Source organism: Streptomyces sp. NPDC015220 (assembly GCF_043079345.1).
Taxonomy (GTDB): Bacteria; Actinomycetota; Actinomycetes; order Streptomycetales; family Streptomycetaceae; genus Streptomyces.
Map to the genome: position 1 here is coordinate 605,044 of NZ_JBIBUK010000001.1, position 93,185 is coordinate 698,228.

Sequence of the window (93,185 nt, forward strand, 5' to 3'; positions counted from 1 at the left end):
CCTGCACGCCGCACGACGCCGACCCGTTGGCCCAGCGGGCCACCATCGAGACGCTGGTCGGGCTCGGCGCCCGCCGGGTGGAACTGGTCGACACGCTCATCGCCGCCGCCGTGGGCTGCGGACTGCCCGTGGAGCGGGCCGAGGCGTCCATGATCATGGTGTGCGGGGCCGCCGCGACCCAGGTGGCGGTCCTCTCCCTGGGCTCCATCGTGACCGCCGAACGCGTTCCCGTGGGCGGCGAGGCCGTCGACCACGCGATCGTGCAGCACCTGCGCCACGCCCACGAGCTGATGCTGCCCAGCCAGTCCGTACGGCCGCTCCAGCTCGCCCTGCACGGCAACGGGCTCACCGCGCACGGGCCGGCGTCCACCGAGATCCACGGACGGGACGTGGCCACCGGTCTGGCCCGCTCGGTCCTGGTCGACACGGCCGCCGTACGGGACGCCATCCAGACGCCGCTGACCGCGGTGCTCGACGGGATCGGCAAGGTGCTGCGGGGGTGCCCGCCCGACCTGGTGGCCGACCTCACCGACCGCGGGATCACCATGGTCGGCGGTTCCGCCCTGCTCCCGGGCCTGGACCAGATGGTGCGCCAGGCGACCGGCATCCCGGTGCACATCGCCGAACGCCCCGACGTGTGCGCGGTCCAGGGGCTGGGCGAGATGCTGGAGGGCAGGATCGAGCCGCTGGTGCTGGACCCGCTGGGAGCATGAGACCGCGAGCGGCCCGTCACTTCGCGCCACCGCCCGACCCGTCCGTACCGGCGACCGTCCGAAGGGCGGCGCGGCCGCGTCGGTCAGCGGGCGAGCCAGGCGCGGACCGTGGTGCCGTGCTCGCCGGCGTGCAGGCGGACGAGGTCGGCGATCAGGTTCACCATCAGCAGGCCGCGGCCGCCGCGCTGGTCACGGGTGGCGGGACGGCGCCCGGCCAGCGGGTCGTCCATGCGCCCGCGGTCGCGCACCTCGCACAGCACGTGCCCGTTCTCCGCCCACACCCGCAGCTCGCCCGAACCGCCCCCGTGCACGACGCTGTTGGTGGTCAGCTCGGCCGTCACCAGGGCCAGGTCCTCCAGCCGCGCGCCGGCCAGGCCGAGCCGCGCGCCCTCGGCGACGGCCACGTGCCGGGCCCGGGAGAGGGTCGGCGCCGTGAAACCGAGGGACAGCGCCCCCGGCACCGTCGGCAGCGGCTCGTTGTAGCGGGCGTGGACGCGCTCGGGGGCGTAGGCGGCGCTGTCCCGCGCCGCCACGGCCCCGGCGGGGATGACGAGGGGGTGGGTGGCGCGGGCGTCCAGGAGGGTCCGCTCGTCCAGGCGGGCGGCGTCGTACGGGCACAGGATGCTCACCTCGCGGCCCCGGAAGGCCGCGTTGATCAGTGCCTCGTGCTGGACGCAGGCCGGGTACTCGGCCGGTGTGCGGCCGAACCAGACGGGCTCGCCGACGATCCGCACCCGGCGGCCGGCCTGCTGGGCGTCGGCGAAGGCGCGCAGTACGCCGGGGATGATCCGGCCCGGGTTGCGCCCGGCCTCCCGCATGTCCAGCAGCCGTACCGCGCCGGCGTCCGCGCCCAGTTCCGCCTCGATCAGCCGGAGGTTCTCGCCGGGGACGGCCACCGCGACCGGCTCGCCGGACTCCAGCCCGGCGCGCACGAAGGGCACGGTGCCCGCGAGGTAGTCGTCCTCGTCCCGGTAGAACAGGGCGGGATGGACGAAGGGTTCCGCGGCGGCGGTCATGACATCGTCACCTCGATCCCCGGCAGTTCCGGCCAGAACATCTCCAGCATCCGCAGCACCCCGGACGGCGGCCGGTGCAGCACGATACGGCGGCCCGGGCCGAGCCGTCGCGCGGCGTCCGCGAGCGCGCCGACCCCGGCGACGTCGACGAAGGTCACGGCTGACAGCTCCAGGCAGTACACGTCCTCACCCTCACGCACCGCCCGGTCCAGCACCCGCTCCCAGAGCGCGCGCGTGACCAGGCTCACCTCGCCCGCCGCCCGCAGCCCGGCCCGCCGGGGCAGTGGGCACACCCTCAGCTCGGGCGCGGCGCCGGACGGCACGCCTGCCCGCTCCGTCGCTGCCCCACCGTCCGGGACGTCCACACCGCCTCCCCGCTGCGCGCCGTCGGAAGAGAACAGTACGCCGCGCCGGGTCCGGCCGTCGGCGCACCGGGGGAAACCGCGGCCCTCGCCGGGCCCCGGCCCGCGCCCGCCGGCCGCGTCACCCCCCAGGTGTACCGCGCCGGGAAGCGGGCAGGCGCAGGCCAGCAGCGCCGGGATCCCGCGGACTTCGCACGGCCCGCGGACCGCGTCGGCCGCGATCCCGGTGGCGACGGGACACGCGACGTCGCCAGTGCTGTGACCGGGAAGGTCTGCCGGGAAGCCCGTCGCGTCCGGTGCGGTGCGTCGCGAGGCATCGCCCTCGTACCGGACGTACTCGGGTGATGCGACGACGCGGCGCGAGCCGGCGGACCCTTGCGGTCGCGGCACCGGGACGCGCGAGGACTGCCGGGGACGAACTAGGCGGGGACATGACCTCAGCGGCACCACCACCTCTCACACGACGGCTGACCACTCTTGTCGACGCCCTGACCATCGACGTGATCACGTACCGGGACGGCCGGGCCGTGCTGCGCCCGTGCGGCGAGCTGGTCCACGGCTGTGCGGACACCCTGGCGAAGGCGCTGGCCGAGCTGCCGCCGGGGACGGGCCGGATCGACGTGGACATGGCCCGGGTGACGTTCATGGACACCGCGGGGCTGGAACTGCTGGACCTGCTGGAGCGGCACGGGCGCGGACATCCGGTCCGGGTGACGGCCACCGGCTGGACGGGCCAGCCGCTGCGCGTCCTGGAACTGGCCGGACTGGACACCACGGACCCCCTGCACCCGGCGCCCGGCCCGGGCGCGCCGTCGCGGCCGGCGGCCCCCGCCTCCGCGGTGGCCGCGGAGCGGGCGGAGCGGCTCCTGCGGTTGCAGCAGGAGGTCGAGCAGCTGCGGCAGGCCATCGCCTCCCGCCCGGTGATCGACCAGGCGCGCGGCGTTCTGATGGCCGCCCACTGCTGTACGCAGCAGCAGGCCTGGGACATCCTGCGGGAGGCGTCCCAGCGGTCGAACACCAAGCTCCGGACGGTGGCCGCCGCGGTCACCGCGGGCGCGCTGCCGGACGGCCCCGCGCCGCCGGAGGAGATACGCGCGGCCCTGCGCGTGGCGGTGGCCCGCGCCTTCGGCGCCCGGCGGGAGGGGTGACGCCGCGCCCCGCGAGAGCCGGTGGGCGTCTCGTGGTGTTCCGTGGTTCGCGGGGTACCCGGTGGCCGAGTGAGCAGCCCTTCCCTGTCCGCAGGAGCAGCGCGATGAGAGAACACACCCCGTCCCAGGCCGAGGGCGAACGGGACGACAACGACACCCGGCGCGTCGCCGAGGCGCCCGACACCCCCTATCCGACACCTTCCCAGGCGGAGGGCGACCGGGACGACCTGCCCGAGACGTCCGACGCCGCCGACGACCGCCGGTCCTGATCCGTGACCGGCGCCGGGGCCGCTCGGGGGGGGCGGCGGGCGTCGCCGCCCCCCGAGCGACCCGGCCGGTGCCGGACGCCGTCCGAGGAAGGGGGGCCGGCCCCCGGCCGGTCGTATGTTCCGGTCGCTCCACGGTCAGTGCCGCACCCGGGTTCGGCGGTCGCGACACGATCAGCCGCGGCCACGCGGGCCGTCTGGGGCACGCCCGTGTCGCCGTCGCCAGGACGGTGTCCGGCGGGCAGGGGGTGACGGCGGGAGGGCGGGCGTCGGCCCGAAGGGGATGCGGGCCAGGGGACGGTCCGTATGGTCCGGACGGGGGATTGAGTCGCGCCGCACGGCCCAGCTCCCCGACGGGCCCTCGCGATCATGGAACCATGGACGCCAGGAGGCCGTCGGGGCCTGCCGCGCCCGTTCCGGCCGGCCCGGCTGGTCAGAACGTTTTTTCGAGCACGACATGCGGTGGGGCGGGTGGGACTCGAACCCACGGCCGACGGATTATGAGTCCGCTGCTCTAACCGGCTGAGCTACCGCCCCGTTCGGCGCGTCACGTACACGTGTGCGCGCCGTCTGCCGCAGCATAGCCGCTCATACGATCTCCTGCTTCGTCATGGTCGGCTTCCCGCGGCCCTTCACGACCTTGAGGACTCCGCCGCGGGCCGCGCGGTTCCCCGGGTCGTGAAACCGGACATGAAAAAGGACCCCGGAGGGTCCTCGTTCACCATGCTCCCCCGACTGGACTCGAACCAGTAACCTGCCGGTTAACAGCCGGCTGCTCTGCCAATTGAGCTACGGAGGACCGAGCTCCCCCGACTGGACTCGAACCAGTAACCTGCCGGTTAACAGCCGGCTGCTCTGCCAATTGAGCTACGGAGGAATGCCTCGTTGCATCGAACGTACCTGCCTGGGTATCCGCCAGGGGGCGTGCGCTCGCTGCGACACATACATTAGCGCAAGCAGGGGGGTGCTTTGCCAATCGGTTCCCCCCGGCCCCGATCTCGAAGCAAACGAAGGGTGACCACCATGCGGTACCGGCTCGTCTTCATCGCAGGGCTCGCCGTGGGTTACGTGCTGGGCACGAAGGCGGGACGTGAGCGTTACGAACAGCTCCGGAAGTCCGCGCGCCAGGTCGCGCAGAACCCCGCGGTGCGCAACACCGCCGAGACGGCGGCGCACCAGGGCCGCCAGTTCGCGGACAAGGCGTACCACGTGGTCAGCGACAAGGTCGGCGACCGCGTGCCCGAGGCCGTGGCCCAGCGGGTGCGCTCGCTGCGCGGCCACGGCAACGGCAGCGGTCCGGACGACTGGGGCACCAGCAACACGTGACCGCGCCCTGGTTACCGGCGTCCCCGTGGTGGTCCGTGGCCCGAGCAGGCCCGGCGGTACGGCAGAATTTTCACCATGGGGATAGTCGCCGGGTTGGACAGTTCACCTGATTTCACACGCATCGTGGTCTGCGACACGGACACGGGAGCCGTGCTCCGGCAGGGCTACGCACCGCATCCGGTGGAGAGTCCAGAGGGCGGCGGACGGCCGTCCGACGTGGATCCGCAGGCCTGGCTGCTCTCGCTCGGGGAGGCCGCGGGCGGCGGGCTCCTGGAGGGCGTGCAGGCCATCGGCGTGTCGGCCCAGCAGAACGCGCTGGTCCCGTTGGACGGCCAGGGCGCCACGGTGCGGCCCGCATTGGTGGGCGGCGACCGGCGGGCCCAGGTCGCCGCGGCCGACCTGATCGACGCCCTCGGCGGCCGGGAGGCGTGGGCGCAGGCGGTCGGCTGCGTGCCGCAGGCCGCGCAGCCGGTGACGAAGCTGCGCTGGCTCGCCAAGAACGAACCCGACGCGGCCCGGCACACGGCCGTGCTGATGCAGGCGCACGACTGGCTGGTGTGGCAGCTGCTCGGGCGGCCGGTCCGGCGGACCACCGACCGCGGCGGCGCCTCCGGCACCGGGTACTGGTCCGCCGCCACCGGCACCTACCGGCCCGACATAGTGGAGCTGGCGCTGGGCCACCAGGCGGTGCTGCCCGAGGTCATCGGGCCCGCCGAGGCGGCCGGGACGACCCCGGAGGGGCTGCTGATCTCGGCCGGCACCGGGGAGACCATGGCCGCCGCCTTCGGACTCGGGCTGGGTCTGGGCGACGTGGTGGTCTCGCTGGGCGCCTCCGGTTCGGTCATGGCCGTGCACCCCGAGGCGCTGGTCGACCGGACCGGCATGATCACCTCACTCGCCGACGCCACCGGCATGCACCTGCCGGTCGTCACCACGCTGAACGCCGTACGGGCCCTGCGCGGCACCGCGGAACTGCTCGGCCTGCCCGACCTGGAGAGCCTGTCCGAGCTGGCGATGAAGTCCACCCCGGGCGCGCACGGGCTCGTGCTGCTGCCCTATCTGGAGGGCGAGCGGACCCCCAGCCTGCCGCACACCGCCGGAACGCTGGCGGGCCTGCGGCGCGAGTCGATGAAACCGGAACACCTGGCGCGGGCCGCGTTCGAGGGCATGCTGTGCGGGCTCGCGGACGCGCTGGACGTGCTGCGCGGACGGGGCGTGGAGGTGCGGCGGGTCTTCCTGCTCGGTCCGGCCGCCGAACTGCCCGCCGTGCAGGCCGCGGCGCCCGCGCTGTTCGGCGCGCAGGTCGTGGTCCCGCAGCCCGCGGACTACGCCGCGATCGGCGCCGCCCGGCAGGCCGCGTGGGCGCTCGGCGTGTCGCAGGGCGGCCTGGACCCGCGCACTCCCCCGGCCTGGCAGGGCGCGGCCGCGCAGGTCCTGGAGCCCGGTGAGGAACTGGCGGTGGGCCAGGCGGTGCGTCAGCAGTACGTGGCGGTGCGCGAGCAGACCCATCCCGGGGCGTTCCACGCGTAGCGGGGATCCGGCGGCGGTCTTCGGCACTAGGTCCATCGGCTGACACCGTGTCGGCCGGTGGACTGTCATTCGCTTAATCAGTTGAGGTAACGCGGGTGGAGTGTCCGACGATAGGGGCCAGGGGACACCGACCGCCCCCCACCGCCGACTCCGAGAGACCAGCGTGCTCATACGACTTCTGCGGACCTATCTCAGGCCCTACAGGAAACCCATAATCCTCCTGGTGCTGCTGCAGCTGCTGCAGACCTGCGCCACCCTCTACCTGCCGACGCTGAACGCCCACATCATCGACAAGGGTGTGGTCAAGGGTGACACCGGTTACATCCTGACGGCCGGCGCCGTGATGATCGGCATCTCGCTGGCGCAGGTGGTGTGCAACATCGGCGCCGTCTACTACGGCGCCAAGACCGCCTCCTCGCTTGGCCGGGACGTCCGGGCCGCCGTCTTCGACCGCGTGCAGTCCTTCTCGGCGCGCGAGGTCGGCCACTTCGGCGCGCCCTCGCTCATCACGCGTACGACCAACGACGTCCAGCAGGTGCAGATGCTGGTCCTGATGACGTTCACGCTGATGGTGTCGGCGCCCATCATGTGCGTGGGCGGTGTGGTGCTGGCGCTCGGCCTGGACGTCCCGCTGTCCGGGGTGCTGGTCGCCGTCGTGCCGGTGCTCGCCGTCTGCGTGACGCTGATCGTGCGCCGGCTGCGCCCGCTGTTCCGGTCCATGCAGACGCGCCTGGACACCGTGAACCGGGTGCTGCGCGAGCAGATCAGCGGCAACCGGGTCATCCGCGCCTTCGTCCGCGACCAGTACGAGAACGACCGCTTCCGCAAGGCCAACGGCGACCTGACCGAGATGCAGCTCGCCACCGGCCGGCTGCTGGCGCTGATGTTCCCGATGGTGATGACGGTGGTGAACCTGTCGTCCATCGCGGTGGTGTGGTTCGGCGCCCACCGCATCGACAGCGGCGGCATGCAGATCGGCGACCTGACCGCCTTCCTGGCCTATCTGATGCAGATCGTGATGTCTGTGATGATGGCCACGTTCATGTTCATGATGGTGCCGCGCGCCGAGGTGTGCGCCGAGCGCATCCAGGACGTCATGGACACCGAGTCCAGTGTCGTGGCGCCGCTCGCGCCCGTGACCGAGCTGCGCGGTCACGGCCACCTGGAGCTCCGGCAGGCCGGGTTCCGCTACCCCGGGGCGGAGGAGCCGGTGCTCAAGGCCGTCGACCTGGTGGCCCGGCCCGGCGAGGTCACCGCCGTGATCGGCTCGACCGGCAGCGGCAAGTCCACTCTGCTGGGCCTGGTGCCGCGCCTGTTCGACGCGACCGAGGGGGAGATCCTCGTCAACGGGGTGGACGTGCGGACCGTGGACCAGCGGCTGCTGGCGAGGACGGTCGGCATGGTGCCGCAGAAGCCGTACCTGTTCGCCGGCACGGTCGCCACCAACCTGCGCTACGGCAACCCGGACGCCACCGACGAGGAGCTGTGGCACGCGCTGGAGGTGGCGCAGGCCAAGGACTTCGTCACCAAGCTGGAGGGCGGCCTCGACGCGCCGATCGCGCAGGGTGGCACCAATGTCTCCGGCGGTCAGCGCCAGCGGCTGGCCATCGCCCGCACCCTGGTGCAGCGCCCGGAGATCTACCTCTTCGACGACTCCTTCTCCGCGCTCGACTACGCCACCGACGCGGCCCTGCGCGCCGCGCTGACACGGGAGACCGCCGAGGCGACCGTCGTCATCGTCGCCCAGCGGGTGGCGACCATCCGCGACGCGGACCGGATCGTCGTCCTGGACGAGGGACGGGTCGTCGGCACCGGCCGCCACCACGAGCTGATGGCGGACAACGAGACCTACCGGGAGATCGTGCTCTCCCAGCTGACGGAAGCGGAGGCTGCCTGATGGCCGGGCCCATGGGGCGGATGATGGCCGGCGGCGGCCCCGACAGCCGCTCGATGGACTTCAAGAAGTCGGGCAAGCGGCTCATCGCCCAGTTCAGGCCCGAACGGGTCACGATCTACGCACTGGTGCTGTGCGTGCTCGTCAGCGTCACCCTCAGCGTGATCGGACCCAAGATCCTCGGCAAGGCCACCGACCTGGTGTTCGCCGGGATCATCGGCCGGCAGATGCCGGCCGGGGCCACCAAGGAGCAGGTCCTCCAGGGCATGCGGCAGCGCGGGCAGGGCTCGGTCGCCGACATGCTGAAGAGCACCGACTTCACCCCGGGCAAGGGCATCGACTTCGGCGCGGTCGGCGAGGTCCTGCTGTTCGCCCTGGGCACCTTCATGGTCGCCGGCCTGCTGATGGCGGTGGCGACGCGGCTGGTGAACCGGTCGGTGAACCGGACGATGTTCCGGATGCGCGAGGACGTGCAGACCAAGCTGTCCCGGCTGCCGCTGTCCTACTTCGACAAGCGCCAGCGCGGCGAGGTGCTCTCCCGCGCCACCAACGACATCGACAACATCGGGCAGACCCTCCAGCAGTCGATGGGCCAGCTCATCAACTCGGTGCTGACCATCATCGGCGTGCTGGTGATGATGTTCTACGTCTCCTGGATCCTGGCCCTGGTCGCGCTGGTGACCGTGCCGCTGTCGTTCACCGTCGCCACCCGGGTGGGCAAGCGGAGCCAGCCGCACTTCGTGCAGCAGTGGCGCTCCACCGGCGCGCTGAACGCGCACATCGAGGAGATGTACACCGGGCACACGCTGGTGAAGGTGTTCGGGCGGCAGGAGGAGTCGGCCGCACAGTTCGCCGAGCAGAACGAGGCGCTGTACCAGGCGGGGTTCAAGGCGCAGTTCAACAGCGGCGTCATGCAGCCGCTGATGATGTTCGTGTCGAACCTGAACTACGTGCTGGTGGCGGTCGTCGGCGGTCTGCGGGTCGCCTCCGGCTCGCTGTCCATCGGTGACGTGCAGGCCTTCATACAGTACTCACGGCAGTTCTCGATGCCGCTGACCCAGGTCGCCTCGATGGCGAACCTGGTGCAGTCGGGCGTCGCCTCGGCCGAGCGGGTCTTCGAACTCCTGGACGCCGAGGAGCAGGAGGCGGACCCGGTGCCGGGCGTCCGGCCGGAGGAGCTGCGCGGCCGGGTCGCGCTGGAGCAGGTGTCGTTCCGCTACGACCCGGAGAAGCCGCTCATCGAGGACCTGTCCCTCACGGTGGAGCCGGGCCACAAGGTCGCGATCGTCGGCCCGACCGGCGCGGGCAAGACCACGCTGGTCAACCTGCTGATGCGGTTCTACGACGTCACCGGCGGCCGGATCACCCTGGACGGGGTGGACATCGCGCGGATGTCTCGGGACGAGCTGCGCTCCGGCATCGGCATGGTGTTGCAGGACACCTGGCTGTTCGGCGGCACGATCGCGGAGAACATCGCCTACGGCTCCGGCCGCGACGTCTCCCGCGGCGAGATCGAGGAGGCGGCCCGGGCCGCGCACGCCGACCGGTTCGTCCGTACCCTGCCCGACGGCTACGACACCGTGATCGACGACGAGGGCTCCGGGGTCAGCGCCGGCGAGAAGCAGCTCATCACCATCGCGCGGGCGTTCCTGTCCGACCCGGTGATCCTCGTCCTGGACGAGGCCACCAGCTCGGTCGACACCCGTACCGAGGTGCTGATACAGAAGGCGATGGCCAAGCTCCAGCACGGCAGGACGTCGTTCGTCATCGCGCACCGGCTCTCCACCATCCGGGACGCGGACACGATCCTCGTCATGGAGAACGGCTCCATCGTCGAACAGGGCGCCCACACCGAGCTGCTGGCGGCCGACGGGGCTTACGCGCGCCTGTACAAGGCGCAGTTCGCGCAGGCGGTGGCGGAGGTCGACTGACCGCCGGGCCCGCCGCGGGGACCGCCTGCCCGGGCCGGTCCGGGGCGGCCCGGGGCGGGGCTGTCAGGGCCGGGCCCTCGGCGCGGCGCCGGGCGGCGCCGCGCCGCGCGGTCAGTCCAGGTAGCCCCGCAACTGGTCGGCGAAGGCGTGGTCGCGCAGCTTGTTGAGGGTCTTGGACTCGATCTGGCGGATCCGCTCGCGGGTGACGCCGAAGATGCGGCCGATCTCCTCCAGGGTGCGGGGGCGTCCGTCCATGAGCCCGTACCGCAGCTGCACGACCTTCCGCTCCCGCTCCCCCAGCGTCGACAGCACCGCCTCCAGGTGCTCGCGCAGCAGCAGGAAGGCCGCGGACTCCACGGGCGAGGCGGCGTCGCCGTCCTCGATGAGGTCGCCGAGGGCGACGTCGTCCTCCTCGCCCACCGGTGCGTGCAGGGAGACGGGCTCCTGGGCCAGCCGCAGCACCTCGCTGACCCGCTCGGAGGGCAGTTCCAGGTGCGCGGCGACCTCGCCGGGGGTGGGCTCGTAGCCGCGTTCCTGGAGCATCCGCCGCTGCACCCGCACCACCCGGTTGATGAGTTCCACCACGTGGACGGGGACCCGGATGGTGCGGGCCTGGTCGGCCAGCGCCCGGGACATGGCCTGGCGGATCCACCAGGTGGCGTAGGTGGAGAACTTGTAGCCGCGGGCGTAGTCGAACTTCTCCACGGCCCGGATCAGCCCCAGGTTCCCCTCCTGGACGAGGTCGAGCATGGTGAGTCCGCGGCCGACGTACCGCTTCGCCACGGACACCACGAGCCGCAGGTTGGCCTCGATCAGCCGGCGCTTGGCCACCCGGCCCATGACGACGAGCCGGTCCAGGTCGCCGGCGAGCCGGCTGTCGAGGTCGGGCGTGCTGCCGAGCTTCTCCTCGGCGAACAGTCCGGCCTCCACCCGCCGGGCGAGTTCGACCTCCTCGGCAGCGGTGAGCAGCGGGATCCGCCCGATCTCCCGCAGGTACTGCCGGAACAGGTCGGCGGACGGGCCGCCGGTCTCGGTGCGCGCGGGCGCGGCGGCCGGCCCGACGGGCTCGGCCGGCTCCAGTGCCATGGGGGTCCGTGGGGGGCGGAGCTCGTCGGAGTCCTCGGGGAAGGGGGGTTCCTCCGGCTCGTCGGGGGTCTCGGTCCCGGGGTGGCGCGCGGCCCGGTCCTGCGGGGGTACGGCAGCGACGACGCCGGGCTCCGCGTCCGCGGCCGGTCCGCCGTGACCGGGGCCGGTGGTGCTGTCGGTAGGGGTGAGGGTCCGGGTCTGCACGGGGGCGACCTCCAGGATGATCGCTGCTGAGCTGTGCGGCAGCGGTACTCGGGGGGCGGATCCGGCGGCCGCGCCGCTGTCCGTCCCGTACGCGATGAGCACAGCCGCGGGGGTGTGGGACCCATGGGTGAGGGACCGGCCGCGCTCCGGGGACTCAGGCACCGGACCCAGTGTGGGGTACGACACATCGCCGCCACGAGGGGCGTGCGGTGACTTTTTGCGTCCGGTCCGTGACGGCGCGGTTACCGGGGCCGTTCTGTCGCCGGACGGGGGGACGGGCGCACCGGTCCCCTCACAGGGCCGCCGCCCCCCGCTCCCGCAGGGCCTGGTCGTACTGCTGAAGTATCCACAACTCGTTCTGGGCGGCGGCGAGTTGGGCGGGATCGCCGCCGGTGCCGAGGCGGGCCACGGTGCTGTTGAGATCGCGGATGCGACGTTCGACGGCGCGGCGGCGGACGCGGACCAGCACCTCGCCCGCGTACATCTCGTCGACCACCCGGCGCATGATCGCCTCGACGGCCAGCTCGGTGACCATCGCGCGGACCGCGTCGTCGGGAGCGGCCTCGCGGACCCGGACCAGGTACTCCTGCGGGTCCGCGGTGCCGTACTCCGCGCCGCCCGCGTCCAGGACCGCCTGGCGCACGGCCGCGTAGGACGGGGCGGTGAACTCGTCCACGCCGTAGGCGTCGAAGGCCGGTGAGACCAGTTCCGGGCGCTGCAGGGCCAGCTTCAGCAGCTCGCGTTCGGTCGCGAAGACCGGGTTGCGCAGGTTGAGGGCCGGGCCCCGGGGGGCGGACGGGGCGGGAGCGGCGTACGGCTGCTGCGGTCCCCGCTGCTGCCGGTCCGGGGCGCCGCCCCGACCGCCGCGCTCGCGCGCCCAGCGGGCCAGTTGCGCCACCCGCTTGACCACGAACTGGGTGTCGAGGATGCCGAGCAGCCCGGCGAGCTGGACCGCGACCTCGTGCTGGGCGCCGCTGTTCTTGATGCGGGCGACGACCGGCGCCGCCTCGTCCAGCGCGGCGGCCCGGCCGGCCGGGGTGTCCAGGTCGTAGCGGGCGACGATCTGGCGGAGCGCGAACTCGAACAGCGGGGTGCGTGGCTGGACCAGGTCGGCGACCGCCTCGTCGCCCTTGGCCAGGCGCAGGTCACAGGGGTCCATGCCGTCCGGGGCGACGGCGATGTAGGTCTCGGCGGCGAACTTCTGGTCGTCCTCGAAGGCCCGCAGGGCAGCCTTCTGGCCGGCCGCGTCACCGTCGAAGGTGAAGATCACCCGGGCCGAGCCGTTGTCCATCAGCAGCCGGCGGAGGATCTTGATGTGGTCGCCGCCGAAGGCCGTGCCGCAGGTCGCGATGGCGGTCGTGACACCGGCGAGGTGGCAGGCCATGACGTCGGTGTAGCCCTCGACCACGACCGCCCGGGAGACCTTCGCGATCTCCTTCTTCGCCAGGTCGATGCCGTACAGGACCTGGGACTTGCGGTAGATCGGCGTCTCGGGGGTGTTCAGGTACTTCGGTCCGGTGTCCGCCTCGTGGAGCTTGCGGGCGCCGAAGCCGACCACCTCCCCGCCGATGTCGCGGATCGGCCACATCAGCCGCCCGCGGAAGCGGTCGATGGGGCCGCGGCGGCCCTCCTGGGCGAGCCCGGAGAGGACCAGCTCCTTGTCGGTGAAGCCCTTGCCGCGCAGGAAGCGGGTGAGGTGGTCCCAGCCCTGGGGGCTGTAGCCGACGCCGAAGTGGAGCGCGGCGCCCTGGTCGAAGCCGCGCTCGGCGAGGAAGACGCGGCCGGCCTCCGCCTCGGCGGAGGACGCGAGCTGCTCGGCGTACCACTCGGCGGCCAGCTTGTGCGCCTCCACCAGGCGGATGCGCTCGCCGCGCTGGTGGGCGGGGTTGTACCCGCCCTCCTCGTAGCGCAGGGTGATGCCGGCCTGGGCGGCCAGGCGCTCGACCGCCTCCGAGAAGGTGAGGTGGTCGATCTTCATCACGAACGTGATGGTGTCGCCGCCCTCCTGGCAGCCGAAGCAGTGGAAGAGTCCCTTGCTCGGGCTGACCTGGAAGGACGGCGACTTCTCGTCGTGGAACGGGCACAGCCCCTTGAGGTTGCCGCCGCCCGCGTTCCGCAGCTGGAGGTACTCGGACACCACGGCGTCGATCGGGACCGCGTCCCGTACCGCCTTCACGTCCTCGTCGTTGATCCGTCCTGCCACGAGTGAATTCTACGGGGACGGCCGGACACTCCCGAGCCGCCCGCCCCCGTCGGCGGGGGCCCGAGGGGGCCCGGGGGAGACACGGCCGGGGGCCGCCGTCCGGCTAGGAGGCCAGGGCGTCCAGCGGCACGTGCGGGTCCGCCAGCGCCTCCGTGTCCACCCGTGCCCTGGTCCGGATCAGGTGCTGGATCGGGTCCGTGACGTCCCACACGTTGACGTTCATCCCGGCCAGCACCCGGCCCTCCTTCACCCAGAACGCGATGAACTCGCGCTTGCCGGCGTCCCCGCGGATCACCACCTGGTCGTACGACCCAGGCGGCGCCCAGCCGCTGTACTCCATGCCCAGGTCGTACTGGTCGGAGAAGAAGTAGGGCACGCGGTCGTAGGCGACGTCGGCGCCGAGCATCGCGCGGGCCGCCGCCGGGCCGCCGTTGAGGGCGTTGGCCCAGTGCTCGACCCGCAGCCGGGTGTCGAACAGTCCGTGCGGGAAGGCGGCCACGTCGCCGACGGCGTAGATGTCGGGGTCGGAGGTGCGCAGCCGTTCGTCGACCGCGATGCCGCCGCCGTGCTCCCGGCCGGTCAGCTCCAGGCCCGCCGCCTCCGCGAGGGCGACGCGCGGCGCCGCGCCGATCGCGGCGAGCACGTCGTGGCAGGGGTGTTCCTCGCCGTCGTCGGTGCGGGCGGCCAGCACCACGCCGTCCTGGCCGACGATCTCGGTCAGCCGGGCGCCGAAGTGGAAGCGGACGCCGTGCTCGCGGTGCAGTTCGGCGAAGAGCTGGCCCAGCTCGGGGCCGAGCACGTGGTGCAGCGGGGTGGCGGACGGCTCGACGACGGTGACCTCAGCGCCGTACTCGCGGGCCGCCGCCGCGACCTCCAGCCCGATCCAGCCGGCGCCCGCGATCACCAGGTGGCCGTTGGCCCGCCCGAGGTGGGCCAGGACGCCCTTGAGCCGTTCGGCGTGCGCGAGGCGGCGCAGGTGGTGGACGCCCGCCAGGTCGGTGCCGGGGATGTCCAGGCGGCGCGGTTCGGCGCCGGTGGCGAGCAGCAGCTTGTCGTAGCGGACGTGGGTGCCGTCGTCGCCGTAGTGGACGGTCTTCGCCGCGCGGTCGATGGCGTCGACGGTCTGGCCGAGGTGCAGTTCGATGTCGTTGCTCGCGTACCACGCCGGTTCGTGCACGAAGACGGAGTCGCGTTCCTCCTTGCCCAGGAGGTAGCCCTTGGACAGCGGCGGCCGTTCGTAGGGGTGGTCCCGCTCGTCGCAGATGAGGATGACGCGGCCGCTGAAGCCCTCCGCGCGAAGCGTCTCGGCCGCTTTCGCGCCGGCCAGGCCTCCTCCGACGATGACGAATGTCTGATCCGCGTCGACCACTTGATGCCTCCTGCCGGGGTCTGGGGGTGTCCCCCAGAGAACACTGTGGGTGCCGCCACCTGCGAGCGTCCCGCACAGAGCGTGGTGCGGGAAGAGGGAGTGGCCCGATCAGGCCACGGAGGGTCACCTCGGGCCTCTCTGTCACGGTGACGGGAGTCACCTGGGTCCCACGGGTATCACGGGTGTCGGTAAACGCGCTGTCAAGCTCACATGTGCCCCGTGCGACGCGCGTGAAGCGAACGGGCGCTGGCGTCGGTGAGGGAGGCGATCTGGTCGACGATCACGCGCTTGCGGGCGCGGTCGTCCGCCGCCTGCTCGTACAGGGCGCGGAACTGCGGTTCCAGCCCCTCGGGCGCGCGTGCGGTGAGCGCCTCGGCCAGTTCGGCGACCACGATCCGCTGGTCGGCGCGGAGCCGCTCCTGCTCGGCGCGCTGCATGACGTACCGGTCGGCCACGGCCTTGAGGACGGCGCACTCCATTCGGGTGCTCGCGGGGACGACGAGCTCGGCGCCGTACCGGGTCAGGCGCCCGTCGCCGTACGTCTGCCTGGTCGCGCCCTCGGCGGCCAGGCAGAAGCGGCCGATGAGCTGGCTGGTGGCGTCCTTCAGCCGCGCCTGGGCGATGGCCGAGCCGTCGTAGCCGTGCGGCCACCACTCCTGTTCCAGGAGACGGTCCAGTGCCTCGGCCAGCTCCTCGGGGTCGGTGCCGGCCGGGACGTACCGCCCGGCGGCGACCGCGAACACCGCCTGCCGTTCGGAGGCGGAGCGCAGGCGGGCCGGGTCGATGTGGCCGGCGTGCAGGCCGTCCTCCAGGTCGTGCACCGAGTAGGCCACGTCGTCCGCCCAGTCCATGACCTGGGCCTCGAAGCACGTGCGCGTGCCCGGCGCGTCCTTGCGCAGCCAGTCGAAGACGGGCCGGTCGTCCTCGTAGACACCGAACTTGGGGGAGGCCGGGTCGGTGGGGTGGGCGCCGCGCGGCCAGGGGTACTTGGTGGCGGCGTCGAGGGCGGCGCGGGTGAGGTTGAGGCCCACGCTGACGAGGGTGCCGGGGTCGCCGGAGACGGGATCGGGCACGAACCGCTTGGGTTCTATGCGGGTGAGCAGGCGCAGCGACTGGGCGTTGCCCTCGAAGCCGCCGCAGTCCTCCGCGAACTCGTTCAGCGCCTGCTCGCCGTTGTGCCCGAAGGGCGGGTGGCCGAGGTCGTGGGAGAGGCAGGCCGCCTCCACCAGATCGGGGTCGCAGCCCAGCGCCGCGCCCAGCTCGCGGCCGACCTGGGCGCATTCGAGGGAGTGGGTGAGCCGGGTGCGCGGGCTGGCGTCCCAGGCCGGGCTTCGGGTGCCCGGCGTGACCACCTGGGTCTTGCCGGCCAGGCGTCGCAGCGCCGCCGAGTGCAGCACGCGCGCGCGGTCGCGCTGGAACGCCGTGCGTCCCGGCCGCTTGTCCGGCTCGGCGGCCCACCGCTCGACGGCCGACGTCTCGTAACCGGCGGCCGGCAGGTGGTTCTCGTACGGCCCGGCCGCCCCGGGGGCGATCCCTTCGATCCCTTCCATTCCTCGACAGTAAGGGCAGGTGCCGACATCGGGGCGCCGGCGTCCGTGTCCCGGCCCGCGCCGCGCCGTTCCTCCGCCGGCGGCTCCCCTCCGCCGCGTTGCCGCCGCCCGCGCCGGCCGTCCCCGGACGCCTGCCGCCCGGGGCCGGTTCACGCCGGTGCGAGGGCCCGTCGGCGGTGGGCGCGCGACGGGTGCGGCTGCCGGGTCGTGAGCGCCTGTTCGTAACGGTGCAGAACCAGCCGGGCCATCGCCGGGTGGTCGCCGAGCGGGGCGGCGGCGATGCCGGGGGCGGCCTCGGCGCACTGGGTGGCGAAGCGTCCGGGGGCGGTGAAGCAGGAGGCCACGGCGGTGCGGTGGCGACCGCGGGCGGCCAGGGCGCGCAGGGCGTCCGGGACGGTGGGCGCGGCGGCCGAGGCGTAGGCGGGGACGACGGGCACGCCGATGCGCTCGGCCAGCAGCCGGGCGGTGCGGCGGGTGTCGGCGGCGGAGTCGGGGTCGCGGGAGCCGGCGGCGGCGAGCACCACCGCGCTGGCGCGGCGCGTCGCCCGGTCCGCGGGCGTCCGCCAGCCCGCCTCGGCCAGCCGGGCGTACAGGGTCTCCACGAGCAGCGGGTGCGGGCCGAGCGGTGCGGCCACCCGCGTGCGGGCCGGCGCGGCCGCCGCCGCCCCGGGGATGTCGTGCTTGACGTGGTGTCCGGGGCTGAGCAGCAGCGGCACGAGCACGGCCTCGGCGTCCCCGAGCCGGGCCAGGGCGCCGGGGAGCAGCGGCTCGTTCAGTTCGATGTGCCCGAGGTGCACCGGCAGCCGGGGGCGCAGTTCGCGCACGCGCTCCATCAGGGCCTCGACGGCGATCCGCGCACGCGGGTCGCGGCTGCCGTGCGCCACGAGGACGAGGGCGGGCGGGTCGTGCGGGGTGCGCGGCGTCATGGAACGATCCTCGCCGCTCCGGGTTGCCCCGCCGTTGCGCGGCGGTGACGGGAGTTTTCCGGGGCTTCACGCGGCGGCGCGGGGCGGTGTGAGGCGGCCGTGCGGTTCGGCGCCGGGCGCGCGCCGACCGTGGGTGCGCGGGGTCGTGCGCGTGCGGGCCGTGCGCCGGCTGTCGCCGGGGCGGCGCGCACGGCGCGAACCGGTGCGCCCCGGGTGGCGTCCTTGCCGGTCGAGGCCCGTCCGGGCCGCTCGAGGAGGGAACCGACCCATGGACCGACCGACGCGCCGACCGACGCGCCGACCGACGCGGCTGCGACCGCGGCTGCCCCGTACCCGTGCCGGCCGGCGGCGGCTGGTCCAGGCCGTGATGGCGGTGTGCGTGCTGGCACTGGCCCCCGCGACCTGGGTGTACGGCGTCACCGGGGACCGCCTGCGCACCACGGCGGACGCGCCGCGCACCGAGGTCGCCGTCGTCTTCGGCGCGGGCCTGTGGGACGGCGAGCCGTCGCCGTACCTGGCGCACCGCCTGGACGCGGCGGCGAAGCTGTACCACGAGGGCCGGATCAAGGTTGTCCTGGTCACCGGCGACAACAGCCGTGCGGACTACGACGAGCCGGACGCCATGCGCGCGTACCTGACCGGGCACGGCGTGCCCGGCTCCCGGATCGTCACCGACTACGCCGGATTCGACACCTGGGACTCCTGCGTGCGGGCGAAGAGGATCTTCGGCGTGGACCGGGCGGTCCTGGTGAGCCAGGGCTTCCACATCCGGCGGGCGGTGGCCCTGTGCCAGGCGGCGGGCATCGACTCCTACGGGGTCGGCGTGGACGCCGTGCACGACGCCACCTGGTACTACGGCGGCGCCCGTGAGGTGTTCGCGGCCGGCAAGGCGGTGCTGGACGCGGTGTTCCGGCCCGATCCGAGGTTCCTCGGCCCGAAGGAGCCCGGGGTCGCCCGGGCGCTGGCCGACGCGCGGTGACCCGGCCCGCGCCGGAGCGCATCGCGGCGGGCGCGGGCGGGGCGTCCGGCGCGGGCCGTGCGGAACCCTCACCGGCCCGGCGCCCGGCCGACCGGTGGCGGCCGGAGCGGGCGGTGGCGGCCGGTGGCGGCCGACCGGGCGCCGGAGGCGCCGGGAACTACTACAGAAACGATTCTCTTCTCCGGCACATCGGCACGCGGGTGCTATGGACACGACATGTCATGGCCACTTAAATCTGGTCCACCGTCAGCGCCATCCCCACCGCGCCCGAGGGCGCCCGCGCTCAAGGAGACCGATGAGTCGGACACGGCACATCCGAGGCAACCGTCTCGCCACGGCCGGCCTGGCCGCCACCGCCGCCACCCTGCTGGCCACCGCACTCTCCCCCGTCGCGCACGCGGAGGGCAGACCCACCAGGGCCACCGCGGTCCAGCACGCCGCCTCGGCGCTCGTGGACCACGCCACGGCCCTGGGACTCACCTCCGCCGAGAACACCGCCGTCCGGGACGTGGTCATCGACCCCGACGGCACGCAGCACGTCCGTTACGACCGCACGTACCACGAACTTCCCGTGCTGGGCGGCGACTTCGTCGTCCACCTGGCCGCCGACGGCACCTACCGCGGCGCGAGCCGGGCCACGAAGGGCACGGTGTCGCTGCCGAGCACCACGCCGCGGCTGTCCGCCCCGAAGGCCGCCGACCTCGCGGTGAACGCGCTGCGCGCGGCGAACCCCGGCGCGCACCTGAGGCAGGCGAAGGCCAAGCCCGAACTGGTCGTCGACGCCCTGCACGGCGTACCGCGCCTGGCCTGGCGCACCAACGCGGCCGGCCTGGACTCACTGGGCAACCCGGTGGCCCGTACGGTGCTGACCGACGCGCGCACCGGTGCGCGGATCGACGCGTGGGACAGCATCGAGACGGCGACGGGCGACGGCGCGTCGCTGTACAGCGGCACGGTCGGACTGGAGACCACCCAGTCGGGATCGGCGTACCAGCTGAAGGACCCGACGCGCGGCAACACCTACACCGGCGACGCGGCGAACAAGACCGACCTGTGCATCCTCGGCATCTGCTTCAGCCGCGCCCCCGCGACCCTGTTCACCGACGCCGACAACCACTGGGGCACGGGGACGACGGCGGACCGCTCGACGGCGGCGGTGGACGCGCAGTACGGCACCGACGAGACCTGGGACTACTACAAGAACGTCCACGGCCGCAACGGCATAGCGGGCGACGGCAAGGGCTCGTACAACCGCGTCCACTACGGCAGCAACTACAACAACGCCTTCTGGGACGACAGTTGCTTCTGCATGACGTACGGCGACGGCGACGGCACGACGTTCGGCCCGCTGGTGGCGCTGGACGTGGCCGGCCACGAGATGACGCACGGCGTGACCTCGAAGTCGGCGGCCCTGACGTACTCGGGCGAGTCCGGCGGCCTGAACGAGGCCACCTCGGACATCCTGGGCACGATGGTGGAGTGGTACGCCGCCAACCCCGCCGACCCCGGTGACTACCTGATCGGCGAGAAGATCGTCCGCTCCGGCTTCGGCGGGACGGCCCTGCGGTACATGGACAAGCCCTCCAAGGACGGCAACTCGGCGGACTGCTGGAGCAGTTCGGTCGGCAACCTGGACGTCCACTACTCCTCGGGCGTCGCCAACCACTTCGCGTACCTGCTCGCCGAGGGCAGCGGCGCCAAGACCGTGGGCGGCGTCGCCTACAACTCCCCCACCTGCAACAACTCCACGGTGGCGGGCATCGGCCACGACAAGGTCGGCAAGATCTGGTACCGCGCCCTGACGGTCTACATGACGTCCTCGACGAACTACGCGGGCGCCCGGACGGCCACCCTCAACGCCGCCAAGGACCTCTACGGCTCCGGCAGCACGGAGTACAACGCGGTGGCGGCGGCCTGGAGCGCGGTCAACGTGAACTGAGCGCCGGGACCGCACGGGACGGCCCCCCGCGCCCACGCGGCCGGGGGCGGCCGTCCCTCACCCGAGGCGGTCGGCGGGGTTCCCCGGCGGACGCCGGGGGCCGCCGGGGCCGGCCGGCGCATTCCCGTCCCCCCGTGACGGGGATGCGCCGGACGGCCCCGAGTCGGTCACTCCTCCGGACGCCGGGGGGACTTACGGTGCCGCGGCGGACGGCGTCCGCCCGTGGAGGAGCGGCGTGCGGTGCGTGCTCCGGGGGCCGCCCGCCCGAGCAGCTCGGGGGTGCCGGCCGGAATCCCCGTACTGGACGGGGCCGGGCTTCCCGCCGGTGCGGCGAGCGGGTGTTCCCTGCCTCGAGATCCCGGGGAGGCGTGCCGGGCGCCGCGACGGGGCGGGCGCCGTCCGGTGCGGCACTAGCTCCGATAAGCCCGGCGCTCCTTGGCCTCTCGCAGCGCCTCCCCCCACCACACCAGCTGGTCCAGCATCGCCTTGGCCGCCGCGTCGGGCCCCGAGGCGTCCTTCAGGCGGCCCGTGTCGTCGAAGGAGGCGCCCGCGTTGTGGAAGGAGACCGTGTCGCGGACGGTGACGGCGTGGAGTTCGGCGAAGACCTGGCGCAGCTGCTCGACCGCGCGGAGACCGCCGGCCATGCCGCCGTAGGAGACGAGGGCGACGGGCTTGGCCTGCCACTCGGTGAAGTGCCAGTCGATGAGGTTCTTCAGACCGGCCGGGAAGGAGTGGTTGTACTCGGGGGTGAGGACGACGAACGCGTCCGCCGACGCCAGTTTCGGCGTGATCCCCGCGAGCGCCGCCGTCGCCTCCGGGCCGCGCTCCATGGAGGTCGGCAGAGCGGCCGTCTCCGCGACGTCCACGACCCGCGGGACGATGTCGGCGCGCTCGCGCAGACGGGCGAGGAGCCAGTCGGCGACCACGGGGCCGAAGCGGCCGTGCCGGTTGCTGCCGACGACGAGTGTGACCTTCAGGGGTTCGGTTGTGGTGTCCATGCGGCACAGCCTGATACCTCAAGCTCTGTTGAGGTCAAGCCCGTCCCGCGGCGCGCGTCCCGGGCCCTGCCCGGTTCCCGCCCGCGGCGCCCGGCCCGTCACCCCGCCTCCCGCCTCTTCTCCCCCGGCCCTCTCCTCCCCCGGCGCACGGCCGCCCCGGTCTGCCCGGCATCCCGGTCACCCGTTCATCCCCGCGCCCCGCGCCCTTCGGACACTTCCCGACGCACCGTCAGCCGGACCGCGCTGACCAGGCGAAACGCCTGCCACCGGCTGCGCGCCGGCAGGCGGGCCGGCACCCGTTCACCGCATTTCTGACACCCTCTCAGGAAGCGGGCGGACCCGGGTGCCACTTACCTCGGAAGGGCAGGGCGCGACAACGGCGGCACACCCGGGTGCCGCGGGCCGTGTCCCGACCGCTGAGCTCTAAGGAGCACCGATGCGACGTACCGCCCGCCCGACGGCCGGGGCCGTGACCGGGGCCGCGCTCGCCGTCGCCGCAGTGACCGGTCTCGCCGCCCCCGCGCACGGCGCGGGCACCGTCGCCGCCCCGGCGCGCCCTCCCGGTAAGGCCGCGGGCGGTCTGGAGGTGGTCCCGTACTCGGTGGAGCCGGGCGGGCAGGTCACCGTGAACACCACGTCGTGCGGCCGGAGCGCCGCCGCGGCGGGGGACGCGAGCGCCGTCGGCGCGGGACCCTTCACGCTGGCGCCCGGCGGACGCGCGGGCGACGCGACCGGCCGGTTCCGGGTCCCGGAGAGCGCGCAGCCGGGGACGTACGAGATCGTCGCGGCGTGCGCCGAGGGCGACCGCGAGGTCCGGGGCGACCTGGTGGTCACGCTGACCGCGCCGAAGGAGCCGGGGAAGGAACAGGTGCAGCCCCGGGGAAGCGTGCGGACGGGGGTCGGCGGAGCCCTGGGCCACGACCCCGTGCAGACCGCGGCCGGCGTGACGGCGCTCGCCGTCGCCGCCGCGGGCGGTACCTGGCTCCTGCACCGCCGGGCGAGAGGCGACGGGATCTGACGGACGCCCTCCGCCGTCCGTCCGCCGGTACCGCACGTCCCTCCCCTCCGGGCACGACGCCCCTCGCCGCCCGGAGGGGCACGGGGCACCGCAGTGCACGACCGGAAGAGGGATTCGCATGCGCAGGATCGGCAACACCGCCATAGTCTCCGTCACCGTGGTCGCCCTCTGCTCCGGCGCCTGGCTGCTGCACAGCGCCGGCACCAGCCACGCGCCGCCCCAGCCCGCCGCGGCCGAGGGCACCCCCGACCCCCGCGAGGAACAGCTCGGCGCCCCCGCGCTGCCGCCGTCCCCGCCCACCCGCATCCGCATCCCCTCGATCCGGGTGGACGCCCCCATGACGGGCCTCGGCCTGACCGCGTCCGGCAGCCTCGACGTCCCGCCCGCCGACGAGGACAACCTCGCCGGCTGGTACGAGGCCGGCACCGCGCCCGGCGAGCGGGGCACCGCGATCGTCGCCGGCCACGTCGACAACACCCGCGGCCCGGCCGTCTTCTACGACCTCGGCGCGCTGAAGAAGGGCAGTGTCATCGAGGTGGAGCGCCGCGACGGCGAGGTCGCGGTGTTCACCGTGGACGCGGTGGAGGTGTACGAGGCGAAGGACTTCCCCGACGAGAGGGTCTACGGCGCGGCGAAGCGCCCCGAGCTGCGGGTGATCACCTGTGGCGGCGGCTACTCGAAGGCGACCGGGTACCAGGGCAACGTCGTCGTCTTCGCCCACCTCACCGGCAGCCGCTGAGGCCGGCGCCGGCGGCCGTCCGAGGGGTTTGCCGGCGGTGCGGACCGGCACTGTCGTCCGCCTTGCTAATGGGAAGGCCCTGGCCGGACGACGACGCCGGACGCCGGAGGAGGCCGACGCCCACGCCACGGGTCGTGATCAGGGGCCTCGCCCTGTTCGGCGCGGTGGTGACCAGGACCAGGCAGGTGCTCCACCCCTCCCCCGGCCGGTGAGGCCCGGACGGACGCCGCTCGCGGCCGGGGGCCTTCGCGGTGGCCCTCCGCGACCCGGCCGGCCGACGGCGCGGCCGCCCGGCCGCCGGCCGTCGCCTTCCCGCCCGCCTCCGGCGCTCAGGCCACCCACTGCTGGTAGGCCAGGTTCGCCACCAGGGCGAACACCACGGTCAGCAGCACGACACGGACGAATCCGCTGCCCTTCTTCAGCGCGGTGCGCGCGCCCAGGGTGCCGCCCGCCAGGTTGAAGACGGCCAGGACCGCCGCGAGCTGCCACAGGACCGAGCCCTGCCAGGCGAAGGTGGCCAGGGCGCCCGCGTTGGTGCAGCAGTTGACGATCTTCGCGGTGGCGGAGGCGGTCACCAGGTCCAGGTGGAGTACGGCGGTCAGCGCCAGGACGAGGAAGGTGCCGGTGCCGGGACCGATGAACCCGTCGTAGAAACCGATGCCGAGACCCGCCAGACCGATCGCCGCAAGGACCCGGCGGCGGGAGGCCGGGCCGGGCGCCGGTGCGGTGCCGAACGCGGGCCGCAGGATCACGAAGGCCCCCACCGCGAGCAGCACAACCATGATCACGGGCTTGAGCACGTCGGTGCTCATCCCGGCCGCGAAGAAGGCCCCGGCGCACGACCCGGCGAGCGCGGCCAGGCCGATCCGGACGGCCGTGCGGACGTCCACCGGCGCCCGGCGGGCGTAGGTCACGGCCGCGCCGGTCGTGCCGACGATGGCGACCGCCTTGTTGGTGCCGAGCACGGAGGCGGCCGGGGTGCCGCCGGGCAGCCCGAGCAGCAGCACCGGCAGCAGCAGGAGCCCGCCCCCGCCGACCACGGCGTCGATCCAGCCGGCCGCGAGGGCGGCGAGGCACAGCAGGCAGACGACGGTCAGCGATATGTCGGGCATGATCGCGAGCCTAGGGAGGAGAAAGGTGTGCGGTCCACGGACCTGAGGGACTTCTGAGGTAGGCGCGCCGCCGGGCCCCCGGCGCCGGCCCGCCTCACCCGCGCCCCCGCCGCCGCGGACCCCTCACACCCGGGCCGGTGCGCCGCTGAGCGCAGCGTTCCCCACGGGAAACAGCGGGGATGCCGCCGGGTAACGTCCGCGCCGCACGCTCGTCGGCATGACCCCGAACGAGTGTGGCCCGGTGAACGGCGCCGGCCTCGCGGGCGCGACACCCGCCCGGCGGTTCGCCGGGCTCCGGCGCGCCCGCGCCGGCCGCCGGCGAGGAGGGGCACCGGCCGCAGGACCGGGCGCCGCTCGCCGAGGCGCCGGACGGACGGTGCCCGCCCGAGGCGACCGCAGGGCCCGCGCCCGCCCGGCCGGCCCGGGCCCGGGACACATGCGTCGACCGCGCCGCCCGCCCGGGCCCCGGTCGGCGGACCCGGCACCGCCGGCGCGCCCGCCCGCGCCCGGGAGGGACGCGACCGCTCCCGACGGACGGCGTCCCCGCTCCACCCGCCCACCGATGATGGAGGCTCCTGATGTCCACCACGGCTCTTCGTGACCGGCCCCGCCCCACGATCGTGCTCGTCGGCCACGGCATGGTCGGCCAGCGCTTCCTGGAGGCGCTCGCCGAGCACGGCCTGACCGCCACGCACCGCGTGGTCGTGCTGTGCGAGGAGCCGCGCCCCGCCTACGACCGCGTGCGGCTCACCTCGTACTTCTCGGGCCGGACGGCCGAGGAACTCTCCCTGACCGACATGGGGTTCATCGACGGTCACGGCATCGAGCTGCACGTCGGCGACCCGGCGGCAAGCGTCGACCGGGAGGCCCGTACGGTCACCGCGCGCTCCGGTCGCACCGTCGGCTACGACGTCCTGGTCCTCGCCACCGGCTCCGTCCCGTTCGTCCCGCCGGTCCCCGGCAGGGACGCCACGGGCTGTTTCGTCTACCGCACGATCGAGGACCTGCTCGCCATCGAGGAGTACGCCGGGACGCGGGCGACGACCGGCACGGTGGTCGGCGGCGGACTGCTGGGCCTGGAGGCGGCCGGCGCCCTCCACGGACTCGGACTGGCCACCCATGTCGTGGAGTTCGCGCCGCGCCTGATGCCGGTGCAGGTCGACGAGGGCGGTGGCGCGGCGCTGCTGCGCACCATCGAGGGGATAGGTCTGACCGTGCACACCGGCACGGGCACCCAGGAGATCGTCACCGGCCCGGACGGCGCGGTGACCGGCATGAAGCTGTCCGACGGTTCCGAACTCGCCACCGACATGGTGGTGTTCTCCGCCGGCGTCCGTCCCCGCGACCAGCTGGCCCGGGCCTCGGGTCTCGCGGTCGGCGAGCGCGGCGGCATCGTGGTGGACGCGCGCTGCCGTACGGTCACCGACCCGCGCGTCTTCGCGATCGGCGAGTGCGCGCAGGCGGTCGACGGCCGGGTGTACGGACTGGTCGCGCCCGGCTACGAGCAGGCGGAGACCGCGGCGGCCACCATCGCGGCGCGGGATGCGGAGTTCACCGGCGCGGACCTGTCCACCGAGCTGAAGCTCCTCGGCGTGGACGTGGCCTCCTTCGGCGACGCGCACGGCACCGCCGGGGACTGCCTGGACGTCGTCTACTCCGACTCCCGCGCGGGCCTGTACAAGAAACTGGTCATCGGCCGGGACGGCACGCTGCGGGGCGGCGTCCTGGTCGGCGACACGGAGGCGTACGGCACCCTGCGGGCGTTCACCGGTTCGGTGCCCCCGGTCCCCCCCGAGTCGCTGGTCGTGCCCGCGGGCGCCGGCGCCCCCGCGCGGCTCGGCCCCGCCGCCCTGCCGGACGACGCGGTGGTCTGCTCCTGCCACAACGTCACCAAGGGCACGATCCGCGGCGCGGTCACCGGGCACGGGTGCGCCACCGTGCCCGAGGTGATGAAGTGCACCCGGGCCGGCACCGGCTGCGGCAGCTGCTCCAAGGTGCTCACCCAGCTCGTGGACGCGGAGCTGGAGGCGAGCGGCGTCGAGGTCGACAGGGGACTGTGCCGCTGCTTCGCGCAGACCCGCGAGGAGCTGTACGAGATCGTCCTCGCCCTGCGCCTGACCTCCTACCAGGCCCTCCTCGACCGGCACGGCCGCGAGGGCGCCCGGGGCGGCGACGGCTGCGAGACGTGCAAACCGGCCGTCGCCTCGATCATCGCCTCGCTCGCCCCGGTGATCGGCGCCGACGGCCATGTGCTGGACGGCGAGCAGGCCGCGCTGCAGGACACCAACGACCACTTCCTGGCCAACCTGCAGAGGAACGGCTCGTACTCGGTCGTCCCCCGCGTGCCCGGCGGCGAGATCGCCCCCGAGAAGCTCATCGTGATCGGCGAGATCGCCCGGGACTTCGGCCTCTACACGAAGATCACCGGCGGCCAGCGGATCGACATGTTCGGCGCCCGGGTCGAGCAACTGCCGTCGATCTGGGCCCGGCTGGTGGACGCGGGCTTCGAGTCGGGGCACGCGTACGGCAAGTCGCTGCGCACGGTGAAGTCCTGTGTGGGGCAGACCTGGTGCCGCTACGGCGTGCAGGACTCCGTGCGGATGGCGATCGACCTGGAGCTGCGCTACCGGGGCCTGAGGTCGCCGCACAAGCTGAAGTCGGCGGTCTCCGGGTGCGCCCGCGAGTGCGCGGAGGCCCGGTCGAAGGACTTCGGCGTGATCGCCACCGCGAACGGCTGGAACCTGTACGTCGGCGGCAACGGCGGCGCCACCCCGCGCCACGCGGACCTGCTGGCCCAGGACCTGTCCGACGCCGAACTGACCCGGCTGATCGACCGGTTCCTGATGTTCTACATCCGGACCGCCGACCGTCTGGAGCGCACCAGCGTGTGGCTGGAGCGGATCCCCGGCGGCCTGGACCACGTGCGGGACGTGGTCGTCCACGACTCGCTCGGCATCTGCGACGAGCTGGAGAGCCTGATGGCGGCGCACGTCTCCCACTACCGCGACGAGTGGGCCGAGACCGTCGGCGACCCGGCGAAACTGGCCCGGTTCGTCTCCTTCGTCAACGCGCCCGGCACCCCGGACCCGGTCGTCGGCTTCGTCCCCGAGCGCGGCCAGATGAAGCCCGACCTGCCGTTGCTGTCCATCGGCATGCGCCCCTCGGACACCGAGGAACTGGAAGGAAGCACCCAGCGATGACCCTGGCACCCGAGACGACCGGCCTGAAGGTCCAGCTGCGCCTGGCGGGCGGCTGGTTCACCCTCTGCGACCTGACCGCGCTGCTGCCCGGGCGCGGGGTCGCGGCCCTGTTGCCGGACGGACGGCAGGCGGCCCTCTTCCGCGACCGGTCCGGCCGCCTGTACGCCATCGACAACCGGGACCCGTTCACCGGCGCGGCGGTGCTCTCCCGCGGCCTGACCGGCACCGAGGGCGACCGCCCGTTCGTCGCCTCCCCCCTGCTCAAGCAGCGCTTCGACCTGGAGTCGGGGCGGTGCCTGGAGGACGGGACGGTACGGGTGGCGGCGTACGAGGTCCGGGCCGTGTGACGGGGGGGCGCCGCGGTGCGCCGTGCCCCGGCACAGGGCGGGGGCGGCACCCCCGCACAGGGTGCCGCCCCTTCGGCGGACCGGAGTCCTCGTCGCAATCGGTAGTGAGGGTCGGGGACCACGACGAGGACTCCGGGGTCTTTCTCCGGTGCCTACCGGTGGTCGCTGCCCTCCGACCGGGAGGCCGCGCGGCCGGCCTCGAGGCGGGCGACCGGGATGCGGAACGGGGAGCAGGAGACGTAGTCCAGGCCGACCTCGTGGAAGAAGTGCACGGACTCCGGGTCGCCGCCGTGCTCGCCGCAGACGCCGAGCTTGAGGTCGGGGCGGGTGGCCCGGCCGGCCAGGGCGGCGGACTTCACCAGGGAGCCCACGCCGTCCTTGTCGATCGTCTCGAACGGGCTGACGCCGAAGATGCCCTTCTCCAGGTACGCCGTGAAGAAGCTGGCCTCCACGTCGTCGCGGCTGAAGCCCCACACCGTCTGGGTCAGGTCGTTGGTGCCGAAGGAGAAGAACTCGGCGGCCTCGGCGATCTGGCCGGCGGTGAGCGCGGCGCGCGGAAGCTCGATCATCGTGCCGATCGCCAGCTTCAGCCGCGTGCCGGTGGCGCCCTCGACCTCGGCGATGACCCGGTCGGCCTCCTCCCGCACGATCTCCAGCTCCTGGACGGTGCCGACCAGCGGGATCATGATCTCGGCGCGCGGGTCGCCCTTGGCGTTCCGGCGCTCGGCGGCGGCCTCGGCGATGGCCCGGACCTGCATGGTGAACAGACCGGGGATGACCAGGCCGAGGCGTACGCCGCGCAGGCCCAGCATCGGGTTCTGCTCGTGCAGCCGGTGCACGGCCTGGAGCAGCCGCAGCTCGTTCTCGTGCGGCTCCTGGCGGGACTCGGCGAGGGCCACGCGCACCGACAGCTCGGTGATGTCGGGCAGGAACTCGTGCAGCGGCGGGTCGAGGAGGCGGATGGTGACCGGCAGGCCGTCCATCGCCTCGAACAGCTCCACGAAGTCCTTCTTCTGGAGCGGGAGGAGCTGCTTGAGGGACTCCTCGCGCTCGGCCTCCGTGTCGGCGAGGATCAGACGCTCGACCAGTTCGCGGCGGTCGCCGAGGAACATGTGCTCGGTGCGGCACAGGCCGATGCCCTGGGCGCCGAAGCGGCGGGCGCGCAGCGCGTCCTCGGCGTTGTCGGCGTTGGCCCGCACCCGCAGCCGGCGCTTGCGGTCGGCGAAGGCCATGATCCGGTGCACCGCCTCGACCAGTTCGTCGGCGTCGTCGGCGCCGGCGTGCATCCGGCCCTCGAAGTACTCCACGACCGGGGACGGGACGACCGGGACCTCGCCGAGGTAGACCTTGCCGGTGGAGCCGTCGATGGAGATGACGTCGCCCTCCTCGACGACGTGTCCGCCGGGGACCGTCATACGGCGGCGCTTGGTGTCGACCTCCAGCTCCTCCGCGCCGCAGACACAGGTCTTGCCCATGCCGCGGGCGACGACGGCCGCGTGGGAGGTCTTGCCGCCGCGCGAGGTCAGGATGCCCTCGGCGGCGATCATGCCGTCCAGGTCGTCGGGGTTGGTCTCCCGGCGGACCAGGATGACCTTCTCGCCGGAGCGGGACCACTTCACGGCGGTGTACGAGTCGAAGACCGCCTTGCCGACCGCCGCGCCCGGCGAGGCCGCGATGCCCCGGCCGACCTGCTCGACCTTCGCGCCGTCGTCGAAGCGGGGGAACATCAGCTGCGCGAGCTGGGCGCCGGTGACCCGCTGGAGGGCCTCGGCCTCGTCGATCAGTCCCTGGTCGACGAGCTGGGTGGCGATACGGAAGGCGGCACCGGCGGTGCGCTTGCCCACCCGCGTCTGCAGCATCCACAGCTGCCCGCGCTCGATGGTGAACTCGATGTCGCAGAGGTCCTTGTAGTGGTTCTCCAGGGTCTCCATGATCCGCATGAGCTGGTCGTACGACGTCTTGTCGATCTGTTCCAGCTCCGCCAGCGCGACGGTGTTGCGGATGCCCGCGACGACGTCCTCGCCCTGCGCGTTCTGCAGGTAGTCGCCGTAGACGCCCTGGTGGCCGGAGGCGGGGTCGCGGGTGAAGGCGACGCCGGTGCCGGAGTCGGGGCCGAGGTTGCCGAAGACCATGGAGCAGACGTTGACGGCGGTGCCCAGGTCGTGCGGGATGCGCTCCTGACGGCGGTAGAGCTTGGCGCGCTCGCCGTTCCAGGAGTCGAAAACCGCCTTGATGGCGAGGTCCATCTGCTCGCGCGGGTCCTGCGGGAAGTCCCGGCCGGCCTCGGTCTTGACGATCTTCTTGAACTTGGCGACCAGCTTCTTCAGGTCAGCCGCGTCCAGCTCCGTGTCGACGGCGACCTTCTTGGTCTCCTTGGCCTTGTCGAGGGCGTCCTCGAAGAGCTCGCCGTCGACGCCGAGGACCGTCTTGCCGAACATCTGGATGAGCCGGCGGTAGGAGTCCCAGGCGAAGCGGTCGTCGCCGGCCTGCTTGGCCAGGCCCTGCACGGACTTGTCGGAGAGACCGATGTTCAGGACGGTGTCCATCATGCCGGGCATGGAGAACTTCGCCCCTGAGCGGACCGACACGAGGAGGGGGTCGTCGGCCTGGCCGAGCTTCTTGCCCATCTTGCGCTCGAGCGCGTCGAGGTGCGCACTCACCTCGTCACGCAGTGCCGTCGGCTCCTCGCCGCTGTCGAGGTAGACCTTGCAGGCCTCGGTGGTGATGGTGAAGCCCGGCGGGACGGGAAGGCCCAGGTTGGTCATCTCGGCGAGGTTGGCGCCCTTGCCACCGAGGAGGTCCTTGAGGTCCTTGTTGCCCTCGGTGAAGTCGTAAACGAACTTCACGCCCTCAACGCTGTTGCCGCGTTCGGCTACCTGGGGATCTTTGTTTTCCGACACGGGTCTCGACTCCTCGAGGACGCGGTGGCTGCCCTGACGGCGAGGAACATACCCAGATCAAAGGCCTGTGGGTACGTCCACTCGTGCGTCATGCGCCCGTAACCAGCGGTCCGCCAGCGGATCGAAAGTCAAGGCTTGGCAAGTCGTCAGGGCCCGATGTTTTCACTTCTTGAACGGAGCCGGCTCATCCGACCCCCTTTTCCGCTCATGTGAGCGAGCCTCAGCACGGGTGATTTCGATCGATGAACGATCAAGGGATGGCACTGAGTGCCATCCCTTGATGAGGTGCAACCGCGCAAGATCCGCTCATCTGAGCGCAGCCCCTATCAAGGGTGGCGAGAATCACGCTGCCACAGGGCCATGGATTTCACCATGCGGACGAGTTTTCGCTTCCGTGGCAGCGGATCGGACGGGCCGACCGGCGGCCCTGCGGACGGGGACCCGGCGGTGGAACCGGGCGGCATACGCGAATGACGGATCGGGGCCGGGCCGCGGGGGCGAAGGCCCAGGTCGGGAGCGCCGCTCTTGGCCCGGAACCGTCATTGCCCCCCCGCGACCGTCCCACCGCGACCGGCCGGGGGGTCGGGGCTCGGAAGGGCTGGCCGACGCCTTCGGCCGGCGCCGGGGGCGGGGCGGCGCGGGCCGCCCCCGGCGTCGAGACCCGCTCGGCCGCCGGCCCGCCGGCGCTCAGCCGCCGGAGGTGTCCAGCTCGGCGTCCTCGCCGACGCCCGCGCAGTCGTACGGGTCCTTCAGCCAGCCGTCCGGCAGCACCACCCGGTTGTTGCCGGAGGTGCGGCCGCGCGGTCCGTCGGCGCCGGCCGGCCAGGGCTGGTTGAGGTCCAGCTCGTCCAGGCCCGCGCGCAGCTCGGCCAGGGAGGAGGTGATCGCGAGCCGCTTGCGCATCTCGGAGCCGACCGCGAACCCCTTCAGGTACCAGGCGACGTGCTTGCGGAAGTCGATGACGCCCCGCGACTCGTCGCCGAGCCATTCGCCGAGCAGGGTGGCGTGGCGGACCATCACGTCGGCGACCTCGCGCAGGGTGGGCCGCACGAAGGCGTCCGTACGGCCCTCGAAGGCCGCCACCAGATCGGCGAAGAGCCATGGCCGGCCCAGGCAGCCGCGGCCGACGACCACGCCGTCGCAACCGGTCTCGCGCACCATCCGCAGCGCGTCCTCGGCCGACCAGATGTCGCCGTTGCCCAGCACCGGGATCTCCGGCACGTGCTCCTTCAGGCGGGCGATGGCCTCCCAGTCGGCGGTGCCGCCGTAGTGCTGGGCGGCTGTGCGGCCGTGCAGGGCGATGGAGGTCACGCCCTCCTCGACCGCGATCCGGCCGGCGTCGAGGTAGGTGATGTGGTCGTCGTCGATGCCCTTGCGCATCTTCATCGTGACCGGCAGGTCGCCCGCCCCGCTGACCGCCTCGCGCAGGATGGCGCGCAGCAGGTTGCGCTTGTAGGGCAGGGCCGAGCCGCCGCCCTTGCGGGTCACCTTCGGGACCGGGCAGCCGAAGTTCAGGTCGATGTGGTCGGCGAGGTCCTCCTCCGCGATCATGCGGACGGCCTTGCCCACCGTCGCCGGGTCGACGCCGTACAGCTGGATGGAGCGCGGCCGCTCACTCGCGTCGAACCTGATCAGCTGCATCGTCTTCTCGTTGCGCTCGACCAGGGCCCGGGTGGTGATCATCTCGCTGACGAACAGGCCCTTGCCGCCGCTGAACTCCCGGCACAGGGTGCGGAAGGGGGCGTTGGTGATACCGGCCATGGGAGCCAGCACCACCGGGGGCCGGACGGCGTGCGGACCGATCTGCAAGGGGGACTCGGGCGTGGGCATTCCCCCATTGTCGCGTATCGCTCCGGCCTCCGTGCCGCACGCCCGTACGGATCGTGTATCAGTCATTAGTTAACCGCACTATCGAACGCGTACCATGGCACACATGCCCGAGCTCAGCCACCGCCGACGGCTGCTGGTGCTCGCGATCTGCTGCATGAGCCTGCTGATCGTGAGCATCGACAACACCGTCCTGAACGTCGCCCTGCCCTCGATGCAGCGCGAGCTGCACGCGAGCACGTCCGGCCTGCAGTGGACCATCGACGCCTACACGCTGGTGCTCGCGGCGCTGCTGATGCTCGCCGGCTCCACGGCCGACCGGATCGGCCGCAAGCGGGTCTTCATGACCGGCCTGATCGTCTTCTGCGTCGGCTCGCTGCTGTGCTCGCTGGCGCCCAACCTCGAACTGCTGATCGTCTTCCGCATGGTGCAGGCGGTCGGCGGCTCGATGCTCAACCCGGTCGCGATGTCGATCATCACCAACACCTTCACCGACCCGCGCGAGCGCGCCCGCGCGATCGGCGTGTGGGGCGCGGTGGTCGGCATATCCATGGCCGCGGGACCGCTGGTCGGCGGCCTGCTGGTGGAGTCGGTCGGCTGGCGTTCCATCTTCTGGGTCAACCTGCCCGTCGGCCTGGCCGCGCTCCTGCTCACCCTGCGGTTCGTCCCCGAGTCCCGGGCGCCGAAGGCCCGCCGTCCCGACCCGGTGGGGCAGGTCCTGGTCATCGCCCTGTTCGGGGCGCTGACGTACGCGATCATCGAGGCCCCCGACGCCGGCGCCGCCACGGTCTGGCCGTTCGCCGTCGTCGCGCTGGCCGCCCTGCTCGGCCTGCTGTGGTACGAGCCGCGCCGCGCCGAACCCCTCATCGACCTGCGCTTCTTCCGGTCCGCTCCGTTCAGCGGGGCCACGGTGGTCGCGGTCAGCGCGTTCGCGGCGCTCGGCGGCTTCCTGTTCCTGTCCACGCTGTACCTGCAGAACGTGCGCGGTCTGGACGCCCTGCACGCGGGCCTGTGGATGCTGCCGATGGCGGCGCCCACGTTCCTGTGCGCGCCGCTGTCCGGGCGGCTGGTCGGCAGCCGCGGCCCCCGGCTGCCCCTGCTGGTCGCCGGGGTGGCCATGACGGTCAGCGCGGTGCTCTTCGCGGCCTTCGAGGCCGAGACCTCGAACCTGACGCTGGTCATCGGCTACGTCCTGTTCGGCATCGGCTTCGGTTTCGTCAACGCGCCCATCACCAACACGGCCGTGTCCGGGATGCCGCGCGCCCAGGCGGGGGTCGCCGCGGCCGTGGCCTCCACCAGCCGGCAGCTCGGGCAGACCCTCGGCGTCGCCGTCGTGGGCGCGCTGCTGGCCTCCGGCGCCGGCTCGTCCTCCTACCGGGACTCGTTCGTCTCCGCCGCCCGGCCGGGCTGGTGGGTCCTGGTGGCGTGCGGCGTGCTGGTCCTGGTGCTGGGCGCGGTCACCTCCGGCCGGTGGGCCAGGGGGACGGCGGAGCGCACCGCCGAGCGGCTCCAGGAGCACGAGGTGCGCCAGGCGGCGGCCGTCGGCGCCTGAACCGCGCGGCGGACCCTAGGCCCGCCGCTCCAGGGCGATCGCGTGCAGCTTCTCCAGCCGTGCGCGCGACTCGTCGTCCGCCGGCACGTACGTCACCATGCGCGGACCCACATCCGGGGTCAGCCACAGATCGGTGTGGTCGACGGTCACGCTGCCGACGAGGGAGTTGCGGAACTCCTTGCGCTTGCTCGCCGGGGCGACCACCTCGTGCCGGTCCCACACCTCGCGGAAGTCCGGCGACTGGTCGCGCAGCCGCTTCAGCAGCGTCTTCCAGGCGGGCTCGGCGAGGTGGCCGGCCATCGCGGCGCGGAAGCGGGCGGCCATGTGCCGCAGGGCGTCGTCCAGGTGCACGATCGAGGAACGCCACTCCTGGTGGGTGTACGACAGGACCATGCAGTTGCGGTCCTCGGGCGGTACCGCGTCCAGGTCGCACAGAAGCAGGCCGTAGGTGCGGTTGTGGGCGAGGATGTCGTACCGGCTGTTCTGCAGGCAGGCCGGGAACGGCTCGAGCTGCTCCAGGACCGCGCGCAGCGCGGGGGTGACCGACGGGCAGACCGTGGACGGCGCCGGGTCCGTCGCGCCCGCCAGCTGGAAGAGGTGGGCGCGCTCGCCGGGGTCGAGCAGCAGGGTGCGGGCGAGGGCGTCCAGGACCTGTACGGAGACCTGGATGTCGCGGGCCTGTTCGAGCCAGGTGTACCAGGTGACGCCGACCGCGGAGAGGTGGGCCACCTCCTCGCGGCGCAGCCCGGGCGTGCGCCGCCTGGGACCGCGGGGCAGGCCGACCCGCTCGGGGGTGATGTGCTCGCGGCGGTGGCGGAGGAAGGCGGCCAGTTCGTGCCGCCGGATCGCCGAGGCCGTGGCCTGTCCGCCCCGTTCACCCGGGGCGTCGGCCGCTCCCGCCGGGGCCGGGCGCACCGCGGCCGGCCCTGCCGGTGCCTTCTGGGCCATGATGGTCATGCCTCCATCCTGCCGCCGCGCGGACCCTGTTGCCAGGTACTTCCGCTACCAGGATAAGGACACTCTGGTACCCGTCTCACAACGGGCGCAGGCTCGTGGCCGTGACCACTCCCACCATCTCCTCACGCGTCGTCCGGCCCGTCGCGGCGCCATCCGCGCTGGGCGGGCCCGGACTCTTCACGGTGCTGCTCGGCGCGGCACTGCCGCTCATCGACTTCTTCATCGTCAACGTCGCCCTGCCGGCGATCGGCCAGGACCTGCACGCGGGCGAGGCCGTGCTCGAACTCGTGGTGGCCGGGTACGGAGTGGCGTACGCCGTGCTGCTCGTGCTCGGCGGCCGGCTCGGCGACCTGTTCGGCCGGCGCCGGCTCTTCCTCGGCGGCATGGCGGCCTTCGGCCTGACCTCGCTGGCCTGCGGGCTCGCCCCCGGCGCCTGGACGCTGGTCGCGGCCCGGGCGGCGCAGGGCGCGTCGGCCGCCGCGATGCTGCCGCAGGTGCTCGCGACCATCCAGGCCACCACCTCCGGTCCCCGCCGGGCCCGGGCGATGAGCCTGTACGGCGCGACGGCGGGCCTTTCCATGGTGGCCGGGCAGATCCTCGGCGGCGTCCTGGTCGCCGCGGACGTCTGGGGCACCGGCTGGCGCGCGGTGTTCCTGGTGAACGTGCCCGTCGTGGTGGCCGGCCTGGTGCTGGCGCTGCGCGCCGTCCCGGAGACCCGCTCGCAGCACCCGGAGCCGGTGGACGGCCCCGGCACGGTCCTGCTGGCGCTGTCCCTGCTGGCGCTGCTCGCGCCGCTCACCGAGGGCCGCGCGGCGGGCTGGCCGCTGTGGACGTGGCTGTCACTGGCCGCGTTCCCGCTGGTGGCGGCCGCGTTCTACGCGGTGGAGCGGAGGGCGGACCGGCAGGGGCGTACGCCCCTGGTGCCGCCGAGCCTGTTCCGCCTGGTGTCCCTGCGCCGCGGCCTGACGCTGATCGTGCCCTTCTCCATCGGCTTCAGCGGCTTCATGTTCGTCGTCGCGGTGGCGTTGCAGCAGGGCGCGGGCCTCGGCCCGGTCCCGGCGGGGCTGGCGCTGGCCCCGATGGCGGTCGCCTTCTTCCTCGTCTCGCTGGCCGGGCCCCGGCTGGTCGCCCGGTACGGCACCCGCGTGGTGACGGCGGGCGCGGTCGTGCAACTGGTGGGCGTGGGACTGATGGCGCTGACCGTCCAGCGGTCCTGGCCCCAGCTGGGCTTCGTGGAACTGCTCCCCGGAGCGGCCGTGGCCGGTGCGGGGCAGGCGCTCCAGCTGCCCGTGATCTTCCGGATCGTCCTCTCCGAGGTGCCGGCCGCCCGGGCCGGAGTCGGCAGCGGGGTCATGGTCACCACCCAGCAGTCGGCGCTGGCGCTGGGCGTGGCCACCCTCGGCACGCTGTTCCTGTCGCTGGTGCCCGGCACGGGCATGCGGGACGCCCTGGTGATCACGCTCCTGGTCCAGCTCGCGGGCGTGGTCCTGACCGGGCTGCTCAGCCTCCGGCTGCCGCGCGCGATCGGCTGAGGGCCGGCGCCCGTGTGCGGACGGCCCGTTCCGGTGGGCGACCGCGTGGCCGCGGCCGGTCACCGCCCGTAGGTCACACTGTGTGACCAGTCGGACAAAGGTAAGAAACAAGTGAACGGGTCACCCCCGCCCGACCTGCGGTTTCTCATCAAACAAACCCCGCTCCGGGCCGAGTTCGATCTCCGTCGACATGCCGCGCCGGCGAACCCGGGCAAACCTGGAGTAGCGCGAACGGCCCCCCACCCGGGGGCCTTCGCTCCGCAGGGGGAAGTCCGTCGAACAACGGGAGACCACCATGCACGCCACTCTCCGCCGTCGCTGTATCCGCACTCTGGCCGCGGGCGCCCTGTCCGCCGCGCTGGTGTCGGTCGGATCGGCCGGAGCCTTCGCCGCCGACTCGGCGCCGATGCCGAAGCCGAGCCCCACGCACACCATGACCGCGATGGCCAAGTCCATCTCGATCAAGGCCAGCCACAGCCGGATCAGGGCCGGGCAGAGCGTGACGCTCACCGGGCGCACCGCCAACCTGGCGGCCGGCACCAAGCTCACCGTCCAGCGCCTGCACAACGGCAAGTGGACCACCCTGCGGGCGACCACCGTGGTCAAGAAGGGCGACACGTACACCGTGACCACGAAGCTCGCCGCCAAGGGCACGGAGCACCTGCGCGTGGTGTCCGGTCCGACGCGCTCCAAGACGATCACCGTCGACGTGATGTGACCGGGAGCGGCACGGTGCTAACGGGCTCGTAGTCCGCACAGCACCAGTTCGAGCACCGCCTCGAACTCCTCCTCGATCGCCGGCCGCTTCCACTCCCCCGCGTAAGCCGGGTCGTGGAAGCGGCCGGTGGCATGGAAAAGGGCACGCGCCGCGGAGTTCGGGTCGGCGGCCGTGAACACGCCGGCGGCGGCGCCCGCCGCGACGATCCCGGTCAGCTGGGCGGTCAGTTCGGCGACGTGCTCGTCGACCACCTCTCCGCTGTCGCCGACGAGGACGGAGTACGTGGCGAACAGCTCGGGGTCGCCGCCGGCCTTGCGGCGCTTGGCGTCGAACAGCGCCCTGAGCCACTCGCGCAGCCGCTCCTCCGGGTCCCGGTCGGCGGCGGCGATCCCGGCCAGGAGGCCGGAGGTCCGGTCCAGCCAGCGCTTGGTCACCGCCGCCCGCAGCGCGGCCTTGGTGCGGAAGTGCCGGTAGACGCTGCCGTGGCTGACGCCGAGGGCGCGGGCCACGTCCACCACGGTCGCCTTGGCCGGACCGTGGCGGCGCAGCACCTCCTCGGTCGCCTCCAGGATGCGTTCGGCGGTCAGGGACTCGGTGGCGGGTGACATGTCGTAGACCGTACCCGCGCCGGGATCAGTGTTCGCTGTCCAGGTGTGCCATCTGCGCCCTCGGGTAGCGCTCGCCGGCGGCCGCGTGGGCCGGGACGGCCTCCTCGATCGCCGCCAGGTCGGCCTCGTCCAGCGTCACGTCCAGGGCGCCCAGCGCCTCCGTGAGCCGTTCCCGGGTGCGCGCTCCGATCAGCGGCACGATGTCCTCGCCGCGCGAGAGCACCCAGGCGATGGCGGTCTGCGCGACCGTCACGCCCTTGCCATCGGCGACCTTCCGCAGCGCGTCGACGAGGTCGAGGTTGTGCTGGAGGTTGTCGCCCTGGAAGCGGGGCGAGTGCGCCCGGAAGTCGTCGGCGGCGAGCCGCCGGTCGCGGGTGAAGTGCCCGGAGATCAGGCCGCGCGAGAGAACCCCGTACGCCGTGATGCCGATGCCCAGCTCGCGGGTGGTGGGCAGGATGCGGTCCTCGATCCCGCGCGAGATGAGCGAGTACTCGATCTGCAGGTCCGCGATCGGCGCGGTGGCGGCGGCCCGGCGGATCGTGTCGGCGCCGACCTCGCTCAGGCCGATGTGGCGCACATGGCCCTTCTCGACCAGTTCGGCGATGGCGCCGACCGTCTCCTCGATCGGCACGTCGGGGTCGACGCGGGCGATCCGGTAGACGTCGATGTGGTCGACGCCCAGGCGCTGGAGCGAGTAGGCGGCGAAGTTGCGCACGGCGGCCGGCCGGCCGTCGAAGCCGCTCCAGTCACCGTCGGGGTCGCGCAGCGCGCCGAACTTCACGCTGACCAGGGCCTGCTCGCGGCGGGCGGCGGGGGCGGCGCGCAGTGCCTCGCCGATCAGCATCTCGTTGTGGCCCATGGCGTAGAAGTCGCCGGTGTCGAGCAGGGTCACGCCCGCCTCCAGGGCGGCGTGGATCGTGGCGACGGACTCGGACCGGTCCACGTCGTCGTACAGCGCGGACATGCCCATGCAGCCGAGGCCGAGGGCGGAGACCTGGGGGCCGGTGGCGCCGAGGTGTCGGATGTCCATGGGAGAGCTCCTTGGGGGTGTCTCGGGAGGACGTGCCCCCACTCTGGCATGACAGATGACAGATTTCAATAGCTGTCATCTGTCATGCCAGGGCGCCGGAGTTCGGCCGCATCTGGTCCAGACCTATTGACGAAAGGTCTGGACCAGAGGAATGTCATGGCTGCGACATCACTGCCCCGATCCCTCACCGCACCCCCACCGGGAGGCTCCGCATGATCCGCCGCAGACTCCGGCTGCTCGCCGCCGCCCTGGCGACCGCCTGTCTGGCCCCGCTCGCCCTCGCCCTCGCGCCCGCCGCCTCGGCCGCCGCCCCCGCCGCCGCGGGCGACACCTGCGCCGTGAAGTCCCGCCCCGCCGGGAAGGTGCTCCAGGGCTACTGGGAGAACTGGGACGGCTCCTCCAACGGCGTCCACCCGCCCTTCGGCTGGACCCCGATCACCGACTCCCGGATCGCCGCGCACGGCTACAACGTGATCAACGCGGCCTTCCCGGTCATCCTCTCCGACGGGACGGCCCTGTGGGAGGACGGCATGGACACCGGCGTCAAGGTGGCCACGCCCGCCGAGATGTGCGCGGCCAAGGCGTCCGGCCAGACCATCCTGCTCTCCATCGGCGGCGCGGCGGCGGGCATCGACCTGAACTCCTCGGCGGTGGCGGACCGGTTCGTCGCGACGATCGTGCCGATCCTGAAGAAGTACAACTTCGACGGCATCGACATCGACATCGAGACCGGCCTGACCGGCAGCGGGAACATCAACCAGCTCTCCACGTCCCAGGCCAACCTGATCCGCATCATCGACGGCGTCCTCGCCCAGATGCCGTCCGGCTTCGGCCTGACGATGGCCCCGGAGACCGCCTACGTCACCGGCGGCAGCATCGTCTACGGCTCGATCTGGGGCGCCTACCTGCCGATCATCAAGAAGTACGCCGACAACGGCCGGCTGTGGTGGCTGAACATGCAGTACTACAACGGCAGCATGTACGGCTGCTCCGGCGACTCGTACTCGGCCGGCACGGTGGCGGGCTTCAACGCCCAGACCGACTGCCTGAACAAGGGCCTGGTGATCCAGGGCACCACCGTCAAGGTCCCCTACGACAAGCAGGTCCCGGGCCTGCCCGCCCAGCCGGGCGCGGGCGGCGGGTACATGTCCCCCTCCCTGGTCTCCCAGGCCTGGAGCCACTACGGCGGGGGCCTGAAGGGCCTGATGACCTGGTCGGTCAACTGGGACGGCTCGAAGAACTGGACCTTCGGCGACAACGTGAAGGCGCTCCAGGGCCGTTGAGCCACGAAGAACGCCGTACGGCCGCCGAGTGACTCGGCGGCCGTACGGCGTCTCGGGACCGTTCGGTCAGCAGCCCAGCAGGCGTCCGGCCAGGTAGCCCTCGATCTGGTCCAGCGACACGCGCTCCTGCTTCATGGAGTCGCGCTCGCGGACGGTGACGGCGTTGTCCTCCAGGGTGTCGAAGTCGACCGTCACGCAGTACGGCGTGCCGATCTCGTCCTGGCGGCGGTAGCGACGGCCGATGGCGCCGGCGTCGTCGAAGTCGATGTTCCAGTTCTGCCGCAGCGCCTGGGCGAGACCCTTGGCCTTGGGCGACAGCTCCGGGTTGCGCGACAGGGGCAGCACCGCGACCTTCACCGGGGCCAGGCGGTGGTCCAGGCGCAGCACCGTGCGCTTCTCCATCTTGCCCTTGGCGTTGGGCGCCTCGTCCTCGACGTAGGCGTCGAGGAGGAAGGCGAGCATCGCCCGGCCGACACCGGCCGCGGGCTCGATGACGTACGGCGTCCAGCGCTCGCCGGCCTCCTGGTCGTAGTAGGAGAGGTCCTGGCCGGAGGCCTTGGCGTGGGCGCCGAGGTCGTAGTCGGTGCGGTTGGCGACACCCTCCAGCTCGCCCCACTCGCTGCCGCCGAAGCTGAAGCGGTACTCGATGTCGGCGGTGCGCTTGGAGTAGTGGGAGAGCTTCTCCTTGGGGTGCTCGTACCAGCGCATGTTCTCCTCACGGAGACCCAGGCCGGTGTACCAGTTCCAGCGCTGCTCCATCCAGTATTCCTGCCACTGCTCGTCCTCGCCCGGCTTGACGAAGAACTCCATCTCCATCTGCTCGAACTCGCGGGTGCGGAAGATGAAGTTGCCCGGCGTGATCTCGTTGCGGAACGACTTGCCCATCTGGGCGATGCCGAACGGCGGCTTACGGCGCGAGGTGGTCTGCACCTGGGCGAAGTTGGTGAAGATGCCCTGGGCGGTCTCGGGGCGCAGGTAGGCGACGGAGCCGGTGTCCTGGGTCGGGCCGAGGTGGGTGGAGAGCAGGCCCGAGAACTGCTTGGGCTCGGTGAACTGGCCCTTGTTGCCGCAGTTGGGGCAGTTGACGTCGGCGAGGCCGTTCTCCGGGGCGCGCCCCTTCTTCTCCTCGTACGCCTCCTCCAGGTGGTCCGCGCGGAACCGCTTGTGGCACGCGGTGCACTCGGTCAGCGGGTCCGTGAAGGTGGCGACGTGTCCGGAGGCGACCCAGACCTCGGGGGCCAGGATCACGGACGAGTCGATGCCGACCACGTCCTCGCGGGACGTCACCATGTAGCGCCACCACTGGCGCTTGAGGTTCTCCTTGAGCTCGACACCCAGGGGGCCGTAGTCCCAGGCGGCACGCTGGCCGCCGTAGATCTCACTGCAGGGGAATACGAAGCCACGGCGCTTGCTCAGGCTGACGATGGTGTCGATCTTGTCGGCGGCCACGGTGCTCTCTTCATTACGACGACGGGCGACGAAGCGAGACGCTTCAGAGCGAATGCTTCAGAGTACCGGCGGGGGTCGCCCCTCAATCAAATCGGTGCCGGTTGTCGGGGCTGCGAGGCCGCTTCGATGACCCTGCGCCAGGGCTTGTTGACAACGGTTTCCATTTTTGTTGAAAATGGATGTCATGAACGTACGACGACGCCTCATACCGGGGACCGCGGTCGCGGCGGCCACCGCTGTCGCCCTCGGCACCCTCTCCGCCTGTTCCTCCGCCGACGCCGCGGCCGGCAACACGGACAAGTACGACGTCGTCACGTCGTTCTATCCGATGACCTTCCTCGCCGAGCGGATCGGCGGCAGCCACGTCCACGTCACCACCCTCACCAGCCCCGGACAGGAACCGCACGACCTGGAGATCAGCGCCCAGCAGACCGTCGGGCTCCAGAAGTCCGACGCCGTCCTCTACCTCAAGGGCCTGCAGCCCGCCGTGGACAGCGCCGTGGCCCAGTCGGGCCCCCGCACCAGGATCGACGCCGCCGCCCTGACCACGCTGGAGGTGCACGGCAACGAGGTGGGCGGCCACGCGGCGGCCCACGACGGCCACCGGGGCGAGGAGTCCGGCGCCAAGGACCCGCACGTCTGGCTCGACCCGGTGCGCTACGCGCAGATCGCCGAGGGCGTCGGCAAGGCCTTCGAGAAGGGCGACCCCGAGCACGCGGCGGACTACCGCAGGAACACCGCCGCCCTGGTCGGGCAGCTCCACGACCTGGACGAGCGGTTCGCGAAGGGCCTCGCCGGCACGAGGTCCAAGGTCTTCATCACCACGCACGCCGCCTTCGGCTACCTCGCCGAGCGCTACGGCCTGACCCAGGAGGCCATCAGCGGCCTCGACCCGGAGTCGGAGCCCAGCGCCGCCCGGGTCAGGGACCTGCAGAAGACGGCGAAGGCCGACGGCGTCACCACCGTCTTCTACGAGACGCTCGTCAGCGACCGGACCGCGCGCACCGTCGCCGGCGACGCGGGCCTCAGGACGGACGTCCTCGACCCGATCGAGGGCATCACGAAGAAGTCCCGCGGCACCGACTACCTCTCCGTCCAGGAAGCCAACCTGAAGGCCCTGCGACAGGCTCTGGGCGCCGAGTGACCGGCATGGAGGACGACACCATGGGCGAGCCCGTCATATCCCTGCGCGGCGTCAGCGCCGACCTCGGCGCCCGCCCCGTGCTGCGCGGCGTCGACCTCACCGTGCGCCGCGGCGAGGTCGTCGCGCTGCTCGGCGCGAACGGTTCCGGCAAATCGACCGCCGTGCGCACCGTCATCGGCCAGGTGCCGGTGACCGCCGGCGAGGTCGAGCTGTTCGGCACCCCCAGGCACCGCTTCCGCGACTGGGCACGGGTGGGCTACGTCCCGCAGCGCACCGCCGCCGCGGCCGGCGTCCCCGCGACGGTCACCGAGATCGTCTCCTCCGGCCGCCTCGCCCGCACCCGCTTCGGCCTGTTCCGCCGGGCCGACCGGGACGCCGTACGCCGGGCGCTGGAGCTGGTCGGCATGGCGGACCGCGCCGGGGACTCCGCGTTCGCCCTCTCCGGCGGCCAGCAGCAGCGGGTGCTGATCGCCCGGGCGCTGGCCGCCGAGCCCGAGCTGCTGATCATGGACGAGCCGCTGGCCGGCGTCGACCTGGCCAGCCAGGAGGTGCTGGCCCGCACCCTGCGGGAACAGGTCTCGGCCGGTGCGACGGTGCTGCTGGTGCTGCACGAACTGGGCCCGCTGGAGCCGCTGATCGGCCGGACGGTCGTCCTGCGCGACGGCCGCGTGGTGCACGACGGCCCGCCCGACGGGGACGGCGGCGGGGGCGCCGCCCACCACTGCCCCGATCCGCACGACACCACCGCCGATCCGATCCGCACGGGACTGCTCAGCTGATGGAACTGTTGAACTACGCCTTCATGCAGCGGGCCCTGCTCGCCGCCGTCCTGGTCGGCGTCACGGCCCCCGCGATCGGCATCTACCTCGTGCAGCGCCGGCAGCCCCTCATGGGCGACGGCATCGGCCATGTGGCCATGACCGGCGTCGGCCTCGGCTTCCTGCTGGACACCTCGCCGGTGTGGCTGGCCACCGCCGTCTCCGCGCTCGGCGCGGTGCTGATGGAACTGATCCGCTGGTACGGCCGTGCCCGCGGCGACATCGCCCTCGCCATGCTCTTCTACGGCGGCATGGCGGGCGGCGTGATGCTCGTCAACCTCGCCCCGGGCGGGTCCAACGCCAACCTCGGCTCCTACCTGTTCGGCTCGCTGTCCACGGTCGCGCCCGAGGACGTCACGGCGATCTCGGTCCTGGCCGCGTTCGTGGTCGCGGTCACCCTGGGGCTGCGCCGCCAGCTGTTCGCGGTCAGCCAGGACGAGGGGTTCGCCCGGGTGACGGGGCTGCCCGTGCGCGCCCTGAACCTGCTCGTCGCGGTCACGGCGGCGGTCACCGTCACCGTCGCCATGCGGGTCGTGGGCCTGATCCTGGTCTCCGCCCTCATGGTCGTGCCGGTGGCCGCAGCCCAGCAGCTCACCCGGAGCTTCGCCGCGACCTTCGCCGTCGCCGTCGCCATCGGCGTCGGTGTCTCGATCGGCGGCACGGTCACCTCCTACTACCAGGACGTGCCGCCCGGGGCGACGATCGTGCTGCTGACCATCGCCGCGTTCATCGCGCTGACCGCCCTCGCCACCCCGCTGGCCCGGCGCCGCGCCCGGGCGCTCGCCGCGGCGCGCCCGGCGGGCGAACCGGTGGAGCACGCGATCCCAGCCACCCGCGAGCCCTCCGGCGAGGTCGGCGTCTGACCGCGCACAGCCCGGACTGGCACAATGGCCCCGGCAGGCGCAGCGCTAAGGAGGCAACCGGTGACTACCGCAGGACCGCCCGTGAAGGGCCGCGCCACCCGGCAGCGCGCCGCCGTCGCCGCGGCCCTCGACGAGGTGGACGAGTTCCGCAGCGCGCAGGAGCTGCACGACATGCTCAAGCACAAGGGCGACTCGGTGGGCCTGACGACGGTCTACCGCACCCTGCAGTCCCTGGCCGACGCCGGCGAGGTCGACGTGCTGCGCACCTCCGACGGCGAGTCCGTCTACCGCCGCTGCTCGACCGGTGAGCACCACCACCACCTGGTCTGCCGGGTCTGCGGCAAGGCGGTCGAGGTCGAGGGCCCGGCCGTGGAGAAGTGGGCCGAGGCGATCGCCCTGGAACACGGCTACCTCAACGTCGCCCACACGGTGGAGATCTTCGGTACCTGCGCGGACTGCGCGAAGACCTCCGGCTGAGCCGGTCCGCGCACGACCGCCCGTGGGCCGCCGGGGCCGGGCCGGCCCCTTCGCCGCGACCCGGGACCGACGGCGACACGGTACGGGCCCGAACGCATCCGGTCCCCGCCGGCGTCCGGCGGGGACACGGCGCGGGCGCCGCCGTCAGCCCTCCTCGGTGCGGCCCTCCATGGCCAGCAGTTCCTCGTTGGGGATGGCCCCGCCGAAGCGGCGGTCGCGGGAGGCGAACTCCACGCAGGCGCGCCACAGGTCACGGCGGTCGAAGTCCGGCCACAGCACGTCCTGGAAGACCATCTCGGCGTAGGCGCTCTGCCAGAGCAGGTAGTTGGAGGTGCGCTGCTCGCCGCTCGGCCGCAGGAACAGGTCCACGTCCGGCATGTCCGGGTAGTACAGGTACTTCTGGATGGTCTTCTCGCCGACCTTCGACGGGTCGAGACGGCCCGCCTTCACGTCCTCCGCCATGGCCCTGGCCGCGTCCGCGAGTTCGGCCCGGCCGCCGTAGTTCATGCAGAAGTACAGCGTGAGCCGGTCGTTGTCCTTGGTCTGCTCCTGGGCGACCTGGAGCTCCTTGGCGACCGACTTCCACAGCCTGGGCATACGGCCCACCCAGCGCACCCGGACGCCGAGGGAGTCGAGCTGGTCGCGGGACTTGCGGATGAAGTCCCGGTTGAAGTTCATCAGGAAGCGCACCTCCTCGGGCGAGCGCTTCCAGTTCTCGGTGGAGAAGGCGTACAGGGAGATGTTGCGCACGCCGATCTCGACCGCGCCCTGGAGCACGTCCAGCACGCGTTCCGCACCGACCTTGTGCCCCTCGGTGCGCGGCAGCCCGCGCTCCTTGGCCCAGCGGCCGTTCCCGTCCATGACGATCGCCACGTGTTCGGGGACCAGCTCGCCGGGGAGCCTCGGCGCCCGGGCGCCGGACGGATGCGGCTCCGGCGCCCGGTACTCGCGGCGCTGGCGCCCCAGGATCCCGCGTACGGCCATGTGCTCCTCGTCTCCCTTGTGTCGCTGTCTCTCGGTGCCGTTACTTTTCCACGTACCTGAGCGAGCGCAGTCCGCGCTCCAGGTGCCAGTGGAGGTAGGCGGACACCAGCCCGCTGCCCTCGCGCACGTACCGCGGCTCGCAGGCGTCCGCGGTCGCCCAGTCCCCGGTGAGCAGCGCGCCGAGCAGGGCGAGCGTCTGCGGCGAGGGTACGACACTGCCGGGCACCCGGCAGTCGACGCAGACGGAACCGCCCGAGGCCACCGAGAAGAACCGGTTGGGCCCGGGCATCCCGCACCTGGCGCAGTCACCGAAGCTGGGCGCGTAGCCGTTGACGGCGAGGGAGCGCAGCAGGAACGCGTCCAGCACGAGATGCGGGGCGTGCTCGCCCCGGGCCAGGGTGCGCAGCGCGCCCACCAGCAGCAGGTACTGCTGCACCGCCGGCTCGCCCTCGTGGTCGGTGAACCGCTCGGCGGTCTCCAGCATGGCGGTCCCGGCGGTGTAGCGGGCGTAGTCCGTGACGATCCCGCCGCCGTAGGGCGCGATGGTCTCGCTCTGGGTGCACAGCGGCAGCCCCCGGCCCACCAGCTCGCCGCCCCTCGCGAAGAACTGCACGTCCACGTGCGAGAAGGGCTCCAGCCGGGCCCCGAACTTGGACTTGGTCCGCCGCACCCCGCGCGCCACCGCCCGCACCCGCCCGTGCCCCCGGGTGAGCAGGGTGATGATCCGGTCCGCCTCGCCCAGTTTCTGGGTGCGCAGCACGATGCCGTCGTCGCGGAACAGACTCATGGCTCCATTGTCCCGCACGGGCGGCACCGCCCCGTACGAGGCGGGCACACCGAGCGGCGCCCCGTACCGGGCCGTCCCCGCCGGCCCGGCCCGCGGGCGACCGCCCCGGCCGGGGAGCTCGGCCCCCGGGTGGCGGGGCCCTGGGGCAAACCCCCCTGTCCTTCGGCCGGTTGGCCGGATGGGGAAGGCGGAAGCGATCCGCGAGGCTCCTCCCATGACACAGCGCACACGCATCCGCCGCACCGCCGCCCTCGCCGGTGTCTCCGCCGTCCTCCTCGGCCTCCTGGCACCGGCCACGGCCTCCGCCTCCGCCTCCTCCGTGCCCGCGCCCGGCGGCCCCGGCGGTCTCGCCTGGACGGCGTGCCAGGGGGCCACCGCCGACCCCCGCCAACAGTGCGCCACCCTCCAGGTCCCCATGGACTACTCGAACCCCCGAGGCCCGCGCATCGGCATCGCCCTCTCCCGCGTCCCGAGCGGGAAACCGGCGGCCCGGCGCGGGGCGCTGCTCCTCATCCCGGGCGGGCCGGGCGGCTCCAGCCTCGACGACCCCTCGGGGCGGGGGCAGAGACTGCCGCAGGACGTCCGGGACGCCTACGACCTGATCGGCTTCGCCCCGCGCGGCCTCGCCCCCTCCGCCTCCGTCGACTGCGGGCTGGACCACGCCGACCTCGCCACCTCCAGGCTGCGCCCCTGGCCCGCCGCGGACGGCTCGGTCGACGCGAACCTGGCCACCGCCCGGCGCATGGCGGACGCCTGCCGGCGCAACGGCGGCGAGCTGCTGCGGCACATCAGCACCGCGAACGAGGCCCGCGACATCGACCGCATCCGGGCCGCGCTCGGCGAACGCAGACTGTCCGCGTGGGGCGTGTCGTACGGGACGTACGTCGGGGCCGTCTACAGCCAGATGTTCCCGCAGCGCACCGACCGCGTCGTCCTCGACAGCAACGACGACCCCGATCCCGCCCGCGTCGGCCGGGCCTGGCTCGCCGGGCACGAGCAGGGGGTGGAGGACACCTTCCCGGACTTCGCGGCCTGGGCCGCCGCGCCCGGCAACCCGGACCGCCTCGCCGAGCGGGCCGCCGACGTACGGCCGCTGTTCCTGCGGCTCGCCGCCCGGCTCGACCGCGAGCCGATCCCGTGGCCCGGCGCCAACCCGGAGGAACTCAACGGCAACGTGCTGCGCCAGACCATGCTGGACAGCCTCTACTCGCCGGGCAAGTACCCGGCGCTGGCGAAGCTGGTCCGGGCCGCGCTGCGGGGCACCGTGCCGCCCGCGCCCGCGGCGCCGCCCGAGGCCGTGCTGCAGAACGTCGCGGCCGTCGGCGCCGCGACCCTCTGCAACGACGTCGCCTGGCCCCGGTCCGCGGCGGTGTACGAGAAGGACGTCGCCAAGAGCCGGGCCGAGTACCCGCTCACGGCGGGCATGCCGCGCAACGCCATGGTGTGCGCCGCCTGGCCGTACGCGCCCCAGGAGCCGCCGGTGCGCATCACCGGCCGCGGGCCCTCCAACGTCCTGCTGGTGCAGAACGAGCGGGACGTCGCCACCCCGCTCAGCGGCGCTCTGAGGCTGCGCCGGGCACTCGGCGACCGCGCGGTCATGGTCACGGTGAACTCCACCGGGCACGACGCCTACCTCGCCAACGGCAACGCCTGCGGCGACCGCGTGGTCTCCCGCTTCCTGGCGAGCGGACAGCGGCCGGACGCCGACCTCCACTGCCGCTGAGCAGTGGGCTCGGTCAGCCGCGGTCGACCATCCAGGTGCCGTCCTCCTCGTCGTCCACCCGCACCTCGAGCTCGCGGACGCCCATGCCGGCGTCCCAGAGCTCCCGGAAGCGCTTCATCCGGTCCTGGACGTGGTCCTGGCGGGCGATGAGCCTGGTGCGGACGTTGACGTCGCGCAGGTCCTGGTCGATCTCGAAGGACGCCTCCTCGTCGTAGACGATGAAGTCGTTGGTGGTGCCGCGCTGGAGGTGCGGGGGGAGTTCGGGCAGGACCGCCACCCGTACCTCGATGCGCAGCAGCTCCTGCTCCTCGCACAGCCGCAGCAGCCGGTCGTCGAGCTCCCGGGCGCTCTCCAGCAGGAACACCCGGCGCACCGACACCCCGCGCTCCTCGATCGCCTCCTGCTGCGCCTGGAGGTAGCGGCTGGCGGGCTCGCTGTTCCAGAACTCGCGGTCGACGGAGGTGCTGGTGGCGCAGACGGACTGCTCCGCGGCCCGGGTGAGGGCGAGCATCCAGTCGTGGTTCTCGCCCGGGCACTCGGCGCTCAGATTGGTGAGGTCGGTCATGTATCCGACCACCCGCTTCATCTCCAGGCGGACGAAGGTGAAGAGGATGGGCGGCTGGGGAGCCAGCACCTCGGCGAAGCTCTTGGCCAGTTCCGGCACGTCGACCCGGACCCGGTCCAGCTGGGGGTAGGGGTCGGCGGGCCGCTCCACCTCGGTGACACGGCTCTCGATCAGCTGCCTGACGTCCTCCGAGTGCCGGGCCAGGGCCGCCCTCAGCTCCTCGTCCTGCCGGCGCAGTCCCTCGCGCACGGCGTCGGCGGTCTTGGCCAGCAGGCTCTCCGTGTTCCGGGAGTGCTCCTCCAGCCGCCGGTCCAGGCCGGCGATCCGCTGGACGAGCACCGCCGCGGCGGCGCAGAGCAGGGCGGTCGCCAACTGCCGCGGCAGCGCGGTCTGCGGACTCAGCAGCGCGGTCACGCACCAGGCGAGGGCGCCGAGGACGGCGCCGACGGCGAGCCGGCCCGCCCACCGGGGCGGGCCGGGGCGCCCCTGCCCCGGCTGGGCCGCGAGGGCCGCCCGAAGTCTGTCCCGGGCGCCTGCCGGGGGCGCTCCGCCCTGCGGGCCGGGGATCGCCGGCCCGGTCGCGCGCACCGTGGGGGACGCGCCCGCCGGGTCCTCGGGCTGGGGTGACTGTGCCGTGCTCATCTCGCTTCTCCCCCCGTTGGGATACGCGTCGGATCGGGATGCGGAACGTGCGTGGGGGTGCTGGTCGAGCCTGCGGTCAGGGTGCCGGCCCCACCTCCCGGTACAGCGCGGGGACGGCGTGCAGCGTGAGCTGGTCGCGGATGCGCTGCACCAGCGTCCGCCACTGCCGGGTGAAGCCGGGCCGCTCCTCCAGCGCCTCCCACAGCGGGGCCAGTTCCCTGGCCACCCGGGCCCGCGGCATCCACAGGTGCAGCAGGTGGTCGACGGCGGGCCGCAGCGCCTCGACCACGGCGGGCCGGTCCTGCGCCCGCTGCCTGGCCCGCGCGGGCTGCGTCCCGGAGCCCAGGGCGATGCCGTCGAGCATCCGGACGACGGTGGTGAGCAGCCAGTCGTGCAGGGCCAGGTCGTCGCAGAGTCCGGCGATCTCGGCGCTGTCGGTGCCCTCGGGCACCCGGAGCCGTACGGTGCGCAGCTCGTCCTCGGCGAGGGTGAACCGCTCGATCGACGGGCCGTCGCCGGGGCCGGCGGGCAGGGCGGCCCAGCGCAGCCGGGTGGGGCGGGACCTGAGCGGCGGGCGCTGGTCGAGCAGCGGATGGCGCAGCAGCCGGGTCAGCAGCCCGTCCGCGATGAGGCCGACGTCGAGCTCGCCGTGCCGGCCGCCGCCGAGCACGCCCTCGGCGACCGCCTCGTGGGGGAGTTTCCCGAACGGCTCGACCGTCGCGGGCCGCACCAGGTAGTGGCCCCACGGGCGCCGCTGGTCGGGCCCGGCGGCCGGCACGCGGAAGTACGCGGAGGTCTGCAGGACGCGTCCCTCGGTGAGCGCGGCCCGGGCGGCGACCGTCCCGACGGCGCGGACCCGGGCGCCGTTGGCACTGGGCAGGGTGCAGTCGACCCCGGTCAGGGTGTCGGGCGATCGGGCGTAGAGGTTGGGACGCTCGGAGAGCAGGACGCGTTCGTCCGCGCGCACTCCCAGGAGCTGGGCGGCGGCCCGGATGTCGAGCGCCTGCCCGGCCGGCAGCAGACAGGTGCGGATCTCGCCGCAGGCGAGTACGGCGTGCGACGCGGTCTCCTGCGGCATCGTCCCGGGCATGTCACGGCCCCGCGTAGAAGACGTAGGAGACGCGGTCGGCCACCGAGTCCGGGACGGCCGCGTTCTCGCGGGCGGACCGCTGGGCGACCTGGCGCAGTGCGTCCTGGTCCACCTCGATCTGGTCGAGCACCACCCGGACGGCGTGCTCGACGGGTAAGAACCGGTTGGGCAGCACCGAGCAGGTCCGGTAGGCGGCGAACGGGTCCGCACCGGGGTTGAGCCGGACCAGCGCGGGCAGCTCGTCCCAGTCCTCGGGGAAGCCGGCGGCGGTGTGCGGGTGGGGGACGAAGACGGGCTCGCCCTCGTTGCGCAGCAGGCCGAGGCGGGCGAGCTGCCACACCGCGGCGAGGAAGGGGCAGGACCAGGTGCGGTGTCCGTCGGGGTCGTCGCTGCGGAGTTCGACGTCCAGGAAGACGGAGTGGCGGCGGGCGGCGGTCTCCCTGGGCGGCTGCCAGGCGGCGGCCGGCTTCATCGCCTGCGGGGCCCGCGCCACGGGGCTGCGTTCGCCGTTGGCCAGCCAGCCGGTCTGCGCGGCCGGCGGGCGGTTGCCGTAGCTGCCGGGCGGCGGCGACTCGACGATGCGGCCGGCCACCGCCTCCGCGACCGGCACCTTGCCGGTGACCGCGCAGCCGGACTCGCGGGCCAGGTAGTCGACGACCAGCCCGGCCCGGTCGGCCTCCGCCAGCAGCAGCGGGACGAGCTCGGCGGGACTGGAGAAACGGGTGAAGTAGTCGTCTATCAGGAAACAGGTGCTGATGCGGGGGCGTCTGCCGCCGGTGCGGGCCGCGGCGGCGGCGCGCGCGGCCTCCACCCAGGGGCGGACCTGGGCGAAGTGCTCGCGCAGCCGCTGCGGACCGGCTTCGAAGTCCTCCATGTAGAGGTGCCCCAGCTCCAGGGAGAGGTGGGACAGCGGCACCGACTGGGTGCGCGGGTCGGCGGTGGTCTCGCGGAACACTGCCTCCGTCATGGCCGCCCCCAGTACGAGTCGTCCGTCAGACGCAGGGCGATCTCCTCCAGGGCCTCCAGGGTCTCCTTGTTGGCTATCTGGGTGGAGAGCACGTCCTCCTCGGTGATCAGCTGCTCACGCCACTGGAGGATGGGCTCCAGGGGCACGATCCCGAGGACGACGCTGTCGCCGATGCGGTGCTCGGCCGCGAGCCGGCGCAGTGCCTCGTCGCAGGCCTGCATCCACGCGGCCTGGGCGGGCGAGCCCTGGGACCACAGCGGCGACTCCGGGTCGGGCACGGCGGCCCGTACGAAGCGGATCGCGCCGCGCAGCGCCTGCTCGTCGTGGCCGCGCGCCACGCCGCCCTTGATGATGCCGTGTTCCCTGTGGACCAGGCCGGAGGCGGCGATCACGTGCTGCCGGGTCCAGCGGTGGAAGACCAGCCAGCGGAAGGGGACGTTGCGCATCCGGGGGTGGGCGGTCGCCGCCAGGACCATGTCGACGGCGTAGCTGCGGCCGGCGCTCAGGTCGACCACGGTCAGGTCGAACTCGCCGTTCAGCCGCAGCAGCAGATCGATGCAGCGTTCCAGTGCCTCCTCGCCGGTGGCGAACTCGCCGCCGCCGGCGTCCCCGGGAAGCAGGACCAGACGGCCGGACTGGTTGGGCCGGGCGCGCAGCAGGGGGTGCTCGGTCTGCCGCCAGACGTCGATCCTGGCCGGCTCGGCGATCTCGCCCTCCAGGTAGGAGTGCAGTCCCCGCTCCTCGGTGCCGCGCATCGCGCCGGGCACGTCGAAGACGGCGGCGGCCGTGGGCGAGCCGAAGTCGAAGTCCACGTAGGCGACGTGGTCGCCGGTGAGGGCGCGCTGGTAGGCCAGGTTGGCGCTGGTCACCGAGCGGCCGGTGCCTCCCTTGTCGGAGGCGGCGAAGACGAGCACGGCTTACACCTCCTGCGCCGCGGCGCCCCTGGCCTGGGCCAGGGTGTCGAGTTCCTGGAGCACCGGCAGGGCCAGGGCGAAGGCGGTGGCGGGCCGCTCGTCGACGAGGTCGCGGGCGTGGTCGAGCCGGTTCTCGATGCTGCGCATCGTCCGGCCCCGGCTTCCGTCCGCGCCGGTGGACGCCTCCAGTTGCTCCTTGCCGAACAGGTGGGTGGCCTCGCTGAGCAGTTCCCGGGCCAGTTGGGCCAGTTCCGGGCTGCGGATGGGCTCCTGCTCGTAGAGGTTGCGGGCGGCCACCAGGCATTCGGTGATGCGTTCGGTGATGCTCCAGGACAGCCGCGGGCCCGCGCCGCGGGCGTCCGGGTAGACGGCCCGGACGTCGTCCCACAGTTCGGTGCCGTCGCCCTCGTCGATCCGCCGGTCCCACAGGTGTTCGAAGGTCTGCTCGGCGAGGCGCAGCAGGCGGTCCTGGGCGTCGATGTTGCGGGAGAGCGTCGCGAGCTGGATGGTCCGCTTCAGGAGCTGGGCGGAGAAGTCGGTCATCCGCCACAGGAGCAGCCCGCCGGAGCGGTCGGAGCCGGCCAGCGGCATGGTGACGCCCGCGCTGTGCAGCCGGATGGTGGGGTCCTCCCTGGTCATCCGGCTGGTGATCCGGCCGCGGTCGGCCAGGCGCTCCATGATGGCGACGGTGCGGGTGAGGTCGTCGTCGGTCGCCTTCCGGCGGACCAGGTCGTGCACGAGGATGGCCGCGACGGTCAGGGAGAAGTACTCGGACTCCAGTCGCAGGCCCGTGGTCTGCCAGGGGAGGTCCTCCAACGGCCAGCGGTCGGCGCCGAACCGGGCGACGGCCGACCAGTACTGCTGGCTGAGCTCCCAGCGCAGGCGCAGCGCCTCGGCCAGTTTCTGCTGGTCGGCGTCGAGCAGGCCCAGGGTGAGGGTGCGCTCGGAGAACAGGTCCTGGATGCCGTCCAGGGCCACGACGGTGAAGTAGACGTAGGGCAGCCGGTCGGCGATGCCGTCGGGCTGGCCGGGGACCTGGACGTCCAGGTCGGTGACCTTCGGGGCGTCCTGCACCACGCCCCAGGCCCAGCCGCACTCGAAGAGCTGGCTCTCGTCCCGGATGCTCTCGTCGACCTGGATGCCGCGGGTGAGGCTTTCGATGATGGTGGCGCGCAGCGGGCGGAACCGGCGGGAGAACTGCTGGAGGACGGCCCGGTCGGACTGCCTGTTCTGCCCGATGACCTGGATCAGCCGCCGGCCCTGTTCGGACTCGGCGTCGAAGACGTTGACCGTGAAGGAGCGCAGCAGGCTGATCATCGCGGCGGTCAGCCGGGTGTTGGTGGCATCCCGCAGTTCCACGATCGCCTTGCGCACCTCGGGCCGGGTCGTGGTGCCCTCGTAGACCTTGAGGAAGCCGAGCGTGGCGAGGCAGAGCGTGACGGACATGGAGTACGAGTCCACGACCCCGAGCTGGCTCTGCTCGTGCGTCAGTTCGTCCGCGGGGTCGGAGGGTTTGAAGTAGTGCCCGCCGGCGAAGGTGGGGCTGTCGTCCGCTCCGGTGTGGGTGCGCATGAACTGGGCCAGCGCGGTGATCAGGTTGGGCGGGATCTCCAGGCGGCTGCCGACCCCTTCCAGGGCGCGCAGGACGTCCCGCTCGGTGGTGTCGGGCTGGTCGAGCCGGAACGCGGGGACCTCGGTGGCGGGGTACAGCAGGCAGAGCAGTCGCTCGGCGTCGGCGACGCTGCTCAGCCCGTCGGTGTCCCCCCAGACGAGCTTGCCGTCGTCGAACGAATGACGGGCCGTGGCCCGCCAGATGTCGAGCAGATGCTGCCGCGGCTTGATCTGCATCCCCGCACCCCTCGTACAGATCTCGTTGCCTGTGTTCCCACATGGTCCCCGTTCCTACGGGGCGGCAACCTCCGCATTGCGCCGCCCCAGGGCGAGGAGCATTCCCTCGTGCCCCGGCCGCACCACGTGGTCGAGATCGTGGATCGTCAGCCCCCCGCTGAACGGTTCCAGGCTCTCCGCGGCCAGGTCCCGGTTCACCCGGTAGGCCGGGTAATGGTGCTCGCCGACGTCGTAGCCGACCGATTCCTTCATGAACGCGACGGCGAACGGAGCCCCCTCGTTGAGCGCGTTCATGAAGCACCGTACGCCCCGCTGGAACTCCTCGGGGCACTCCGACATCGAATCGGCCACGAAGAACATCGTCCCGATGTCCCAGCGCCGCCGTCCGTCGAGGTCGAACAGGTTGGCCCGCTCCACCCGGACGATCTCACCGACCCTGGACCTCGGGTGCTCGACGGCACGGTGGGCCGGGCCCTGGCTGAGCACGTCCCAGAACGCGTCCCAGGCCGTGTCGTAGCCCTCCGGCCCGGTCTGCCGCTCCAGGTACTCGACGTTCGGGCGGGCGTACTCGAGCAGGAGCACCTTGGCGCACCAGGGCAGCATGGAGAGCGCGGGGTAGAGGTTCGCACCGGCGCCGACGTCCACGCCGCGCAGCGAGCCCGGGGCGACGTCCGCCAGGCATTGGCCGAAATGGTCGCGCATCAGCCGCACGATCAGCAGGTCGACCTCGAGCGGCGTCCGGTAGTTGTTGTCGACGTACACCTCTGGATCGAACTTCGACCAAGGTGCGTCAGCGTTGCGATCCATAGTCACCCTGCCGCGTTCCGTTTCGTCTTCCGAGCAAGTCCGTGTGCCGTGTTCGCGTGCCCTGGGAACGTCGGCATATGAAGCGGCAACCTCGTTCCCCGCACGGTAGGCCCACCGAGGGCGCACAGACAGCCGGGAATACGCCACTCCCCATGTGCAGGGGGCACTCGGGCGCACGTCAGCACACCTGGGCGCACACGCCAAATCGCCCTTGCACACGCGGAGTTGGGCGGCCCACTCTAGTCAGTACGAGCCGCCGGCCGCCATACCGATCCTTCATTCCTTCGGGTTACCGCGCCGGTGATCGTCGTGTTGACGTCCGCACGTCCCGACTGGGGGGTGGCATGACCGCCGAACCGCTGGAACGATCCCTGGACCGCCACGAGCAGCTCACGGCGCCGGCGCCGTTCGCCGACCCCCTGCCACTGGTCCTGCGGAGAGCGCGGGAGTCCGACCTGCCCGAACTCCAGCGGCTGGACGAGGAGGTCTTCCAGGAGGTCGCCTACCCGGGGTTCCTGCTGCGCCAGCTCTACGACATGTACGCGGAGCACTTCCTGGTCCTCGACGACGGCACGGACCGCCTGCGCGGCTATGTGCTGGCCGGTACCACGGCGCTGGGCCGGGACAGCTGGATCCTCGGCCTGGCCGTCACCCACGACCGCCGCCGCAACGGGCTCGGCCGGGAGCTGATGGTCGAGATCCTGGCCCGGCTGCGCCGGAGCGGGATCGAGGAGGTGCGGCTCACCGTGGAACCCGCCAACCGCGCCGCGATCCTGCTCTACCGGTCCCTGGGCTTCCGTCCCGAGGAACCCGACGCGGGCCTGCGCCGGGACTACTTCGGCCCCGGCATGGACCGCCAGGTGATGCGTCTGGACCTCACCTGACGCCCCTGAGCCGGAGCCCCGGCGGACCCCGGCCGGCCTCGGGGCTTCGGTTCTGACCGGGCCGGCCCGGGGAGCGGTGTCCGGTGACGGGGCAGCGCCCACTCCGTTCGGGCGGTGCGGGGGCACCGCGGGGCGGCGGAGGAGGGCGCCAGGGCGGAGCCATGACGGCCGGGGACGACATGGCCGGGGCCCCTGCCCAGAGGCTCGCGGCGGTGCCGGACCCCGCGGGCCCGGCGTGGTCCGAACGGGAGGCCCTGGCCGCCCCGGCGTGTCCGGGCCCGCCGCGGCGGCCGCACGGGGCAGGGTGTCGTGCGTCGCCGCCCGAGGGAGCAGCCATGACCTTCCCCGTTCCGCTGACCGGTGTCGTCCCGCCCGTGTGCACCCCGCTGACGCCGGAGCGCGAGGTGGACGTGGGCTCGCTGGTCAGGCTGGTGGACCATCTGGTGGCGGGCGGGGTGCACGGGTTGTTCGTGCTGGGGTCGACCTCCGAGGCGGCGTTCCTGACGGACCGGCAGCGCAGGCAGGTGGTGGAGACGGTCGTGGGGCACCTGGGCGGGCGGCTTCCGGTCCTCGCCGGGGCGATCGACATGACCACCGCCCGCGTCCTGGACCATGTGGCCTCGGTCACGGCGGCCGGCGCCCAGGCCGTCGTCGTCACCGCGCCCTTCTACGCCCGCACCGCCCACCCCGCGGAGATCTCCCGCCACTTCCGGCGCGTCGCGGCCGGCAGCGCGGTCCCGGTCCTGGCCTACGACATCCCGGTCTCCGTGCACACCCCGCTTCCCGCTCCGGTCGTCCTGGAGCTCGCCGCCGAGGGCGTGCTGGCCGGGCTGAAGGACTCCAGCGGCGACCTGGCGGGATTCCGGGAAGTCGTCACCGGGGTGCGCGGCGGGTCGGGTGCCGCCGGCTTCAGCGTGCTCACCGGCTCGGAGCTGCTCGTCGACGCCGCCCTCGCCCTGGGGGCCGACGGGGCGGTGCCGGGCCTCGCCAACGTCGACCCGCACGGCTACGTACGCCTGTACCGCTCGGCCCGGGCGGGCGACCTGGACGGCGCCCGGGCCGAGCAGGAGCGGCTGTGCGCGCTGTTCGGCATGACCCGCGCCGCGGACCCGGCCCGGATGGGGCCGGGCTCGAGCGCGCTGGGCGCGTTCAAGGCGGCGCTGCACCTGCGGGGCGTCATCGACTGCCCGCTGACCGCGGAACCGCAGATCCCGCTGTCCGAGCGCGAGGTGGCGCGGGTCGGCGGGTTCCTGGCCGCCGCGGGGTTGGCCTAGTGCCGCGGCACCGGCGGCCGTCGTCCGCGCGCCGGAGCGGGGTAGCCGTACCGCATGTACCTGCCGAAGCCGCTGAAGGCGCTGTTGATGCTGCTGTGCGTGTACGTGTTCCTCGTCCTGATGTTCCGCTACGGCCGCGGCGGCATGTCGTGGGGGCACTCGCTGCTGGTCGGGCTCGCCGCCGCGCCCGCCGCGCTGCTGTGGGGACGGCTGCGGGGCCACTGGAACGAGCGGGCCCGGACGGCCGGGAGGCGGTGGCGGGAGAAGCGCGGGCGCTGAGCCCCGGCGCCGCGGCACGGCCCGCGGCGGCGGACGCCGCGGGCCGGTGTCAGGACGGTGTCCGGGCGGCCTCCAGCAGGCGGGTCACGTCGTCGGCGCAGATGGTCAGGGCGGCGCCGACGGTGGCCAGGGCGTCGCGTTCGGCGGGGGTGTAGGGGCCGTCGGCCAGCGCGATACGGGCGCCCTGGAGGAGGATCGACTCGCGGCCGGCGCAGGCGAGGTGCGGGGCCAGCGGGTCGAGGGCCTCGTGCAGCTCTATGGCCAGGCCGGTGGTGCACGGCTGGTCCTCGTACACCCGGCCGGTGTCCGCGGCCAGCGCCTCGACCAGGGCTGCCAGCTGCTCCTCGGTGCAGTCGGCGAAGCCGGCCGCGCGGACGCCGGCCGCCGCGGTCTCCAGGGCCGTGCGGGAGCCGGTGCCGCCCGCGGACAGCACCGCGAGGGCGACGGTGTGCACGGCGTCGCGGAGCATCGCGGAGAAGCGGGTGGTGGTCGGATGGTCCAGGGTCTCGGTGCCGAAGTGGCCGCCGCAGGCGGCGCACCGCACGACCGGTCCGGCCCCGCCGCGCGGCAGCACGGGCACACCGAGGACGGTGAAGCGCCGCCGGCCGCTCAGCCGCTGGTAGTTGCGGTCGCCGCCGCAGCCCGGGCAGAAGAACTCCCCGTCGCCGACGGGTGTCCACGCGGTACGGGTGCCCAGAACCCGGGCAAGCCTGGTGGCACGGCCGTCTCGTCCCCGTACTGGCAGCACGTCGCACCTCCGTAACCACGCGGCAACATCGCCGCGCTGGCGTGATGTTAGCCACATCGGTGAGGCTGAGTCAGCACCCCGGACGAGACCTTTCCGTGACCTGGCCGGTAACCGACGCGCGAAGAACCGGGCCCCGGCCGCCCGTGTCGGCGGCCGGGGCCCGGAAAGTGCCGGTCGGAGCGATCAGCGGGCGGCCCGGTTGACGGCCGAGACGACCGCCTTCAGGGACGCACGTGTCGTGTTCGCGTCGATGCCGATCCCCCACAGGACCTTGTCCTCGATCGCGCATTCGATGTACGAGGCGGCCAGCGCGGAGGCGCCCTCGCTCATCGTGTGCTCCTGGTAGTCCAGCAGGCGCACGTCGACGCCGATGGAGTGCAGGGCGTCGAAGAAGGCCGAGATCGGGCCGTTGCCCGAGCCGGTCAGGACGGTGTCCTCGCCGTCCACCTGGGCCTCGACAGTGAGCGCGTCCACGCCGTCGGTGTCCGTGGTCGACTGGCCGTTCTTGACCTGGATGCGCCCCCAGGGGTTCTCCGGGTTCGGCAGGTACTCGTCCCGGAAGGCCGCCCAGATCTCGGTCGGCGTGACCTCGCCGCCCTCGGCGTCCGTCTTCGCCTGGATGATCTTCGAGAACTCGATCTGCATCCGGCGCGGCAGTTCCAGCTTGTGGTCGTTCTTCAGGACGTAGGCGATGCCGCCCTTGCCGGACTGCGAGTTGACGCGGATGACGGCCTCGTAGGAGCGGCCGACGTCCTTGGGGTCGATGGGCAGGTACGGCACCGCCCACTCGATGTCGTCGACCGTGACGCCCTTGGCCCGCGCGTCGGCCTCCATCGCGTCGAAGCCCTTCTTGATGGCGTCCTGGTGGGAGCCTGAGAAGGACGTGTAGACCAGGTCGCCCACGTACGGGTGGCGCGGGTGGACCTCCATCTGGTTGCAGTACTCCCACGTACGGCGGATCTCGTCGATGTCGGAGAAGTCGATCTGCGGGTCGACGCCCTGCGAGAACAGGTTCATGCCCAGGGTGACCAGGTCGACGTTGCCGGTGCGCTCGCCCTGCCCGAACAGGCAGCCCTCGACGCGGTCGGCACCGGCCATCAGCGCCAGCTCGGCCGCCGCCACCGCCGTGCCGCGGTCGTTGTGCGGGTGGACGGACAGGCAGACGTGCTCGCGGCGGGAGAGGTTGCGGTGCATCCACTCGAAGCGGTCCGCGTGCGTGGAAGGCGTCGAGCGCTCCACGGTGGCGGGCAGGTTGAGGATGATCTCGCGGCCCGGGCCCGGCTGCCAGACGTCCATGACCGCCTCGCAGACCTCCAGCGCGAAGTCCAGCTCGGTGTCGGTGAAGATCTCGGGGCTGTACTGGTAGCCGAATTCCGTCTCCGGGCCCAGCAGCTTCTCGGCGTACTCCATCACCAGGCGGGTGCCGTCGACGGCGATCTGCTTGATGTCGTCCTTGGAGCCGCGGAAGACGACCCGGCGGAAGACCGGCGCGGTGGCGTTGTAGAGGTGGACGGTGGCGCGCCTGGCGCCCTTCAGGGACTCCACGGTCCGCTCGATCAGGTCCTCGCGGGCCTGGGTCAGTACGGAGATCGTGACGTCGTCCGGGATCGCGCCCTCCTCCTCGATGATGGAGCGCACGAAGTCGTAGTCGGTCTGGCCGGAGGCCGGGAAGCCGACCTCGATCTCCTTGTAGCCCAGCTTCACCAGCAGGTCGAACATCGCGCGCTTGCGGGCGGGCGACATCGGGTCGATCAGGGCCTGGTTGCCGTCGCGCAGATCGGTGGAGAGCCAGCGGGGGGCGGTGGTGATCCGCTGCTGCGGCCAGGTGCGGTCGGGAATGTCGACCTGGTCGTACCGGCCGTACTTCTGGATCGGCATGGAACTGGGCTGCTGGCGATTGACCATGGTTGCGTGGGCTCCTCGGGAAGTCCGCTGACGGCGCGGGTGCCGGAAAGGACGGCCGACGGCGCAACGCCAGACTCCGCGGGGAGGGGGTCGGCCTCGACTACAGGCCCTCGCCGCGGCAGCTAAGGAGAAGCAGCCCGAAACGCATGATGCTCCGCAGCCTAGCCGAGCCGCGCCGGGCGCGTGGGCCCGTTCCAGTATGCGAAACCAGCGGGACGAAACGGACGAAACGTGTGCGACGTCACGTCGTGCGACCGCCCTTACCCTTCGCACCCAGGACACAACCGCCTTGCCCTGGTTTTTCACCAATCATGGTTGCGGGTAGTGACATCGGAGTAACGCAGTGCGATGGTGCGGGCATGACGACCCACGGGGGCTTCGAGCCCGTCTTCTGCACCATCGTGCCGCCGCACGTCCTCGACCGCCTCGCGCGGCACGAGGACCCCGCGCTCTCCGGCCCCGCGCGCCGCACCCTGGAACGCGACGCCATGGAGCGCACCCGCCGCCACCTGACCACCGTCGTCGGCGCCACGGCCGTCGCCCCGCCCGCCGGCAAGCAGGCCGAGCAGCCGCACCGCACCGTCTACGACGCCGGGCACGGCACCGACCTGCCCGGACGCAAGGTGCGCGGCGAGGGGCAGCAGCCCGGCAGGGACGCCACCGTCAACCGCGCCTACTCCGGCCTCGGCGCCACCTTCGAGCTGTACCTGAAGGCGTACGGGCGCGACTCCATCGACGGCCGCGGCCTGCCGCTGGACGCGACCGTGCACTACGACGAGAAGTACAACAACGCCTTCTGGAACGGCGAGCAGATGGTGTTCGGCGACGGCGACGGCGAGATCTTCCTCGACTTCACGATCCCGGTGGACGTCATCGGCCACGAGCTGACCCACGGCGTCACCCAGCACACCGCCAACCTGGAGTACTACGGCCAGTCCGGCGCGCTCAACGAGTCGCTCTCCGACGTCTTCGGCTCGCTGATCAAGCAGTACACGCTCGGTCAGACCGCCGCCGAGGCCGACTGGCTGATCGGCGCGGGCCTGCTCGCCCCGCACGTCACCGGGAAGGCGCTGCGCTCCATGAAGGCGCCCGGCACGGCCTACGACGACGACGTGCTCGGCAAGGATCCCCAGCCCGCCACCATGGACCACTACGTCCGCACCGGCAGCGACAACGGCGGCGTCCACATCAACTCCGGCATCCCCAACCACGCCTTCTACCTGGCCGCCACCGCGCTCGGCGGGCACGCCTGGGAGAAGGCGGGCCAGGTCTGGTACGACGTGCTGACCGGCGGAAACCTCAAGGAGGACGCGCTCTTCGCGGACTTCGCGACCCTCACCGTGAAGGCCGCCCGCGAACGCTACGGCGCCGGCGACGAACTCCAGGCCGTGAAGAAGGCCTGGGAACAGGTCGGGGTGCGGACGCTGTAGAGGCTGTGATTCACGGCGACGGCGTACTAGACAGGGACCCATGCGAATTCAGGTGAGGCGCACGGGCGGGTTCGCGGGCATCGAGCGGAGCGCCGAGGTGGACACCTCGGGGCGGCCCGACGACCACGAGTGGCGGGCCCTGGCCGAGAAGGCACTGGCCGCCGGCGGGGGCACGCCCCCGGCCGGCGTCCCGGACGGGTTCAGCTACGAGATCACCGTGGACGGCAGGACGGTGTACGCGGCGGATCCCCGGCTGACCGAGGAACAGCGCAGACTCGTCTCCCGGGTGCTCCGGGAGGGCGCGTAGCCATCCGTCGGCGCAGGGGCGTTGACTTCCGTTACCGCGGGTACGGATGATCCGCGCATGGCGACTGACACGGGCGACCCGGGCACGGCCCTCCCCCGGTTCCCGGCCGGCTTCCTGTGGGGCGTGTCCACCTCGGCGCACCAGATCGAGGGGGCGGCGGACGAGCGCGCGCCGTCCGTGTGGGACGAGTTCACGGCCCGGCCGGGCCGGGTCAAGGACGGCTCCACCGCGGCGGTGGCCTGCGACCACTACCACCGCCACGGTGAGGACGTGGCGCTCCTGGCCGGCCTCGGCGTGGACGCCTACCGCTTCTCGATCTCCTGGCCCCGGGTGAACTCCCCCGGCGGCCTGGACTTCTACGACCGCCTGGTGGACGAGCTGTGCGCGGCCGGCGTACGTCCGGTCCCCACCCTCTTCCACTGGGACCTGCCGGCGGAACTGGACTGGCTTCAGCGGGACACGGCGGCGCGGTTCGCCGAGTACGCGGCCGTGGTGGCCGGCCGCCTCGGCGACCGCGTGACGAAGTGGATCACTCTCAACGAACCGGCCGAGCACACGCTGCTGGGCCACGCGCTGGGGGTGCACGCCCCCGGCGGGCGACTGCTCTTCGACGCGCTCCCGGTCGCCCACCACCAGCTCCTCGCCCACGGCCTGGCGGTCGGCGCGCTGCGCGCGGCCGGGGCGGCGGACATCGGCATCGCCAACTCGCACGGCCCGACCTGGCCGGCGTCGCGGGAACCGGCGGACCTGGCGGCGGCCGACCTCTACGACGTGCTGCTGAACCGGATGTTCGCCGAGCCGCTGCTGCTCGGCCGGTACCCGGAGGGGATCGGCGAGCTGATGCCGGGCGACGTCGAGGCGGACCTGAAGGTCGTCGCCGAGCCGATCGACTGGTACGGGATCAACTACTACGCCCCCACCCGCGTGGGCGCCCCGCAGGACGCCGGGACCGAGTTCGGCGGCGTCGCCCTGCCGGCCGAGCTGCCCTTCTCGGTGCGGGAGATCGAGGGCCGCCCGGTCACGGACTTCGGCTGGCCCGTCGTCCCCGAGGGGCTCACCGAGCTGCTGACCGGTTTCCGCGACCGCTACGGCGAGAGGCTCCCGCCCGTCGTCATCACCGAGAACGGCTGCTCCTACGACGGCCTGGACGACCAGGACCGCATCGCCTACCTGGACGGCCACGTCCGGGCCCTGCACCGGGCGATGACGCGGGGCGTCGACGTGCGCGGCTACTTCGTGTGGTCGCTGCTGGACAACTTCGAGTGGGCGGAGGGGTACGCGCGCCGGTTCGGTCTGGTGCACGTGGACCACGAGACCCTGAAGCGCACGCCGAAGGCGTCGTACGCCTGGTTCCGGGACGTGCTGCGGGCGCAGCGGGACTGACACCCCGCACCGGGCCGGCGGCGGCGCTCGCCGGGCCGGCGCGGGGGCACGGGCCGGCGCGCGGCCACGGGCCTGTCGCGGGGGCGCGAGCCGGAGTGGGGGCCAGAGCCGGAGTGGGGGCACGAGCCGGAGTGGGGGCACGGGCGGGCCGGGACGAGGCCCGCGGGTCGCCGGCCCCGCCCGGGTCCTGGCGCCCGTCCCCGCGGCCTGCCGGTTCCGCGCCGGCGCCCCGCTCCCCGGCGCCGCTCCCAGGGGCGCCCGGCCGGTGCCCGGTGAAAAGTCCTACGGTGTTGTCACTCCCGCGTCGTACCCTGGGAAACGCGAGGCCGCCCTCAGCTGTGCGGCCGTGACGAGGAGGAACCGCAGGCCTTCAGCGCCGGCCCATGACTCAGACACCCGCAGCCAACACCCCCGCGCAGGGGCAGGCGAGAGCACAGTTCACCGTCCCCGCCCAGCACCCCATGGTGACCGTGCTGGGTTCCGGCGACTCCCTCCTGCGCGTGATCGAGAAGGCCTTCCCGGGGGCCGACATCCATGTCCGGGGCAACGAGATCAGCGCGGTCGGCGACCCCTCGGACGTCGCCCTCATCCAGCGCGTGTTCGACGAGATGATGCTGGTGCTCCGCACCGGGCAGCCGATGACGGAGGACGCAGTGGAACGCTCGATCGCCATGCTCAAGGCGAGCGAGAACGGGGAGGGCGACGGCCAGGAGACCCCGGCCGAGGTCCTGACGCAGAACATCCTGTCCTCGCGCGGTCGCACCATCCGCCCCAAGACGCTCAACCAGAAGCGGTACGTCGACGCGATCGACAAGCACACGATCGTCTTCGGCATCGGCCCCGCGGGCACCGGCAAGACCTATCTGGCGATGGCCAAGGCGGTGCAGGCCCTGCAGTCCAAGCAGGTCAACCGCATCATCCTGACCCGCCCCGCGGTCGAGGCCGGCGAGCGGCTCGGCTTCCTGCCGGGCACCCTGTACGAGAAGATCGACCCCTATCTGCGCCCGCTGTACGACGCCCTGCACGACATGATCGACCCGGACTCCATCCCGCGGCTCATGGCCGCCGGGACGATCGAGGTCGCGCCGCTCGCCTACATGCGCGGCCGGACGCTCAACGACGCCTTCATCATCCTGGACGAGGCCCAGAACACCAGCCCCGAGCAGATGAAGATGTTCCTCACCCGGCTCGGCTTCGACTCGAAGATCGTCATCACGGGCGACGTGACGCAGGTCGACCTGCCGAACGGCACGAAGAGCGGTCTGCGCCAGGTCCAGGACATCCTGGAGGGGGTCGAGGACGTCCACTTCTCCCGTCTGTCGTCGCAGGACGTCGTACGGCACAAGCTGGTGGGCCGTATCGTCGACGCGTACGAGAAGTACGACAGCGACCACGGCACCGAGAACGGCGGCGCCCCCAGGGGCGGCCGTCCCAGGACCGCCGGGCACGGGCACAAGGGGAAGTAGACCAGCACGACCATGTCGATCGACGTCAACAACGAGTCCGGAACCGAGGTCGACGAGCAGGCGATCCTCGACGTCGCCCGCTACGCACTCGCGCGGATGCGCATCCACCCGCTCTCCGAGCTCTCGGTGATCGTCGTGGACGCCGACGCCATGGAGCAGCTGCACATCCAGTGGATGGACCTGCCCGGGCCGACGGATGTCATGTCCTTCCCGATGGACGAGCTGCGGCCGCCGAGCAAGGACGACGACGAGCCCCCGCAGGGCCTGCTCGGCGACATCGTGCTCTGCCCGGAGGTCGCCGCGAAGCAGGGGTCCGAGGCCCCGACGCGGCACTCCATGGACGAGGAGCTGCAGCTGCTCACCGTGCACGGCGTGCTGCACCTCCTCGGTTACGACCACGAGGAGCCGGACGAGAAGGCCGAGATGTTCGGCCTCCAGGCCGCGATCGTGGACGGCTGGCGTGCCGAGCGGGGCCTGACCGGCCCGTCCCCGGCCCCCACCGTCTCGTGATCCGCCGATGAGTCCTCAGATCGTCGTCGGCGCGGTCGCCCTGGTCGTCGTCGCATGGCTCGCCGCCTGCGCGGAGGCGGGTCTGGCGCGCGTCTCCGGCTTCCGCGCCGAGGAGGCCGTGAAGTCCGGCCGCCGGGGCGCCACCAGGCTCGCCAAGGTCGCGGCGGACCCGACCCGCTATCTCAACGTGGCGCTGCTGGTGCGCGTCACGTGCGAGATGGCGGCGGCCGCCCTGGTCACGTACGCCTGTCTGGAGGCGTTCCCGGTCACCGCCGAGGCGCTGGTGGTCGCCATCGCGGTCATGGTGCTCGTCTCCTACGTCGCCGTCGGCGTCTCCCCGCGCACCATCGGGCGGCAGCATCCGCTGAACACGGCGACCGTGGCGGCGTACGTCCTGGTGCCGCTCGCCCGGGTCATGGGGCCGATCCCGTCGCTGCTGATCCTCATCGGCAACGCGCTCACCCCCGGCAAGGGCTTCCGCCGCGGCCCGTTCGCCTCCGAGGCGGAGCTGCGCGCGCTGGTCGACCTGGCCGAGCGCGAGTCGCTGATCGAGGACGAGGAGCGCCGGATGGTGCACTCGGTCTTCGAGCTGGGCGACACCCTGGTCCGGGAGGTCATGGTGCCGCGCACCGACCTCGTCGTCATCGAGCGGTTCAAGACCATCCGCCAGGCCCTCACGCTGGCGCTGCGCTCGGGTTTCTCGCGTATACCGGTCACCGGCGAGAGCGAGGACGACGTGGTCGGGATCGTGTACCTGAAGGACCTGGCCCGACGTACGCACGTCAGCCGGGACGCGGAGGGCGACCTGGTGTCCACGGCGATGCGCCCGGCCGTGTTCGTGCCGGACACCAAGAACGCCGGCGACCTGCTGCGGGAGATGCAGAAGGAGCGCAACCACGTCGCCGTGGTCATCGACGAGTACGGCGGCACGGCCGGCATCGTCACCATCGAGGACATCCTCGAGGAGATCGTCGGCGAGATCACCGACGAGTACGACCGGGAGCTGCCGCCCGTGGAGGAGCTGGGCGAGGACCGCTACCGCGTCACCGCCCGCCTCGACATCACCGACCTGGGCGAGCTGTACGGCCTGGAGGAGTACGACGACGAGGACGTGGAGACGGTCGGCGGACTGCTCGCCAAGGCGCTGGGCCGGGTGCCCATCGCCGGGGCGTCGGCCGTCGTCGAGCTGCCGGACGACCGGGCGCTGCGGCTGACCGCGGAGGCCGCGTCCGGCCGCCGGAACAAGGTCGTGACGGTGCTGGTGGAACCGGCCGGGGAACACGGCGGGAACGGGAAGGACGGGGAGAAGCCCGAGTGACGCCCCGGGAGCTGCGCGCCCTGTGCCTGTCCTTCGACGCCGCCGTGGAGGACTTCCCCTTCAACCCGGAGACCTCCGTCTTCAAGGTGCGGGGCAAGCTCTTCGCCCTGTCGGCGCTCGACGCGCGGCCGCTGAGGGTGAACCTCAAGTGCGAGCCGGAGAACGCGGTCCGGCTGCGCGGCGAGCACCCGGGGCTGATCGTCCCCGGCTGGCACATGAACAAGCGTCACTGGAACACGGTGACGGTCGACGCGCAGCTCCCGGACCGGCTGGTCCGGGAGCTCGTCGAGGACTCGTACGACCTGGTGGTGGCCGGTCTACCGCGTGCCGACCGGCTCCGCCTCGACCGTCCCTGAGGCCGGGCGGCCGCGCAGGCCCAGTCCGACCAGGACGGCCGCCGCGAGGACGATCACCGTGTCCAGGGCGAGCACGGTGCGCACGCCGGACAGCAGGTCGTCGGAGGTGGTGGCCAGCACGCCCAGCAGCGGGATGCCGACCGTGATGCCGACCTGCTGGGTGGAGGTGACCAGGCCGGTGGCCAGGCCCTGCTCCTCGTCGGGCACACCGGAGGTGACCGTGACGCCGTAGGAGATGATCGCGCCGAGGTGGCACATGCTGGCCAGCGACACGGCGGCGGTGGCCAGCCAGACCGACCAGGTGTGGGTGCCCAGGCCGAGCAGCGCCGCGACCAGCGCGCCCTGTCCGGCCAGCGAGCCGACCAGGGTGCGGCGGGCGCCGAAGCGGCCGATCACCTTCGCGGCACGGGAGCCGGCGACGGCCGACAGCACGCCCTGCACGCCGAAGACCAGGCCGGTCTCGAAGGCCGACAGGCGCAGGACCTCCTGGAGGTACAGGGTCAGGACGAAGACGACCGTCGACATCATCGAGAAGGTGACCAGACCGCCCACGTTGCCCCAGGCGACCGTGCGGCGGCGCAGCATCGGCAGCGAGACCAGCGGCGCCTGGCTGCGGGACTCGACGACCGCGAAGGCGGTGAGCAGGGCGAGCCCGGCGACCAGCGCGACGACGACGTCGGCACGGCCGAAGCCCTGGTCGGCGGCGGTGGACAGGGCGTAGATCAGCGAGAGCAGACCGGCGGTGACGGTGACCGCGCCGGGCACGTCCAGCCGGGGGCGCTCGGGGGTGCGTGACTCCGGCAGCAGGCCGGGCGCGAGCGGCAGCACGGTCAGCGCGAACACGGTCAGCAGGGCCATCGTGGAACGCCAGCCGAAGGCGTCGGTGAGGACGCCGCCGGCGACCATGCCGACGGTGAAGCCCAGCGACAGCAGCGTGCCGGAGATGCCGAGGGCGCGGTCCCGGGCCGGTCCCTCGGGGAAGGTGGTGGTCAGCAGGGACATGCCGGTCGGCACGATCGCCGCCGCGCCCAGGCCCTGCAGGGCCCGGCCGGCCAGGAAGGACGCCGGGTCCCAGGCGAGGGTGGCCAGCAGCGAGGCGGCGCCGAACAGGGCGAGACCGGCCAGGAACAGCTTCCGGCGGCCGTACAGGTCGCCGATGCGGCCGAACAGCAGCAGGAAGCCACCGGACGGGAGCGCGAACGCGGTGACCGCCCACTGCAGCGCGGACCGGCTCATGCCGAGGTCGGTGCCGAGTTCGGGCAGGGCCACGTTGAGTACGGAGAAGTCCAGGGCGACCATGAACTGGGCCGCGCACAGGACGAAGAGGACCAGTCTGTCGCGCGTCGACAGCCGAGGGTCGTCGAGCGGTTCCCGGACGGGGACGGTGGTGGGTGAGGTGGTGGTGTCGATCGCCATGGCGTAGAGCTTCGTCCGGCCGGAACAGGCGTGGGGAGTCGCGATTTATGGTGGTGGTGGCACCACCAGACAGTGCGAGGGGGGATCCGTACGTGCCCGAGGCGGACGCGTTCAAGAGTCATCGGCTGCGCGAACTGCGCGAGTTCCTGATGAGCAGGCGGGCCCGGGTGAGCCCGGCCGAGGCGGGGCTGCCCGCGGGCGGGCCCCGGCGCCGCACGCCCGGGCTGCGGCGCGAGGAGGTGGCGGTCCTCGCCGGGGTGGGCGTCTCCTGGTACCAGTGGCTGGAGCAGGGCCGGGACATCTCCGTCTCGCCGCAGGTCCTGGACTCCGTGGCCCGGGTGCTGCGGCTGGACAACACCGAGCGCCGCCATCTGTACGTGCTGGCCGGGCTGAATCCGCCCGCCCCGGAGGTGGCGCCGGACAGGCGGGACATGTGCGAGGGGCTGCGGCGGCTGATCGACACCTGGATGCCGTATCCGGCGCACATCATGGACATGTACTACAACTGCGTGTTGTACAACGACGCCGCCGCGGTGGTGCTGGGCATGCGGCCGGACGGCACGCAGAACTGCCTCGTCGATTTCTTCACCGACCCGCTGTACCGCTCGCGTTCCAAGAGCTGGGAGCGCAACGCGCGCACCGTCGTCGCGCAGTTCCGCGCCGCGTGCGCCGCCCGCCCCGACGACCAGGGCTACCAGGCGGTGCTGGCCCAGGTCGCCGAGGCCAGCGAGGAGTTCACGGCCATGTGGGAGGAGCGGGACATCGAGGAGCCCGGGCAGATCCGCAAGGAGCTGCACCATCCGCTGGTGGGGCTGCTGTGCGTGGAGTCGACGGCGATGCGGGTGCCGGCCCGGCCCGATCTGACGATCGTGCTGCACACGCCGCTGGACGAGGCGAACACCGCGGCGAAGCTGGAGTGGCTGGCCTCGCCGGAGGGACGGCGCGGGACGATGTACCCGCTGGCCGGGTGAGCCGGGCGGCGGGGCGAGCCCGGCGGCACAGCGCATCGGGCGGCGGGGCGGGCCCGGCGGCGCGGTGAGCGCGGCGGGGCGGCAGCCCGGCGGGGCACGCGGTCGTGGCGGCGCGGGCCGGGCGGGCGCCGGTGCGGCTCGGGTGGTTGGCCTCCGGTGCGGCTCGGGGTGGTTGGCCGTCGGCGCGGCTCCGTATGCTCGGATCATGACCGACAGCAACGGGCTCGATCCCGAGGACCGCAAGATCGTCACCCTGGCCCGCTCGGTGCGGGCCCGCAACGGCGTGCCGGAGGGCGCGGCCGTACGCGACGAGACCGGCCGCACCTACGCCGCCGGGTCGGTGCACCTGGCCTCGCTGAAGCTGAGCGCCCTGCAGACTGCGGTGGCGATGGCGGTGGCCTCCGGCGCGAAGTCGCTGGAGGCGGCTGCCGTGGTCAGCGAGGCGGAGGGCGTCGCGCCCGAGGACCGGGCCGCGGTGGGCGACCTGGGCGGCCCGTCGACGCCGGTGCTGCTGGCCGGCCCGGACGGCACGGTCCGGCTGACGGAGCCGGCCGGACCCGCCGAGTAGGACCGGGGCCCCGGCGCCTCAGAGCGCGTCGGGGCCGCGCTCGCCCGTGCGGACCCGTACGACCGTCTCGACGGGCACGGCCCACACCTTGCCGTCGCCGATCTTCCCGGTCCGCGCGGCCCGCACCACGGCGTCGATGACGGCCTCGGCGTCGGCGTCCTCGACGACCATGTCGATCCTGACCTTGGGCACGAGATCGACCCGGTACTCGGCGCCGCGGTACACCTCCGTGTGGCCGCGCTGCCGGCCGTAGCCGCTCGCCTCGGTCACGGTCAGACCGTCCACCCCCATCTCCTGGAGCGCGGTCCTCACCTCGTCGAGGCGGTGCGGCTTGATGATCGCGGTGATGAGCTTCATGCCTGGCAATTGTCCTTCCGGGCGCGAGAGTGGACGCAGGGCGCGCCGACCGGGACGCCGTGCCCCAGGACCCGGTGAGAGGGTCACCGGTGCGCGTTTCCTGTCGCGTACGGGTGTGTTTCCGTGACGTTTCGTGTCGCGCGGGGGTCTGCGGCGCCCCACCGGGACCGGGTGGGGCCGCGGGCGTGCGTGGCGGCCTCGTCGATCAGGGACAATGGGCGCCATGAGCGTTCGTACCCAGTCATCCGAGCAGCCGGCCGAGTCCGTCCACCGCGCCGGCTTCGCCTGCTTCGTGGGCCGTCCCAACGCGGGCAAGTCCACCCTCACGAACGCTCTGGTCGGGCAGAAGGTGGCGATCACCGCCAACCAGCCGCAGACCACGCGGCACACCGTGCGGGGCATCGTGCACCGGGAGGAGGCGCAGCTGATCCTGGTGGACACCCCGGGTCTGCACAAGCCGCGCACGCTGTTGGGCGAGCGGCTCAACGACGTGGTGCGCACGACGTGGGCGGAGGTCGACGTGATCGGCTTCTGTCTGCCGGCGAACGAGAAGATCGGTCCCGGCGACCGCTTCATCGCCAAGGAACTGGCGGGGATCAAGAAGTCCCCGAAGGTCGCCATCGTCACCAAGACCGACCTCGTCGACTCCAAGGCCCTGGCCGAGCAGCTCATCGCGATCGACCAGCTGGGCAGGGAGCTGGGCATCGACTGGGCGCAGATCGTCCCGGTGTCGGCGACCGCGAACAAGCAGGTCGACCTGCTGGCGGACCTGCTGATCCCGATGCTGCCCGAGGGGCCGGCCCTCTATCCCGAAGGCGACCTCACCGACGAGCCCGAGCAGGTCATGATCGCGGAACTCATCCGCGAGGCGGCCCTGGAGGGCGTGCGCGACGAGTTGCCGCACTCCATCGCGGTGGTGGTCGAGGAGATGCTGCCGCGCGAGGACCGCCCCGCGGACAAGCCGCTGCTGGACATCCACGCGAACGTCTTCATCGAGCGGCCGAGCCAGAAGGGCATCATCATCGGCCCCAAGGGCAAGCGCCTGAAGGAGGTCGGCATCAAGTCCCGCAAGCAGATCGAGGCGCTGCTGGGCACGCCGGTCTTCCTGGACCTGCACGTGAAGGTGGCCAAGGACTGGCAGCGGGACCCGAAGCAGCTGCGGCGGCTGGGGTTCTGAGCGGGCCCCGTCCGGCCGCCCGTCCGTCCGGGTGGCGGAGTTCCCTCCGGGGCTCCATCCCGGCGCCGCGCGGCCCCGCCCCGCCCCGGAGAGGACGCGGACCACACGCCCGGATGGCGCGGGCCGTCCCGAAGGCGCCGTGGGACGGCCCCGGCGCGCAGGCCGCCGCGTCCGGGGGGCCTGCGGTCCTCTTCGCCCGCGGCCTCCTCAGCGCAGTGCCCGCAGGGCCTTCTCCGCCCCCTTCGCGCCGACTCTCACGAAGACGGGTGTGGTGCCCAGGGGCGTGGCGTAGGCCCTGAGGGTCGTTCCGCCGCGGACGGTCCGGCCGTGGGCCACGTCGTACCAGGAGCCCGGCGGGAGGTGGACGTCCCTGGCCGTGGCGTCGGCGAGTTGGGGCGCGGCCAGGACGGCCGGGCCGAGCATCCACTCGTCGGCGGTCGTGTAGGCGGGCGCGTCCTCGGGGAAGTCGAAGAAGAGCGGGCGCATGATCGGATCGCCGGTCCTCAGGGTCTGCTGGACCTGGTCCCAGATGTACGGGGCGAGGCGGCCGTGGCGGGCGATGGCCTGGCGGTAGAGGGCGATCGTCTCCTCGTCGTACACCACCTTGCCGCCCGTCCTCGGGTCGTTCGTGTCCACCGGGGACGTGGAGGCGTACATCAGGGGCATCAGGGACGCCGACTGCGCCCAGCGGATCAGGACCTGCTTGCTCGGGGCCGGCTGGCCGCTGGAACCGCCGATCATGTCGGTGGTGACGAACGGGTAGCCGATCGTGGAGATGGCCAGGTTCTGGGCGACGGAGGCGCGCAGGGAGTTCCAGCCGGTGCCCTTGTCGACCTGGCGGGTGACGAACCCCGCCCGGTGGGCGGCGGTGTCCCAGTGGACGCGGATGCCGACGCCCTGGAGGTCGTAGCCGTCGGCCAGTCCGGCGCCGAGCCGTTGGTAGTCGGTGGGCGTGTAGCCCTCGTGGGGGGCGCACTTGTCGTCGAAGAAGCGGGTGTCGAACTTCAGGCCGTCGACGTCGTAGGCGCTCATGAGGGTCTTGAGGCGGCCCTCGTACCACGCCTTCGCGTCCGGGTTGCCGAGGTCGACGATGCCCGCGGTGCCGTTCCACCAGGTGACCGTGCAGGGCTTGGCGGTGTCGGCCGCGTCCTTGAGCAGGTACCCGTGGTCGGCGGCGTACCGGTACTGGTCGGAGTCGAGGTTGATCCACAGGGTGACCCAGAGGCCGAAGTCGAAGCCCAGGTCGTGGATCTGGCGGGACATGGCCGCGGGGTCGGGGTACGCCTTCGCGTCGAAGGTCATGTTCCCGTAGTCCGACTCCCACTTGTCGTCGAGCTGGAGGGCGTGGCCGGTGACGCCCGCGTCGTGCAGGTCCTGGGCGTAACCGAGGAGTTTCGCCTGGTCGATGTGGGTGTAGAACTGCGCCCAGGAGTTCCACACCGGTTCGGCGTACTGGCGGTAGGAGGCGTCGGTCTTCGCCGGTGTGCCGACGATGCCCACGTAGTCGCGGTAGACGTCCAGGGGCGCGGACTCCACGAAGACGGTCGCCCGGTAGGGGGCCGCCGCGGTGGCGTCGACGTCGAAGCGGCCGAGACCGTCGCCGTTCCGGTTGATCGCCACGTCCATGACCTGGCCGGTGTCCACCCGCAGACCGGTCGCGCGCGAGGTGTACCAGAACGGATCGATCATGTAGTAGGACGCCGGGCCGAAGCCGGGGTGGACGACCTGTCCGCTGTCCAGCGGCCACGGCTGGGCGGTGCCCGGGCCGCCGTCCGGGGTCTGCGCCTCGCCGTGACCGTACCAGTGGCCCGCGGACTTCAGGTCATAGGCCAGGCCCAGGCGCTCGGGCACGGTCCCCTTGACCTGCCAGTCGAGCTGGTAGCGGTCGGCGGCCGGGGTGATCCGGGCCTCGACCGTGGCGCCGGGCGCGGTCGTGGCGGCGGTGAGGGCGAGCGTGCCCTTCTTCCAGGTCCAGCCGGTGACGCGGGTGGCGTGCTGCCAGGTGCCCGCGGCGCGGAAGCGCAGGGCGCCGGTGTCGCCGCCCGCGGGGGTGGCCAGGACCGTGGCGCCCGAACGGCTCGTGGTGAGGGCGAGTCGACCGGTCGTCACCCTCAGGCGGTAGCCGGGGGTGGTGCGGCCGGGCGGGACGGTCAGGGTGAGTCCGTCCGGGGAATGGGTGAGGCGGGGGGCCGGAGCGGCCTCGGCGGACACCGGCACCCGCGCCCGCGCCTGGTGCGGTGTCGCGGCGAGGGTCAGGGGGAGGGCGAGGGCGGCGAGGAGCACTCCGGTTCTGCGTGCTGGTCTGCGCACGACGCATGTCCTTCGACGGAGGGAGCCGGTCAGGAGGGATTCATGGGTCAGGAAGTGCGGGAGCCCGTGCGGTACCGCACCGGTACCGGTGCAATGTCGTGCTTGATTTCGCCGATGATCGAGCAGCAAACGTCATCTGTCAATGGCGACCTTGGATACGGGCTCCGGCCGGCCGGGTATGGGCGACGGGAGCCCGCCGGTCCGGCGGGCACGGCTCCGCCTCACGCCGACCTGCCGAAACCGATGGTGGGTACGGCCCTGCGGCGCGGCCACGGCTCGACGCACGCCTCCGGCACCAGAGCGTCCAGGAAGGCGTACCGCCGCAGCGCCGCCGGGTCCTGTCCGGCCACCGACTGCACGCGGCGCCACCAGGCCGCGATCTCCGACCAGCCGGGCGCCGAGAGCGAGCCTCCGAACTCCTGCACGGACAGCGCGGCGGTGAGACCGGCGAAGGCGAGGCGGTCGGCCAGCGGCCAGCCGGCCAGCGTGCCGGTGACGAAGCCGGCCACGAAGACGTCGCCCGCTCCGGTGGGGTCCAGCGCCTCCACCGCGATGGCGGGCACCTCGGCGCTCTCCCCGGTGCGCCGGTCGACCGCGTAGGCGCCCTCCGCGCCGAGGGTGACGACCGCGACCGGCACGAACTCGGTGAGCGCGTGCGCGGCGGTGCGCGGGCAGTCGGTGCGCGTGTAGCGCATCGCCTCCTGCGCGTTGGGCAGGAACGCCTCGCAGTGCTCCAGGTCGGTCAGGCCCGCCAGGTCCCAGGCGCCGGTGTCGTCCCAGCCGACGTCCCCGAAGACGCGGGTGCCCCTGCGGGCGGCCTCCGCGATCCAGGGGGCGGGCCGGCCGGGGGTCAGGGAGGCCACGGCGGCCCGCGCGCGGGGCAGGCAGTGCGGGGCGACCTCCTGGACCAACAGGTCCTCCGGGGGCGGCTCGTGGCCGTGGGAGACCATCGTGCGCTCCCCCTCGTACGCCATGGAGACGGTGACCGGGGAGTGCCAGCCGGGGACGGTGCGGGACGGGGAGAGGTCGATGCCCTCGCCCTGCTCCAGCGCGTCCCAGCAGTACTCGCCGTAGTGGTCGTCGCCGAACGCCGCGGCCAGGGAGGTGCGCAGACCGAGGCGGGCCAGCGCGGTCGCCATGTTGGCCACGCCTCCCGGACTCGACCCCATCCCGCGCGCCCAGGACTCGGTGCCGCGCACCGGGGCGGAGTCGAGCCCGGTGAAGATGATGTCGAGGAAGACGGTGCCGGTGAGGTAGACGTCGCAGGCCGGGTCGCCCGTGGTGCGCAGGGCGGCCAGCGGGTCGACCTGGGGGCCGAGGTGGGCGTGCGGCGCCCCCACGATGTACTCGCGGTCACGCGGGTAGCCCCCGTCCCGCGGGTCGTCCCGCGGGCCTTCCTCCCGCGGTTCGGACTCCCGCGGGTGTTGCCGGCCCCGCGGGCGCTGCCGCTCCCGCGCGGACTCCTCGTCCCGCGGGTGCTCCTGCCCCCGCGGGTGCTCCCGGTCCCGGTCGGTCGGGTGCTCCCGGTCGTGCGGGTACTCCGGTCCCTCTCCGGCGGACGTGTTGGACGCGGCCACGGTGCGCTCCCTGCGTGTTGCGGATCAGGACAGTGTGCACCAGAGCACCGACGGCGCGTCGGCACTCCCGTCCAAGAGGCCGTTCGGCCGGCGGCTACCAGCGGGGCGTCGCGGGCGTGACCCATCCCGGCTCGGCGACCCGCATCGCCGCCGCGTCGTCGCGGTCCCGGAGCGTGCCGTCGTCCTCCAGCCAGCGGCGGTGCAGGCGCGCCAGTTCGTCCCGGTCGAGTTCGACTCCGAGGCCGGGTGCGTCCGGGACGGCGACCCGCCCGGCGTCGAAGGCGAGGCGTTCGGTCAGGACGTCCTCCGACTGCCAGGGGTAGTGGCTGTCACAGGCGTGGTGGAGGTTCTCGACGGTGGCCGCCACGTGGGTCATCGCGGCCAGACTGATGCCCAGATGGGTGTTGGAGTGCATGGACACGCCGACGCCGAAGGCGTCGCACAGGGCCGCCAGGTGCTGGGTGCTGCGCAGACCGCCCCAGTAGTGGTGGTCGCAGAGCACCACCTGGACCGCGCCCCTGGTGAACGCCTCCTCGATCTCGCCGAAGGTCGTCACGCACATGTTGGTGGCCAGCGGCACCTCGGTCCGCGCGGCCACCTCGGCCATGGCCGAGGTGCCCAGCGCGGGATCCTCCAGGTACTCCAGGACGTCGCCGAGTTCCCGGGCGACGCGCACCGAGGTCTCCACCGACCAGGCGCCGTTGGGGTCGAGCCGCAGCGGGTGTCCCGGGAACGCCTCGGCCAGCGCCCGGACGGCGGCCGTCTCCTGTTCCGGCGGGAAGACACCGCCCTTGAGCTTGAAGGAGGTGAAGCCGTGGAGCTCCTTGAACCTGCGCGCCTGTTCCACCACTCCCGCCGGATCGAGGGCCGCGCCCCAGTCGTCCGGCTCGCTCGGCACACCGGCGGGATGGCCGGCCCACTTGTAGAAGAGGTAGGCGCTGTACTCGACGGCGTCCCGCACCTTGCCGCCGAGCAGGGCGTGCACGGGCAGGCCGACCGCCTTGCCGAGCGCGTCGAGGCAGGCGACCTCGAACGCGGAGACGACGGACAGGCGCAGCTTGTCGGCGGTCTGGACGCCGCGCAGCCCTCCGACGTCGACGGCGTCCTCGACCCGGGCCGCGTCCACGGCGACATCGAGCGCGAGCAGGCCGTTCAGGTCGCTGACCGAACGGCCGACGAGCCGTTCGGCGAGCAGACGGGCCGGCTCCAGGTACTTGGCGTCCCCGTAGGTCTCGCCCAGCCCGGTCGTCCCGTCGGCCGTCACCACCTCCACGATCAGGCGGGGCGTGTACGGCTGGTGGACGCCCTGTGTGTTCAGCAGCGGCGGGTCGGCGACCAGGATCGGCGTCAGCCGTACCTCGGTGATGGCGAGGTCGCGGGTCACGGGGCGGCTCCTACGGGCTCGGGTCCGGCGGGCGGCGAGAGAGTTCATGTATGAGAACGCTTGCCATGTATAAGAATCGAGCCTAGAGAGGCGCCCCACGGCCGTCAATGGATCGGCTGCCGGCTGCCGGCGTCACCGCACGTCCGGCTCCCCGCCGACGCGACGACCGCGCCCGGCAACGCGTCAGGGCGCGCCCCGCCGGTGCCGGGCGCGCCCTGATGAGCGAGGGGGGCGACTACGAGAACCGGTACGCAGCCACCTCGGCCAGGTAGCGCTGCCGGCGCTCCTCGTCGTGCTCCAGGAAGGAGGCGAGGAAGGAGTTGCGGGCCAGCTCGCGCAGCCGGTCCTCGGTCAGGCCGAGGCCGCGCCGGACCGCGTCGAAGTTGTCGCCGGCGTAGCCGCCGAAGTAGGCCGGGTCGTCGGAGTTGACCGTGCACAGCAGGCCGGCGTCCAGCATGGCGGGCAGCGGGTGGTCGGCGAGGGTGTCGACGGTGCGCAGCCGGACGTTGGACAGCGGGCACAGGGTCAGCGGTATCCGGTCGCGCACGAGGCGGTCGACCAGCGCGGGATCCTCCATGCAGCGCAGTCCGTGGTCGATCCGTTCGACGCCGAGCACGTCCAGGGCCTCGGCGACGTACTCCGGCGGGCCCTCCTCGCCGGCGTGCGCCACGCGCCGCAGCCCGAGGGCGGCGGCGGCCTCGTAGACCTCGCGGAACTTCACCGGCGGGTGCCCGACCTCGGCGGAGTCCAGGCCGACGCCCACGATCCGGTCGAGGTACGGCCGGGCGGCCCGGAGCGTCTCCATCGCCGACTCGGCGGACTCGTCGCGCAGGAAGCACATGATCAGCTGGGTGGAGACGCCGTGGTTCTCCTCGCTGCGGCCCAGCGCCCGCCACAGGCCCTCGACGACCGTGCCCATCTCCACGCCGCGACAGAGGTGGGCCTGCGGGTCGAAGAAGATCTCCGCGTGCCGCACGCCCTGCGCGGCGGCCCGGGCGAGGTAGGCGTCGGCGAGGTCCTGGAAGTCCTGCTCGGTGCGCAGGACGGCCATGAGTTCGTAGTACAGGTTCAGGAAGGACTGCAGGTCCTCGAACCGGTACGCCTCGCGGAGCTCGTCGGTGTCCGCGTACGGCAGCTCGACGCCGTTGCGCGCGGCCAGCTCGAACGCGAGCTCGGGCTCCAGGGTGCCTTCGATGTGGAGGTGCAGTTCGGCTTTGGGCAGGGGCATCAGAGAATGGTACGGCCTGTTCACCGACGTTTCGGAACCGGGACCCGCAGCAGGTCGTGCGCCACGGTCAGCTCGCCCTCGAACCCGGCCGCCCGCGCCTGCCGCTCGAACTCGTCCGGATCGGTGTAGCGCTGGCTGAAGTGGGTGAGGACGAGGTGCCGTACGCCGGCCTCCCGCGCCACCCGGGCCGCCTGGCCGGCGGTCAGGTGTCCGTGCTCGACGGCCAGTTCCTCGTCGTCGTCCAGGAAGGTCGACTCGATCACCAGCAGGTCGCAGCCCTCGGCGAGGGCGTGCACCCCGTCGCACAGCCGGGTGTCCATGACGAAGGCGAACCGCTGCCCGCGCCGCACCTCGCTGACGGCCTCCAGCGGGATCCCGTCCAGCGCTCCCTCCCGCTGGACGCGGCCCACGTCCGGCCCCTTGATCCCGTGGGCGGCGAGGCGGTCGGGCAGCATCCGGCGCCCGTCCGGCTCGACGATCCGGTAGCCGTAGGACTCGACCGGGTGCGAGAGGCGGCGGGCCTCCAGAGCGTAGGCCCCGCTCTCCGCGAGCACGCCGTCGGCGGCGACCGGGGCCTCGGTCAGGGAGACCGTCTCGCGGTAGGCGGTGGCGTACCGCAGGCGGTCGAAGAAGCGCTGGCCCGAGCGGGGGTAGTGCGCGGTGATCTCGTGCGGCACCTGGTCCAGGTTGATCCGCTGGATCACGCCGGCCAGACCCAGCGAGTGGTCGCCGTGGAAGTGGGTGACGCAGATCCGGTTCAGGTCGTGCGCCGCGACCCCGGCGCGCAGCATCTGCCGCTGGGTGCCCTCGCCGGGGTCGAACAGGATGCCCTCGCCGTCCCAGCGCAGCAGGTAGCCGTTGTGGTTGCGGTGCCGGGTCGGGACCTGGCTGGCGGTGCCGAGGACGACGAGTTCACGGACGGACACGGCAGCCTACCCGGGGGGCCACTGCAGGCCGCGGCCGCCGACCACGTGGGCGTGGGCGTGCCACACGGTCTGGCCGGCGCCGGAGCCGGTGTTGAAGACGGTGCGGTAGCTGTCCAGCTTCTCGTCGTCGGCGACGGCCCGGGTCTCGCGCAGGACGTCCGCGGCCAGTTCCGGGGCGCCGGCGGCGAGGGTCGCGGCGTCCTTGTAGTGCGCCTTGGGGATCACCAGGACATGGGTGGGCGCCTGGGGGTTTATGTCGCGGAACGCGAGGGTCGTGTCCGTCTCGCGGACGACGGTCGCGGGGATCTGGCCTGCGACGATCTTGCAGAACAGGCAGTCCTCCTGGGGCTCCCCTGCCATGTGGCCTCCTTAGGAGTGGATCTCGTACGGGCATGTTACCGAGCAACGCGGCTCCGGACGCCCGGCGTTGTCCCGCGAGGGCGGGCCGCGTGGTCCGGTGTGCGCGGGGCGCCCGAGGGCCCGCCCGCCGTGCCGCCCGGGGCGGCTCGGACGGGCGGGGGCCACGGGCGCCCGTCGTTGCTACGGGAGCGACGGCGGGGTCTTGGCCGGTGTCGCCTCCAGCGCCTCCAGCGCGAGGCGGATCGCCTCGTCCAGCTGGACGTCCCGGCCCGCCGCGTGGTCCTGGGGGCGCTGCACCACCTCCACGTCCGGCTCCACTCCGTGGTTCTCCACGCCCCACTCGTGGCCCTCCACCCAGAACGCGTACTTCGGCTGGGTGATCAGCGTGCCGTCGACCAGGCGGTAGCGGCTGTCGATGCCGATGACGCCGCCCCAGGTGCGGGTGCCGACCACCGTTCCGAGGCCGAGTGCCCTGATCGCCGCGTTGACGATGTCGCCGTCGGAGCCGGAGAACTCGTTGGCGACGGCCACCACCGGGCCGCGTGGCGCGTCCTGCGGGTAGCTGTAGGGCCGCATGCCGCGGGGCACGGCCCAGCCGATGATCCGTCGGGCCAGCTTCTCCACCACGAGCTGGGAGGTGTGGCCGCCGCGGTTCTCCCGCACGTCGACGACCAGGCCCTCGCGGGCCACCTCCACGCGCAGGTCGCGGTGGATCTGGGCCCAGCCGGGGGCGAGCATGTCCGGCACGTGCAGATAGCCGAGCCGGCCTCCGGACCGCTCGTGGACGTGGGCGCGGCGGCCGGCGACCCACGCGTGGTAGCGCAGCGGCTCCTCGTCGGCGAGCGGCACCACGACCGCGTGCCTGGGCTCGCCGCCGCCGGACGGGGAGACGGTCAGTTCGACGGGCTTGCCGGCGGTGCCGACCAGCAGCGGGCCCGGCCCCGTCACCGGGTCGACGGGCCGGCCGCCGACCGCCACGATCGCGTCCCCGGCGCGCACCGCGACACCGGGCGCGGCCAGCGGGCTGCGCGCGTTCGGGTCGGAGGTCTCCGAGGGCAGGATCCGGTCGATGCGCCAGCTTCCGTCCTGGTGGCGGGAGATGTCCGCGCCGAGCAGCCCCTGCCGGGCGCCGCGGCCGAAGGCGCCGTACGGCGTGACGTAGGCGTGCGAGGTGCCGAGCTCGCCGTGCACCTCCCACAGGAGGTCGACCAGGTCGTCGTGGGTGGCGAGACGGTCCAGTACGGGCCGGTAGCGGTCCAGGACGCCGGTCCAGTCGACGCCGCCCATGTCGGCCCGCCAGAACTGGTCCCGCATGATGCGACCGGTCTCCTCGTACATCTGCCGCCACTCGGCGGCCGGGTCGACGGTATGCCGGACCCGGCCGAGGTCCACCGTGATGTTGGAGTCGCTGTCCTCGTCACCGGAGGCGCGCCGGTCGCTGGGCACCACCTTGAGCTTGCCGTCGGTCCACAGCAGGACCCGTTTGCCGTTCCCGCTGACCTCGAAGTGGTCGGCGTCGGCGGCGAGGTGCTCGATGCGCTGCTGGGCCAGGTCGTAGCGCTCCAGCTCGGTCTTCGGGTCCGGGTCGTCGGGGGTGGCGCGGGAGGCGCCGAGCAGGCCGGTCACCGGGTGGCGCAGCCACAGCACTCCGTCCCGGGCGGCGCGCAGGTTGGAGTAGCGGGCGGCCTCGACGGGGAAGGGCACGATGCGGTCGGCGAGGCCGTCGACGTCGATCCGGGTCGCCGGGGCGCCCTCGCTGCCCGGGGTCTCCTCCTTGTCGGACACCTCGAAGGGGCGGCCGTGCCGCTGCGGGCCGAACGGGGAGGGCGTGGTCGCGGCCAGGGTGATCAGGTACGGGCGGGAGCTCTCCACGAACGCCAGGTCGAAGACGTGTTCGTCGTAGACCGGGTCGAAGGAGCGGTGGGAGAGGAAGGCGAGGTGCTTGCCGTCCAGGGTGAACGCCGGGGCGTAGTCCCGGAACCGCAGCGGGGTGGCCTCGGTGACCGACAGGTCGGTGGTGTTGGCGAGCCGGAGCTGGCTGAGCGGTTCCGGCCCCGGGTGGGACCAGGCGAGCCAGGCCGAGTCGGGCGAGAAGGCGAGGCCGGTGACGTCGCCGTCCTCGCTGCGGTCGACCTCGCGGACCTCGCCCGTCTCGCGTTCGACGAGCAGCAGCCGTCCGTCGTGCGAGGCGACGGCGGCGCGGCTGCCGTCGGGCGCCATGGCCAGCCCCAGAACCCTGCCGAGCTGCCCGGCGGCGAGGCGGCGCGGCGTCCCGCCGGGGGCGAGGCCGGTGGCGGGCGCGAACTCCAGGGCGTCCTCGCCCTCGGCGTCGGTCACCCACACCACCCACTCCTCGCCCTCGGCGCGGAACGTGCGCGGCAGCCGGCTCCGGACGCCCGGCTCGGCGGCGAGCGCGCGGGCGGGGCCGGAGCGGTGGGTGACCCAGTGGACGGAGCCGCGCACGGCGACCGCGCTGCCGCGCGCGGTGTGGTCGGGGGCGGCGGAGCCGAACCAGCGGGCGGCGTTGACCGGGTAGGGCTGGAGATCGACCCGCGGGCCGCCGAGCCGGATGTCCAGGCGGCGCGGTTCGGCGCCGTCGAGGTCGTCCAGCAGCCACAGTTCACCCGAGCTGGAGTAGACGACGCGGGAGCCGTCGGTGGCCGCGTGCCGCGCGTAGAAACCGCCCAGGGGGGTGTGCCGGCGCAGGTCGGAGCCGTCGGCGAGGGAGGAGTACAGCGCGCCGGTGCCCTCGTGGTCGGAGAGGAACGCGATCCTCTCCCCCACCCACAGCGGGTACTCGATGTTGCCGTCCACGTCCTCGTGCAGCCGGACGAACCCGCCGTCGTCCCGGGAGCCGTCCTCCTGCGGCCCGGGGGACGCCGCGGCGCCGATCCACAGCTTGCCCGCCGTGCCGCCCCGGTACCGCTTCCACCAGGCCGCCTCCCGGCCCATCGTCACGGACAGCAGCACCGTGCGCGGCCCGAACGCCACGTCGCCGACCGGGCCGTAGGGCAGCGTGCCGGCCGGTCCGCCGTCCAGCGGGACGGCTCTGGCCCAGCTGCGCCGCAGACTGGCCTGGCCCTGGGTGCTGATCGCGAGGACCTCGCCGTCCGGGGTCCAGCCGCGCACCTGGGTACGCCAACTCCCCCAGTGCGTCAGGCGCCTGGCGGAGCCGCCGGCGACCGGGGCGACGTGCACCTCGGGCGCGCCGTCCCGGGTGGAGGTCCAGGCGACCGTGGCGCCGTCGGGTGAGATGCGGGGGTGGTTCACCGGCACGTTGTCGGCGCTGACCCGCCAGGCTCTGCCGCCGTCCAGCGGCGCGAGCCACACGTCGTCCTCGGCGGTGAAGGCGACCAACTCGCCGTGCGGATGCGGAAACCGGAGATAGGCAGACGATGCGGACTGAGTCACCCGATCACCCTACGCAGCGGCGGCGGCCGCGAACAGGGGTCGCCTCGCTTCCCCTCGCCGCCCGCCGTCCCCCGCGCCCCTGTTCAGGCGCGCGGCAGCAGCCACTCCTGGAGTTCCACGAGGTTGCCCTCCGGGTCCGCGAGGTGGGCGACGCGCATGCGGTCCGTCATGGGCCGCGGGCCGTGCAGCAGGGTCGCGCCGCGGGCGGTGATCTGCGCGCAGTACGCGTCGAGGCCGTCCACGCGCAGCACCACCAGCGAGCGGTGCCCGGTGACCGGGTGGCCCAGCTCGCCGAGCAGCTCGGCCATCATCGCCCGGTCCTGAAGGGCGATGCCCGCGGACCCGGTGTCCGGGCTGAACTTCTCGTACGGTCCCCGCTCCGCGCCGGACTGCGGCTTCAGGCCCAGGACGTCGGCGTAGAAGCGGTAGCAGGCGGTGAAGTCGGTGACGAACAGGCGTACTTGGGCGAGTTCCACGGTTCCCCCTACAGGTCGGACCGGCGGTTCAGGACCAGCGGCCGGTCCGGCCCAGGAGCAGAGCGGCGGCCGCCGTTCCCGCGGTCGAGGTACGCAGTACCGTACGCCCGAGGACGTAAGCCCGCGCACCCGCCTCCCGGAAAAGCGCCAACTCCTCGGGGGAGACTCCTCCTTCGGGGCCGACGACGAGCACGATCTCGCCCTGGGCGGGGAGTTCGGCCGTCGCGAGGCGTTCGTCGCCGCTCTCGTGGAGCACGGCGGCGAAGTCGGCCCCGGCGAGCAGCGCGGCGACCTGCTTGCCCGTCGCCGCGTCCGCGACCTCGGGGAACCGGACCCGGCGGGACTGCTTGCCGGCCTCGCGGGCGGTCGCCCGCCACTTGCCGAGCGCCTTCGCCCCGCGCTCGCCCTTCCACTGGGTGATGCAGCGGGCGGCCTGCCAGGGCACGATGGCGTCGACGCCGACCTCGGTCATGGTCTCCACGGCGAGCTCGCCGCGGTCTCCCTTGGGGAGGGCCTGTACCACGGTGATGCGGGGAGTCTCCGGGGGTTCCTCGTGCAGGGTCCCCAGGTCCGTGACGACCAGGCGGTCCTTGCCCTCGGCGGCCTTCACCACGCCCTCGGTCCAGCGCCCGCGCCCGTCGGTGAGCACCACGTCCTCACCGGGCCGCAGCCGCTTCACCGAGACCGCGTGCCGGCCCTCGGGGCCGTCGAGCACGAACTCGGGGCCGATTCCGTCGAGTCGGTCGGCGACGAACACCGGCGCCGTCATCGTCCCTCACCCCCGGCCGGCCGGTGGCCCGTCATCGCCGCTCGCGCGGTGTCGAGCTCGGCCGCCAGCACCTCCACCAGCCGTCCGGCGGGCAGCTCGCGCGCCAAGCGGTGCCCCTGCCCCGCCCACAGCGCCATGCCCTGCGGGTCGCCCGCCCGCGCGGCGGCCTTGCGCAGTGGTGAGGTGAGGTGGTGGATCTCCGGGTAGGCGGCGGGCGCGTACGGGCCGTGCTCACGCATGAAGCGGTTGACCAGCCCGCGGGCGGGCCGCCCGGAGAAGGCCCGGGTCAGCTCCGTGTGGGGGAAGAGCGGGTCGGTCAGGGCCTGCTTGTGCAGGGGGTGCGCGCCGGACTCGACGGTGGCGAGGAACGCCGTGCCCAGCTGTGCGGCGCTCGCGCCGGCGGCTAGGACGGCGGCGATCTGGCTGCCGCGCATGATGCCGCCGGCCGCGACGATCGGGAGGTCCACCGCCTCGCGGATCCCGGCGACCAGGGAGAGGACGCCGATGCCCGCGCCGTCGTTCTCCGGCTGGTCGCGGTGGGCGCCCTGGTGGCCGCCGGCCTCCACGCCCTGGGCGACCACCGCGTCGGCGCCCGCCCGCTCCACCGCGAGGGCCTCCTCGACGGTGGTCGCGGTGACCAGGGTGAAGGTGCCCACCCGGTGCAGGGAGTCGACGACCTCACGGGTGGGCACGCCGAAGTGGAAGGAGACGACCGGGACCGGGTCGTCGAGGAGGACGGCGAGTTTGACCTCGTAGCCGTCGTCCCGGCCGCAGTCCGGGTCGCCCAGCTCCGTTGCGTACCAGCCGGCCTCGCCGGCCAGTTGCTGGGCGTAGAGGTCGACGGCGCCGGACTCCGCGTGCTCGGGCTGGGGCATGAAGAGGTTCACGCCGAAGGGGCGGCCGGTCAGCCCGCGCACCTGCTTGATCTCCTGGTACACGCCGTCGGCCGTCTTGTACCCGGCGGCGAGGAACCCCAGCCCGCCGGCGTCGGACACCGCGGCGGCGAGCTGCGGCCCGGAGGGACCGCCCGCCATCGGAGCCTGCACGATCGGGTGCGGGAAGAGATCGGTCAGTGCGGAGGACATGACCGCATGGTGTCACGTCCTCCCAATGACTCCGAATCCGGGCGACCTCCGGCATATGCCGGAGGCAACCGATCGCCCATGGGCGGCGGCCGCCGTCCGCGCGCCGCGCACGGCCCCGGTCGCTCCCCGGTCCTGACGCCGCGCGCCGGCGGCCGTCGAACGCGTCCTTCGACCGTGAGGACAGGCCCTGCCGCCCCGGCCGACCGTGCCGCCCCGGGGCCGGTCCCCCGGGCCCCCGGCCGACCGTCAGCGACCGTTGAAGGCGTCCTTCAACCGCGAGAACAGGCCCTGCTGCCCCGGCTGGAACTGCCCCTGCGGGCGCTCCTCGCCGCGGAGCTTGGCGAGCTCGCGCAGCAGGCGCTCCTGCTCCGGGTCGAGCTTGCTCGGGGTCTGGACCTCGACGTGGACGATGAGGTCGCCCCGGCCGCCGCCGCGCAGGTGGGTGACACCGCGGCCGTGCAGCGGGATCGACTGGCCGGACTGGGTGCCCGGGCGGATGTCGACCTCCTCCAGGCCGTCCAGGGTCTCCAGCGGGACCTTGGTGCCGAGGGCCGCCGCGGTCATCGGGATGGTGACCGTGCAGTGCAGGTCGTCGCCGCGCCGCTGGAAGGTGGCGTGCGGCAGCTCGTGGATCTCGACGTACAGGTCGCCGGCCGGACCGCCGCCCGGGCCGACCTCGCCCTCGCCCGCGAGCTGGATGCGGGTGCCGTTGTCCACGCCGGCGGGGATCTTCACCGTCAGGGTGCGGCGGGCGCGGATGCGGCCGTCGCCCGCGCACTCCGGGCACGGCGTCGGGACGACCGTGCCGAAGCCCTGGCACTGGGGGCAGGGGCGGGAGGTCATGACCTGGCCGAGGAAGGACCGGGTCACCTGCGAGACCTCACCGCGGCCGCGGCACATGTCACAGGTCTGGGCGGTGGTGCCGGGGGCCGCGCCCTCGCCGTTGCAGGTGTTGCAGACGACGGCCGTGTCGACCTGGATGTCCTTGGTGGTGCCGAAGGCCGCCTCGTCCAGCTCGACCTCGAGCCGGATCATCGCGTCCTGGCCGCGGCGGGTGCGCGAGCGCGGTCCGCGCTGCGACGCCGTGCCGAAGAACGCGTCCATGATGTCGGAGAAGTTGCCGAAGGCCCCGGCCCCGAAGCCGCCCGCGCCGGCGCCGCCGGACTGCGAGAGCGGGTCGCCGCCGAGGTCGTAGACCTGCTTCTTCTGCGGGTCCGACAGCACCTCGTAGGCGGCGTTGATCTCCTTGAACCGCTCCTGGGTCTTCGGATCGGGGTTGACGTCCGGGTGCAGCTCGCGTGCGAGCCGCCGGAACGCCTTCTTGATCTCATCCTGCGACGCGTCGCGGCGCACGCCGAGAACGGCGTAGTAGTCCGTGGCCACTTACGACTCCGCCAGGATCTGTCCGACGTACCGTGCCACTGCGCGTACCGCTCCCATCGTTCCCGGGTAGTCCATGCGGGTCGGTCCGACCACGCCGAGCTTGGCGACTGCCTCGCCGCCCGAACCGTAGCCCACCGACACGATGGACGTGGAGTTGAGTCCTTCGTAGGCGTTCTCGTGACCGATGCGCACGGTCATGCCCGGATCCTGTGTCTCACCGAGCAGCTTCAGCAGGACGACCTGCTCCTCCAGCGCCTCCAGTACGGGCCGGATGGTGAGGGGGAAGTCGTGTCCGAAGCGGGTCAGGTTGGCGGTGCCGCCGATCATCAGCCGCTCCTCGTTCTCCTCGACGAGGGTCTCCAGGAGCGTGGACAGCACCGTCGAGACCGTCCCGCGGTCCTCCAGGTCGAAGCCTTCCGCCAGGTCCTCCACCAGCTGCGGCACGTCCGCGAAGCGGCGGCCGGCGACCCGGCTGTTCAGCCGCGCCCGGAGGTCCGCGAGCGAGGTCTCCCCGAACGGGGCCGGGCAGTCGATCATCCGCTGCTCGACCCGGCCGGTGTCCGTGATCAGCACGAGCATCAGGCGCGCGGGCGCGAGCGCCAGCAGCTCCACGTGCCGCACCGTCGAGCGGGTCAGCGACGGGTACTGCACCACGGCGACCTGCCGGGTCAGCTGCGCCAGCAGCCGCACCGTGCGGGCCACCACGTCGTCGAGGTCGACGGCGCCGTCGAGGAAGTTCTGGATGGCGCGCCGCTCCGGCGCGGTCATCGGCTTCACCCCGGCCAGCTTGTCGACGAACAGGCGGTACCCCTTGTCGGTGGGAATACGGCCGGCGCTGGTGTGCGGCTGGGCGATGTAGCCCTCGTCCTCCAGGGCCGCCATGTCGTTGCGGACCGTGGCCGGCGAGACGCCGAGGTTGTGCCGCTCGGTGAGGGCCTTGGAGCCGACCGGCTCCTCGGTGCCGACGTAGTCCTGGACGATGGCGCGCAGCACCTGCAGCCTTCGCTCGCTGAGCATCGCGCACACCTCCAGAGTCGTCCCTCGGATCCCGCCTGGCACTCGGCGCATACGAGTGCCAGCATTCCCCGGCCCAGTGTACGGCCGTCGGGTACACCCCGGGCAAGGCCGGCTCCACGGAGGCTAGCGTCGGGGCATGACGGTGACTTGGGAAGAGCTCGGGTGGGAGCGGCTGGCGGACGGGGTGGGCCGGGTCCGGCTGCCGGGGTGGGACTGCACGGTCGGGCTGGTGGTCGGGGAGGGTTCGGCGCTGCTCGTGGACGCCGGGTCGAGCCTGGCGGAGGGCGCGCGGCTGGGTGCGCAGGCGGCGCGGCTCGCGGGCGGCGGTGTGACACTTCTCGCGCTGACGCACCCGCACTTCGACCACGTCCTCGGGGCGGCGGCGTCCGGCGCCGCCGAGTGCTTCGCCGCCGAGGGGGCGTACGCCCTCCACGCCGACGAGCGCGGGCGCGAGGAGCTGCGCGCGGACGCGGTGCGCCACGGGCTGGACGCGGGGGCGGCCGCGGAGGCGGCGGCGGCCATGGTGCGCGGCGGCCGGGAGGTCCGCGACCGGCTGGCGCTCCCGCTGGGCGGCGGCCGGGAGGCGCTGCTGGTGAACGCGGGGCCCGGGCACAGCGGGCACGACCTGGCGGTGGTGGTGCCGGGCGACCGGCCGGTGGTGTTCTGCGGGGACCTGGTCGAGGAGTCCGGCGAACCCCAGGCGGGCCCCGACGCCGTACCGGACCGCTGGCCCGCCGCCCTGGACCTGCTGCTGGAGCTGGGCGGAGCGGACGCGTCGTACGTGCCCGGGCACGGTGCGGTGGTGGACGCGGCCTTCGTTGGGGCCCAGCGGGACGCGCTGGCGGCACGCTTCGGCGTGTCGCGCTGATCCGCCGCGGGTTTCTCCTATCGTCACTCGAATGCGCCATCCCGTCTCCGGCCACCGCCCTTCCGACGAGGGGCCCCCGGGCCCGCGCCTTCGTTCGTACTCGCCCGATCTCACTCCGCCGTGGAAGAAGCCCCGGACCGTGCCGGAGATCGCGGCCGAGCCGGGGCTGGTGGTCGAGGAGCCGGGCACCGGCTTCTGCGGGGCGGTGATCCGCTGCGAGGCGGGCACGGTGACCCTGGAGGACCGCTTCGGCAAGCACCGGGTCTTCCCGCTCCAGCCCGGCGGCTTCCTGCTGGAGGGCCGGACGGTGACCCTGGTGAGGCCGGCCTCGGGCCCGGTGCGTCCCACCCGCACGGCATCCGGTTCGGTGGCCGTCCCCGGCGCACGCGCGCGGGTGGCCCGCGCCGGGCGCATCTACGTGGAGGGCCGGCACGACGCCGAACTGGTCGAGAAGGTGTGGGGCGACGACCTGCGCGTCGAGGGCGTGGTCGTGGAGTACCTGGCGGGCGTGGACGACCTGCCGGCGGTCGTCGAGCGGTTCGCCCCGGGCCCGGACGCCCGCCTCGGCGTCCTCGTGGACCACCTGGTGCCCGGCTCCAAGGAGTGGCGGATCGCGCAGTCGGTGACCAGCGAGCACGCCCTGGTGGTGGGCCACCCGTACATCGACGTCTGGGAGGCCGTGAAGCCGTCCTCCCTGGGAATAGCGGCCTGGCCGCGGGTGCCCCGCGGCCAGGACTGGAAGACGGGGGTCTGCCGCGCCCTGGGCTGGCCGGACAACACCGGTGCCGCCTGGCAGGGCATCCTGGCGCGGGTGCGCTCCTACAAGGACCTGGAGCCGGAGCTGCTGGGACGGGTGGAGGAGCTGATCGACTTCGTCACGGCCCAGCCGTAGCGCCGCGGCCGGGGCGGTCGCGGCGCTTGCGGTGCCCGCCGCCGGGAGCCGCCCCGGTACGACCGAGGCGGGCCCGGCCCCTCGGGACCCCGCGGCCGCCCCGGCCCGGCGGACCCCGGCCCGGCGGGTCCGGATACCGCCGGATCCGGACTCAGCCGGGTCCGGACTAAACCGGGTCCGGACTCAGCCGGCCTCAGTCCACCAGGTCCCGTACCACCGCGTCCGCCAGCAGGCGCCCGCGCAGGGTGAGCACGGCGCGCCCGGCCCCGTACGGCTCCGGCTGGAGCAGGCCGTCGGAGAGCGCCCGGCGGGAGGCTGCGAGGCCCGCCGCGTGCAGGAGGTCCAGCGGAACGCCCTCCCGCAGCCGCAGCTCCAGCAGGATCCGCTCCACCCGGCGGTCCTCCGCCGTGAGGATTTCCCGGCCGGCCCCCGGTGAGCGCCCGGCGGCCAGGGCCGCCGCGTACGCGCCCGGGTGCTTGACGTTCCACCAGCGCACGCCGCCCACGTGGCTGTGGGCTCCGGGGCCCGCGCCCCACCAGTCGGCGCCGCGCCAGTAGAGCTCGTTGTGCAGGCACCGGCCGGCCTCGGAGGTGGCCCAGTTGGACACCTCGTACCAGTCGAAGCCGGCCGCGGACAGCGTCTCCTCGGCGATCAGGTAGCGGTCGGCGTGCGCGTCGTCGTCGGTCATCAGGATCTCGCCGCGGCGGATGCGGCGGGCGAGCCCGGTGCCCTCCTCGACGATCAGGGCGTACGCCGAGACGTGGTCGGGGCCGGCGCCGAGGGCGGCGTCGAGGGAGGCCCGCCAGTCGTCGTCGGACTCGCCGGGGGTGCCGTAGATCAGGTCCAGGTTGACGTGCTCGAAGCCGGCCGCGCGGGCCTCGGCGACGCAGGCCTCGGGGCGGCCCGGGGTGTGTGTCCGGTCGAGCACCCTCAGCACGTGCTGCCGCGCACTCTGCATGCCGAAGGAGATCCGGTTGAAGCCGCCGTCCCGCAGGGCCGTCAGGTACGCCGGGTCGACGGACTCGGGATTGGCCTCCGTGGTGACCTCCGCGTCGGGCGCGAGGCCGAACTCGTCGCGGATCGCCGCGAGCATCCGCACCAGGTCGTCGGCGGCGAGCAGCGTGGGCGTGCCACCGCCGACGAAGACGGTGCGGACGGCGCGCGGGTCGTCGCCGAGGACCTTGCGGGCGAGGCGGACCTCCTCGACGAGCGTCTCGGCGTAGTTGTCGCGGGAGGCGAGCACACCGCCGGTGCCGCGCAGCTCGGTGGCGGTGTAGGTGTTGAAGTCGCAGTAGCCGCAGCGGGTGGCGCAGTAGGGGACGTGCAGGTAGAACCCGAGGGGCCGGTCGGCCGCCCCGGCGAGCGCGGTGGCGGGCAGCGCGCCGTCGGCGGGGACGGGCTCGCCGTCGGGGAGTGCGGAAGGCATGTCCTCCATTGTCCAGCACCCGGGCGGTCGCCCGCCGTCACTCCGCCTGGAGCACCAGCAGGGCCAGGTCGTCCTCCGGCGGCCGCTCGCCGAACTCGTGCACGAGCCGCTGGATGCGTTCGGCGATCAGTTCCGCGTCGAGCCCGGCGCAGCCGGCCAGGGCGGCGGCGAGCCCGTCGCCGTCGTCGAACTGCCGGGAGCCCGAGCGCCGCTCGGTGATGCCGTCGGTGACGCACAGCAGGCTGTCGCCGGGTCGCAGCTCGAAGGTCTCGCAGACGTACGTCTCGTCCTCGATGACGCCGAGCAGGGTCTGCGGGCGGGCGACCGCGCGGACGTCGCCGCTCCGGGCGAGGACCAGGGGCAGCGGGTGCCCGGCGCAGGCGAGGGTGCACCGGACGCCGCCGTCGAAGGGGGCGAGTTCGCCGTACAGCAGCGACAGGAAGCGGGTCTGGGGGCCGTCGCCGGGGGCCGGGGTGCGGCCGCCCGCGGCGACCAGGACGCGGGCGGCGGCGTCGGCGGCCTCGGTGGCGTCGTCGAGCAGGAGCTGGTTGAGGCGGTCAAGGACGTCGGCGACGCCGTATCCCTCCCGGGCCAGCAGCCGCAGCCAGGGCCGGGCGAGGCCGATGACCACGGCGGCCTCCGGCCCCTTGCCCTGGACGTCGCCCACCGCGAAGCACCAGCGGCCGTCGCCGGCCGGGAAGAGGTCGTAGAAGTCGCCGCTCGGGCCGCCCTGGTCGCACGGCTCGTAGACGAGGGCGCTGCGCACCCCGGGAATCTCGGCCACCGCTCCGGGCAGCAGTCCGCGCTGGAGGACGGCGCTGATGGTGGCCTGCCGGGCGTACTGCCGGGCCGCGCCGATGCCGAGCGCGACGCGCCGGCTGAGGTCCTCGACCAGTCCGGTGATCTCGTCGGGGAATCCGATCGGTCCGCTCCGGCCGATGACCAGCGTGCCGAGCGGGCGGCCGCCGGCGATCAGACGGTAGGCGAGCGCCGTGCCGTCCGTGGCGCGCGGGCCCAGGGCGTGGCCGGGCCAGGGGTAGGGCGCGGGGCCGGAGCGCGGTCCGTCGGCCGGCTGCGGAGGGTCCTTCTCCAGGGCCTGGCGCAGTTCGTCGATGCGGTTCTCGCTGCCGTGCCAGACCCGGGCGAGCCGGGGACCGGGCAGGCCGACGCCGTCGTACCGGCCGGCCGGGCCGTCGTCACCGGTCCAGCGGGCGGATCCCCACCGGGCGGTGGACTCGTCCTCCAGCCACACCGCGCACCAGTCGGCCAGCCGGGGCACGATCAGCTGACCGGTGAGCGCGGCGACCAGGTCCTCGTCGAGCTGCCCGGCGAGCAGGTCGGAGGCCTCGGCGAGGAAGGTCAGCGCGCCGCGGCCCAGCCACTCGCGGTCGCGTTCGGCCCGCTGCGGATCGGGCGCCAGGAACTCGGCGACGCCGAGCCCGTACTCGGCGCCGTACGCCCCTTCCCCTTCCTCCTCCCCCTCGCCCGGCGCGCCGTCCTCGGCGGGCAGCCGGGCCCAGACCGTCTTGACGCCGGGCCGGTAGGTGATGCCCCAGGCCTCGGCGAGGGCGGCGACCAGGCGCAGCCCCCGGCCGTACTCCGGCGCCTCGTACGGGGTCGGGGCGGGGTGGTCGCGAGGGGCGCGCGAGGGGTGCTGGTCGGAGACCTCGACGACGCACGCGCCGGTCTCCGGCTCCAGCCGGCAGATCAGCTCCACGTCGGTGCCCGCGTGCACGACGGCGTTGGTGACCAGTTCGCTGACGACGACCAGGACGTCGTCGGCCAGCCGGTCGGGGACGGTCAGACCGAGATCCAGCCACTCCGTGAGCGCCGCGCGCGCCAGCGCACGAGCGGCGCCCGGCGCGTGGGGACCGCCGGGCAGCGTCGCACGCTCCTCGGTGCACGCCCCCGCGCACGGGGGCGCGGGCACGCCGGAGGCACGCGGTACGGTCTCCCGTTGCGTCGGAATGACTCCCATCCGCAGCTCCCGGGGATCTTCACGAATCGGGCGTCGACTCGGTTCGGTCGATGCCGACAGGGTGACAGACCGACTGCGTTCATAAGCATGGAGTTACCGAAGTGGGCCGTTTTTCACCGCGACTGTGCTAGCGAGCGCCCGGAGCGAGGCCGGATCCGAACGCGTTCGGGCCGGGGTCGCCGGGGCCTGTCGCCGCGGCCGGTCGCCGAGGCGGCGGACCCGCCGGGGCCGCGCGGTGAACGCCGGCGCGTGCGGCTCCGCCGCGTGGACGCGCCCCGCCCGCCCGGCCGGTCCGCGACCGCTGCTCCCGGCTCCCGGCTCCCGGCTCCCGGCTCCCGGCTCCCGGCTCCCGGCTCCCGGCTCCCGGCTCCCGGCTCCCGGCTCCCGGCTCCCGGCTCCCGGCTC

The 93,185-nt window shown here is 73.2% G+C and carries 78 protein-coding genes and 3 tRNA genes (1 of these 81 running past the window's edge); 37 read left to right on the forward strand and 44 right to left on the reverse strand.

The window, feature by feature from the left end; all coding sequences use genetic code 11:
• Nucleotides 1-713: the 3' portion of a rod shape-determining protein gene (locus ACF061_RS03000; RefSeq protein WP_392265014.1), read on the forward strand. Its footprint begins 325 nt before the window's first position; the window shows 713 of its 1,038 coding nt (coding positions 326-1,038); its start codon lies off the left edge, out of view; the stop codon is at nucleotides 711-713.
• An 83-nt stretch (nucleotides 714-796) separates the two neighbouring features.
• Here ACF061_RS03000 and ACF061_RS03005 read toward each other — a convergent pair whose 3' ends face one another.
• Both ACF061_RS03005 and ACF061_RS03010 read right to left on the reverse strand, forming a co-directional pair.
• Nucleotides 797-1,729, reverse strand: a complete 933-nt coding sequence (locus tag ACF061_RS03005; protein WP_392265015.1) for an anti-sigma factor RsbA family regulatory protein — start codon at nucleotides 1,727-1,729, stop codon at nucleotides 797-799.
• On the reverse strand, nucleotides 1,726-2,052 hold the full coding sequence (locus ACF061_RS03010) for an STAS domain-containing protein (protein ID WP_392265016.1): 327 nt from the start codon (nucleotides 2,050-2,052) through the stop codon (nucleotides 1,726-1,728). The genes ACF061_RS03005 and ACF061_RS03010 overlap by 4 nt, the downstream gene beginning before the upstream one ends.
• A gap of 470 nt (nucleotides 2,053-2,522) precedes the next feature.
• Here ACF061_RS03010 and ACF061_RS03015 point away from each other — a divergent pair, with 470 nt between their 5' ends.
• Together ACF061_RS03015 and ACF061_RS03020 are read left to right on the forward strand one after the other, a co-directional pair.
• Nucleotides 2,523-3,239, forward strand: a complete 717-nt coding sequence (locus tag ACF061_RS03015) for an ANTAR domain-containing protein (protein ID WP_392265017.1) — start codon at nucleotides 2,523-2,525, stop codon at nucleotides 3,237-3,239.
• A 104-nt stretch (nucleotides 3,240-3,343) separates the two neighbouring features.
• Nucleotides 3,344-3,508 (forward strand): hypothetical protein, encoded by a 165-nt coding sequence (locus tag ACF061_RS03020; protein ID WP_392265018.1) that lies wholly within the window; start codon nucleotides 3,344-3,346, stop codon nucleotides 3,506-3,508.
• Between the two features lie 460 nt (nucleotides 3,509-3,968).
• Here ACF061_RS03020 and ACF061_RS03025 read toward each other — a convergent pair.
• From ACF061_RS03025 to ACF061_RS03035, 3 genes are all read right to left on the reverse strand, one after another.
• Nucleotides 3,969-4,042: transfer RNA gene (locus ACF061_RS03025), tRNA-Ile, on the reverse strand.
• Nucleotides 4,043-4,231: 189 nt separating this feature from the next.
• Nucleotides 4,232-4,304 (reverse strand) — tRNA-Asn (locus ACF061_RS03030).
• Between the two features lie 5 nt (nucleotides 4,305-4,309).
• A tRNA-Asn gene (locus ACF061_RS03035) sits at nucleotides 4,310-4,382 on the reverse strand.
• A gap of 146 nt (nucleotides 4,383-4,528) precedes the next feature.
• Here ACF061_RS03035 and ACF061_RS03040 point away from each other — a divergent pair.
• From ACF061_RS03040 to ACF061_RS03055, 4 genes are all read left to right on the forward strand, one after another.
• Nucleotides 4,529-4,831: a YtxH domain-containing protein gene (locus tag ACF061_RS03040; protein ID WP_392265385.1), complete on the forward strand. Its 303-nt coding sequence runs from the start codon at nucleotides 4,529-4,531 to the stop codon at nucleotides 4,829-4,831.
• Between the two features lie 75 nt (nucleotides 4,832-4,906).
• Nucleotides 4,907-6,361, forward strand: coding sequence for an FGGY family carbohydrate kinase (locus ACF061_RS03045; RefSeq protein WP_392265019.1), 1,455 nt, complete (start codon nucleotides 4,907-4,909; stop codon nucleotides 6,359-6,361).
• A gap of 163 nt (nucleotides 6,362-6,524) precedes the next feature.
• Nucleotides 6,525-8,258, forward strand: a complete 1,734-nt coding sequence (locus tag ACF061_RS03050; protein ID WP_392265020.1) for an ABC transporter ATP-binding protein — start codon at nucleotides 6,525-6,527, stop codon at nucleotides 8,256-8,258.
• Nucleotides 8,258-10,186 carry an ABC transporter ATP-binding protein gene (locus ACF061_RS03055; RefSeq protein WP_392265021.1) on the forward strand — a complete coding sequence of 643 codons (1,929 nt, stop codon included), beginning with the start codon at nucleotides 8,258-8,260 and terminating at the stop codon, nucleotides 10,184-10,186. Before ACF061_RS03050 ends, ACF061_RS03055 begins: the two co-directional genes overlap by 1 nt.
• A 111-nt stretch (nucleotides 10,187-10,297) precedes the next feature.
• On the opposite strand, the gene ACF061_RS03060 is transcribed toward ACF061_RS03055, so the two are convergent.
• The 5 genes from ACF061_RS03060 to ACF061_RS03080 form a co-directional block, all read right to left on the reverse strand.
• Complete coding sequence (locus ACF061_RS03060; protein WP_392265022.1) at nucleotides 10,298-11,638, reverse strand: sigma-70 family RNA polymerase sigma factor; 1,341 nt, start codon at nucleotides 11,636-11,638, stop codon at nucleotides 10,298-10,300.
• Between the two features lie 130 nt (nucleotides 11,639-11,768).
• On the reverse strand, nucleotides 11,769-13,679 hold the full coding sequence (gene dnaG, locus ACF061_RS03065) for a DNA primase (protein WP_392265023.1): 1,911 nt from the start codon (nucleotides 13,677-13,679) through the stop codon (nucleotides 11,769-11,771).
• 103 nt (nucleotides 13,680-13,782) lie between these two features.
• Entirely contained in the window at nucleotides 13,783-15,048 is a 1,266-nt protein-coding gene (locus tag ACF061_RS03070; RefSeq protein ID WP_392265024.1) for an NAD(P)/FAD-dependent oxidoreductase, read from the reverse strand.
• 206 nt (nucleotides 15,049-15,254) lie between these two features.
• Entirely contained in the window at nucleotides 15,255-16,598 is a 1,344-nt protein-coding gene (locus ACF061_RS03075; RefSeq protein ID WP_392265025.1) for a deoxyguanosinetriphosphate triphosphohydrolase, read from the reverse strand.
• A 149-nt stretch (nucleotides 16,599-16,747) separates the two neighbouring features.
• Nucleotides 16,748-17,524, reverse strand: a complete 777-nt coding sequence (locus tag ACF061_RS03080; protein ID WP_392265026.1) for a sirohydrochlorin chelatase — start codon at nucleotides 17,522-17,524, stop codon at nucleotides 16,748-16,750.
• A 268-nt stretch (nucleotides 17,525-17,792) separates the two neighbouring features.
• Between ACF061_RS03080 and ACF061_RS03085 the strand changes: the two genes are divergently transcribed.
• Together ACF061_RS03085 and ACF061_RS03090 are read left to right on the forward strand one after the other, a co-directional pair.
• Nucleotides 17,793-18,503 carry a vancomycin high temperature exclusion protein gene (locus tag ACF061_RS03085; protein WP_392265027.1) on the forward strand — a complete coding sequence of 237 codons (711 nt, stop codon included), beginning with the start codon at nucleotides 17,793-17,795 and terminating at the stop codon, nucleotides 18,501-18,503.
• A gap of 295 nt (nucleotides 18,504-18,798) precedes the next feature.
• Nucleotides 18,799-20,442 (forward strand): M4 family metallopeptidase, encoded by a 1,644-nt coding sequence (locus ACF061_RS03090; protein ID WP_392265028.1) that lies wholly within the window; start codon nucleotides 18,799-18,801, stop codon nucleotides 20,440-20,442.
• 410 nt (nucleotides 20,443-20,852) lie between these two features.
• Here ACF061_RS03090 and ACF061_RS03095 read toward each other — a convergent pair whose 3' ends face one another.
• Nucleotides 20,853-21,440 (reverse strand): NADPH-dependent FMN reductase, encoded by a 588-nt coding sequence (locus tag ACF061_RS03095; protein WP_392265029.1) that lies wholly within the window; start codon nucleotides 21,438-21,440, stop codon nucleotides 20,853-20,855.
• 436 nt (nucleotides 21,441-21,876) lie between these two features.
• On the opposite strand from ACF061_RS03095, the gene ACF061_RS03100 reads away from it, so the two are divergent.
• Together ACF061_RS03100 and ACF061_RS03105 are read left to right on the forward strand one after the other, a co-directional pair.
• Nucleotides 21,877-22,458 carry a hypothetical protein gene (locus ACF061_RS03100; protein WP_392265030.1) on the forward strand — a complete coding sequence of 194 codons (582 nt, stop codon included), beginning with the start codon at nucleotides 21,877-21,879 and terminating at the stop codon, nucleotides 22,456-22,458.
• A 118-nt stretch (nucleotides 22,459-22,576) separates the two neighbouring features.
• Nucleotides 22,577-23,197, forward strand: a complete 621-nt coding sequence (locus ACF061_RS03105) for a class F sortase (protein WP_392265031.1) — start codon at nucleotides 22,577-22,579, stop codon at nucleotides 23,195-23,197.
• Between the two features lie 329 nt (nucleotides 23,198-23,526).
• Here the strand turns inward: ACF061_RS03105 and ACF061_RS03110 are convergent, their stop codons facing one another.
• Nucleotides 23,527-24,309, reverse strand: a complete 783-nt coding sequence (locus ACF061_RS03110; RefSeq protein WP_392265032.1) for a sulfite exporter TauE/SafE family protein — start codon at nucleotides 24,307-24,309, stop codon at nucleotides 23,527-23,529.
• Nucleotides 24,310-24,887: 578 nt separating this feature from the next.
• Here ACF061_RS03110 and nirB point away from each other — a divergent pair.
• On the forward strand, nucleotides 24,888-27,509 hold the full coding sequence (gene nirB / locus ACF061_RS03115) for a nitrite reductase large subunit NirB (RefSeq protein ID WP_392265033.1): 2,622 nt from the start codon (nucleotides 24,888-24,890) through the stop codon (nucleotides 27,507-27,509).
• Complete coding sequence (nirD, locus tag ACF061_RS03120; RefSeq protein ID WP_392265034.1) at nucleotides 27,506-27,856, forward strand: nitrite reductase small subunit NirD; 351 nt, start codon at nucleotides 27,506-27,508, stop codon at nucleotides 27,854-27,856. The genes nirB and nirD overlap by 4 nt, the downstream gene beginning before the upstream one ends.
• A gap of 152 nt (nucleotides 27,857-28,008) precedes the next feature.
• Here the strand turns inward: nirD and ppdK are convergent, their stop codons facing one another.
• Nucleotides 28,009-30,756 (reverse strand): pyruvate, phosphate dikinase, encoded by a 2,748-nt coding sequence (gene ppdK, locus ACF061_RS03125; RefSeq protein ID WP_392265035.1) that lies wholly within the window; start codon nucleotides 30,754-30,756, stop codon nucleotides 28,009-28,011.
• Nucleotides 30,757-31,443: 687 nt separating this feature from the next.
• Complete coding sequence (dusB, locus tag ACF061_RS03130) at nucleotides 31,444-32,586, reverse strand: tRNA dihydrouridine synthase DusB (RefSeq protein ID WP_392265036.1); 1,143 nt, start codon at nucleotides 32,584-32,586, stop codon at nucleotides 31,444-31,446.
• 103 nt (nucleotides 32,587-32,689) lie between these two features.
• Between dusB and ACF061_RS03135 the strand changes: the two genes are divergently transcribed.
• Nucleotides 32,690-34,135 (forward strand): MFS transporter, encoded by a 1,446-nt coding sequence (locus tag ACF061_RS03135; RefSeq protein ID WP_392265037.1) that lies wholly within the window; start codon nucleotides 32,690-32,692, stop codon nucleotides 34,133-34,135.
• A 15-nt stretch (nucleotides 34,136-34,150) separates the two neighbouring features.
• On the opposite strand, the gene ACF061_RS03140 is transcribed toward ACF061_RS03135, so the two are convergent.
• On the reverse strand, nucleotides 34,151-35,092 hold the full coding sequence (locus tag ACF061_RS03140; protein ID WP_392265038.1) for a helix-turn-helix transcriptional regulator: 942 nt from the start codon (nucleotides 35,090-35,092) through the stop codon (nucleotides 34,151-34,153).
• A 101-nt stretch (nucleotides 35,093-35,193) separates the two neighbouring features.
• Here ACF061_RS03140 and ACF061_RS03145 point away from each other — a divergent pair, with 101 nt between their 5' ends.
• Both ACF061_RS03145 and ACF061_RS03150 read left to right on the forward strand, forming a co-directional pair.
• Complete coding sequence (locus ACF061_RS03145) at nucleotides 35,194-36,624, forward strand: MFS transporter (protein WP_392265039.1); 1,431 nt, start codon at nucleotides 35,194-35,196, stop codon at nucleotides 36,622-36,624.
• Between the two features lie 295 nt (nucleotides 36,625-36,919).
• On the forward strand, nucleotides 36,920-37,342 hold the full coding sequence (locus ACF061_RS03150; protein ID WP_392265040.1) for a hypothetical protein: 423 nt from the start codon (nucleotides 36,920-36,922) through the stop codon (nucleotides 37,340-37,342).
• Nucleotides 37,343-37,359: 17 nt separating this feature from the next.
• Here ACF061_RS03150 and ACF061_RS03155 read toward each other — a convergent pair whose 3' ends face one another.
• Both ACF061_RS03155 and ACF061_RS03160 read right to left on the reverse strand, forming a co-directional pair.
• Entirely contained in the window at nucleotides 37,360-37,950 is a 591-nt protein-coding gene (locus tag ACF061_RS03155; protein ID WP_392265041.1) for a TetR family transcriptional regulator, read from the reverse strand.
• A gap of 25 nt (nucleotides 37,951-37,975) precedes the next feature.
• On the reverse strand, nucleotides 37,976-38,980 hold the full coding sequence (locus tag ACF061_RS03160) for an aldo/keto reductase (protein ID WP_392265042.1): 1,005 nt from the start codon (nucleotides 38,978-38,980) through the stop codon (nucleotides 37,976-37,978).
• Nucleotides 38,981-39,192: 212 nt separating this feature from the next.
• Between ACF061_RS03160 and ACF061_RS03165 the strand changes: the two genes are divergently transcribed.
• Nucleotides 39,193-40,263, forward strand: a complete 1,071-nt coding sequence (locus ACF061_RS03165; RefSeq protein WP_392265043.1) for a chitinase — start codon at nucleotides 39,193-39,195, stop codon at nucleotides 40,261-40,263.
• A 66-nt stretch (nucleotides 40,264-40,329) separates the two neighbouring features.
• Here the strand turns inward: ACF061_RS03165 and ACF061_RS03170 are convergent, their stop codons facing one another.
• A complete protein-coding gene (locus tag ACF061_RS03170; RefSeq protein ID WP_392265044.1) occupies nucleotides 40,330-41,712 on the reverse strand; it encodes a glycine--tRNA ligase in 1,383 nt (460 codons plus the stop codon).
• A gap of 184 nt (nucleotides 41,713-41,896) precedes the next feature.
• On the opposite strand from ACF061_RS03170, the gene ACF061_RS03175 reads away from it, so the two are divergent.
• From ACF061_RS03175 to ACF061_RS03190, 4 genes are read left to right on the forward strand one after another with little or no spacing between them, the layout of a single operon-like run.
• A complete protein-coding gene (locus tag ACF061_RS03175; protein WP_392265045.1) occupies nucleotides 41,897-42,856 on the forward strand; it encodes a metal ABC transporter substrate-binding protein in 960 nt (319 codons plus the stop codon).
• A 20-nt stretch (nucleotides 42,857-42,876) separates the two neighbouring features.
• Complete coding sequence (locus ACF061_RS03180) at nucleotides 42,877-43,635, forward strand: metal ABC transporter ATP-binding protein (RefSeq protein ID WP_392265046.1); 759 nt, start codon at nucleotides 42,877-42,879, stop codon at nucleotides 43,633-43,635.
• A complete protein-coding gene (locus ACF061_RS03185) occupies nucleotides 43,635-44,537 on the forward strand; it encodes a metal ABC transporter permease (RefSeq protein ID WP_392265047.1) in 903 nt (300 codons plus the stop codon). The genes ACF061_RS03180 and ACF061_RS03185 overlap by 1 nt, the downstream gene beginning before the upstream one ends.
• A gap of 60 nt (nucleotides 44,538-44,597) precedes the next feature.
• Nucleotides 44,598-45,014 (forward strand): Fur family transcriptional regulator, encoded by a 417-nt coding sequence (locus ACF061_RS03190; RefSeq protein WP_392265048.1) that lies wholly within the window; start codon nucleotides 44,598-44,600, stop codon nucleotides 45,012-45,014.
• Nucleotides 45,015-45,158: 144 nt separating this feature from the next.
• Here ACF061_RS03190 and ACF061_RS03195 read toward each other — a convergent pair whose 3' ends face one another.
• Both ACF061_RS03195 and recO read right to left on the reverse strand, forming a co-directional pair.
• Nucleotides 45,159-45,998 carry an isoprenyl transferase gene (locus tag ACF061_RS03195; RefSeq protein ID WP_392265049.1) on the reverse strand — a complete coding sequence of 280 codons (840 nt, stop codon included), beginning with the start codon at nucleotides 45,996-45,998 and terminating at the stop codon, nucleotides 45,159-45,161.
• Between the two features lie 40 nt (nucleotides 45,999-46,038).
• Complete coding sequence (recO, locus tag ACF061_RS03200) at nucleotides 46,039-46,785, reverse strand: DNA repair protein RecO (RefSeq protein WP_392265050.1); 747 nt, start codon at nucleotides 46,783-46,785, stop codon at nucleotides 46,039-46,041.
• A 214-nt stretch (nucleotides 46,786-46,999) separates the two neighbouring features.
• Here recO and ACF061_RS03205 point away from each other — a divergent pair, with 214 nt between their 5' ends.
• Nucleotides 47,000-48,508, forward strand: a complete 1,509-nt coding sequence (locus ACF061_RS03205) for an alpha/beta hydrolase (protein ID WP_392265051.1) — start codon at nucleotides 47,000-47,002, stop codon at nucleotides 48,506-48,508.
• Between the two features lie 13 nt (nucleotides 48,509-48,521).
• Here the strand turns inward: ACF061_RS03205 and ACF061_RS03210 are convergent, their stop codons facing one another.
• The 6 genes from ACF061_RS03210 to ACF061_RS03235 form a co-directional block, all read right to left on the reverse strand.
• Nucleotides 48,522-49,715, reverse strand: coding sequence for a hypothetical protein (locus ACF061_RS03210; protein WP_392265052.1), 1,194 nt, complete (start codon nucleotides 49,713-49,715; stop codon nucleotides 48,522-48,524).
• A 76-nt stretch (nucleotides 49,716-49,791) separates the two neighbouring features.
• Nucleotides 49,792-50,793: an SCO2521 family protein gene (locus tag ACF061_RS03215; protein ID WP_392265053.1), complete on the reverse strand. Its 1,002-nt coding sequence runs from the start codon at nucleotides 50,791-50,793 to the stop codon at nucleotides 49,792-49,794.
• 13 nt (nucleotides 50,794-50,806) lie between these two features.
• On the reverse strand, nucleotides 50,807-51,772 hold the full coding sequence (locus ACF061_RS03220) for an SCO2522 family protein (protein WP_392265054.1): 966 nt from the start codon (nucleotides 51,770-51,772) through the stop codon (nucleotides 50,807-50,809).
• A complete protein-coding gene (locus ACF061_RS03225; protein WP_392265055.1) occupies nucleotides 51,769-52,686 on the reverse strand; it encodes an SCO2523 family variant P-loop protein in 918 nt (305 codons plus the stop codon). Before ACF061_RS03225 ends, ACF061_RS03220 begins: the two co-directional genes overlap by 4 nt.
• A 3-nt stretch (nucleotides 52,687-52,689) precedes the next feature.
• Nucleotides 52,690-54,534, reverse strand: coding sequence for an SCO2524 family protein (locus ACF061_RS03230; protein WP_392265056.1), 1,845 nt, complete (start codon nucleotides 54,532-54,534; stop codon nucleotides 52,690-52,692).
• Nucleotides 54,535-54,588: 54 nt separating this feature from the next.
• A complete protein-coding gene (locus ACF061_RS03235) occupies nucleotides 54,589-55,341 on the reverse strand; it encodes an SCO2525 family SAM-dependent methyltransferase (RefSeq protein WP_392265057.1) in 753 nt (250 codons plus the stop codon).
• 344 nt (nucleotides 55,342-55,685) lie between these two features.
• Here ACF061_RS03235 and ACF061_RS03240 point away from each other — a divergent pair, with 344 nt between their 5' ends.
• The 3 genes from ACF061_RS03240 (at nucleotide 55,686) to ACF061_RS03250 (ending at nucleotide 57,778) form a co-directional block, all read left to right on the forward strand.
• Nucleotides 55,686-56,225: a GNAT family N-acetyltransferase gene (locus ACF061_RS03240; RefSeq protein ID WP_392265058.1), complete on the forward strand. Its 540-nt coding sequence runs from the start codon at nucleotides 55,686-55,688 to the stop codon at nucleotides 56,223-56,225.
• A gap of 335 nt (nucleotides 56,226-56,560) precedes the next feature.
• Entirely contained in the window at nucleotides 56,561-57,499 is a 939-nt protein-coding gene (locus tag ACF061_RS03245) for a dihydrodipicolinate synthase family protein (RefSeq protein ID WP_392265059.1), read from the forward strand.
• A gap of 54 nt (nucleotides 57,500-57,553) precedes the next feature.
• A complete protein-coding gene (locus ACF061_RS03250; protein WP_392265060.1) occupies nucleotides 57,554-57,778 on the forward strand; it encodes a hypothetical protein in 225 nt (74 codons plus the stop codon).
• A gap of 49 nt (nucleotides 57,779-57,827) precedes the next feature.
• Here ACF061_RS03250 and ACF061_RS03255 read toward each other — a convergent pair whose 3' ends face one another.
• The gene (locus tag ACF061_RS03255) at nucleotides 57,828-58,526 is read right to left on the reverse strand and encodes a TerB family tellurite resistance protein (protein WP_392265061.1); all 699 of its coding nucleotides are present in this window, start codon (nucleotides 58,524-58,526) and stop codon (nucleotides 57,828-57,830) included.
• A 183-nt stretch (nucleotides 58,527-58,709) separates the two neighbouring features.
• Complete coding sequence (leuA, locus tag ACF061_RS03260; protein WP_392265062.1) at nucleotides 58,710-60,431, reverse strand: 2-isopropylmalate synthase; 1,722 nt, start codon at nucleotides 60,429-60,431, stop codon at nucleotides 58,710-58,712.
• 359 nt (nucleotides 60,432-60,790) lie between these two features.
• Here leuA and ACF061_RS03265 point away from each other — a divergent pair, with 359 nt between their 5' ends.
• From ACF061_RS03265 to ACF061_RS03295, 7 genes are all read left to right on the forward strand, one after another.
• Nucleotides 60,791-61,861, forward strand: coding sequence for a M4 family metallopeptidase (locus ACF061_RS03265; protein WP_392265063.1), 1,071 nt, complete (start codon nucleotides 60,791-60,793; stop codon nucleotides 61,859-61,861).
• A gap of 40 nt (nucleotides 61,862-61,901) precedes the next feature.
• Entirely contained in the window at nucleotides 61,902-62,168 is a 267-nt protein-coding gene (locus tag ACF061_RS03270; RefSeq protein WP_392265064.1) for a protealysin inhibitor emfourin, read from the forward strand.
• Between the two features lie 57 nt (nucleotides 62,169-62,225).
• Nucleotides 62,226-63,551, forward strand: coding sequence for a GH1 family beta-glucosidase (locus ACF061_RS03275; protein ID WP_392265065.1), 1,326 nt, complete (start codon nucleotides 62,226-62,228; stop codon nucleotides 63,549-63,551).
• Nucleotides 63,552-63,934: 383 nt separating this feature from the next.
• Nucleotides 63,935-65,017 (forward strand): PhoH family protein, encoded by a 1,083-nt coding sequence (locus tag ACF061_RS03280; protein ID WP_392265066.1) that lies wholly within the window; start codon nucleotides 63,935-63,937, stop codon nucleotides 65,015-65,017.
• 12 nt (nucleotides 65,018-65,029) lie between these two features.
• Nucleotides 65,030-65,527 carry an rRNA maturation RNase YbeY gene (gene ybeY, locus ACF061_RS03285; protein WP_392265067.1) on the forward strand — a complete coding sequence of 166 codons (498 nt, stop codon included), beginning with the start codon at nucleotides 65,030-65,032 and terminating at the stop codon, nucleotides 65,525-65,527.
• Nucleotides 65,528-65,534: 7 nt separating this feature from the next.
• Nucleotides 65,535-66,845: a hemolysin family protein gene (locus ACF061_RS03290; protein ID WP_392265068.1), complete on the forward strand. Its 1,311-nt coding sequence runs from the start codon at nucleotides 65,535-65,537 to the stop codon at nucleotides 66,843-66,845.
• Nucleotides 66,842-67,201, forward strand: a complete 360-nt coding sequence (locus ACF061_RS03295) for an MmcQ/YjbR family DNA-binding protein (RefSeq protein WP_392265069.1) — start codon at nucleotides 66,842-66,844, stop codon at nucleotides 67,199-67,201. The genes ACF061_RS03290 and ACF061_RS03295 overlap by 4 nt, the downstream gene beginning before the upstream one ends.
• Here the strand turns inward: ACF061_RS03295 and ACF061_RS03300 are convergent.
• Nucleotides 67,163-68,617: an MFS transporter gene (locus ACF061_RS03300; RefSeq protein ID WP_392265070.1), complete on the reverse strand. Its 1,455-nt coding sequence runs from the start codon at nucleotides 68,615-68,617 to the stop codon at nucleotides 67,163-67,165. The genes ACF061_RS03295 and ACF061_RS03300 overlap by 39 nt on opposite strands.
• A gap of 92 nt (nucleotides 68,618-68,709) precedes the next feature.
• On the opposite strand from ACF061_RS03300, the gene ACF061_RS03305 reads away from it, so the two are divergent.
• Together ACF061_RS03305 and ACF061_RS03310 are read left to right on the forward strand one after the other, a co-directional pair.
• Nucleotides 68,710-69,588: a helix-turn-helix transcriptional regulator gene (locus ACF061_RS03305; RefSeq protein WP_392265071.1), complete on the forward strand. Its 879-nt coding sequence runs from the start codon at nucleotides 68,710-68,712 to the stop codon at nucleotides 69,586-69,588.
• 205 nt (nucleotides 69,589-69,793) lie between these two features.
• Nucleotides 69,794-70,156, forward strand: a complete 363-nt coding sequence (locus ACF061_RS03310; RefSeq protein ID WP_392265072.1) for a cytidine deaminase — start codon at nucleotides 69,794-69,796, stop codon at nucleotides 70,154-70,156.
• Between the two features lie 18 nt (nucleotides 70,157-70,174).
• On the opposite strand, the gene ACF061_RS03315 is transcribed toward ACF061_RS03310, so the two are convergent.
• Complete coding sequence (locus ACF061_RS03315; protein ID WP_392265073.1) at nucleotides 70,175-70,513, reverse strand: P-II family nitrogen regulator; 339 nt, start codon at nucleotides 70,511-70,513, stop codon at nucleotides 70,175-70,177.
• Between the two features lie 223 nt (nucleotides 70,514-70,736).
• Here ACF061_RS03315 and era point away from each other — a divergent pair, with 223 nt between their 5' ends.
• Nucleotides 70,737-71,690 (forward strand): GTPase Era, encoded by a 954-nt coding sequence (era, locus tag ACF061_RS03320; RefSeq protein ID WP_392265074.1) that lies wholly within the window; start codon nucleotides 70,737-70,739, stop codon nucleotides 71,688-71,690.
• A gap of 207 nt (nucleotides 71,691-71,897) precedes the next feature.
• On the opposite strand, the gene ACF061_RS03325 is transcribed toward era, so the two are convergent.
• From ACF061_RS03325 to hrcA, 12 genes are all read right to left on the reverse strand, one after another.
• Nucleotides 71,898-74,000, reverse strand: coding sequence for a glycoside hydrolase family 31 protein (locus ACF061_RS03325; protein WP_392265075.1), 2,103 nt, complete (start codon nucleotides 73,998-74,000; stop codon nucleotides 71,898-71,900).
• Nucleotides 74,001-74,221: 221 nt separating this feature from the next.
• A complete protein-coding gene (locus tag ACF061_RS03330; RefSeq protein ID WP_392265386.1) occupies nucleotides 74,222-75,340 on the reverse strand; it encodes a carbohydrate kinase family protein in 1,119 nt (372 codons plus the stop codon).
• A 331-nt stretch (nucleotides 75,341-75,671) separates the two neighbouring features.
• On the reverse strand, nucleotides 75,672-76,961 hold the full coding sequence (locus ACF061_RS03335; RefSeq protein WP_392265076.1) for a glucarate dehydratase family protein: 1,290 nt from the start codon (nucleotides 76,959-76,961) through the stop codon (nucleotides 75,672-75,674).
• 235 nt (nucleotides 76,962-77,196) lie between these two features.
• Nucleotides 77,197-78,189 (reverse strand): adenosine deaminase, encoded by a 993-nt coding sequence (locus tag ACF061_RS03340; RefSeq protein WP_392265077.1) that lies wholly within the window; start codon nucleotides 78,187-78,189, stop codon nucleotides 77,197-77,199.
• Nucleotides 78,190-78,209: 20 nt separating this feature from the next.
• Nucleotides 78,210-79,115, reverse strand: a complete 906-nt coding sequence (locus ACF061_RS03345; RefSeq protein ID WP_392265078.1) for a ribonuclease Z — start codon at nucleotides 79,113-79,115, stop codon at nucleotides 78,210-78,212.
• A gap of 6 nt (nucleotides 79,116-79,121) precedes the next feature.
• Nucleotides 79,122-79,475 carry a histidine triad nucleotide-binding protein gene (locus ACF061_RS03350; protein ID WP_392265079.1) on the reverse strand — a complete coding sequence of 118 codons (354 nt, stop codon included), beginning with the start codon at nucleotides 79,473-79,475 and terminating at the stop codon, nucleotides 79,122-79,124.
• A gap of 180 nt (nucleotides 79,476-79,655) precedes the next feature.
• Nucleotides 79,656-82,886, reverse strand: coding sequence for a S41 family peptidase (locus ACF061_RS03355; protein ID WP_392265080.1), 3,231 nt, complete (start codon nucleotides 82,884-82,886; stop codon nucleotides 79,656-79,658).
• A gap of 83 nt (nucleotides 82,887-82,969) precedes the next feature.
• On the reverse strand, nucleotides 82,970-83,362 hold the full coding sequence (locus ACF061_RS03360) for a VOC family protein (RefSeq protein WP_392265081.1): 393 nt from the start codon (nucleotides 83,360-83,362) through the stop codon (nucleotides 82,970-82,972).
• 28 nt (nucleotides 83,363-83,390) lie between these two features.
• Nucleotides 83,391-84,131, reverse strand: coding sequence for a 16S rRNA (uracil(1498)-N(3))-methyltransferase (locus ACF061_RS03365; RefSeq protein WP_392265082.1), 741 nt, complete (start codon nucleotides 84,129-84,131; stop codon nucleotides 83,391-83,393).
• Nucleotides 84,128-85,216 (reverse strand): nitronate monooxygenase, encoded by a 1,089-nt coding sequence (locus ACF061_RS03370; RefSeq protein ID WP_392265083.1) that lies wholly within the window; start codon nucleotides 85,214-85,216, stop codon nucleotides 84,128-84,130. The genes ACF061_RS03365 and ACF061_RS03370 overlap by 4 nt, the downstream gene beginning before the upstream one ends.
• A gap of 246 nt (nucleotides 85,217-85,462) precedes the next feature.
• Nucleotides 85,463-86,599: a molecular chaperone DnaJ gene (gene dnaJ, locus ACF061_RS03375; protein WP_392265084.1), complete on the reverse strand. Its 1,137-nt coding sequence runs from the start codon at nucleotides 86,597-86,599 to the stop codon at nucleotides 85,463-85,465.
• Nucleotides 86,600-87,616, reverse strand: a complete 1,017-nt coding sequence (hrcA, locus tag ACF061_RS03380) for a heat-inducible transcriptional repressor HrcA (protein ID WP_392265085.1) — start codon at nucleotides 87,614-87,616, stop codon at nucleotides 86,600-86,602.
• Between the two features lie 136 nt (nucleotides 87,617-87,752).
• Here hrcA and ACF061_RS03385 point away from each other — a divergent pair, with 136 nt between their 5' ends.
• Both ACF061_RS03385 and ACF061_RS03390 read left to right on the forward strand, forming a co-directional pair.
• Nucleotides 87,753-88,484 (forward strand): MBL fold metallo-hydrolase, encoded by a 732-nt coding sequence (locus tag ACF061_RS03385; RefSeq protein WP_392265086.1) that lies wholly within the window; start codon nucleotides 87,753-87,755, stop codon nucleotides 88,482-88,484.
• 31 nt (nucleotides 88,485-88,515) lie between these two features.
• On the forward strand, nucleotides 88,516-89,376 hold the full coding sequence (locus ACF061_RS03390) for a DUF3097 domain-containing protein (RefSeq protein WP_392265087.1): 861 nt from the start codon (nucleotides 88,516-88,518) through the stop codon (nucleotides 89,374-89,376).
• A 193-nt stretch (nucleotides 89,377-89,569) separates the two neighbouring features.
• Here the strand turns inward: ACF061_RS03390 and hemW are convergent, their stop codons facing one another.
• Together hemW and ACF061_RS03400 are read right to left on the reverse strand one after the other, a co-directional pair.
• The gene (gene hemW / locus ACF061_RS03395; RefSeq protein WP_392265088.1) at nucleotides 89,570-90,802 is read right to left on the reverse strand and encodes a radical SAM family heme chaperone HemW; all 1,233 of its coding nucleotides are present in this window, start codon (nucleotides 90,800-90,802) and stop codon (nucleotides 89,570-89,572) included.
• Nucleotides 90,803-90,839: 37 nt separating this feature from the next.
• A complete protein-coding gene (locus ACF061_RS03400; protein ID WP_392265089.1) occupies nucleotides 90,840-92,780 on the reverse strand; it encodes a SpoIIE family protein phosphatase in 1,941 nt (646 codons plus the stop codon).
• Nucleotides 92,781-93,185 lie beyond the last annotated feature (405 nt).

What these genes read in the sequence shown, in the direction of transcription:
- ACF061_RS03185 (WP_392265047.1), top strand. Translation starts at nt 43,635, where the DNA reads ATGGAACTGTTGAACTACGCCTTCATGCAGCGGGCCCTGCTCGCCGCC.
- ACF061_RS03085 (WP_392265027.1), top strand. Translation starts at nt 17,793, where the DNA reads ATGGACCGACCGACGCGCCGACCGACGCGCCGACCGACGCGGCTGCGA.
- recO (WP_392265050.1), bottom strand. Translation starts at nt 46,785, where the DNA reads ATGAGTCTGTTCCGCGACGACGGCATCGTGCTGCGCACCCAGAAACTG.
- ACF061_RS03275 (WP_392265065.1), top strand. Translation starts at nt 62,226, where the DNA reads ATGGCGACTGACACGGGCGACCCGGGCACGGCCCTCCCCCGGTTCCCG.
- ACF061_RS03230 (WP_392265056.1), bottom strand. Translation starts at nt 54,534, where the DNA reads ATGCAGATCAAGCCGCGGCAGCATCTGCTCGACATCTGGCGGGCCACG.
- nirD (WP_392265034.1), top strand. Translation starts at nt 27,506, where the DNA reads ATGACCCTGGCACCCGAGACGACCGGCCTGAAGGTCCAGCTGCGCCTG.
- ACF061_RS03365 (WP_392265082.1), bottom strand. Translation starts at nt 84,131, where the DNA reads ATGACGGCGCCGGTGTTCGTCGCCGACCGACTCGACGGAATCGGCCCC.
- ACF061_RS03400 (WP_392265089.1), bottom strand. Translation starts at nt 92,780, where the DNA reads ATGGGAGTCATTCCGACGCAACGGGAGACCGTACCGCGTGCCTCCGGC.
- ACF061_RS03215 (WP_392265053.1), bottom strand. Translation starts at nt 50,793, where the DNA reads ATGCCGCAGGAGACCGCGTCGCACGCCGTACTCGCCTGCGGCGAGATC.
- ACF061_RS03210 (WP_392265052.1), bottom strand. Translation starts at nt 49,715, where the DNA reads ATGAGCACGGCACAGTCACCCCAGCCCGAGGACCCGGCGGGCGCGTCC.
- ACF061_RS03280 (WP_392265066.1), top strand. Translation starts at nt 63,935, where the DNA reads ATGACTCAGACACCCGCAGCCAACACCCCCGCGCAGGGGCAGGCGAGA.
- hrcA (WP_392265085.1), bottom strand. Translation starts at nt 87,616, where the DNA reads ATGCTCAGCGAGCGAAGGCTGCAGGTGCTGCGCGCCATCGTCCAGGAC.
- ACF061_RS03140 (WP_392265038.1), bottom strand. Translation starts at nt 35,092, where the DNA reads ATGACCATCATGGCCCAGAAGGCACCGGCAGGGCCGGCCGCGGTGCGC.
- ACF061_RS03340 (WP_392265077.1), bottom strand. Translation starts at nt 78,189, where the DNA reads ATGCCCCTGCCCAAAGCCGAACTGCACCTCCACATCGAAGGCACCCTG.
- ACF061_RS03180 (WP_392265046.1), top strand. Translation starts at nt 42,877, where the DNA reads ATGGGCGAGCCCGTCATATCCCTGCGCGGCGTCAGCGCCGACCTCGGC.
- ACF061_RS03100 (WP_392265030.1), top strand. Translation starts at nt 21,877, where the DNA reads ATGCGACGTACCGCCCGCCCGACGGCCGGGGCCGTGACCGGGGCCGCG.
- nirB (WP_392265033.1), top strand. Translation starts at nt 24,888, where the DNA reads ATGTCCACCACGGCTCTTCGTGACCGGCCCCGCCCCACGATCGTGCTC.
- ACF061_RS03165 (WP_392265043.1), top strand. Translation starts at nt 39,193, where the DNA reads ATGATCCGCCGCAGACTCCGGCTGCTCGCCGCCGCCCTGGCGACCGCC.
- ACF061_RS03245 (WP_392265059.1), top strand. Translation starts at nt 56,561, where the DNA reads ATGACCTTCCCCGTTCCGCTGACCGGTGTCGTCCCGCCCGTGTGCACC.
- ACF061_RS03390 (WP_392265087.1), top strand. Translation starts at nt 88,516, where the DNA reads ATGCGCCATCCCGTCTCCGGCCACCGCCCTTCCGACGAGGGGCCCCCG.
- ACF061_RS03105 (WP_392265031.1), top strand. Translation starts at nt 22,577, where the DNA reads ATGCGCAGGATCGGCAACACCGCCATAGTCTCCGTCACCGTGGTCGCC.
- ACF061_RS03040 (WP_392265385.1), top strand. Translation starts at nt 4,529, where the DNA reads ATGCGGTACCGGCTCGTCTTCATCGCAGGGCTCGCCGTGGGTTACGTG.
- ACF061_RS03110 (WP_392265032.1), bottom strand. Translation starts at nt 24,309, where the DNA reads ATGCCCGACATATCGCTGACCGTCGTCTGCCTGCTGTGCCTCGCCGCC.
- ACF061_RS03370 (WP_392265083.1), bottom strand. Translation starts at nt 85,216, where the DNA reads ATGTCCTCCGCACTGACCGATCTCTTCCCGCACCCGATCGTGCAGGCT.
- ACF061_RS03195 (WP_392265049.1), bottom strand. Translation starts at nt 45,998, where the DNA reads ATGGCCGTACGCGGGATCCTGGGGCGCCAGCGCCGCGAGTACCGGGCG.
- ACF061_RS03075 (WP_392265025.1), bottom strand. Translation starts at nt 16,598, where the DNA reads ATGGAAGGGATCGAAGGGATCGCCCCCGGGGCGGCCGGGCCGTACGAG.
- ACF061_RS03350 (WP_392265079.1), bottom strand. Translation starts at nt 79,475, where the DNA reads ATGGCAGGGGAGCCCCAGGAGGACTGCCTGTTCTGCAAGATCGTCGCA.
- leuA (WP_392265062.1), bottom strand. Translation starts at nt 60,431, where the DNA reads ATGGTCAATCGCCAGCAGCCCAGTTCCATGCCGATCCAGAAGTACGGC.
- ACF061_RS03235 (WP_392265057.1), bottom strand. Translation starts at nt 55,341, where the DNA reads ATGGATCGCAACGCTGACGCACCTTGGTCGAAGTTCGATCCAGAGGTG.
- ACF061_RS03250 (WP_392265060.1), top strand. Translation starts at nt 57,554, where the DNA reads ATGTACCTGCCGAAGCCGCTGAAGGCGCTGTTGATGCTGCTGTGCGTG.
- ACF061_RS03005 (WP_392265015.1), bottom strand. Translation starts at nt 1,729, where the DNA reads ATGACCGCCGCCGCGGAACCCTTCGTCCATCCCGCCCTGTTCTACCGG.
- ACF061_RS03155 (WP_392265041.1), bottom strand. Translation starts at nt 37,950, where the DNA reads ATGTCACCCGCCACCGAGTCCCTGACCGCCGAACGCATCCTGGAGGCG.
- ACF061_RS03045 (WP_392265019.1), top strand. Translation starts at nt 4,907, where the DNA reads ATGGGGATAGTCGCCGGGTTGGACAGTTCACCTGATTTCACACGCATC.
- ACF061_RS03300 (WP_392265070.1), bottom strand. Translation starts at nt 68,617, where the DNA reads ATGGCGATCGACACCACCACCTCACCCACCACCGTCCCCGTCCGGGAA.
- ACF061_RS03385 (WP_392265086.1), top strand. Translation starts at nt 87,753, where the DNA reads ATGACGGTGACTTGGGAAGAGCTCGGGTGGGAGCGGCTGGCGGACGGG.
- ACF061_RS03015 (WP_392265017.1), top strand. Translation starts at nt 2,523, where the DNA reads ATGACCTCAGCGGCACCACCACCTCTCACACGACGGCTGACCACTCTT.
- ACF061_RS03090 (WP_392265028.1), top strand. Translation starts at nt 18,799, where the DNA reads ATGAGTCGGACACGGCACATCCGAGGCAACCGTCTCGCCACGGCCGGC.
- hemW (WP_392265088.1), bottom strand. Translation starts at nt 90,802, where the DNA reads ATGCCTTCCGCACTCCCCGACGGCGAGCCCGTCCCCGCCGACGGCGCG.
- ACF061_RS03080 (WP_392265026.1), bottom strand. Translation starts at nt 17,524, where the DNA reads ATGACGCCGCGCACCCCGCACGACCCGCCCGCCCTCGTCCTCGTGGCG.
- ACF061_RS03160 (WP_392265042.1), bottom strand. Translation starts at nt 38,980, where the DNA reads ATGGACATCCGACACCTCGGCGCCACCGGCCCCCAGGTCTCCGCCCTC.
- ybeY (WP_392265067.1), top strand. Translation starts at nt 65,030, where the DNA reads ATGTCGATCGACGTCAACAACGAGTCCGGAACCGAGGTCGACGAGCAG.
- ACF061_RS03220 (WP_392265054.1), bottom strand. Translation starts at nt 51,772, where the DNA reads ATGACGGAGGCAGTGTTCCGCGAGACCACCGCCGACCCGCGCACCCAG.
- ACF061_RS03265 (WP_392265063.1), top strand. Translation starts at nt 60,791, where the DNA reads ATGACGACCCACGGGGGCTTCGAGCCCGTCTTCTGCACCATCGTGCCG.
- ACF061_RS03240 (WP_392265058.1), top strand. Translation starts at nt 55,686, where the DNA reads ATGACCGCCGAACCGCTGGAACGATCCCTGGACCGCCACGAGCAGCTC.
- ACF061_RS03315 (WP_392265073.1), bottom strand. Translation starts at nt 70,513, where the DNA reads ATGAAGCTCATCACCGCGATCATCAAGCCGCACCGCCTCGACGAGGTG.
- ACF061_RS03135 (WP_392265037.1), top strand. Translation starts at nt 32,690, where the DNA reads ATGCCCGAGCTCAGCCACCGCCGACGGCTGCTGGTGCTCGCGATCTGC.
- ACF061_RS03150 (WP_392265040.1), top strand. Translation starts at nt 36,920, where the DNA reads ATGCACGCCACTCTCCGCCGTCGCTGTATCCGCACTCTGGCCGCGGGC.
- ACF061_RS03055 (WP_392265021.1), top strand. Translation starts at nt 8,258, where the DNA reads ATGGCCGGGCCCATGGGGCGGATGATGGCCGGCGGCGGCCCCGACAGC.
- ACF061_RS03205 (WP_392265051.1), top strand. Translation starts at nt 47,000, where the DNA reads ATGACACAGCGCACACGCATCCGCCGCACCGCCGCCCTCGCCGGTGTC.
- era (WP_392265074.1), top strand. Translation starts at nt 70,737, where the DNA reads ATGAGCGTTCGTACCCAGTCATCCGAGCAGCCGGCCGAGTCCGTCCAC.
- ACF061_RS03310 (WP_392265072.1), top strand. Translation starts at nt 69,794, where the DNA reads ATGACCGACAGCAACGGGCTCGATCCCGAGGACCGCAAGATCGTCACC.
- ACF061_RS03290 (WP_392265068.1), top strand. Translation starts at nt 65,535, where the DNA reads ATGAGTCCTCAGATCGTCGTCGGCGCGGTCGCCCTGGTCGTCGTCGCA.
- ACF061_RS03095 (WP_392265029.1), bottom strand. Translation starts at nt 21,440, where the DNA reads ATGGACACCACAACCGAACCCCTGAAGGTCACACTCGTCGTCGGCAGC.
- dusB (WP_392265036.1), bottom strand. Translation starts at nt 32,586, where the DNA reads ATGCCCACGCCCGAGTCCCCCTTGCAGATCGGTCCGCACGCCGTCCGG.
- ACF061_RS03175 (WP_392265045.1), top strand. Translation starts at nt 41,897, where the DNA reads ATGAACGTACGACGACGCCTCATACCGGGGACCGCGGTCGCGGCGGCC.
- ACF061_RS03270 (WP_392265064.1), top strand. Translation starts at nt 61,902, where the DNA reads ATGCGAATTCAGGTGAGGCGCACGGGCGGGTTCGCGGGCATCGAGCGG.
- ACF061_RS03020 (WP_392265018.1), top strand. Translation starts at nt 3,344, where the DNA reads ATGAGAGAACACACCCCGTCCCAGGCCGAGGGCGAACGGGACGACAAC.